The sequence below is a fragment of the Faecalibacillus sp. TM498 genome (assembly GCF_020589955.1).
Lineage (GTDB): Bacteria > Bacillota_I > Bacilli_A > Erysipelotrichales > Coprobacillaceae > Faecalibacillus > Faecalibacillus intestinalis.
The window spans coordinates 1-98,857 of sequence record NZ_JAJDKB010000004.1 but is presented as its reverse complement, the minus strand read 5'-3'; the positions used below and the strand labels follow the sequence as shown (position 1 = coordinate 98,857).

Annotated in this window: 87 protein-coding genes, 1 tRNA gene, 4 pseudogenes, 1 riboswitch and 1 other annotated feature; of the genes and pseudogenes, 72 read left to right on the top strand and 20 right to left on the bottom strand. The window is 28.3% G+C overall.

Translation table 11 applies throughout. The annotated features are described in order from the left end of the window. Positions 1-267: 267 nt before the first annotated feature. Positions 268-1,977 carry a phosphoenolpyruvate--protein phosphotransferase gene (gene ptsP / locus LJD32_RS02605; protein WP_032091753.1) on the bottom strand — a complete coding sequence of 570 codons (1,710 nt, stop codon included), beginning with the start codon at positions 1,975-1,977 and terminating at the stop codon, positions 268-270. 159 nt (positions 1,978-2,136) lie between these two features. Between ptsP and nagB the strand changes: the two genes are divergently transcribed. From nagB to hisC, 10 genes are all read left to right on the top strand, one after another. Continuing rightward, a complete protein-coding gene (gene nagB, locus LJD32_RS02600; RefSeq protein ID WP_119362849.1) occupies positions 2,137-2,874 on the top strand; it encodes a glucosamine-6-phosphate deaminase in 738 nt (245 codons plus the stop codon). A gap of 95 nt (positions 2,875-2,969) precedes the next feature. Further along, the gene (locus LJD32_RS02595) at positions 2,970-3,539 is read left to right on the top strand and encodes a CDP-alcohol phosphatidyltransferase family protein (protein ID WP_032091751.1); all 570 of its coding nucleotides are present in this window, start codon (positions 2,970-2,972) and stop codon (positions 3,537-3,539) included. Beyond that, on the top strand, positions 3,532-3,921 hold the full coding sequence (locus tag LJD32_RS02590; protein WP_032091750.1) for a hypothetical protein: 390 nt from the start codon (positions 3,532-3,534) through the stop codon (positions 3,919-3,921). The genes LJD32_RS02595 and LJD32_RS02590 overlap by 8 nt, the downstream gene beginning before the upstream one ends. A 56-nt stretch (positions 3,922-3,977) precedes the next feature. Then, the gene (locus LJD32_RS02585) at positions 3,978-4,166 is read left to right on the top strand and encodes a hypothetical protein (protein ID WP_022001335.1); all 189 of its coding nucleotides are present in this window, start codon (positions 3,978-3,980) and stop codon (positions 4,164-4,166) included. Positions 4,167-4,259: 93 nt separating this feature from the next. Further along, positions 4,260-5,780: a 2,3-bisphosphoglycerate-independent phosphoglycerate mutase gene (gpmI, locus tag LJD32_RS02580; RefSeq protein ID WP_032091749.1), complete on the top strand. Its 1,521-nt coding sequence runs from the start codon at positions 4,260-4,262 to the stop codon at positions 5,778-5,780. Positions 5,781-5,794: 14 nt separating this feature from the next. After that, the gene (locus LJD32_RS02575) at positions 5,795-6,298 is read left to right on the top strand and encodes a bacteriocin (protein ID WP_227391661.1); all 504 of its coding nucleotides are present in this window, start codon (positions 5,795-5,797) and stop codon (positions 6,296-6,298) included. Positions 6,299-6,317: 19 nt separating this feature from the next. Beyond that, the gene (locus LJD32_RS02570) at positions 6,318-7,148 is read left to right on the top strand and encodes a zinc ribbon domain-containing protein (RefSeq protein ID WP_227391662.1); all 831 of its coding nucleotides are present in this window, start codon (positions 6,318-6,320) and stop codon (positions 7,146-7,148) included. A 77-nt stretch (positions 7,149-7,225) separates the two neighbouring features. Beyond that, on the top strand, positions 7,226-8,185 hold the full coding sequence (gene pfkA, locus LJD32_RS02565; RefSeq protein ID WP_107029995.1) for a 6-phosphofructokinase: 960 nt from the start codon (positions 7,226-7,228) through the stop codon (positions 8,183-8,185). A gap of 9 nt (positions 8,186-8,194) precedes the next feature. Next, the gene (locus LJD32_RS02560; RefSeq protein ID WP_227391663.1) at positions 8,195-8,974 is read left to right on the top strand and encodes an HAD-IIB family hydrolase; all 780 of its coding nucleotides are present in this window, start codon (positions 8,195-8,197) and stop codon (positions 8,972-8,974) included. A gap of 2 nt (positions 8,975-8,976) precedes the next feature. After that, complete coding sequence (gene hisC, locus LJD32_RS02555; RefSeq protein WP_227391664.1) at positions 8,977-10,044, top strand: histidinol-phosphate transaminase; 1,068 nt, start codon at positions 8,977-8,979, stop codon at positions 10,042-10,044. A gap of 53 nt (positions 10,045-10,097) precedes the next feature. Here hisC and tagD read toward each other — a convergent pair whose 3' ends face one another. From tagD to LJD32_RS02540, 3 genes and pseudogenes are all read right to left on the bottom strand, one after another. After that, positions 10,098-10,502: a glycerol-3-phosphate cytidylyltransferase gene (gene tagD / locus LJD32_RS02550; RefSeq protein ID WP_032091818.1), complete on the bottom strand. Its 405-nt coding sequence runs from the start codon at positions 10,500-10,502 to the stop codon at positions 10,098-10,100. Between the two features lie 75 nt (positions 10,503-10,577). Continuing rightward, positions 10,578-11,549: pseudogene (locus tag LJD32_RS02545) on the bottom strand (NAD(P)H-dependent glycerol-3-phosphate dehydrogenase); the annotation flags it as partial. 13 nt (positions 11,550-11,562) lie between these two features. Then, positions 11,563-12,285, bottom strand: a complete 723-nt coding sequence (locus LJD32_RS02540; RefSeq protein ID WP_032091743.1) for a YaaA family protein — start codon at positions 12,283-12,285, stop codon at positions 11,563-11,565. Between the two features lie 65 nt (positions 12,286-12,350). Here LJD32_RS02540 and LJD32_RS02535 point away from each other — a divergent pair, with 65 nt between their 5' ends. The 12 genes and pseudogenes from LJD32_RS02535 to LJD32_RS02480 all read left to right on the top strand — a co-directional run bounded on the left by LJD32_RS02535 (position 12,351) and on the right by LJD32_RS02480 (position 27,575). Beyond that, entirely contained in the window at positions 12,351-13,355 is a 1,005-nt protein-coding gene (locus LJD32_RS02535) for a nucleoid-associated protein (RefSeq protein ID WP_227359365.1), read from the top strand. A 59-nt stretch (positions 13,356-13,414) separates the two neighbouring features. After that, complete coding sequence (gene tig / locus LJD32_RS02530; protein WP_032091741.1) at positions 13,415-14,365, top strand: trigger factor; 951 nt, start codon at positions 13,415-13,417, stop codon at positions 14,363-14,365. Between the two features lie 149 nt (positions 14,366-14,514). Continuing rightward, positions 14,515-14,868, top strand: a pseudogene (locus LJD32_RS02525) (NAD-binding protein); the annotation flags it as partial. Further along, on the top strand, positions 14,842-15,246 hold the full coding sequence (locus tag LJD32_RS02520) for a TrkA C-terminal domain-containing protein (protein WP_318532664.1): 405 nt from the start codon (positions 14,842-14,844) through the stop codon (positions 15,244-15,246). The pseudogene LJD32_RS02525 and the gene LJD32_RS02520, both read left to right, overlap by 27 nt. Positions 15,247-15,548: 302 nt before the next feature. Then, complete coding sequence (locus tag LJD32_RS02515; RefSeq protein ID WP_227391665.1) at positions 15,549-21,134, top strand: MBG domain-containing protein; 5,586 nt, start codon at positions 15,549-15,551, stop codon at positions 21,132-21,134. Positions 21,135-21,446: 312 nt separating this feature from the next. Beyond that, positions 21,447-22,244, top strand: a complete 798-nt coding sequence (locus tag LJD32_RS02510; RefSeq protein ID WP_227391666.1) for a histidinol-phosphatase HisJ family protein — start codon at positions 21,447-21,449, stop codon at positions 22,242-22,244. Between the two features lie 62 nt (positions 22,245-22,306). Continuing rightward, entirely contained in the window at positions 22,307-24,157 is a 1,851-nt protein-coding gene (locus LJD32_RS02505) for a fructose-specific PTS transporter subunit EIIC (protein ID WP_227391667.1), read from the top strand. Between the two features lie 444 nt (positions 24,158-24,601). After that, complete coding sequence (gene tnpB / locus LJD32_RS02500) at positions 24,602-24,814, top strand: IS66 family insertion sequence element accessory protein TnpB (RefSeq protein ID WP_227391668.1); 213 nt, start codon at positions 24,602-24,604, stop codon at positions 24,812-24,814. Positions 24,815-24,914: 100 nt separating this feature from the next. Next, positions 24,915-25,304 (top strand): hypothetical protein, encoded by a 390-nt coding sequence (locus LJD32_RS02495; RefSeq protein ID WP_227391669.1) that lies wholly within the window; start codon positions 24,915-24,917, stop codon positions 25,302-25,304. After that, positions 25,198-26,097 (top strand): RNA-guided endonuclease InsQ/TnpB family protein, encoded by a 900-nt coding sequence (locus tag LJD32_RS02490; RefSeq protein ID WP_264472058.1) that lies wholly within the window; start codon positions 25,198-25,200, stop codon positions 26,095-26,097. The genes LJD32_RS02495 and LJD32_RS02490 overlap by 107 nt, the downstream gene beginning before the upstream one ends. A gap of 117 nt (positions 26,098-26,214) precedes the next feature. Continuing rightward, positions 26,215-26,436: a hypothetical protein gene (locus tag LJD32_RS02485; RefSeq protein WP_227391671.1), complete on the top strand. Its 222-nt coding sequence runs from the start codon at positions 26,215-26,217 to the stop codon at positions 26,434-26,436. 80 nt (positions 26,437-26,516) lie between these two features. Next, entirely contained in the window at positions 26,517-27,575 is a 1,059-nt protein-coding gene (locus LJD32_RS02480) for a GGDEF domain-containing protein (RefSeq protein WP_147579719.1), read from the top strand. Positions 27,576-27,601: 26 nt separating this feature from the next. On the opposite strand, the gene LJD32_RS02475 is transcribed toward LJD32_RS02480, so the two are convergent. After that, positions 27,602-28,300: a GntR family transcriptional regulator gene (locus tag LJD32_RS02475; protein WP_227391672.1), complete on the bottom strand. Its 699-nt coding sequence runs from the start codon at positions 28,298-28,300 to the stop codon at positions 27,602-27,604. A 167-nt stretch (positions 28,301-28,467) separates the two neighbouring features. Here LJD32_RS02475 and LJD32_RS02470 point away from each other — a divergent pair, with 167 nt between their 5' ends. Further along, complete coding sequence (locus tag LJD32_RS02470; RefSeq protein WP_227403797.1) at positions 28,468-35,220, top strand: glycoside hydrolase family 3 N-terminal domain-containing protein; 6,753 nt, start codon at positions 28,468-28,470, stop codon at positions 35,218-35,220. Positions 35,221-35,437: 217 nt separating this feature from the next. On the opposite strand, the gene LJD32_RS02465 is transcribed toward LJD32_RS02470, so the two are convergent. The 3 genes from LJD32_RS02465 to LJD32_RS02455 are packed head-to-tail and all read right to left on the bottom strand — an operon-like array spanning position 35,438 to position 39,114. Continuing rightward, complete coding sequence (locus tag LJD32_RS02465; protein ID WP_227391674.1) at positions 35,438-36,361, bottom strand: glycosyltransferase family 2 protein; 924 nt, start codon at positions 36,359-36,361, stop codon at positions 35,438-35,440. Further along, positions 36,354-36,749 (bottom strand): GtrA family protein, encoded by a 396-nt coding sequence (locus tag LJD32_RS02460; protein ID WP_032091734.1) that lies wholly within the window; start codon positions 36,747-36,749, stop codon positions 36,354-36,356. Before LJD32_RS02460 ends, LJD32_RS02465 begins: the two co-directional genes overlap by 8 nt. After that, positions 36,739-39,114 (bottom strand): YfhO family protein, encoded by a 2,376-nt coding sequence (locus LJD32_RS02455; RefSeq protein WP_227391675.1) that lies wholly within the window; start codon positions 39,112-39,114, stop codon positions 36,739-36,741. Before LJD32_RS02455 ends, LJD32_RS02460 begins: the two co-directional genes overlap by 11 nt. 172 nt (positions 39,115-39,286) lie before the next feature. On the opposite strand from LJD32_RS02455, the gene LJD32_RS02450 reads away from it, so the two are divergent. The 5 genes from LJD32_RS02450 to LJD32_RS02435 all read left to right on the top strand — a co-directional run bounded on the left by LJD32_RS02450 (position 39,287) and on the right by LJD32_RS02435 (position 43,111). After that, positions 39,287-39,955 (top strand): PIG-L family deacetylase, encoded by a 669-nt coding sequence (locus tag LJD32_RS02450; RefSeq protein ID WP_227391676.1) that lies wholly within the window; start codon positions 39,287-39,289, stop codon positions 39,953-39,955. Then, positions 39,952-40,650: a response regulator transcription factor gene (locus tag LJD32_RS02445; protein WP_227391677.1), complete on the top strand. Its 699-nt coding sequence runs from the start codon at positions 39,952-39,954 to the stop codon at positions 40,648-40,650. The genes LJD32_RS02450 and LJD32_RS02445 overlap by 4 nt, the downstream gene beginning before the upstream one ends. Beyond that, positions 40,643-41,977 (top strand): sensor histidine kinase, encoded by a 1,335-nt coding sequence (locus LJD32_RS02440; protein WP_227391678.1) that lies wholly within the window; start codon positions 40,643-40,645, stop codon positions 41,975-41,977. Before LJD32_RS02445 ends, LJD32_RS02440 begins: the two co-directional genes overlap by 8 nt. 226 nt (positions 41,978-42,203) lie before the next feature. Further along, a complete protein-coding gene (locus tag LJD32_RS15250) occupies positions 42,204-42,329 on the top strand; it encodes a hypothetical protein (RefSeq protein WP_264472057.1) in 126 nt (41 codons plus the stop codon). A 50-nt stretch (positions 42,330-42,379) separates the two neighbouring features. Then, positions 42,380-43,111 carry an Rpn family recombination-promoting nuclease/putative transposase gene (locus LJD32_RS02435; RefSeq protein ID WP_227391679.1) on the top strand — a complete coding sequence of 244 codons (732 nt, stop codon included), beginning with the start codon at positions 42,380-42,382 and terminating at the stop codon, positions 43,109-43,111. A 43-nt stretch (positions 43,112-43,154) separates the two neighbouring features. Here LJD32_RS02435 and LJD32_RS02430 read toward each other — a convergent pair whose 3' ends face one another. Both LJD32_RS02430 and LJD32_RS02425 read right to left on the bottom strand, forming a co-directional pair. Beyond that, positions 43,155-44,834 carry a Na/Pi cotransporter family protein gene (locus LJD32_RS02430; protein WP_227391680.1) on the bottom strand — a complete coding sequence of 560 codons (1,680 nt, stop codon included), beginning with the start codon at positions 44,832-44,834 and terminating at the stop codon, positions 43,155-43,157. 99 nt (positions 44,835-44,933) lie between these two features. Further along, entirely contained in the window at positions 44,934-45,956 is a 1,023-nt protein-coding gene (locus tag LJD32_RS02425; protein WP_227391681.1) for a YeiH family protein, read from the bottom strand. A gap of 158 nt (positions 45,957-46,114) precedes the next feature. Between LJD32_RS02425 and LJD32_RS02420 the strand changes: the two genes are divergently transcribed. From LJD32_RS02420 to LJD32_RS02355, 14 genes are all read left to right on the top strand, one after another. Further along, positions 46,115-47,113 carry a GtrA family protein gene (locus LJD32_RS02420; RefSeq protein WP_227391682.1) on the top strand — a complete coding sequence of 333 codons (999 nt, stop codon included), beginning with the start codon at positions 46,115-46,117 and terminating at the stop codon, positions 47,111-47,113. A gap of 162 nt (positions 47,114-47,275) precedes the next feature. Continuing rightward, complete coding sequence (gene acpP, locus LJD32_RS02415; RefSeq protein ID WP_022000698.1) at positions 47,276-47,503, top strand: acyl carrier protein; 228 nt, start codon at positions 47,276-47,278, stop codon at positions 47,501-47,503. Positions 47,504-47,606: 103 nt separating this feature from the next. Continuing rightward, positions 47,607-48,032 (top strand): acetyl-CoA carboxylase biotin carboxyl carrier protein, encoded by a 426-nt coding sequence (locus LJD32_RS02410; protein WP_032091725.1) that lies wholly within the window; start codon positions 47,607-47,609, stop codon positions 48,030-48,032. Continuing rightward, positions 48,025-49,383: an acetyl-CoA carboxylase biotin carboxylase subunit gene (locus LJD32_RS02405; RefSeq protein WP_227391683.1), complete on the top strand. Its 1,359-nt coding sequence runs from the start codon at positions 48,025-48,027 to the stop codon at positions 49,381-49,383. The genes LJD32_RS02410 and LJD32_RS02405 overlap by 8 nt, the downstream gene beginning before the upstream one ends. Then, entirely contained in the window at positions 49,383-50,249 is an 867-nt protein-coding gene (gene accD, locus LJD32_RS02400; protein WP_032091814.1) for an acetyl-CoA carboxylase, carboxyltransferase subunit beta, read from the top strand. The genes LJD32_RS02405 and accD overlap by 1 nt, the downstream gene beginning before the upstream one ends. 2 nt (positions 50,250-50,251) lie before the next feature. Next, on the top strand, positions 50,252-51,172 hold the full coding sequence (locus tag LJD32_RS02395; protein WP_022000694.1) for an acetyl-CoA carboxylase carboxyltransferase subunit alpha: 921 nt from the start codon (positions 50,252-50,254) through the stop codon (positions 51,170-51,172). 11 nt (positions 51,173-51,183) lie between these two features. Then, on the top strand, positions 51,184-52,095 hold the full coding sequence (locus tag LJD32_RS02390; protein WP_227391684.1) for a beta-ketoacyl-ACP synthase III: 912 nt from the start codon (positions 51,184-51,186) through the stop codon (positions 52,093-52,095). A gap of 10 nt (positions 52,096-52,105) precedes the next feature. Next, on the top strand, positions 52,106-53,032 hold the full coding sequence (locus LJD32_RS02385) for a DUF561 domain-containing protein (protein ID WP_032091722.1): 927 nt from the start codon (positions 52,106-52,108) through the stop codon (positions 53,030-53,032). A 1-nt stretch (position 53,033) separates the two neighbouring features. Then, positions 53,034-54,077 carry an NAD(P)H-dependent flavin oxidoreductase gene (locus tag LJD32_RS02380; RefSeq protein ID WP_227391685.1) on the top strand — a complete coding sequence of 348 codons (1,044 nt, stop codon included), beginning with the start codon at positions 53,034-53,036 and terminating at the stop codon, positions 54,075-54,077. Further along, the gene (fabD, locus tag LJD32_RS02375) at positions 54,074-54,976 is read left to right on the top strand and encodes an ACP S-malonyltransferase (protein ID WP_227391686.1); all 903 of its coding nucleotides are present in this window, start codon (positions 54,074-54,076) and stop codon (positions 54,974-54,976) included. Before LJD32_RS02380 ends, fabD begins: the two co-directional genes overlap by 4 nt. A 1-nt stretch (position 54,977) precedes the next feature. Continuing rightward, positions 54,978-55,730, top strand: a complete 753-nt coding sequence (fabG, locus tag LJD32_RS02370) for a 3-oxoacyl-[acyl-carrier-protein] reductase (RefSeq protein ID WP_032091719.1) — start codon at positions 54,978-54,980, stop codon at positions 55,728-55,730. A gap of 11 nt (positions 55,731-55,741) precedes the next feature. After that, positions 55,742-56,983, top strand: a complete 1,242-nt coding sequence (fabF, locus tag LJD32_RS02365) for a beta-ketoacyl-ACP synthase II (protein WP_022000688.1) — start codon at positions 55,742-55,744, stop codon at positions 56,981-56,983. After that, a complete protein-coding gene (gene fabZ, locus LJD32_RS02360; RefSeq protein WP_022000687.1) occupies positions 56,983-57,408 on the top strand; it encodes a 3-hydroxyacyl-ACP dehydratase FabZ in 426 nt (141 codons plus the stop codon). Before fabF ends, fabZ begins: the two co-directional genes overlap by 1 nt. A gap of 48 nt (positions 57,409-57,456) precedes the next feature. Beyond that, complete coding sequence (locus LJD32_RS02355) at positions 57,457-58,146, top strand: biotin--[acetyl-CoA-carboxylase] ligase (RefSeq protein WP_107030025.1); 690 nt, start codon at positions 57,457-57,459, stop codon at positions 58,144-58,146. Between the two features lie 10 nt (positions 58,147-58,156). Here the strand turns inward: LJD32_RS02355 and LJD32_RS02350 are convergent, their stop codons facing one another. Continuing rightward, positions 58,157-58,924, bottom strand: coding sequence for a PD-(D/E)XK nuclease domain-containing protein (locus tag LJD32_RS02350; protein WP_264472056.1), 768 nt, complete (start codon positions 58,922-58,924; stop codon positions 58,157-58,159). 48 nt (positions 58,925-58,972) lie between these two features. Next, positions 58,973-59,038, bottom strand: a pseudogene (locus tag LJD32_RS15445) (hypothetical protein); the annotation flags it as partial. Between the two features lie 146 nt (positions 59,039-59,184). Between LJD32_RS15445 and LJD32_RS02345 the strand changes: the two are divergent. After that, positions 59,185-59,334, top strand: a complete 150-nt coding sequence (locus tag LJD32_RS02345; RefSeq protein ID WP_199596368.1) for a hypothetical protein — start codon at positions 59,185-59,187, stop codon at positions 59,332-59,334. A gap of 213 nt (positions 59,335-59,547) precedes the next feature. Continuing rightward, on the top strand, positions 59,548-60,210 hold the full coding sequence (locus LJD32_RS02340) for an NYN domain-containing protein (RefSeq protein WP_227391687.1): 663 nt from the start codon (positions 59,548-59,550) through the stop codon (positions 60,208-60,210). A gap of 193 nt (positions 60,211-60,403) precedes the next feature. On the opposite strand, the gene LJD32_RS02335 is transcribed toward LJD32_RS02340, so the two are convergent. The 4 genes from LJD32_RS02335 to LJD32_RS02320 are packed head-to-tail and all read right to left on the bottom strand — an operon-like array spanning position 60,404 to position 63,588. Continuing rightward, the gene (locus LJD32_RS02335; protein WP_227391688.1) at positions 60,404-61,402 is read right to left on the bottom strand and encodes a hypothetical protein; all 999 of its coding nucleotides are present in this window, start codon (positions 61,400-61,402) and stop codon (positions 60,404-60,406) included. A gap of 1 nt (position 61,403) precedes the next feature. Next, positions 61,404-62,114 carry a CpsD/CapB family tyrosine-protein kinase gene (locus tag LJD32_RS02330; RefSeq protein WP_227391689.1) on the bottom strand — a complete coding sequence of 237 codons (711 nt, stop codon included), beginning with the start codon at positions 62,112-62,114 and terminating at the stop codon, positions 61,404-61,406. Between the two features lie 2 nt (positions 62,115-62,116). Further along, positions 62,117-62,899, bottom strand: a complete 783-nt coding sequence (locus LJD32_RS02325; RefSeq protein WP_227391690.1) for a tyrosine-protein phosphatase — start codon at positions 62,897-62,899, stop codon at positions 62,117-62,119. A 2-nt stretch (positions 62,900-62,901) separates the two neighbouring features. Next, positions 62,902-63,588 carry a YveK family protein gene (locus LJD32_RS02320; protein ID WP_227391691.1) on the bottom strand — a complete coding sequence of 229 codons (687 nt, stop codon included), beginning with the start codon at positions 63,586-63,588 and terminating at the stop codon, positions 62,902-62,904. Positions 63,589-64,250: 662 nt separating this feature from the next. On the opposite strand from LJD32_RS02320, the gene loaP reads away from it, so the two are divergent. The 21 genes from loaP (at position 64,251) to LJD32_RS02220 (ending at position 85,300) form a co-directional block, all read left to right on the top strand. Next, positions 64,251-64,769: an antiterminator LoaP gene (gene loaP / locus LJD32_RS02315; protein ID WP_107030030.1), complete on the top strand. Its 519-nt coding sequence runs from the start codon at positions 64,251-64,253 to the stop codon at positions 64,767-64,769. Positions 64,770-64,800: 31 nt separating this feature from the next. After that, positions 64,801-65,499 (top strand): sugar transferase, encoded by a 699-nt coding sequence (locus LJD32_RS02310; RefSeq protein ID WP_227391692.1) that lies wholly within the window; start codon positions 64,801-64,803, stop codon positions 65,497-65,499. Continuing rightward, positions 65,499-66,311 carry a glycosyltransferase gene (locus LJD32_RS02305; RefSeq protein ID WP_227391693.1) on the top strand — a complete coding sequence of 271 codons (813 nt, stop codon included), beginning with the start codon at positions 65,499-65,501 and terminating at the stop codon, positions 66,309-66,311. The genes LJD32_RS02310 and LJD32_RS02305 overlap by 1 nt, the downstream gene beginning before the upstream one ends. A 178-nt stretch (positions 66,312-66,489) precedes the next feature. Then, positions 66,490-67,386: an alpha-1,2-fucosyltransferase gene (locus LJD32_RS02300; protein WP_227391694.1), complete on the top strand. Its 897-nt coding sequence runs from the start codon at positions 66,490-66,492 to the stop codon at positions 67,384-67,386. Next, positions 67,387-68,280, top strand: coding sequence for a glycosyltransferase family 2 protein (locus tag LJD32_RS02295; RefSeq protein WP_227391695.1), 894 nt, complete (start codon positions 67,387-67,389; stop codon positions 68,278-68,280). Continuing rightward, positions 68,273-69,535 carry an O-antigen ligase family protein gene (locus tag LJD32_RS02290; protein ID WP_227391696.1) on the top strand — a complete coding sequence of 421 codons (1,263 nt, stop codon included), beginning with the start codon at positions 68,273-68,275 and terminating at the stop codon, positions 69,533-69,535. Before LJD32_RS02295 ends, LJD32_RS02290 begins: the two co-directional genes overlap by 8 nt. Positions 69,536-69,743: 208 nt before the next feature. Then, entirely contained in the window at positions 69,744-70,640 is an 897-nt protein-coding gene (locus LJD32_RS02285) for a glycosyltransferase family 2 protein (RefSeq protein ID WP_227391697.1), read from the top strand. Continuing rightward, positions 70,637-72,070, top strand: coding sequence for a flippase (locus tag LJD32_RS02280; protein ID WP_227391698.1), 1,434 nt, complete (start codon positions 70,637-70,639; stop codon positions 72,068-72,070). Before LJD32_RS02285 ends, LJD32_RS02280 begins: the two co-directional genes overlap by 4 nt. A gap of 230 nt (positions 72,071-72,300) precedes the next feature. Beyond that, positions 72,301-73,533, top strand: coding sequence for a nucleotide sugar dehydrogenase (locus tag LJD32_RS02275; protein ID WP_227391699.1), 1,233 nt, complete (start codon positions 72,301-72,303; stop codon positions 73,531-73,533). A gap of 139 nt (positions 73,534-73,672) precedes the next feature. Next, positions 73,673-75,517 carry an AAA family ATPase gene (locus LJD32_RS02270; protein WP_227391700.1) on the top strand — a complete coding sequence of 615 codons (1,845 nt, stop codon included), beginning with the start codon at positions 73,673-73,675 and terminating at the stop codon, positions 75,515-75,517. A 23-nt stretch (positions 75,518-75,540) separates the two neighbouring features. Beyond that, the gene (locus LJD32_RS02265) at positions 75,541-76,479 is read left to right on the top strand and encodes an HNH endonuclease (protein WP_118573536.1); all 939 of its coding nucleotides are present in this window, start codon (positions 75,541-75,543) and stop codon (positions 76,477-76,479) included. A 141-nt stretch (positions 76,480-76,620) separates the two neighbouring features. Continuing rightward, entirely contained in the window at positions 76,621-76,767 is a 147-nt protein-coding gene (locus LJD32_RS02260) for a hypothetical protein (protein ID WP_227391701.1), read from the top strand. A gap of 83 nt (positions 76,768-76,850) precedes the next feature. Then, a complete protein-coding gene (locus LJD32_RS02255; RefSeq protein WP_227391702.1) occupies positions 76,851-78,086 on the top strand; it encodes a hypothetical protein in 1,236 nt (411 codons plus the stop codon). 9 nt (positions 78,087-78,095) lie between these two features. Then, complete coding sequence (locus tag LJD32_RS02250; protein ID WP_227391703.1) at positions 78,096-80,354, top strand: hypothetical protein; 2,259 nt, start codon at positions 78,096-78,098, stop codon at positions 80,352-80,354. Continuing rightward, positions 80,347-80,550 carry a hypothetical protein gene (locus LJD32_RS02245; protein WP_227391704.1) on the top strand — a complete coding sequence of 68 codons (204 nt, stop codon included), beginning with the start codon at positions 80,347-80,349 and terminating at the stop codon, positions 80,548-80,550. The genes LJD32_RS02250 and LJD32_RS02245 overlap by 8 nt, the downstream gene beginning before the upstream one ends. Further along, positions 80,528-81,667 (top strand): protein kinase, encoded by a 1,140-nt coding sequence (locus tag LJD32_RS02240; RefSeq protein WP_158574239.1) that lies wholly within the window; start codon positions 80,528-80,530, stop codon positions 81,665-81,667. Before LJD32_RS02245 ends, LJD32_RS02240 begins: the two co-directional genes overlap by 23 nt. A 140-nt stretch (positions 81,668-81,807) precedes the next feature. Then, the gene (locus LJD32_RS02235; RefSeq protein WP_118306316.1) at positions 81,808-83,253 is read left to right on the top strand and encodes an LCP family protein; all 1,446 of its coding nucleotides are present in this window, start codon (positions 81,808-81,810) and stop codon (positions 83,251-83,253) included. Positions 83,254-83,647: 394 nt separating this feature from the next. Next, positions 83,648-84,070, top strand: coding sequence for an AAA family ATPase (locus LJD32_RS15245; protein WP_199596369.1), 423 nt, complete (start codon positions 83,648-83,650; stop codon positions 84,068-84,070). 62 nt (positions 84,071-84,132) lie between these two features. Then, positions 84,133-84,600, top strand: coding sequence for an AAA family ATPase (locus LJD32_RS15240; protein ID WP_264472055.1), 468 nt, complete (start codon positions 84,133-84,135; stop codon positions 84,598-84,600). 336 nt (positions 84,601-84,936) lie between these two features. Then, entirely contained in the window at positions 84,937-85,149 is a 213-nt protein-coding gene (locus tag LJD32_RS02225) for a PD-(D/E)XK nuclease domain-containing protein (RefSeq protein WP_227403796.1), read from the top strand. Continuing rightward, complete coding sequence (locus LJD32_RS02220; protein ID WP_227403795.1) at positions 85,085-85,300, top strand: hypothetical protein; 216 nt, start codon at positions 85,085-85,087, stop codon at positions 85,298-85,300. Before LJD32_RS02225 ends, LJD32_RS02220 begins: the two co-directional genes overlap by 65 nt. Positions 85,301-85,346: 46 nt before the next feature. Here LJD32_RS02220 and LJD32_RS02215 read toward each other — a convergent pair. The 4 genes from LJD32_RS02215 to LJD32_RS02200 all read right to left on the bottom strand — a co-directional run bounded on the left by LJD32_RS02215 (position 85,347) and on the right by LJD32_RS02200 (position 88,293). Next, positions 85,347-85,422 (bottom strand) — tRNA-Thr (locus LJD32_RS02215). Positions 85,423-85,443: 21 nt separating this feature from the next. Further along, positions 85,444-85,866, bottom strand: coding sequence for an aspartate carbamoyltransferase regulatory subunit (locus LJD32_RS02210; protein ID WP_227359776.1), 423 nt, complete (start codon positions 85,864-85,866; stop codon positions 85,444-85,446). Further along, on the bottom strand, positions 85,866-86,795 hold the full coding sequence (gene pyrB / locus LJD32_RS02205) for an aspartate carbamoyltransferase (RefSeq protein WP_147579692.1): 930 nt from the start codon (positions 86,793-86,795) through the stop codon (positions 85,866-85,868). The genes LJD32_RS02210 and pyrB overlap by 1 nt, the downstream gene beginning before the upstream one ends. 91 nt (positions 86,796-86,886) lie before the next feature. Then, on the bottom strand, positions 86,887-88,293 hold the full coding sequence (locus tag LJD32_RS02200) for an amidophosphoribosyltransferase (RefSeq protein WP_022001257.1): 1,407 nt from the start codon (positions 88,291-88,293) through the stop codon (positions 86,887-86,889). Between the two features lie 85 nt (positions 88,294-88,378). Between LJD32_RS02200 and LJD32_RS02195 the strand changes: the two genes are divergently transcribed. The 7 genes and pseudogenes from LJD32_RS02195 to LJD32_RS02165 all read left to right on the top strand — a co-directional run. Further along, positions 88,379-88,906 (top strand): histidine phosphatase family protein, encoded by a 528-nt coding sequence (locus LJD32_RS02195; RefSeq protein WP_227391707.1) that lies wholly within the window; start codon positions 88,379-88,381, stop codon positions 88,904-88,906. 71 nt (positions 88,907-88,977) lie between these two features. Beyond that, the gene (locus tag LJD32_RS02190; RefSeq protein WP_032091706.1) at positions 88,978-89,148 is read left to right on the top strand and encodes a 4Fe-4S binding protein; all 171 of its coding nucleotides are present in this window, start codon (positions 88,978-88,980) and stop codon (positions 89,146-89,148) included. Positions 89,149-89,312: 164 nt separating this feature from the next. After that, positions 89,313-89,394, top strand: a riboswitch (cyclic di-GMP riboswitch). Between the two features lie 95 nt (positions 89,395-89,489). Continuing rightward, complete coding sequence (locus LJD32_RS02185; protein WP_227391708.1) at positions 89,490-95,831, top strand: SpaA isopeptide-forming pilin-related protein; 6,342 nt, start codon at positions 89,490-89,492, stop codon at positions 95,829-95,831. A gap of 77 nt (positions 95,832-95,908) precedes the next feature. After that, positions 95,909-96,772 carry a hypothetical protein gene (locus tag LJD32_RS02180; RefSeq protein WP_032091704.1) on the top strand — a complete coding sequence of 288 codons (864 nt, stop codon included), beginning with the start codon at positions 95,909-95,911 and terminating at the stop codon, positions 96,770-96,772. Between the two features lie 10 nt (positions 96,773-96,782). After that, positions 96,783-97,352, top strand: a complete 570-nt coding sequence (locus tag LJD32_RS02175) for a histidine phosphatase family protein (RefSeq protein ID WP_175301596.1) — start codon at positions 96,783-96,785, stop codon at positions 97,350-97,352. 172 nt (positions 97,353-97,524) lie between these two features. Beyond that, positions 97,525-98,190 (top strand): HAD family hydrolase, encoded by a 666-nt coding sequence (locus tag LJD32_RS02170; protein WP_147579688.1) that lies wholly within the window; start codon positions 97,525-97,527, stop codon positions 98,188-98,190. A 29-nt stretch (positions 98,191-98,219) separates the two neighbouring features. Then, positions 98,220-98,452, top strand: a binding site (T-box leader). Positions 98,453-98,490: 38 nt separating this feature from the next. Then, a pseudogene (locus LJD32_RS02165) lies at positions 98,491-98,857 on the top strand (3-deoxy-7-phosphoheptulonate synthase); the annotation flags it as partial.

Here is a 98,857-nt window from a genome sequence, read left to right as displayed (position 1 = left end):
CGGCGAAGATAGTACATTGTGCGAAAATAGCTCGTTGCCAGTTCCTTCTTTTTTTTATGTTTTTACATGATTCTTGACAGGTCATACTATTGTGGTATGGCTTTTTTTTCTGATATGCTTTATTGCATCATATAAAATAAAGATAATTTTGAGTTGCTATTGTTTGATGTTTATAAACTTTCTGAAATTATTTGAATATCTTGACTTTTTGTATGAATTATTATTGGAAATTAGTAAAAAAAAGACCTCTTTTCGAGGCCTTTATTATTACATTTTTACTGTAGATTTAACTAATTCAACAACTTCTTCAGAAGTAGCACAATCTAATGCTTTTTCTACTAAAGCTTCCATATCAGCTTTTGATACGCTCTTAATTAATTTTCTTTGAGCTAAGATTGAAGTAGCTGACATAGAGAATTCATCTAATCCTAAACCAAGTAATAATGGAGCTGCAATAGCTTCACCAGCCATTTCTCCACACATACCAGCCCATTTACCTTCAGCATGTGCTGAATCGATAACATGTTTTAATAAGTTTAAGATTGATGGATTGAATGGTTGATATAAATAACTTACACCAGAAGACATTCTGTCTGCTGCAAATGTATATTGTACTAAGTCATTTGTTCCTACTGAGAAGAAATCAACTTCTTTAGCAAATTTATGAGCTAATACAGCAGCTGCAGGAATTTCAATCATGATACCAACTTGTAATGTATCACTTACTTTAACACCTTCAGCAACTAATTTTTCTTTTTCTTCCATTAAGATTCCTTTAGCTTTACGGAATTCTTGTAAAGTAGCAATCATAGGGAACATGATTCTTAAATCACCATAAACTGATGCTCTAAGTAATGCTCTTAATTGAGTTCTAAAGATATCTTCTCTTTGGAAACATAAACGGATTGCACGAACACCTAAGAATGGATTCATTTCTTTTGGTAAATCGATAGCTTCGATTTCTTTATCTCCACCGATATCTAATGTTCTAACAACAACAGGTTTACCTTCCATACCTTCTAATACTTCTTTATAAACTTCAAATTGTTGTTCTTCAGTTGGTAATTCAGCAGATTCCATATATAAGAATTCAGTTCTGAATAATCCAACACCTTCACCACCATTTTCTTTAACACCTGCTAAATCTTTTGCTGAACCAATGTTAGCAACTAATTCAACTTGATGTCCATCAGTAGTAATTGTTTTTTCATTAACTAATTTCTTTAATTCTTCTTTATAAGCGATGAATTCAGCACGTTTAGTTTCATATTCTTTAACAGTTGTTTCATCAGGATTGATCATAACTGTTCCTTCAATACCATCAAGAACAATTAAATCTCCATCTTTAACTTCTTCTGTAATTGTTTTACAAGCAACAACTGCAGGAATTTCTAAAGAACGAGCCATGATAGCTGAGTGAGAAGTTCTACCACCAATATTAGTAGCAAATCCTCTAACTAAGTTTTTATTTAATTGTGCTGTATCAGAAGGAGTTAAATCATCAGCGATAATAACAACTTCTTCATCAATTAAAGCAGGGTTTGGTAATGGTTTACCAAGTAAGTTAGCTAATAAACGACGAGAAACGTCTTTAATATCAGCAGCTCTTTCTCTAAAATAATCATCATCCATCATTTCAAACATTGCAATGAAACTATTTGCAACTGCATCTAATGCAGCTTCAGCACATAATTTTTCATTATTGATTTTGTCTAAAACTTGTGTTTTTAATTCAGGATCTTGAAGTACTAATGCATGAGCATCAAATACAGCAGCTTCTTCAGCTGATAAGTTTTTAGAAGCAGCTTCTTTAATTGCTTCTAATTGTTTAGCTGTTTCAGCCATACAATCTTCAAATTTTTTGATTTCAGCTGCAACATCTTCTACAGTGTTTTGTGTTACAGTTAAATCAGGCATAACTAGTTTGTATGCTTTAGCAATTGCAATACCACTAGAAGCCCCAATACCTTTAATCATAGTATTAAACACCTCCATATTTACATTCCAATTCTAACCTATTTTTATTGAAAAATAAAGATATTTTCATTGTACGAAAGGACTTTTTAAGAAAAAAAACAAGTATTTATTGAATTGTTTGTCTAGACATGATAAGATGTTATCGAGGAGGAGTTTGCAATGAAAGTTATTATTGTTGAAAATTATGAAGAAGCAAGCCAAGAAGCAGCAAAAATTTTTATTAATCAAGTAAAGGAAAAACCAAAAAGTATTTTAGGATTAGCTACAGGATCTACACCTGTTAGAATGTATGAATTATTAAGAGAAGATCATGAAAAAAATCATACATCATATAAAGATGTTAAATCATATAACTTAGATGAATATTTTGGATTAGATGCAAGTCATCCACAAAGTTATCATTATTTTATGTATAAAAACTTATTCAATGGAATTGATATTAAAGATGAAAATGTTCATGTTCCATGTGGACAAGGAAATATTCAAGAAAACTGTGATGAATATAATAAAATGTTAGCTGAAAATCCAATTGATATTCAATTATTAGGAATTGGTTCAAATGGACATATTGGATTCAATGAACCAGGAACTGATTTTAATTCAAAAACACATTATGTTGATTTAAAAGAAAGTACTATTAAAGACAATGCAAGATTATTCTTTAATGGAGATGAAGATGCTGTTCCAAAACAAGCAATCTCTATGGGAATTCAAAATATTATGGATGCTAAAAGTGTTGTTTTAATTGCTTGTGGTAAAAATAAAGAAAATGCTGTTAAAGGAATGATTGAAGGACCTGTAACTCCAGAATTACCAGCTAGTGTATTACAAAATCATAAAGATGTAACTGTAATTATTGATAAAGCAGCTGCAGCTTTATTAGAAAAAGAATATTAAAATTAATGAGGGAGAAATCTCCCTTTTTTTTGTTTAGGTTGAAATTTTTATCATTAAACTGTAAGATTATATTACTAATATAGAAGGTGAAAATTATGAAAAAAATAAGACTTAAAGAATTATTTAATATACCTAATTGTTTATGCTATTTAAGAATAATACTTATTCCTATTTTTTTACATCGCTATTTTTTAGCTGGAAGTAAAGAAGATTATTATATATGTGCTACTATTTTAATTATTTCAGGTCTATCTGATTTTTTAGATGGCTACATTGCAAGACATTACCAGATGATTACTGATTTTGGGAAAGTTATAGATCCAATCGCTGATAAATTGACACAATTTACGGTTGCGTTTGTTTTAGTTTATACGTATTCATGGATGTGGTTATTACTTCTTATCATTGTTTTAAAAGATGGAATGCTGGCTTTAGGGGGACTTTATTTATATGAAAAAGGAGCAAAGGTCCAAGGAGCCTCATGGTGGGGGAAAATTTCTACTGCTATCTTTGATGTTGTCGCAATCGTATTAATTGGAATACATATTCCAAATTCTATTTTTGCAACTATTTCAATTTTTGTTTGTATTATGTTGATGTTATTATCACTTGTTTTATATGCTAAACAACTGTTATCAATTTATAAGGAGCTTAAGAATGAATAAAAGGCAAATAAAGTTAAGTTGTTATTTAGAACAATTAAATATAGAGGTTGTTAAAGTTGAAATGATTTTAAATCAATTAAATAGATTAAAAAATAATCAAGAGATAGCTAATTATATAATTGAAAGGGATCTTTTAAAAACAAAGTGTCAATTAGAATTATCACTTGCTTCTTTGTGTATTATTCTAAGAAAAATGTGTGAAAATCAATTTATTACTTTAAATCAAGAAAGAAGAAAAGATATTAATAGTATTATCCATTCAAATCGTTTTGATTTTTTTGAGGACGATAAAGTTTATGTTTTTTCACAAAAAGGACAAGAAGAAGTCAATATCATTCAATTACTAGATTATGCAAAAAAGATATTTAAAGAAATCGTATGATTTTTTTGGACATCTTTTTTATTTTATCCAAGATAAAATAAAACTAGGTGAATAAAATGAATATTAAAAAAAATTGTGGTATTGTTTTGATTGTTTTGGGAATCATCTTAACGTTAGATCGAACAAATGAATTCAAAGGTATTGTTTCAATTATTGTTTATTATATTCAAGAATACTGGCCTTTATTCATTACTTTTTGCGGTGTTTCATTGCTTGCTACACCACAAAAAACTAAAAAGAAATGAAATAAAAAATACTGATTTTATATAGCTAAATGAATTGAAACACGATAACAAAAATGATAATATGTATAACGTATTAATGGAGGAAACAAAAAAATGAAAAAAAGACCTATCGTATTATGTATTATGGATGGTTATGGTATTTCTGAAAGCATTAATGGTAATGCTGTAAGACTTGCTAATACACCTAACTTAGATGATTTAATGGCTATGTATCCAAACACAACTATTTCAGCTAGTGGTATGCCAGTTGGTTTACCTGATGGACAAATGGGAAATAGTGAAGTTGGGCATTTAAATATTGGAGCAGGAAGAACTGTTTATCAATCATTAACTTTAATTAATAAAGCTTTAAATGAAAAAACTTTCTTTGAAAATGAAAAATTCTTAAAAGCAATTCAACATGCTAAAGATAATGGTTCTAAATTACATATTTGGGGATTATTATCAAATGGTGGTGTTCACTCATCAAATGAACACATCTATGGTTTATTAGAATTAGCTAAACAACAAGGTTTAGATAAAGTATATGTACATGCTTTCTTAGACGGAAGAGATGTTGCTCCTGATAGTGGTGTTGATTTCGTAAAAGAATTACAAGAAAAAATTGAAGAAATCGGTGTTGGACAAATTGCATCAATTTCTGGTAGATACTATGCAATGGACAGAGATAAAAGATTTGATCGTGTTAAATTAGCTTACGATGCAATCGTATGTCAAGAAGGTGAATCTTTCGAATGTCCAGTTCAATATGTAAAAGATTCTTATGCTAAAGATGTTTTAGATGAATTCGTTATCCCTGGTTACAACAAAAACGTTGAAGGAACAATTGATGATGGAGATTCAGTAATCTTCGCTAACTTCAGACCAGATAGAGCAATCCAATTAGCTACAGTAATCACAAATCCTACATTCTATGAAGGATATGTACCTGAAAAACAAGTTAAAGATTTAGAATTCGTATGTATGATGAAATATGCTGATAGTGTTAATGGAGAAATCGCATTCGTTTCACCTGAACTTACAAATACATTAGGTGATTACTTATCAGCTCAAGGTTTAAAACAATTACGTATTGCTGAAACTGAAAAATATGCTCACGTAACTTTCTTCTTTGACGGTGGAGTTGATAAAGAAATCGAAGGAGCTACTCGTGTATTAGTTAATTCACCAAAAGTTGCTACTTATGATTTACAACCTGAAATGTCAGCTTATGAAGTAAAAGATAAATTAATTGCTGAATTAGATAAAGATATTCATGATGTTGTAATTGTTAACTTTGCAAACTGTGACATGGTAGGACATACTGGTGTTATTCCTGCAGCAATCAAAGCTGTTAGCGTTGTTGATGAATGTATCGGTGAAGTATATGAAAAAGTTCTTGAATTAGGTGGAACTATGTTAATTACTGCTGACCATGGTAATGCTGAAGAAGAATTAGATGCAGATGGAAATCCATTCACTGCTCATACAACAAATGTTGTACCTTTAATTGTTACTAATTCTCATGTAGGATTAAAAGAAGGCGGAAAATTAGGAGATTTAGCTCCAACAATGTTACAATTATTAGGTTTACCAATTCCTGAAGAAATGGATGGAGAATCTTTATTAAAATAATCAATAAGTTCATATTGATTTCATTTTTAATAGGTATATTAAGTGGGTGTAGTCATACTACATCCACTCATACTATACAGAAAGATTTATCAAAAGATCAAATCATAGAAATCAATTATGATGATGTTTTAAAGAAAATAAATCAAAAAGAAGATTTTGTTTTATATGTTGGAAGACCTGATTGTAAAGATTGTCAAGAATTTGAACCTTATTTAAAAAAATATTTAAAGAAAAATAAAGGAGTTTATCTTTATTATTTCAATATTAAAGAATATCGAGATCAAGCGAATAGTCAAGAAGCAACAAAAAAAGAACAATCTCGATATAACCAAATGAGAAAAAAACTTGATTTTTCATGGACACCTACTTTAAAATTAGTGATCAATGGGAAATTTGTAGATCAATATACTTTTTTAGATGAAGATTATTATTCATTACCAAGCAAAAAACAAAAAGAAAAGAAACAGGATTATATTGATAAACTTTCATCTTGGCTAGACCAAATATACCAAGATTAAAAGAAAGGATTGATAAAATATGAAAAAATGTCCAAAATGCCATAAAAATATACCAAGTAATGCAAAAGTATGTCCTTATTGTGGAACACCTCAATCTGGCTATCAACCAATGAAACGTACCCCTAAAAGAAAATACGCATTCATTTATTCAATTTTGATTATTGCACTTGTTTTCTTACCTATGGGAATTTCTTATTTCTTTGCATTTAATGCATTATCTGATAGTGGAATCAATCAAACAGCAACATTAAAAACATATACAAAATCAAATCAAGAAACAGTTGTATATCAATATGATTCCTTAAAAGAATTTTCAAAAAATGTTAAAAATAGTAAAAAATATGTCAATAAGATTAATAACATGGAATCGTCTTTAGAAAAAATAGTTGGAACAAAAAATATGGATTCAGAATATTTGTTTCAAATAACAGATAATAATAATCTTTATGTAGCTGTTCAATATGATATTTCTTTAGATAAACAAAATACAATGAGTATTTCTTATGATTATGATTTATCAAAAGAAAGCCAATTACAGTTTGAATATCATTTAAATGATATTCAACAATTAGATGATGGCTATCAACAATTAAATCAACAAGTTACAAAAATAAATCAAATCATTACACTATTTAATGAAAAAGATAATCAAGAATTAATTCAAAAAACATTAAATGATTTAAAAAATAATGAAGCTGAAATTTCAAAAGAAACACTTTCTCATTATGGAAAAGGAATGACACAATCAAAAGGAAACGATCAATCTTCAATAAGAATATTTAATTATAAAGATACATATCGTTTAAAATTTTCTTATGATTCAAATTTAAATTTAGAAAAATTTATATAAAGCCAAGAAATTGGCTTTTTCTTTTTATGTAAAACAAGTATAATAGGGATAATTATAGGGGAAAAGTAGGTGAATCGATGAGAAAAATTGCAGTTTTAACCTCAGGAGGAGATGCACCAGGAATGAATGGGGCTATTCGTGCTATTGTTCGTGTAGGAATAAAAAGAGGTTTTGAGGTTTATGGTGTTTATGAAGGATATAAAGGATTAGTAGCAGGGAATATCAAAAAATTAGGGTATAGTGATGTTTCTGAAATATTATCTAAAGGGGGAACTATTTTAGAATCTTCAAGATTACCTTCATTTAAGGAAGATAAAGTTCAAGAACAAGCAATTCATCAGCTTAAACAAAGAGGGATAGATGGACTTGTTGTTATTGGGGGAGATGGAAGTTATAAAGGAGCTTTAGCACTTAGTCAAAAAGGAATTGATTGTATTGCTATTCCTGGAACAATTGATAATGATATTAATGGAACAGATGAAACAATAGGCTTTCATACAGCACTTTATAACATTATTGATGCTGTTAATAAATTAAGAGATACGTCTAGTTCACATCATCGCTGCTTTGTTGTTGAAGTTATGGGAAATCATGCAGATAATCTTGCTATTTATTCTGCAATTGCATGTGGTAGTGAAATTGTTATTACAGATAAAACAGAGTATGATGAAAATAAAATTATTGAAGAACTTAAAATATGTGAAGAAGAGTATCATAAAAAACATGCGATAATTATTGTAAGTGAAAAAATATTAGATGTTGAAAAACTAGCTAATCGTATTAGCGAAGAAACTGGATATTCAGGAAGATCAATTGTTTTGGGACATATTCAAAGAGGTGGATCACCTGTTCCTGAAGATCGTATTTTAGCATCTAAAATGGCAGAAGAAGCCATTTGTTTATTAGAAAAAAGAAAAAGTGGTTTATGTATCTGCATGAAAGATAATCAAATTATATCTAAAAATATTGAAGAAGCTTTAATTGAAAAAAATGAAAATCATGATCGTTTATATCAATTATTTTTAGACTTAGCTTAAGGAGAAGATATGAAAAAAATATTATTTAGTGATATTGATGGAACAATTGCTAAGGGCAATTTACCCATTACTTATAAAGATCAAGAAGCTGTAAAAAAATTAAGAACACAAGATCATTATTTTTCATTTTGTACAGGAAGAAATATTCAAGAAACAAAACTTGTCACACCACATTTTGAATATGATTATCTTGTTTTAAATAATGGAGCAATGATTGTTGATCAAAATGATCAAGTTCTTTATCGAAAACAAATAAAAAATGAAATTGCTAAAGAAATACTTAAAGAAAGCTATCAAAAATATCCTTATCTAAATTATACATTTTTTGATGGTCAACAAACATATGGATATATAAATCAAAAAACATGTATTTTAACAGAAAATGGTTATCAAGAAATAGCAGGTGATTTTTTAGAAATATTAGATCATACTCAAGATGATATTGATATTGTATGTGCTTTTCATCCACAAGAAAAATTAGATGAAATACTTGAAATTCAAAAACAAATCCACCAAAAATATGTAGGTATTCATGCAACACTCAATGTTGTTTATTTAGATATTACAGTAGATTGTACTAAAGGAAGTGGACTTAAAAAGCTTTGTTCATTATTGGATCAAGAAGTGATTTCTTATTGTATAGGAGATTCTTATAATGATTTAGATATGTTTGAAAAAGCTGATCATGCTTATACTTTTAATCGTGTAGAAAAACAAATAAAAGAAAAGACAGAAAAACAAGTTGATTATGTTTATGAAGTCATCAACGATATGTTAGAGGGGGAATAACAATGAGTTGGCAAGATAAATTAAGACAAGTAGAACCATATGTAGCAGGTGAACAACCAAAAATCAATAATATGATTAAATTAAATACGAATGAAAATCCATATGGTCCATGTAAACAAATAAAAGATATTTTAAAAGAAATCGATATTGAAAAATTAAAACTTTATCCAAATAGTGATGGAGAAGAATTAAGACATGCTTTAGCTAAGTATCATGGTTTAAAAGATGAACAAGTTTTTTTAGGAAATGGTTCAGATGAAGTTTTAGCACTTACATTTTTAACATTTTTCAATGGAAGTGATCCAGTATTATTTCCAAATATTTCTTATTCATTTTATCCAGTTTATTGTGATCTTTACCAAATGAATTATAAAGAAATTATTTTGGATCAAGATTTTAAAATGCATGTTGAAGATTTTAAACAACCAAATTCAGGAATTATTTTTCCTAATCCAAATGCACCAACAGGATTACTCGTTTCATTAGATTTTATTGAAGAAGTTTTAAAAAGTAATCCAGAAAGTATCGTTGTTGTAGATGAAGCTTATATTGATTTTGGAGGACAATCATGTGTCCCACTTATTCATCAATATGAAAATTTAGTGGTTATTCAAACGTTTTCTAAATCAAGATCTTTTGCTGGAGCTAGATTAGGAGTAGCTTTAGGAAATAAAGAAGCTATTTCTCATCTATATGATGTGAAAAATTCTTTTAACTCGTATCCTATTGATTATATAACTCAACAAATTGGACTTGTTTCTGTTTTAAATAGTCAAGATATGAAAGAAAAATGTCAAAAAGTAATTAAAACAAGAGAATATACAAAAACGAAACTAAAAGAATTAGGATTTGTGGTTCCAGATAGTTATGCTAACTTTGTATTTGTAAAACATCCAAAGATTGATGGGGAAGAATTATTTTTAGCACTTAGAAAAGAAGGCATTATTGTGCGTCATTGGAATAAACCATTGATTAATCAGTATTTAAGAGTTACGATTGGAACTGACCAACAAATGGAAAGATTCTTTGAATTTTTAGAAAACTATTTAAATCAAAAAGGATTGTTATGATTTTTTCATAACAATCCTTTATAAAAAAGAAGCTATAGCGATTGCTATAGCCTTTATTTTTCTTCTGTATGATGTAAATCTTCTTTAATTTGAGTTGTAGAAATTTCAGGAGTTCTTGGTAAATATATAACTTCTACACCCTCATCTTTTAGATAATCAAATTTACCTTTCCAATCATCTCCAATAACAAAAGTATCAATATGATATTCTTTAATATCTTTGATTTTTTGATCCCAATTTTCTTCAGGAATAACTAAATCTACAAAACGTACAGATTCTAGTAGACCTTTTCTTTGTTCATAAGAGAAATAACATTTTTTATCTTTTTTCAAGCGTGTAAATTCATCAGTTGAAACAGCAACAATTAAATAATCACCTAAAGCTTTCGCACGTTTTAATAAATTAATATGTCCGTAATGTAATAAATCAAATGTACCATAAGTAATAACTCTTTTCATACCTAACCCTCTTTTACTTTTAATAATACTATTTTCAAAATTAATATCTGCAACAGACTTTGTTAGCTCTGTTTTTCGATCACGATTCATTAATGCCTTGACTGCTTCATTTGGACTAACTTTACCTTTAACAATAGCATCGACCATGGCAGTAATTGGCATTTCTACATCATATCTTTTAGCAAGTTGCATTGCAGCAGGTAAAGCGTTTAAACCTTCAACGACCATACCAACTTCTTTTGTAGCGTCATCAACATTGTAACCTTGTCCAATTAATGTTCCACATTTAAAGTTACGACTATGCACGCTTGTTGCTGTGACAATCAAATCACCAATTCCGGCAAGACCATGGAATGTTTGTTCAAGGCATCCCATTGTTGTTCCTAAACGTGTCATTTCAGAAAGACCACGCGTAATAAGGGCAGCACGAGTGTTATCACCATAATTTAACCCATGGGAAATACCAGCTGCTAAAGCAATGATATTTTTTAAAGCACCACATAATTCAACCCCGCGGACATCAATGTTTGTATAAACACGCATGCATGTATCTTGGAAAAGATTTTGTACTTTTTCAGCAACTTCTAAATCATCACAAGCTGAAACAATGGTTGAAGGCATATCTCTTACAACTTCTTCAGCATGGGTTGGACCTGATAGAGCTACGATTTTTGCTTGATTTCCTAAAACATCTCGAATAATTTCAGACATTGTATAAAGACTATCTTTTTCAACCCCTTTAGCAAGATCGATTAAGATTTGCTCTTTAATATAATCTTTAGCTGTTTCCATTGTACTTCTCATAAAAATGGAAGGAACAGCAACCACTAAATACTCGCTATTGCATACTTCTTTAATATCTGTTGTAAATTCCATATCATCAGGAATTTCTAATTCAGGTAATTTTGGATGTGTTCTGTTTTTTTGAATATATTCAATTTCTTGAGGTAAAGCTGACCAAACCATCACTGAATGATGACGATTGCATAACACTCTTGCGACAGCCATCCCCCATGTACCTGCGCCTAAAACACCAACTTTATACATGATAAATAACCTCCTATTTTTTGATGTATTTCATTTTTTCATTTTTTATAAAAACCCAATGATCATCATTTGAATCATCTTCACTAAAATGATAGTCATCGATCACAATTTCTTTTATTTGTTCAATATCTTCAATATGATGTTCAATCAAATAATTGAGTATCATTCCTCTTGCTTTTTTTAAATACACGGCATTTCGTTTAAAAGTATGCCCATTTCTTATCACAAAATCAAGTTGAATGATTGGAAGATCAAACATTTTTTCATATTCTTTCGTACTTAAAGAAAGAATAACATCTTCATTTTTTAAATAATCATTTAGTTCTTTATACCAATATTGATATAAATTTATTTCATTTAATTTATGTTTCATTTCTAAACGATGATAATTTACAGCATCATTATAACGTAAAATTCCATAAAGTGGAGAATTAATTAGTAAATGCTTATCTAAATAATCCCATTCTTCTTTTTGATAATTCTTTAAATCAAGCTGTTTAAAAACAACGCCATTAAATAAATTTATGGCTGCAAAAGTTTCCTCATTATGAAAATAATCATAAATTAATGAAGATTGTTTAAAAGAAATCTTCATCAAATCATGAATTTGATCAATATCTAATTCTTTTAATTGTTTTCTTAAAGATTCTGCTTTATTAAAAAACAATGGTGTTTGTTTTTCAATAGGAAAATGCTTTTCTTTTAAACTTTTTGCATCAGCAATTATAATTTTCATAGACTTCACCACATCCATTATATATTAAAATAAAAAATTATGATATACTACATTCGGTGATAAAGATGAATACAACAATTATAGATAAGATATTAATTCATATGCTCGATATGGAACATAGTCAAATTATTTACTCTGATCAATTTATTGATTTAATAGAGGGAACAACTGAATATTATGATAAAAAAATAGAAAAATGTTTAACGAATACAACCATTAAAGAACTCATTGTAGGAAGTGAACATCATTTATTACAAGCAGCTAGAAATATGATCATTGATGATGAACAATTTATTGTTGAATCTAAAAAGATTGCTCAAGATCTATTTGCTGTCAGCAAATATGTAGAAGAAATGCCTAATAGTAATTTAATGTTTGTTGAATGTAAAGTAGATGGAGAAAAGATGATTCTCATCATGAAGTTAAATTATAAAGTGACACCTATTTCTATTGTGGAAGAAGTAGATGGTAAAAGATTTATTAAATTTGTTAATAGACAAAGTCTTCCACCTAAAACTTCAGCTGTTGAAGAAGCAATTATTATCAACGTTGATAAAAACACAGTTTCTTTAATTGAAAAAAGATTTCAAATAGATGGAAAACCAGGCTATTATCTTAATGAACAATATATTAAAGGTGAACCTAAATTAACAGATAAACAAAAAATGAGTATTGTCAATAAAGTCGTTAAAAAAGTCGATAGTGAATATAATGTTTTTGAAGGTGATCCTACAGCTATGGTCAAAAAAGAAATGATTGATTTAGTAATGGAACATTTACCATTAAAACCAATGGAAATTGCGAAGAAGGTCATGGGTGATGATTATAACGCACAAGAAGAAGTTGAAACGATTATGAGAGATCTAGGAATTGAAGAAGATGATGAAATTGTTAATGTTCCACTTTCATTAGATCGTATGTCAAGATGTAAATTGGTTTTAGATGATGATCGTATTATTGAATTAAATGTTGAAGATTATTTAAATCATGAAAATATTACAACCGAAACAGATATGTCAGGATATTCAACAATTACTTTAAATAATATTAAGGATATTAAGATTAAATAAAGACAATAAGTTTTCTTTATGATAGAATAAACAGGCATATAATGAAAGGAAATAGATAAATGAGTAAAGTAATTAAATTAGGTAACTATAAAGGAATTGAATTTAAAGTAGAAAAAGTACCTGTATCTAATGAAGAAGTTGAACAACAAATTCAAATGATTTTAGCTCAATCAAGTCAAACAGAAGAAAAAGATGGAGATACTGTTGAAAACGGTGATATCGCTACAATCGATTTTGTTGGTTTAAAAGATGATGTTGCTTTTGAAGGTGGAACAGGAAATGATTATGATTTAGAAATTGGTTCAGGATCATTTATTCCAGGGTTTGAAGAACAAATGATTGGTATGAAAGTTAATGAAACAAGAGATTTAAACTTAACTTTCCCAGAAAATTATCAAGCCGAAGATTTAGCTGGACAAGATGTTGTTTTCAAAGTAACAGTTAAAAAATTATCTGTAAAAAAAGAAGCTGAATTAAATGATGATTTTGTTGAAGGTTTAGGTGTACCTGAAATTAAAACAGTTGAAGATTTAAAAGCTTATATTAATGAAGGTTTACAACAACAACATGATCAACAATATGAAGCACAAAAAGAAAATACAATTTTTGATGCTTTCATGGCAGATAGTGAAGTTGAATTAGATGATGATGCAATTGATGAGGCATTAGATAGACAAATGTCTTATATGGCGAATCAAATGATGGCTCAAGGAATTCAATTAGATCAATACTTACAAATGACAGGTATGGATGAAGAAAAATTAAGAGAACAAATGAAACCATCTGCTACTCAACAAGCTAAATTAGAAGCTTTAATTGATGAAATTATTGCTGTTGAAAATATTGTTGTTACTGAAGAAGTTTTAGATGAACAATTAAATATGGTTGGACAAGCTAATCAAATGACTAAAGAACAAGTATTAGAAAAAATTGATTTAGAAGGATTCAAAAGAGATTTATCTCGTATGCAAGCAAGCCGTATTATTGTAAATAATGCAGTTGAAAAATAATGAAAATTCCACGATATAGTGGAGTTTTTTTATTATACTGTATAAAAATAATTTTTTCATTGATATTTAGTTTGGTTAATGCAAAATAGGTTGAGTAATTAAAGAAAAAGGGTAAAAATATCTATCTGTATTAAGGAGTTTCATTTTTTATGAAAATCATTGTTTTGGGAGCCGGTAAAGTCGGAAAAACACTTATTAAACATATGTCAAATGAAGATCATGATATTATTGTTGTTGATCAAAATGCAACTAAAGTAGAATAAGTTGTAAACCAATATGATGTTATAGGTGTTGTAGGTAATGGTAGTTCATAGGATATATTAATGGAAGCAGGAGCAGAAGATGCTAACCTTATTATTTGTGTAACTACTTCAGATGAATTAAATATTTTAGCAGGATTAATGGCTAAAAAAATGGGAACAAGACACACTATTGCACGTGTTAGAAATCCCGATTATTCATCACAACGTGATTTTATGAGAAATCAATTAGGTTTTTCAATGATCGTTAATCCTGAACTTGAAGCAGCAAGTGAAATTCGTCGTGTTTTATCTTTTCCTTCAGCTGTTAAAGTGGATACTTTTTCAAGAGGAAAAGTTGAGCTTGCTGAATTCTTTGTGGAAGATCATAGTCGTTTAAATGGAGTTGAATTAAATCAATTCCATAAAATTACAAAAACAAATATTTTAGTATGTGCTGTAAGTCATAATGAAGATGTAATTATTCCAGATGGAAATTATGCTATTAAACCAGGCAATCATTTATATATTATAGGGACACATCGAGATTTATCAAGATTTTGTTTAGATATCGGTGTTATCACAAATCGTATTAAAAATGTTATCATTGTTGTTGGTATCAAAACTTGTTTTGTCTTTTGATATGTTAGCAGGACGACTTGAAATATTCCCAATGTTATTATTATTTGCTCCATCTCAATGGAGAAAATAGACTACTTAGAAGTCCCTAGTGGACTTCTTTTAAAATATTAAAAATTATTTATTAGGAGATCTCGAAAGAGGTCTTTTTGCATTTCACACCCTAAAAACGACATTTCGCGACAAATGAAAAAATAAAGTATCATAAATAGTAAAATATGAATAGACAAGGGAGGTTTTTTATTAACAAATAAATAAGTAGTTTTAAACATAATAATTTTTAATAAGGGGAGGAAAAGAAAGTTATGAAGATAAAAATTAAGAAAATAATAGCAAGTATACTTACATTTATGATGATCTTTACACAAGTGCCTGTAAATGTATTTGCGGCAGATACTAATATTTCAAGTGATGGAAGTACGTATTATACAAGTACACCAGGAACATATAATTTGCCTGGAGGTACGTATTATACTAAGAAATATTCTACATGGGAAAATGCAGGTACAAAAGTTCGTGTACAATATAATAGCTCTAAAATAGGAACGATAGCTTTAAATATATTAGGCGATGTTATTAATAATCCTGATAAAAGTGGAAGGTTTGATTTTATTAGGACTGACAGGAATACTGATGTAACTATTAATATGAATGGTCATACATTTACTTATAGTGGAAATGATGTTTACAGTCTATGCGGATTTGTTGAAAATTCAGGAACAATGACAATCAATGGTAGTGGTGGAACGATTGTATCTGATGAAGTTGGACTTAACTCTAAAGAGGGAGTTTTGAATGTTAATGATGTCACAATTAAAGCAAATCGTATTGGTATTTACAATGAAGCGACAGTACTTAAACTAAAAAATGTAAAGTTTGATGAAAGTTGTGGAACAGATGTTCAACTTGGTAGTAATGGTACCATTGATCTTTCAGAATATAATGGAAATGCTATTACAATTGATATTGATTATAACATAAATGATGGAAAAAAACACAGAATATCTCCAAGAGGAGTAAGTAGAGATGATTTGAATAAAATAAAATTTGTAAGAAATAGTGATAAATTATACAGAGTTGATCTTAGATATGACGAAGAAGGTCAATATATATATTTAGCAAAACATGTTCACAAATGGAACTATGTACTTGATAACAGCGATGAAAGTGGAAAAATAATAAAAGGTTATTGTAGTGAAGAAGATAGAAAGAGTGAATGTGATTATCAGGATCCAGATACTACAACAGCGAAAATAGTATTAAAAACAAAAGATGGAGGGTATAAGAAAGGAGACAATGCTTGGGTTGAAAATGCCGCTGGTAATAATACCTCTAGTTTTCCAATATCAGGAGATTCATACAAATTAACATATTATCAAAATGGACAACAATTATCACAAAGACCAACAGAACCAGGAGATTATTCAGTAACTCTAACAATGAATCAAGTTTCAGTTTCTGGAGAATTCACAATTACGAAAGCAGAATATTATACAAATAAAATATATTTCAAAGATAAGAACTGGAAAGAACAAGATAATTGTAAATATACTTATCAAGGATATCAATCAGAATTTGGTCCATATGTAAAAGTCAATGATGGGTATGGTCATCTTATGGATCCGAATTATGTAGATTCAAATGCAGTTGTTTCTTATGAATACAAGAAATGTGATGATGACGACAGTACATATAAACCAATAAGTTCAGATAAGCTATTAGCTGAGTTAAATAGTCTAAAACCTGGTACTTATTATATTAGAGGAGTAGTTTCTGAAACAAATCATTATTTGCGTTTAACAACAAAATCACTTAAATTTACTGTATTAAAAGCAGAACCTACTCCACCTAGCATTGTTAAATACACATGGGAATATGGAGAACAACCAGAACTTGTCCCTGAAAGTATGTTAGATAATTGTCAATATTCATATAAATATTATTATCGTGATACAAATGTTAAGGTCAATAAAGAATATCCAGACGTAGGAAAATATTATTTAAGTATATATAATTCGGGATCGGATCTTTATAAGTCTGGATCGTCTCCTCAAAAATTTATTACTATTACCCAAAGAACAGCAACTTTATCATGGAAACTAGATGGTACAAATACATTTAAAATTCCATATGATGGTAAACCACATGTTCCAACAGCAACTGTCACTAATACAGTTGGAGATGACAAATGTAAAGTGACTGTTTCTGGTGAACAAACTGAAGTAGGTACATATACTGCAACTGCAACTGAATTGAGTGATTCAAATTATAAATTACCTGTACAAAATACAGTTACATTCGAAATTGTCAAAGCCCATAGAGAAGCACCAACATCTGTAACAGCCACAGGAACAACATATAAAGGTGGAACAGATGGTAAATTAAATAATGTTGATTCATCAATGGAATATAGAAAAGATGGTGAAAATGAATGGCGTAGTATTACTGGAGATACTGTAGAAGGATTATCTACTGGTAAGTATTATGTAAGATATAAAGATAGTAATAATTATTATGCATCATCTGAAAAAGAAGTATATGTAGCCAATGGACAAGAAATCAAAGTAAAAGTTCCAGCTAGTCAAGTTGGATATACTTTAAGTGTTAGTAATACAGTTGTTGATTATAATGAATCAAGTACTCTTACATTTACCTTGAATAAAGGCTATTCAAAAACAAAAAATTTCGCTGTTAAGGTCAATGGCGAAACAGTTCAATTAGATAACAATAATCAATATACAATAAATAATATTCAAAAAAATACAAATATTACAGTTGAAGGAGTAGCTGATATAACAGCACCTGATACAGAAATAAAAGTATCCAATAAAACCTGGAAAAGTATTTTAAATAAAATTACATTCGGTTTATTCTTTAAAGAAACACAAAAAGCAGAAATTACAGCTACAGATGAAGGTAGTGGAGTTAATAAATACTATTATTATGTTGATAAATCAGGTAGTGAAAAATCACTAACAGAGAAACAATTACAAGCAGTAGATTGGAAAGAAGGAACATCTGTTACATTTAATGAAGATAGTAATTACGTTATTTATGCCAAGGTAACAGACAAAGCAGGAAATATTAAATATGTTTCAACAGATGGTATCGTAATTGATACGATTGCACCACAAGTATCAGGTGTAGAAAACAATCAAACATATACGAAAACACAAACATTTACAGTAACTGATAATAATTTAGATACAGTAAAAGTAGATGGACAAACAGTTGAACCTACTAATGGTAGTTATACATTAGTTCCCAAAAAAGGAACATATACAATCGAAGTAACAGATAAATCAGGAAATAAAACAACATTAAATAATATTACAGTTAACTGGGAAAAAGTAAAAAAACCAACAGTAGAAAGCAAAGTATATACAGGACAAACATTAACTGCAAATATTTCAGAAAATGGTTTATACACAGTTAAAGAAAATAATGGTGGTATTGATGTAAATGAATATGATGTTCAATTGACTTTAAAAGATCCTACAAATTATAGATGGGAAGACGGTACTATTGATACAACAGTAAAATTCAATATTACCCAAGCAACACCAGTTGTTACGAAACCAACAACAAAAACACTAACATATAATGGAAGTGAACAAGAATTAGTAAATGCAGCATCTACTAATGGAGGAACAGTAAAATATTCTTTAGACAATAAAAACTGGTCAACATCAATTCCAACAGGGAAAGCTGCCAAAGAATATACAGTTTACTACAAAGTAGAAGGAAATAAAAACTTTAAAGATGCAGATGTACAAGAAATCACAAATAAAATCAATCCTAGAACAATTGATTTAAACTGGAACAAAGAATTAACTTACAATGGGAAAGAACAATTACCAACGGCTACAGTTAATAACTTAGTAGATGGTGATAAATGTGAAATTACTGTTGATGGAGATAAACATAAAAATGTAGGTACTTATGAAGCTAAAGCTACAAAAGTAAGTAATCCCAACTATAAATTACCTGAAAATGTAACAACAAGTTATACAATTAAACCAAAAGATATAACTGTTACAATAACACCTAATGGTGGTACTTATGGTGAAAAAATTACAGGTGCTACAGCTAAGTTAAATGATGTAGAAAATGGCAATCATCCAGAAGTAACATTAACTTACACAGGAACAGGGTATGATGGAACAAAAGTTAATGGAACAGAAGTTCCTAGTCATGCAGGTAAATATACTGTTACAGCAAGTATCGATGACAAAAACTATAATTTAACTGATACAAATACAGCTGAATTTGTAGTAAAAGGTGCAGATGCTGGATTAAAAGTAAAAGAAGTGAATGATAAAAAATATGGTGATCAAGGATTTAAATTAGAAGTATCTCATAAAGGAAATGGAAAATTATCTTATTCAAGTAGTAATGAGGATGTAGCTACAGTAGATGATCAAGGTAATGTAACAATTCATAATGCTGGTACAACAAAATTAAAAGTTACATTAGGAGTTGATCATAACTATGATAGTGATAGTAAAGAAGTAACATTAACTGTTAATAAAATCAATCATGAATTAACAGTTGATCAAAAAGATGTTGAAAAGACTTATGGTGATGAAGCATTTACAATTCATGCTCAAAGTAAAGATAATGAATCAGCTATTGAATATGCAAGTAGCGATGAAAAAGTAGCTACAGTAGATAGTGAAGGTAATGTAGTTATCAAAGGCGCAGGTAAAGTCATCATTACAGTAAGTCAAAAAGAAAGTAAGAATTATAAAAAAATATCTAAAGAAATAAATCTTACTGTTAAAGCTAAAAAGATTACAGTTACTGTAAATGATGCATCAAAGACATATGGAGATGAAGACTCTGAATTTACATATGTAAATGATAAACTTATTGGTAATGATAAATTAACAGGAATTATTCTTACAAGAGAAGAAGGAGAAGATGTAGGAACATATAAGATAAAAGTAAGTCAAAAAGAAGGATCAAATCCAAATTATGATATTACTTTTAAAGATGGAACATATACAATTAATCCATTATCGATTGATAAAGGAACAGTTGTATTAGGAAATGTCTTAAAATATACAGGAGAAAAACAAACACAAGAAGTAGAACAAGTTTTAGTCAATGGAAAAGCATTAAATAAAGAAGATTATGAAGTATTAGATAATCAAGCAACGAAAGAAGGAAAACATGTTCTAACAATCAAAGCTAAAGGAAATAACCATACAGGATCCTTTGAATATGCTTATGTTATTTTACCAAAAGAAAATGATAAGATAGGAACAGGATCATTTACTGTTAAAACAACAGGAGATGTAGAAATAAGTAGAGATGAAATTATAGATATCCTTATTGAAAACAAAGAAATAACAGCAAATGAATTAAGTGAAGTAGCAGAAGGTAAGAAAATAGAAATCGTATTAGAAGTAAAAGAAGCACAAGCAAATGAACTTATTGAAACAAGTACAAAAGGATATAAAGTAGGAAAATACTTAAATATTACTTTAAATAAAATAGTTAATGGAACAAATGAAAGTATACATGAACTTTCAAAAGTCATGAAAGTAACAATCAAAGTTCCAGAAGAACTAATCAATAAAGATAGTAAAACTAAAAGAGAATACTATATCGCAAGAAGTCATAATGGAAAAGTAGATATCTTAGAAACAATCTATAATGAAAAGACAAACAGTTTAACATTTGAAACAGATAAGTTCAGTGACTATGCAATTATCTATAAAGATAAAAAAGAATTAAAAACAACGGTAACTACTTCAATAAATAAATCAAATACAAAACAAACAACGAAAGCTAAAACGGGAGATAATGCAAATATTATAGGATTAATGATGCTACTAGTAAGCAGTATGTTTGTGATGGTATTTGTAAGAAAAAAAGAAAATTAATAGAGAAATAGAAAAAGTCTTTAAGTTGATGCTTAAAGGCTTTTTCGCTGTTTTCAATTTTAAATACCTAACGACACTATTCAAAACTGAACGATCTTTCTTAACAAATACCAAGTATACTAAAATATTTATATGCTACTAATTTAAATTTTAAATCTAATGATAAATTTAATAGTCAAATATTAGTAAAATATAGAGAGGAAATAATCTACTGTTTTTGTTACTTTTTTTGTAACAAGATGTTTTATTAAATGGATTGTTTTTTTTATTAAAGAGTCTATAATTGTATACAACATGAATGGAGGATTGCCTATGCTAGTAGATGGACATATGCATTTAGAAAACGGACCACTTACTAAAGAATATGTAATGGAATTTATTAATGAAGCTTATAAACAAGGATTTGATCGTATTCAAATTTTAGATCATACACATCGTTTTAAAGAATTTGAAGTTATTTATCAAGGTGTTAAAGAAGCAAGTGATCAACAAAGAGAATGGCTTGCTAATAAGAAAATGAAATTTAAAGATACACTTTCTAGTTATGTGCGTTTAATTAATGAGGTAAAAGAGGAAGAACTTCCAATAGAAGTTTTATTTGGATTAGAAGTATGTTATGTTCCTGAATATAAAGAAGAAATAAGACATATTTTAGAACCCTATCAATTTGATTTTTTAGTAGGAGCTATTCATTCTATTGATGGACTTTTATATGATATGCCTTGGTCTAAAGAACTACTTTGGGAAAAATACAATGTAGATGATATTTATCATCGGTATTATGAATTGATTTTTGATTTAGTTAAAAGCGATTTATTTACGCAATTAGCTCATCCTGATACAATTAAAATGTTTGGTTATTATCCAACTTATGATTTAAAACCAACTTATCATGAACTTGCTGAATTATTAGTAGAACATCATGTTAAAGGGGAATGTAATACAGGGTGTTATTATCGTTATCATCATCCTGATAAAGGTTTGTCTAAAGAATTGTTGGATATTTTTAAAGAACATCATGTGGATATTATTACAGCGAGTGATGCACATAAACCAGCAGATGTAGGAACTTGCATCAAAGATATTTATAAGTTATGTCAGTATGATTAAGTTGTTCTTGATTGAACAACTTTTTTGCTTTATGATAGACAAAAAAAGAAAGGTTGTTAGAAATGAGAATTACAGAATTATTAGATATAAATTCGATAGATTTAAATCCACAAGTTTCTAATAAAGAAGAAGCAATCAATCATCTGGTTGATTTATTAGATCAAAGTGGAAAATTAAATGATAAAGAAATTTATAAAGAAAGTGTTTTAAATAGAGAAGCGCAAAGTACAACAGGAATTGGTGATGGTGTTGCTATTCCTCATGGACAAAGTGAAGGTGTGAAAACAGCAGGATTATCTGCAATGGTTGTTAAAGAAGGATTAGATTTTAAATCTCTTGATGGACAACCTACTTATTTATTTTTTATGATTGGTGCTCCTAAAGATTCGGGAGGTGCTCATTTACAAGCTCTTGCACAGTTATCTACTTTATTAATGGAAGAAGATTTTAGAAATGCTTTAATTAATGCATCTTCTAAAGAAGAATTTTTACAATTAATAGATGCTAAGGAAAATAAAAAAGAAGAAGTGAAAGAAATTGTTCATCCTGCTGTTTTAGCAGTAACTGCGTGTCCTACAGGAATTGCTCATACTTTTATGGCGGCTAAAGCTTTAGAACAAGCGGGAGAAAAATTAAATATTTCTATTAAAGTAGAAACTAATGGGCAAGAAGGGGTTAAAAATCAATTAACACAAGATGATATTGATCATTGTACTTGTATTATAGTAGCTGCTGATAAAAAAGTAGAAATGCAAAGATTTGAAGCGAAAAAAGTAATTCAAGTTCCTGTAAGAGATGGGATTTCGAAAGCTGAAGAGCTTGTTCAAAAAGCAAATAATGGCGATGGTGAAATATATCATCATGATACTAAAAAAGAAAAACAAAATATCATACGTTTATTTTACAAACATTTAATGAATGGTATTTCACATGCTTTACCATTCCTTGTTGCAAGTGGAGTTCTATATGGTATTTTATATCTTGTTAAAGATCAGGTATTATCAAATCAATCATTGACACTTATAAATTATGTTCAACAATTAATAACAATCATGATTATTCCAATTGTATCAGCTTATATTGCTGATAGTATTGCAGATCGACCTGCAATGGTTTCAGGTTTTGCTGGTGGATTAATTGTTTGTCAAGGAATTTCAATGTCATCAATTTCTGCTAATTCAACTTCTTTGCTTGCAGGAATTGTTGCTGGTTTTTTAGCAGGATTTGTTTCATTGATTTTAAAGAAATTATTTTCTTATTTACCACAATGTTTAAAAGGAATAGAAGCATCATTATTCCATCCTGTTTTATCAACTGTTATTGTTTTACTTGTGATGATTTATTTAAATGGTTATTTGTATATAGCACATAGCTATATTTTACAATATGTTTCACTTGTTGAATCTCAAATATCAACAAAAATCTTATTTGGATTTGTTTTAGGAATGATGATGGCTATTGATAATGGTGGTCCTATTAATAAAACAGCCTATGTTTTTGGAATAGGAATGCTTATAAGTTATGATTATTATCCAATGGCTGCAGTCATGGTTGGAGGAATGATTCCACCATTTGTAATTGCTTTAACAGCAACATTATCTAAAAATAGATTTTCTAATCGAAAAGATGCATTAATGAATTATATTAATGGTATATCTTTTATATCTGAAGGAGCTATTCCATTTATTCAACAAGAATCAACTGTCATTTTACCAGCATGTTGTTTAGCAGCAGGTCTTGCAGGAGCATTATCAATGTATTTTGAATGTTCAATTACTTCTCCCCATGGAGGATTATTCTTAATATGGATGGTCAATAATCCATTATATTATTTAGCGTTAATTGTTTTATCAACAGTTGTAGGAACATTGTTATTATTTATTTTTACAAAATTAAAAAATAACGTAAAATAGTATGCAAGTTAATATGAAATTTTTAAGAAGTCATTGTGACTTCTTTTTTTTGGACAATCTGCCCAATGAATTAAAAGAAAAGAAAGATAAAATAATAAAAAAGGTAAGTGTCAAATAAATAAGCGATTATAAATAATTAAAGAATTCAATACAATAAGGATGTACTTGATAAGGAGGCGCATCTTTTATGATAATTAGAGGAAAAGAAAAATGGAAGGAAGTTATCGAAGCACAGAAACAAAGTGATTTGACAATTTAAAAGTATTGTAACGACAATCATATTTGTATTTCCAGCTTCTATAAACAAAAGGCTTTGATCCTTGAAGAAGAAAATACTTTTCTACCTGTCATCCTTGATAAAAGCAATGACGTTATTGATTTTGATATTGATCATCATATTTCCTGTTCCAAACAAAATCTTAAGATTTTATTGGAGAACCTGCTATGATTATCAATACCGATGAAATCAAAAATATCTATGTTGCCAAACAGTTTTGTGACATGAGAAAACAGATTGATGGTCTTGCTTTGATTGTTACATCTCAGTTCAACACGAATTTCTTGGATCATAGCCTGTTTATTTTTACCAAAGAGCGCCGTAAAGCTCCTCGCTTTAGCCATGGGGATATAAGGAGATCCCTTTGTAGTTGTTTTTAAAATGATTGTCCAACACTTCGTGTATTGATGCATATAATATATAATAGAATTATAAATTAAAAGAAAGGAAATAAATAAAATTAAAATATAGGTGAAGCGTATGCAACTATCAGAAACAGTAAAACTATATCCAACTGAATATCAAATAGAGTTAATTAGAAATACTATGTCTGAATATATTTCTACAGTAAATAATATTGTTTATGATTATACTAAAAAAGATAATGGAAATATTGAAAGTGTTAAAGAAATTAAAAATATTAAAAGTATTTCTAAATTAACAACTGCGGATGTGAAAGCAAAACTACCTAGTGCTTTATGTAATCAATGTATTCGTGACGCAAAATCTATTGTCAAAAAATATGATAAGGCATGTAAAGAAGTTGAAAAGGCTAAAAAGAATAAGAAGAATAAAAGAAGTAAAAGAAGTAAAAAAGTTAAAGGAAATAAAAGTTCCTGTTTTGAAGAAATTATGTTGTTATATCAATAATCAAAACTTTAAAATTCAAGATAACTATATTTCATTTCCTGTAATGATAGATGGAAAATCAAAACGTATTTCTGTTAAAACTAAAATGACAGATAAACAAAAATTAATTTTATCTTCTCATAGACTAGGTACAATGCGTATTGTTATTAAAAATATAAATACATTAGTTGCACAATTTGTATATGAAATTAATGAAATTGAGAAAGTAAATGAAAGCAATAATGTCATGGGAGTAGATTTAGGCATCAAATGTCCTGCAGTAAGTTATTGTACAGATGGAAGTGTTAAATTCTATGGCAATGGTAGAAAAAATAAGTATATGAGAAGACACTATGCAAACTTAAGAAAATGGTTTCAAAAAGCAAAGAAACCAACTGTTGTCAAAAGAATTAAGAATAAAGAACAACGTATTATGAAAGACATAGATCATAAGATAAGTCGTGAAATCGTCAATACAGCAAAGAAACATAAAGCAAAAGTAATAAAATTAGAGCGATTAGAAAACATTCGCTCAACGACAAGAACAAGTTGTAAAAACAATCCTAGTCTGCATACATGGTCTTTCTATAGATTAGCACAATATATAGAATATAAAGCCAAACTTGTAGGAATAGAAGTTGAATATGTAGATCCAGCTTATACAAGTCAAAAATGTCCTCAATGTGGAAATATCCACCATGCAAAAGATAGAAAGTATATTTGTAAATGTGGATATCATACACATAGAGATTTGTTAGGTGCGATAAACATTTGTAATTCAACTGAATACATTGGTAACAGATGTATTGCCTAGGGAGCTATATGCTCTGCCCTAGGAGTGGTAATGGCATACCATATCTTGCACTACGACCTACTAGAAATAGACTGGTCATTCAATATATTTTTATTAAAAGTGTAAAAAGAATGTATATTGAAAGGTAGCAAGAATCCCCTGCCTTTAGACATAGGGAGTGTCAACTATAAACAAGCAAGAAGAATTTTATTATTTTCATTGGATGATTATTCTTTAGAAGAATGGACAGAAGCTGTAAATTATATCAGTCAAACAAGACAAAAATTTGAAACCAAGGAAGCAACTAGAGATTTTTTATATGTATTAATACTTACAAAAGCAAAGTTATATGACTTATAGAAGAGACTTTATGTTTCTTCTTTTTTAATAGCGAATAAGCTATAAATTTGTTATAGTATTAAGGGAAAGAGATGAAGTAAATGAAAAAAGAACAAAGAAGAAATTTAGGAGAAAAAATTGCCCAGGGAATATTACTCATTGTTTTAATTACTTTAACGATTTTTATGATGAGTGATGTTAAAAAGATTCAAGGAAATGCACGTGTTATTAATTATGCAGGAATTATTAGAGGGGCCACACAAAGAGAAATTAAATTAGAAATATCAGGAAATGAAAATGATGTTTTAATTAAATATTTGGATGACATTTTTTATGGATTGACAAATGGTGGTGGAAAGTATCAACTGACAACATTAAATGATCAACATTATCAAAAGAAATTAACGGAATTACATACTTCTTGGTTATCTTTAAAAGATGAAATTAGTTTAGTAAGAGAAAAGGGATATCAACAAACAAATATTATTAAAATGAGTGAAGAATATTTTTATTTAGCAGATGAAACAGTTACAGCTGCTGAAGATTATTCTCAAAAATGTGCGACAAGATTAGATCAAATAGAGAAAGCATTGATTTTTGTAATTGCTTTAGTTATTCTAATGATGATCAAGGAATCTGTATCAGCAGTTGTTTTAATGAAGAAAAATAGAGAACTTAATAAAAAAGCATATATTGATTTGCATACAGGTTTGCCTAATAGAAGTCGTGTAGAAGAATTGATTGCTCACTATGATCACTTTGATGAACCGACCGCAATTATTGTTTTTGATTTGAATGATTTAAAAGTAGTTAATGATTCTTTAGGACATCTTGCTGGTGATACATTAATTATGAATTTTGCACATATTATCCGTACTTCTATTCCTGAAAAATATTTTGTTGGAAGATATGGAGGAGATGAATTTATTGCTTTATTAAATGATGTTACTCAACAAGACGTAGAAGATATTATTTTACAAGTACAAAACGAAGCAAGATGTTATAATGAATTTAGTAAACAAATATTCATTGATTTTGCCTTTGGTTATGCACTTTCTACGCATAGTCGAGAAACAAATTTAAAGTTATTATTGAATCAAGCAGATAAAAATATGTATGAATGTAAGGCACGAATGAAAGCAAAGAAAAAATCACATTAGGTTGTGATTTTTTTATTTATTATTAATTACTGTGCAACACTATAAAAATTAGTTGCTTGATAATTGTAAATAATATTTGAAGTATTGAACAAAAGTCCATTAGACAAATGAATATTATCATTGATCATAATAGCAGGATCATTTTCATTAAGATTTAATAACTTTGCATCTTCTTTACTTAATTTAATAGCTGTTAAATATTTATCAGCAAAGCCAAAAGATAATTTTAAATCATCTTTTAAATATCTAAAAATAGATCCTTCAGCTATCTCTTTACCTAAATAAGGAACAATATCTTTATTATAATAAGTTCTTTCTAAAGCATAAGGAATACCATCAACAATACGTAATCTTTTTAAATAATAAACAGGCGTTCCAATCTTACAATTCATTTGTTGACTTAACTTTTCATCAGCTTCAATGACTTGAATGTCTAATAACTTATTAACAATTTTATTACCAGGATTATCCATTGTCACGCCACGTGTTGAATTTAAATAAACTGTACCCTTTTTTTTAGGCGCACGAACAAACATCCCATTCCCCTGAACTGAATAAACAATTCCTAAATTAATTAATATTTTAATTGCATTACGAATCGTATTACGACTTACTTTATATTCTTCAATTAATTTTTCTTCAGTAGGTAATTTGTGATTTTCTTCGAATTCTTCGTTCATTATTCTTTTTTGAAGATCATTAACAATCATTTCATATTTTAACATATAACCACCCAAAGTTCATTATATCATAATGTTTTTATTTCACAACACGATTATATAATTGTTGGTATGAATTCTAAAGATTCTATTCTTTTTTATATGAAAGCGCTTTACTTTGCGTAAATGTAGGCATATAATGAATTTGTACCAATGAATTTGGAGGGAATATGATGAAAAGGATATTGAAAGTAGTGTTAGTGGCTTTAATGGTTGTAGCCTCAACTATTAGAGTCGATGCAAAGTCAACAATATCACAAAGGGTTCAAAATATAATTGATAATATGAGCTCAACTGATAAAGTTGCACAAATGATTCAAGCGGATACCCGCTGGATTACACCAGAAGAAGTGGCTGAATATAAAATTGGTTCAATTTTAAGTGGTGGTGGGGCTGCACCATCAACCGGAAATCAATTGAACAATTGGGTAGATTCAGCAAATAGTTATCAACAAGCAGTTATTAATAGTGGAGGTATTCCATTGCTTTATGGAATAGATGCTGTTCATGGAAATAATAATTTATATGGTGCAACAATCTATCCTCATAATATTGGTTTAGCAGCAGCCAATGATCAACAATTAGTTGAAAATATTGGGAGTGCAACAGCCAGTGAAGTAAGAGCAATGGGAGCTAACTGGACATTTACACCAACATTAGGGGTTCCACATAATGAACGTTGGGGACGTACTTATGAAACCTTTGGTGATGATGTTGAACGTGTTACCTCTTTAGGAAATGCTTATATTAAAGGAATTGAAAAAGATGGTTCAACTCTTTCAACTGCTAAACATTATTTAGGTGAAGGTTTAACAACAAATGGAACAAACCAAGGCAATGTTGAATTGAGTGAAAGGGATTATAATGACTTAATCAATGCGAATATGGATAATAAAATTGTTAAAGAAATTCTTACTCCATATAAAAAAGCCATTGATCAAGGTGTTCAATCAATTATGGTTTCTTATAATAGTATTAATGGTAAGAAATGTCATGGGAATAAAGATGTTCTTACAACATTATTAAAAGAAAAACTTGGTTTTGAAGGTATTATTATTAGTGATTATAATGGTTTAGATCAAATTGAAAATCAATCATCTTATAAAGATAAAGCCATTGCTTGTATCAATGCCGGGGTTGATATGTTAATGGTTGCTGAACAAGATGGTGATACACCTCGTTGGAAAAATTTATATAATGCTTTAGTAGAAGCCGTTAATGAAGATAAAATTAGTGAAGAACGTTTAAATGATGCTGTTGCACGTATTTTAACAGCAAAAGAAAATATTGGACTCTTAGATGATTCTTCAAAAGCATACGCTAATAAAGATGCACAAGCATTATTTGGTGGACAAGAACACCGTACACTTGCAAGACAAGCTGTAAGTGAATCTTTAGTCTTATTAAAAAATGATACAGTAAAAGATGGACAAACAATGATGCAAGCATTAGAAAATATGGATAATTTAATGGTTGCAGGAAGTGCTGGCGATGACATTGGTAAACAATGTGGTGGTTGGACAATTACATGGCAAGGATCAACTGGAAATACGACAAAGGGTACAACGATTTTCAGTGGTTTAAAGGCAGCTATGGATAAAAAAGGTGGTACGATTAATTATAGTGCTAATGGCGTATATGCAGATTCTACTTCAAAAGTGGATGCAGCAATTGTGGTTGTCGGAGAAGATCCATATGCTGAAAGCAATGGAGATAGAAGTGCGAGTCAATTAAAATTACCAGCAAGTGATATCAGTACAATTAAACAAATTGAAAATAGTCATCCTGATACACCAATTATTTTAGTTTTAACAACAGGACGTCCAATTGCCATTGCCGATTACGTAAATGATAGTCATATTAAAGGAATTGTCAATGCTTGGCTTCCAGGTAGTGAAGGTGATGGAGTTGCCGATGTATTATTAGGCAATAAAGATTTTGTAGGAACAAATCCAATTACATGGACTTGGTATCCTCAAGATATTACAAGTAAATATACAGATACAAGTAAAGTTTTATATCCTGTAGGATATGGTTTAAAGAAATCACAAAAAACAGGTGATGTTACATCACCAGATGATCCAAATGTTGTAGATTTAGAAAAAACAAATGGAAAATTAGAAGCAGAAGACTTTATTGATGCACATAGTAGTATTCAATTAGAAAATAATGGTACAACTGTTGGATATTTACAAGATGGGCGTTATATGGCTTATAAAATAAAAGTACCTGAAAAAGCAGCATATAAGTTAACTGTTCAAGCAGCTCGTCAATATGAATCAACAATTGAAGGGGCATTTGAATTATATTTAGATGATGAATTAGTTTTAGAAAAGAAGAATACATCTATTGTTTCAACAGGTAGTTGGACAACATTTACTGCTCAAGAAATGAACGCTTTAGTAAGTTTAAAAGCAGGTGTTCATGAACTTAAACTTGTAGCACGTGATAAAGATTTCAACTTTGATTATTATACATTTGAAAAAGCTGGTGATTATGTAGGACCAGTTGTTCCAGAAGAAGTGACGAATGTTGGGACAGGTGCTATGTTACAAGAAGGTGCTGTTGAAGTAAGTATGTCCTCTTCAGAAAATTCACAAAGCATGTCATGGTATAAAGGTGAATTTGAAATTTCTAATAAAAATGCAATAAAAGATGCTTTAGATCTACGTGTAGCAGATGATTCTAAGCAAACAACAATTATTGTTAATGATCAAAAAACATATCAAAGTGTTTTAGGAATGGGAACTTCTATTGAAGAAGCAACAATTCATAATTTATTAAAGATGACTGATGAAAATCGACAAGCATTTTTAAGAAGATTATTAGATCCAGTTAATGGTATGGGAATGTCTTTAATTAGGGTTACAATTGGAACATCTGATTTTACAGCTCAAGACTTCTATACTTATTATGATGGAACTGGTAAAGAATTAGATGGAAAACCAGATTGGAATAATGTAACTGGTAAAGGATTTAGTATTCAAAAAGATCAAGATTATGGTGTTATTAAAGTTCTTAATGAAATGTTAACGATTGCTAAAGAATTAGGAGTAGAAAATAATCTTAAATTCTTTGCGTCTTCTTGGACACCACCAGGATGGATGAAAACAGCAACTTCTAGTAGTAAATCATATGAAAATAATGATTTATTATTAAAAGGTGGAAAATTAAATGATGCTTATATTAATGATTTAGCTAAATATATGGTGCGTTATGTAGAAGAGTATAAAAAACAAGGTATTCCAATTTATGCTATGACTCTCCAAAATGAACCATTACTTGAAATCAACTATCCAAGTTGTGCTATGACAGGAACACAAGAAGCTAAACTTGCTAAAGCTATTAAAGCAAAATTAGCTCAAAGTACAATTTTAAATGATCAAGAAAAAGCTGTTAAATTATGGGCTTTTGATCATAACTTTGATGGTGCCGATAATTTTATGAAAGATTTCTTTAAAGAAGCTGGAGATGATTATAATATTGATGGTATTGCCTTCCATCCATATGGAGGAAATGCTTCAACAATGGGATCTTTCTATGATAATTACAAAGACAAATTAAGTATGAACTTAACTGAAAGATCTGTTTGGGGAACAAGTGGTGCTAATGATATTATTACTTGGTTAAGAAATGGTTCTGAAAGTTATAATAGTTGGGTAACAATGTTAGATAGTAATGTTGGGACTCATCATTGGGTAGGAACACCTGATCCAACATTATTTGTACAAGATGCCAATAACCCTCAAAGATATTGGGCAACACCTGAAGTATATATCATGTCTCAATTTACTAAATATGTAAAACCAGGATATGTTCGTATTGATACAAATAATGGAAGTAGTTCAACTGTTACAAATGTCGCTTTTAAAGATCCTGAAACAGGAAAAATTGTCATGATTGTTACAAATCGTAGTGGCTCTGATCAAAAATTTAAAGTGATGATGAATGGCACACAATTTAATGCTGTTTTACCTGCTGGTAATGTAGCAACTTATATTTGGGATGGTTCTATTGCTGAAGTCAAAGGAAATGAAATTCCAGGTGTATTAAAAGCAACCGATGCAGTTAATTATGATAAATTAAAAGTTAAAGATGATGGTTCTGGATTTGGAAACGTTCAAGATGGTGCTTGGGCAGATTATCTAATTGATGTTAAAGAAGCAGGTCTTTATAATGTTTCAATTCCTCACGCTATTGGACCAACAAGTGGACCATCAGTTGATAGTAATACTGACAATAAACAAATTGTTTTAAAAGTAGATAATCAAGAAGTAGGACGTACAGTCACTAAACGTTTTGATACTTGGTCTAAAGATTGGAATGCATGGAGTACAACAAGAAATGTTCAAGTCCAAGTAAAATTAAATGCCGGCGTACAAAGACTTACATTATCCTTACCACAAGGGGATATGGATATTGGTGCTTTAACATTTACTAAAGCAAAAGATGTTTTAAATGTACCAGGGTATATTAATGCATTAGATTATAGCTATGGTGAAAATATTATTGCTGAAAATAACGAAAATGTTGGTTTCTTTGATGATAATGATAAATTAGAATATACCGTCAATGTTCAAAAAGCAGATAATTATAAGATGAAACTTGAATACGCTAAAGCTGAAAAAGATGCGGAATTTGATATTTATGTAGATGATGTTTTAACAACATCAAGTACTTTAGAAACAACCGGAAGCTTTAGTGCTTATAAAAAAGGAACAGTTGCTATTGATTTATCAGAAGGTAGTCATAAAATTATGTTTGTTCCTAAAAATAATGGTGGATTTAATTTAAAATCATTATCATTTGGATCATATATTCAATTAGAAAACGATTCATTAAAAGAAGGGAAATTAGATGGACAAAAGATTATTGTTCATTTAAAAGATGGTAAATTTAATGAACGATTAAATAAAGATAATTGGAAAATTGATTTACCTCAAGGAATTGATTTTGATTTAGATAGAGTAAGTGATACAGAAGCAACAATTACTTTAAAAGGACAAGAAGTTGTAGATTACGATAGTAATCGTACTTTAACTGTTGAAATCAATGCTAAAGAAGTAGGAGATAAAGATTACTCATTAAGCAATCAAACAATCATTGAAGCAGTTAATGATGAAGAAAGCTTAGAAGATATTGGTAATCTTGATTTTGATAGCAATACATTTGATTTAAAGATTACAGGTGGTAAATTTAATCAAGAAATAAAAGCAAGTGATTTAACATTAAGTGAAGAAATTGCACAATATGTTAAAGTAAGCAAAGTTGAAGTAAGCAAAGATGGTACAACAGCAACTGTTACATTAGAACGTACAAATACAAATTATGATGATCTTGCAGGAACAATTACTGTTAAACCTAGTGGCTATAGTGATGGTGATTTAGATTTAGTTTCAAATATTAAATTATTAAAAACAGATCGTTTACCAGATAGTATTGATGTAAAAGATGAAGCTGTTAAATTAAGTGAAAATGATGCTTATCGTAAAAAAGGTACTTTAGTAAATGGTGCTAAAGGAGATTATTTAGATTTCTTCTTAAATGTAGAAGAAGAAGGAAACTATGTTTTAACTTATAAAGTTAAAGATGATGAAGCTGTTACGAATGGTTTGAAATTAAGTGGTGGTTTAGGATTAGCAACAGATAATTTAGGTAGTGTTTCTTTTGGTAAATATTGGGGAAATACTCAAGGTTATGCACAAATGTTAAACTTAAAAGCTGGTAAACAAACTTTAAGACTTGAAGTAAATAATCCAAGCTTTGAATTAACAAATTTACAAATCAAAAAATTAACAGATGCAGTAGAAGTTAAAGATGTAAAAAATGAAGTAACAACAATTAAGGCTGATCAAGTTATTGATGGTTCTAAAGAAATTGGTTGGGCAATTGAAGGTTCTTCAACTAAAAATATTGGATTTGGTTCAGCAGGTACTTATCAAGATTATTATGTTGATGCTAAAACCGCTGGAGTATATGATTTAAAGATTAACTATAGTCATAATTGTGGTAGTGATACAAAAGCTATTATTATGAAAGTTGATGGTAATACAACTACTCCATTAGGAGAAGTTACTTTAAAAAATACTGGTGGATGGTCTAACTATCAAGACAGTGATACAATTGAAGTAAAACTAGACGCTGGTAAACAATTTATTCGTATTTATGATGACATTGATGGTTTCAATTATCGTCATGTTGAATTAACATTTAAAGGAAAACAAGATGTTACAGCTCCAGAAATTAGTGGTAATGATGCGATTATTTATGTAGATGATGATACAGACATCAAAGATTTATTAGCATTAAAAGCAATAGATGATGTTGATGGTGATTTATCAGATAAATTAACAATTAGCGGTGATTATGATTGTCATCAAGCAGGAACTTATACAATTATAGTAACTGTAAAAGACGAAGCTGGTAATGCAGCAAGTAAAACATTTACAATTACAGTTGTTGAAAAAGCAAAACTTGTAATTGATTCTAAAGAATTTAATGTTGGTGATAAATTTGATCCATTAACTGGTGTTAAAGCTTATGATGTTGATGGTACAGATATTACAGATAAACTTACAGTTGTAAGTAATGATGTTGATACAAGTAAAGCTGGAACTTACCAAATTGTTTATAAAGTAATTGATGCTCTTGGTAATGAAGTTGAATTTACAAGAGAAGTTATTGTAAAGAAAGTAAAAATAGATATTGAACCATCTAAACCTGGTGATACAACACCATCAAAACCAAATGATTCTTCATCTAATAATCAACCATCTTCTTCAAATAATGGAAAACAAACAATTACTGGTCAAGTTGTTAAATCAACAAAAACAGGAGATAGCACACCAATTATAACAATGATGGCTATGCTTCTAGTGGCTGGTTTAGGAATTATGGTTTTAAGAAAAAGAAAATATAATCGTTAAAAATAATTAGATTATAGAATTTAAGATTAGGATTGTTCATATAAACAATCCTTTTCTTTTTATTGTGGAATGAATTAAAAAAATGAAAATATTTATTAAAAATCAATAATTATGGGGAAACGGTACGCTTAACAAAAGAAGAAAGTTGTTTATCTTTTCAAGAGTTGAATATTAAAGATTATGATGAAAAAAGGATTGAATAACAATCCTTTTTCATTTATCCCATTTTTTTATGAATATTATTTGTATTTTTAATAATGTAAATAGGTCTTTGTTTCGTTTCAAAGTAACATGATGAACAATATTGACCTAAGATAGAAACAAAAATAAGTTGCAAACCACTTAAAAATAAAACTAAACTTGTAAGATAGGAAACAGGATGAACAAAAACAGAGTATAAAGAAACAATACAAGAAATACCTATTAAAATACCACCAATGACTCCTGCAATCGTAATAGGTGTTGATGAAAATGAGAAAATGCCTTTAAATGCATAGGAAAATAAACTAGCAAAATTCCATTTACTTTTACCAACAGGACGTTCAACATTATGAAATTCAAGCCATTTTGTATTAAATCCTACAAAAGAAAATAATCCTTTCATGTAACGATTATATTCTTTAAGTTCTAAAATAGCATTGACCATTTGTCGAGACATCATTCTAAAATCACCAGCACCATCATCCATATCCATTTTTGTAAGTTTTTGAATCACTTTATAAAAACTATGAGATAAAAAGTTTCTTAATTTTCCTTCACCAGTACGATCAATACGTTTACCGGCACAACAATCATATTCTTCATATTTTAATGAGTTATACATTTCTTTTAATAAATAAGGAGGATGTTGTAAATCTGCATCCATAATAACAACATAATCTCCACTAGCATTTTCAAGTCCTGCATACATAGCGGCTTCTTTTCCAAAATTACGAGAAAAAGAATAATAGAAACAATGAGGATTTTTATGAGCTAGTAATTTTAAAATATCTTCACTATGATCATGACTACCATCATTGATAAAAAGTATTTCATAATCAATATTTTCAATACTTTCTAAAACATGAGTCACTTCTTTATAAAAGAGTGGTAAAACATCTTCTTCATTAAAACAAGGAACAATAATGCTTATTTTATCCATGACAAACACCTTCTTCTTTAAAAATTTTAAATTTACATAAAATATAATTTGATAGAATCGTAATAAAACTGACGCATACTTTAGAGATCATTGGTTGAAGATTTAATAAATCAATTAAAAGATAAAGACATATATTTTCAATCAATAACGTCATAAATCTTAATAAGATAAAAGATATAAATTCTTTTTTTATATTATTTGTACTTTTAAACACATATCTTTTATTTGTATAATAAGCAAACAAAACTGCAAAAATCCAAGAAATACTATTAGCGATTAACCAATGACTATGTATTTTTAACAAAATGAAATAAACGACATAATTTACGAGAGTTGTCATCCCACCTACAAAAACATAACTCACTATTTCTTTTGTATCATCCTTCATTTTTTCGTCTCCTTTCAATAATATAATTTATAAAAATCACCATAAATCCAAAGTAAGATAGAATAAAACCTAAACGATATCCAGTAGGGGTAAATTTTATTTGAATTTTATGTTTTCCTTGATTAATAGGACATCCTAAAAACGCTTCATTTACAATTTCACTCTTTACAACTTTACTATCGATATAAATTGTATAACCACGATCATAAGGAATACGAGTTATAAAATAACCATCATTTTTAACATTAATTGATCCTTTTAAAACATCTTTTCCTTTTTGAATATTTAAAGAATCTACTTCTTTATTTCTATTTTCAATAACTTCTTTATTTAAAGAATAAGTTTTAATATTTTTAAGATCATAATGTCCTTTAGATAAAGAAATAGATAAAGTTTTAATATTTTCACCAGATAATAAATAAGTAAAATGTGTATGTTGATTATAATAAGGTGAATTATTTCTAGATAATTTATTTTTAATCCCATTGATTGTAATAGAGACACTTTGATGTGGTTTATAATTTTTAATATCGCCTTCAATAACAATGATTTGATTTTTAGTCTTTCTTTGAAGAGAAAAAGTGATTTTTTTATTTTTCTTTTGTTGAATTTGATATGAACTCTTTAAACCCATGTCTTCTTTGATAAATTGACTTTGATCTGTACTATTTCCATTTTTTACAATGGCATGATTATAAAGAATATCCAAGGTATAAGGATATTGCAGTTGATGAAACTGATTTTGGCTATAGAGTTTATTTGTTGCATAAGCAATAGGCATAATATCTTGACTTTGATAAAGTTTTAAATCTTTAATAGCATCAATTTCTTGATAACCATCGATTTTCTTTTTTGAGATAATTGAATCAACGGATAACATCTTTAAATAGAAAAGATTATTTTGATCTATTTGTCCAACACGATTATTTAAAGAAATAGGAATCTTTAAAGTATCAAATAAAAATGAATTATAAAGATGATGATTTGTTGATGTATAACCTGAAAGACGGGTTACTTGATTTTGATAAGTTTGATTCATATTTTGATGAATTTCATTCATATTAACTAAAGTATTTATAAAATTTCTTTGAATCAATGTTTCTACTTCTTGATTTGCGTATTTTTTATATTGTTTATTTGGTAGAAAACTGGTTGTAGGATTATTGTAATAAACAACGAATAGAGGGACTAAAAGATAAATAAAACATCTTTTTTTATTTATTTTTGAAAAATAAAGAATGATCAAACTAATAATTAAATCAAGAAAAACAAGTTCAGATCTTTGTATAAAAAATAATGGAAAAACAAAGAGAAATAGCATATACTTATTGATCTTAAAATGATTATTTTCTAATACAAGACCTGCTTGTAAAATAACCAAAGGTAAAAAAACAATCAGTATTTTACTTCTAGCATATAAAAACCCATTCATAATCAAACTGACGATAGGGCATAACATAGAAATCATTAAAATAATTGATAGAGTACGTGTCTTTTCTTTAAATAATCCAGAGACAATTAAAACCCAGAACATATAAGTGAGACCACAGCCATAGTTATTATAAAGAAGTCCCTTTAGTGAAAAAGTCGGAATCAATAAACTAAGATAGTTGGTTGCATTCACACTTTTATTTCCACCAGCAATTACAAATAATGTTGGAATTGTATAAATAGCTGTCAATAAAACAATAAGAAGATAAGCAGCAATTAAATGTAAAAAATGTTTTTTATAGTTTTTATAACGATAACAATGAAGCATAAAATAAATAAAACAAACAATAAAACACCCAACACAATAAAAATAACTATGTAATACAATACAACTTCCCCAGATAACAATACTTGTTATCTTTTGACTTATAAAATAACGATCAATACTACGTAACATTAAAAATAAAAAAGGCATATAATTTACAAACATGATTTGTTTATGAAATTGAAAAAATAAGGCTGAAAGTAAAGTGAATAAACTCATCAAAAAACATAGATAACGATTTTTAAGATGATTTCTTAAAAATAAATAACAAGCAATCAGTGTTAAAATTATTAAAAATACTTGATAGAAAATGATGATATTGACCATTTTTACATGAATCAATAAAGCACCTAATAAAACATCAAACCTTAAAGTACCATAATAAGAAAAATGATAAATATTAACACCTGACATTAAATTTGAAAGATAAGTAGGAAAAATTGTTCCTTCACTTCTAATTGCATGTCTTAAAGCATCAGCAAGAGTGACATGCTGGTTAAACCAATCAATTGAATTTCCAAATAAGAGATGTTGACTTTTTACTATGAAGACCATAAATAATGGTATAATAGTTAAAACCAACATATACAAATAATCTTTTTTCTTCATCTTTTTTTACCTCGCTATTCATTCTAGCAAGTCATTCTTAATAATTCCCTTAATCAATTCTTAAGAAATCATAAACAAATAAAGTCTACGTAAAAGGAGGCTTTAGAAAGTCTTAAGAATTCTTATGAATTATTATTAAGAAATAAGTGATAAGGTATAATAGGTGATAGAAATGAAGAAAAGTATTATCGTTATTTGTATAATGGTTGTTTTAGGATGTTTTTTAATAGATGATTCTAAATGTTTACATCAAAAAGAAATTAATCAAATAGATTTAAAACAATGTCAGAAATTAATGATCGTTGCACATCCAGATGATGAAACAATTTGGGGTGGAAGTCATTTATTGAAGGGACATTATTTAGTTGTTTGTTTAACAAATGGAAATAATGCAAAAAGAAAAAAAGAATTTATGAAGATTATGAAAGAGACACATAATCAAGGATTAATGTTTGACTATCCAGATAAAACAAATGGTCAAAGAGACAAGTGGTTACATGTTAAACAAAAAATAAAAAAAGACATTACATATATTTTAAATAAGAAAGCATGGGCGATGGTTGTAACTCATAATCCATTAGGAGAATATGGACATATTCATCATCGGTTAACATCACAAATAGTTAGTATAGAAGCAACAAATCAAAATTTATATTATTTTGGAAAATATTATAAAAAGAAGCATGTTCCTCATGCATTAAAGAAGATAGATCAAAAAAATTATGATGAGAAAATGCAGTTAATACAAAAATATGCATCACAAAAAAAAGTAATGGAACATCTAGATCATATGATGAACCACGAAAATTGGGTCAAGGCAAAAGATTGGAGAAGTTTATGAAAGAAAAGATAATGATCGTTGATGATCATGAAGACATTAGAGAAGTTGTTCATGTTTTACTTACAAATGAAGGCTATCAAATCATTGAAGCCAAAGATGGAAAAGAAGCGCTAGAGTTATTAGATGATGAGATAGATCTTATTATTTTAGATGTCATGATGCCTGAAATGAATGGCTATCAAGCGTGTTTATTAATGAGAGAAAAAACTAATGCTCCTATTTTATTTTTAACGGCTAAAGGTCAAGAAAGTGATAAAACATTAGGTTTTTCAAGTGGTGGGGATGATTATTTAACCAAACCTTTTTCTTATAATGAACTCAATGCAAGAGTAAAAGCTTTATTAAGGAGATATCATGTTTATCAAGGAAAGGAAAAAGAGATTTCTTCAATAAGAAAAACATCGATTATTGAAAATTTAGAAGTCAATCAAGAACATAAAGAAGTTAAGTTGAATGGAAAAAAACTTTCTTTGACAGATTTAGAATATGAAATTTTAGATTATTTGTTACTAAATAGAAAACAAGTTATTTCTGCAAGTCAACTATTTGAAGCTATTTGGCATGAAAATTATTATTATGGGGCGAATAATACGATTATGGTACATATTCGAAATTTAAGAAAGAAGATAGAAGATGATCCACAAAACCCACGTATTATTAAAACAGTATGGGGAAAGGGGTATTATATTGACTAAAAGAAATTTGAGTTTATCAATGAAAATCGTTTTATTACTTCTTTCTTCGGCTATTTTAGCCATCTTATGTTATGCCTTTTTTAGAAACAATGTAACAGATTTCTATACTTTCATTGAAACCGTTGAAAAACCTTTTAATGAAAAGACGTTTATAAAAGGTTTTAAAGAAGAAGCAAAAAATATTTCTATTTATTCAAAAGATAAAAATGATAAAAAGGAATTGAAAAAGCTTTTAAAAAAGCATGATGATTATACGAATATTCTTCTTTATAATGAAAAAGAATTATACATTGATGGTAGTCTTGGAAAAATTTTTGATGAGCCGGTAGGATTTACACCTTTGTATATTTTAAAAAGTGATTTTGAACAATATGCATTTAATAATTTTTTTACAGAAACAATAACATTTAAAGATGGTGAGGGAATTGTTTATGTTAGTTCTATGCATTTATTAAAATATATAAAGTATTATTTTTATTGTGCTTTATTTGTTAGTTTATTAGTTTTCTTTTTACCTACATTTATTTTTATTAGAAAAAAAGTGAAATATATTAATATTTTAAAAGAAGAAGTATTAAATATGTCACAAGGAGATTTAAATCATCCAATGACAATCAAGAGTCATGACGAATTATCTATATTGGCACGTGAAATTGATATTTTAAGAACAACCTTAGATTCAAATTATCAAAATGAATCAAAAATTAAAGAAGCTCATCAAGAATTAATTACTTCTTTATCACATGATTTAAGAACACCGCTTACTACGCTAAGAGGTTATTTGGATATTTTAAGCTTACATTGTTATAAAGATGAAAAACAAATGGATCATTATTTAAAAAGATGTATTGAAAAAACAGAACAAATTAAAGATTTATCAAATAAAACATTTGAATATGCACTTGTTTTTGAACAAGATTTATTGCCTCAATTAGAAACGATTCAAAGTGAACAATTTATATATTATCTTCAAGAAAATCTTGAATATTTAGAATTAGAAGGATTTAGGATTGAAAAAGAAATTGATATATGCTCAGTTGATTTACAATTAGATTTATCAATGATGAAAAGAATGATCAATAATATTTGTTCAAATATATTGAAATATGCTAAAAAAGATAAACCTATTTATTTAGAAATTAGTATTAAACAAGGTAAAATAAAAATTGTTTTTGAAAATGAAAAGAAAAAAGATTTACAAAAAATTGAAAGTAATAAAATTGGTTTAAAAAGTGTTCAAAAAATTGTAGAAACATATCACGGACAATTGTTTATCCAAGATTTACCAGAAACATTTGTTTTAATTATTACTCTTCCATACAATTAGATGCTTTAGCGAAGGCATCTTTTTTTTGGACTATTTATCCATTGAAAGAAGGAAAAAAGAAGATAAAATGATAATAGAAATGAGACAAATGTGAAACAAATATGAGACAAATTACCTTTAAGCATATGATACAATTAAATCAGGAAGCTCCTTACATCAATATTAAAAAAGATATGAAAAAGCGATGATTACTAACTATAAAACACTCATGTAAGGAGGTAAAAAAATGAGTCAAATAAGAAATGCAAGTGATACAACCTGTAAACAGTTCTTAAGAGACGGGGAATGTTTTGCAGATCTATGCAATGCTCTCTATTTTCATGGAAGACAGGTCATCAAACCAGAAATCTGATCTCACAGGAAAATGATGTTTCAACATTGATAGGTAAAGAAGCATTACCAATGAAAACGAAAAGATATCGAGATATCGTCAGAAAAGCAAGTATCAATGGGGATTATATGATCATTGGTGTAGAGCATCAAAGTACTTTGAATAAGAATATGATTATTCGTATACTCAACTATGATGCACAGCTTTATATCAATCAGGTAGAAAGTGGAAAAGAAGTACGACCAGTAGGAAGCTTTGTCTTTTATACGGGAGATAAGGAATGGACCTATCCAAAATCTTTAAAAGAAAGCTTGAAAGTATCACCTGAGATGGAAGACTATATCAATGATTGGAAACTACCAGTGTTAGAGCTTCAAAAAATGGATCCTCAAATCCTTAAAAGTAAACGTCTAAAAGAAGTGGTAGAGATCAGTCAAAGCATGCTTGAAGGAGACTATGAAAAGTTAAGGACAAACCGTATGATCAGTGTAGAAAATTATAAGATAGCAGCCATCTTGACACATACGGACATTAAAGAAGAAGATTTACCAGAAGGAGATGAAATCAATATGTGTAAGGCAATGGATCAATTATTTCAAAGATTTGAAAATCAAGGAATTGAAAAAGGAGAGGCTATAGGAATTGAAAAAACATTAAAAGAACAACTTAAAGTAAAACGAGGAACTATATCAAGTCCTTTAGAAGAAAAACTCACAACAACATCGCTAGAAAAACTCAATGAACTTACATTAAATATTTTTAATATCAATAGTGAAGAAGATGTCTTAAAAATTATTCATTAATGAAAATAGGTTATAACGAATCAAATCGCTATAACCTATTTTTTTATGCTTCTTCTATTTCTGGTTTAATCATTTTCATTTGTTTCATGATTTTACGAATATGATATAAGCTTTCAGCAATATTTAAACCATGATCACCAATTCTTTCAAAATCAGTTAAGATTTTTGTGTAAATAATACTGTTTTCAGTTGAACATTTTTTTTCTTTTAAACGAATTAATTGATTAACTGCGAATTGATGTTGTGTTTTATCAATATTATCTTCCATAACATCGACTTTATCAACGATATATTTAAATTCATCATAATCCATAATAATAAGTTCATCTAAAATATTATTACATAAACTTTCCATAATACTTATTTCTTTTAAAGCATCTTGAGAAAAATGGGTATCATCTTCTGCTAATCTTTGAGCTCTGTTAGCAATATTGATTGCATGATCACCAATTCTTTCTAAATCAGAAGATAGTTTTAAAAATAATACAATTGTTTGAGAACCTTCTGTAGGGAACTCGTTTGAAATAGCTGCAGTTGTAAAATCAATAATTTGTTGATTTAAATAATTAATATAGTTTTCATCTTTTAGAAGACGTTCGTATTTTTCTTGATCAAAATGATTTAAAAGTTCAAATGCTCTTTTAACATTATGATTCGCTACATTTAACATATGTTGAGTTTCATTAAATAATTGAGTATTAGCGATAGCACTTGTTCCAATATGAAAATCATTTTCAAAAATACTGAAATCTAAATATTTAAGAGACATATGTTCGCTTTCTTCTTTATCTTCAGGTAAAATCTTAGTTGCTAGATCAACCAATTTAGTCCCAATTGGAAGTAATAATAAAGTTGTTGTGATATTAAATATTGTATGTACGTTAGCTATTTGAGCAGCTACATTATTTGGTGTAATACTTTCAATTAAATGAGCAAATGGGAATAATAAACTAATCGTTACAAAAATAACAGTTCCGATAATATTGAAAGATAAATGAATAATTGTTGTTCTTTTAGCATTCTTACTTGTTCCAATAGAAGCAAGAACAGAAGTAATACAAGTTCCAATATTTTGACCAAATAATACATAAATAGATGATGATAAAGTCATAACACCACTTTTAGCTAAAGCTTGTAAAATACCGACAGATGCTGATGAACTTTGAATAAGTGCAGTAAATAAAGCCCCTACGATAATACCAATAAGTGGATTTTGGAACTTAGAAATCAATCCTACAAATTCAGGCATTGTTCTAAGTGGCACCATAGCCTTTGACATTGTTTCCATTCCAATAAATAAAATACCTAAACCACCAATAACCGTACCAATAGCATCTAATTTCTTGCTTTTAAAGAAAACAATCATGGCAACTCCAATAAAAGCAAATAATGGAGCAAGTGCAGTAATATTGATAGCAATCAATTGACCTGTAATTGTTGTTCCAATATTGGCTCCCATAATTACCCAAACAGCACTTGTTAAAGACATCAATCCAGAGTTAACAAATCCAACGACCATGACTGTTGTCGCTGAAGAAGATTGAATAACAGCTGTAACTAAAGCTCCAACTAAAACTCCTAAAATACGATTAGAAGTTAATTTTTCTAAAATAGATTTCATTTTATTTCCGGCAGCAAGCTCTAATCCATTAGACATCATATTCATTCCATAAAGGAAAAGCGCTAAACCACCTAACATTGAAAAAATATTCGATAGTTCCATATATATATATTCCTCACAATCCGTAAGTAGATTAACACTTTCTTAATGTGAAGTAAATAAACTTAACATTAACTTAACAAAAAAGCTCCTAAGAGCTTTTTACCATATTCCAAGAAGATGTTGCATGAATAAACTCATACAAGCAATACATATCCAACAAATATAACCTAAAATAATTGGTTTACCACCATTTTTAATCAATTTAATAACATTTGTATTTAAACCAATAGCCACCATTGCTAGAACAATAAAGAATTTGCTTAATTCTTTAAAGGGTGTAAAGAAATCAGCAGAGACTCCCATTTTAATAGCAACTGTTGTAATAATAGAAGCTAACACAAAATAAATGATAAAAAATGGAAAAACTTTCTTTAAATTAATTTTTTGACCATCTTTATTCTTTCTTAACTTAAAAAAAGATAAAACCAAAGTAATCGGAATGATTGCAAGTGTTCTTGTAAGTTTAACAGTTACGGCTTTATCTAAAGTAGCACTTTGTAGATGGTACATTGAATCCCACGTAGAAGCTGCTGCTGTTACAGAAGATGTATCATTAATAGCAGTACCAGCAAAGATTCCAAAAGCTTCACCGCTTTTTGTAGAAAAACCTAACAGTGTTCCAAGTGTAGGAAATAATAGAGCAGCAATCATATTAAATAAAAAGATAACAGAAATACTTTGAGCTACTTCTTCATCACTGGCTTCAATAACAGGTGCTGTAGCCGCAATGGCTGAACCACCACAAATAGAAGAACCAACACCAATTAGAGTAGAAATCTTACTTGGAATATGCATGATTTTATGTAACAGGTAAGCGACAATTAAAGATGTAGAAATCGTAGCTAGAATGATTGGTAAAGATTGTTTTCCTGTTTGTAACACGACCGATAAATTCATTCCAAATCCTAACAAGATAACCGCATACTGTAAGATTTTTTTTGATGTAAAAGTGATGCCTGATTGTAATTCGTTTTTATCTTTAATAAATAAAGTAATGATCATTCCAAGAATAATTCCAAAGACAGGACCACCTACAATAGGAAACTTCTTTCCTAAAAACCAACAAGGAATGGCAATAATCAAACATAATAACATTCCTTTATAATTCTTTTTAAAATTCATAAACTCTCTCCCTTTTAAACAAAAGTAGTTTAGCATAAAAAATAGTAAATAACTAGAAACTCATAAATTAATTATTAAGAAAAATTAAGAATAATTTTTTCTCATAAGTTTGTACTTTAAAACACATTCATGTATCATAGATATGATGAGGGATGAATATGTTTAGTAAAATGGTTATTTTAATACCAGTTTATAATCCTAGGGAGAGGATTATAAACTATGTTAAAAAGTTAAAAGAAAAAAATTATGATGTTGTTGTAATTAATGATGGCTCTGATGAAAATTATCATGCTGTTTTTGAAAGGATGGTCTATGATTGTAAAATCATTAATTATCCACATTTTAAAGGGAAAGGCTATGCTTTAAAAAAAGGATATCAGTATGTTAAAGAACACTTAAAAGATAAAAAAGGAATTCTTATTTTAGAAAATGAATATGATTTAAAATTAGTTGATCAAATGAGTCAATCAATTAATGAGGATGCATCTAAATTCTATTTTGTGCATCATCAAGGGAAAAAGATTTTATCTCAATTATTTTCACTTATTTATAATCAAAAATTTATCAATGTCGACAGTGAATTGTTTGGCTTTTCAATATCTTATTTAGATGAAATGCTAGAAGTTGATGAAAACTGTTATGAAGTACAAGCTCTAATAGATCAAGTACAAAATCAACATGATATAGAAGAAATCAAGGTTAAAAAATTATCACAAGAAGCTTTTCATCCAAAAAATAAAACTTCTCAAATTATTTATGTTATCTTCTTACATCTTATTCGCTTTGTATCTTCCTCTATTATTAGTTCTATAATAGATGTTTTATTAGCGTGGATTTTATTAGATGTTTTAAAAATATGGATGACAAGTGATTTTTGGCGTATTGCTCTAGCAAGTCTTATCGCTAGAGTTATTTCTACAATTGTTAATTATGTAGTTAATAAAAAATATGTTTTTAAAGGAAAAACAAACAATAGACAGACAGCTATTCGTTTTTTGATTCTAACAGTTATTATTACAATTTTATCTACTTTATTTGTTTATGTGGCATCGATTTTTAATATCATGTCAGAAAAACTTGCGAAACCAGTAGGGGATTTACTGTTATTTTTACTTAGTTATAGTGCACAAACAAAGTGGGTATTTCATAAAGAATAAGAGGATAAATCAATGATTTATCCTATTTAAAAAAATTTTTTTAAATAAAAAATGTTGATAAAATCAAAGAAAATTAAAAAAATAAATAAATTTGAACTTCAAAGTATTTACATTTTATGTTCTTCGTGTATAATACAAACCGTATTCAAGGAGGAAAGTAAAATGGATTTTGAAAAAGTAAAAGAGATCATTGTTGATTCATTAAGTTGTGATGAAAGTCAAGTTACAATGGAAGCAAATTTAAAAGATGATTTAGAAGCTGATTCTTTAGATGCTGTTGAATTAATTATGCAAATTGAAGAAGAATTTGAAGTAGAAATTCCAGATGAAGTTGCTTCTAACATGAAAACTGTTAAAGATATCGTAGATTATATTGAAGCAAACAAATAGTAAAGAGGTGTCGCTGAGGCGACTATATATTTTATAATAAGCTTTGAATTTCAAAGCTTATTATTTTACTATATGCTTTGAACTTCAAACAAAGGAGAATGCTATGAAATTAGATTTCATTAAACAAATTATGAGTGAGTTTGATCAATCAAATGTCACTAAAATGAAAGTAGAAATAGATGATTTAAAAATAGAATTAGAAAAAGAAAGTGAAAAAGTTGAATATGTAAAACCATTAGAAAAAGAAAATAAAATGGTTGCAGAAGTTAATACCAAAGAGTCTACAGGTACACCTGTAAAATCACCAATTGTAGGTGTTTTCTATGGTGCAAGTTCACCTGAAAGTGATCCGTATGTTACTGTTGGAAAGACAGTTAAAAAAGGAGATATTATTTGTATTATTGAAGCAATGAAGGTGATGAATGAAATTAAGGCACCATGTGATGGAACGGTTACATCAATTCTTGTAGAAAATGAAGCGCTTGTAGAATATGATCAAGCTTTAATGGTTATTGAAGAAAATGTTTAAAAAGATATTGATTGCTAATCGCGGTGAAATAGCCGTTAGAATTATTCGTTGTTGTAAAGAAATGGGAATTGAAGCCGTTGCTGTTTATTCTTCAGCAGATGCCACTTCTTTACATGTTCAATTAGCAGATGAAGCTTACTGTATTGGACCTGCTAAAAGTAGTGAGAGTTATTTAAATATGGAAAATATTTTATCAGTAGCTACTTTATCAGGGTGTGATGCAATTCATCCTGGATTTGGTTATTTATCTGAAAATTCGACGTTTGCCAGACTTGTTGAAAAATGTGGTATGACTTTTATTGGTCCAAGTGGTGATGTGATTGATCAAATGGGGAATAAAAGCGTTGCTCGACAAATGATGATTGAAGCAGGAGTTCCAGTTGTTCCTGGAAGTGATGGCAGTATTGAATCTGTCAGTCAAGGAAAAGAAATTGCTAGAAAGATTGGTTATCCGGTTTTAATTAAAGCTTCTGCCGGTGGTGGTGGAAGAGGTATGAGAAAATGTTTTAAGGAAGAAGATTTTGAAAATGCTTATTTAACAGCTAAAGCGGAGGCAAAGGCTTGTTTTGGTGATGATGATATGTATATGGAAAAATTGATTCTAAATCCTAAACATATTGAATTTCAAATTTTAGCTGATCATTTTGGTAATGTTATTCATTTAGGAGAAAGAGATTGTTCAATTCAAAGAAGAAACCAAAAGATGATGGAAGAATCTCCAAGTAAAGCTTTAAGTCAAGAGCTTCGAGAAAAGATGGGAAATGATGCTATCAAAGCAGCTAAAAAAGTAGGATATGTTAATGCAGGAACTATTGAATTTGTTTTAGCACCGGATGGAAAATATTATTTTATTGAGATGAATACGCGTATTCAAGTTGAACATCCAGTAACAGAGATGGTAACGGGGGTTGATTTGGTTCGTGAACAAATTAGAATCGCTGCACATTTAAAATTGAATTATAAACAAAGTGATATTGAATTAAAGGGACATGCCCTTGAATGTCGTATCAATGCTGAAAATCCTCAAGAAGGTTTTAGACCTTCACCAGGGATTGTTAGTAGTTTACATATTCCAGGAGGTTTTGGGGTACGTATTGATACAACTTTATATCAAGGTTATCAAGTGTCTTCTCATTATGATTCAATGATTGCTAAGGTAATCGTTCATGGAAGAAATCGTATTGAAACAATTCGTAAAATGCGTAGGGTCTTAAGTGAATTAGTGATTGATGGTATTGATACGAATCAAGAATTACAGTATTTGATTTTACATGAAAGTGATTATGTCAAAGGAAATTTTGATACAAGTTTTATTGAAAAACATTTAGATGAGTTGGTGAATGAAAGATGATGGAACAGTTATTTAAGGAAAGAAAAGAAAAACTTCATTTATTTAAGTCATTAAGAAAAAAAAGAGAAAATGAAAGAAAAGAAGTTCCTGAAGGACTTTATACAAAATGTCCAAAGTGTAAAGAATTGATTCTTACAAGTAAACTTAAAAAAAATATGTCAGTTTGTCCTCACTGTGGAAATCATTTAAAGATTACTGCTTATGAAAGATTAGAAATGATTTATGATCAAGGAAAATATAAAGAACTCTATAAAAGTACACAAAGAGTAAATCCTTTAGAATTTCCCGGATACGATGAAAAATTAGAAATTCTACAACAAAAAACAGGTTTAAATGAAGCTGTTGTTGTAGCAAGTGGAAAAATAAATGGGACAAAGGTGATTACTTGTGTGATGGATTCACGTTTTTTAATGGGTAGTATGTCTTCTATTGTAGGTGATAAAATCACGAAAGCTATTGAACATGCAACCAAAAGAAAGTATCCACTCATTATTTTTACAGCTTCAGGAGGCGCTAGAATGCAAGAAGGAATTTATTCCTTAATGCAAATGACAAAAACCTCCGCAGCTCTTGCTAGACATCACCAAGCAGGTTTACTTTATATTTCCTATATTACCCATCCAACAACAGGAGGAGTAACAGCTTCATTTGCAAGCTTAGGAGATATTATTATTGGTGAACCTCAAGCATTGATTGGATTTGCAGGAAGACGTGTCATTGAAAGTACGCTTAAACAAAAATTACCGGAAAACTTTCAAACAACAGAATTTATGGAAGAACAAGGATTTGTTGATTTAATTGTGAAACGTCAAGAAATGCGTTCAACACTTATTAGAATTTTAAAAATGCATGGTAAGGGGGCATAAAGATGTCTTTAAGTCAAGTAGAAAAAGAAATTGAAAAGTTACAAAAAGAACTTCTTGATTGCAATCAAGAAAGAAAAAAAGAAATCGAAAGTCAAATCAAAAAACAAGAAGAATATTATCAACATCTTTCACCTTATGATCATGTTTATCTTGCTAGAAAAAGTACACGACCAAATATTAAAGATTATATCAATCATCTCTTTGATGATTTTATTGAATTACATGGAGATCGTTTAGCAAAAGATGATGGTTCAATTGTTGGAGGTATTGGTTTATTTAATCAACAACCTGTAACAATTATTGGTCATTTAAAAGGAAAAACTTTAGAAGATAATTTAAAATGTAATTTTGGAATGTCTTCACCAGAAGGCTATCGAAAGGCAATGCGCTTAATGAAACAGGCAGAAAAATTTAAACGTCCTATTATTGCTTTTGTCGATACTCCAGGAGCTTATCCAGGAATGGAAGCAGAAATGCATGGAATTGGAGAAGCAATTGCTCGAAATCTTTTAGAAATGTCTCTTTTAAAAGTTCCTATTATTACTATTGTTATTGGTGAGGGAGGTTCTGGAGGAGCTTTGGCTTTAAGTGTAAGTGATCGCTTAGTCATGTTAGAAAATAGTGTTTATTCGATTTTATCTCCTGAAGGATTTGCTTCTATTTTATGGAAAGATCAAGAAGGAAAGCGTGTTGCAGAGGCTGCAAGCTTAATGAAATTAACAGCTAAGGATCTTTATGAGCGTCATATTATTGATCATATCATAGATGAAGATTTAAAAGGGGCTACTGTTGAAAGTTATGAAGTTTATCGACAAATAAAAGAATATTTAAATACAAATCTTAAAGAATTACAAAAGTTATCAACATCTCAATTGATTAATAAACGTTATGAAAAATATAGAAAGATAGGACAAGTATTTTAAAGGAGAAAAAGATGAATGGAATTGAAATTGTTTCTACAGGTTATGCCAAAATTGAAAAGACTTTAGATAATCAACAACTTGAACAAATGGTAGAAACATCTAATGAATGGATCGTTTCACGAACGGGTATTTTAAAAAGACATCTTTCAGATAAATCAAGTGCCTTTCTAGCTATTGAAGCTGCTAAAAAAGCAACTCAAAATCAAGATTTAAGTCAACTTGCTTTAATTATTGTAGCTACGATGACACCAGAAAATAATACGCCAAGTAATGCCTGTCTTGTACAAAAAGCTTTAGGTTTAAATCATCAATCAATGATGTGTTTTGATATTAATGTTGCTTGTAGTGGTTATGTTTATGCTTTAAAAGTTGCTCAAAGCTTGTTAGAAGAAAATCAATATGGACTTGTTATTGGAAGTGAACAATTAAGCTCTATTGTAGATTATCAAGATCGTAATACGTGTATTTTATTTGGAGATGGTGCAGCCGCTACGTTGATTAAAAAAAGTCAAAAGCTTTTTTATAGTTATTTAGATAGTGATGGAAATGAAGAAGTACTATTTTCTAAAAGAAATGATTATTTAAAAATGAAAGGTCAAGATGTTTTTAAATTTGCTATTAAAGCAATTCCTTTAAGTATTGATCATGTCTTAAACCAAGCAAAAATGACATTAAGTGATATTGATTACGTGATTTGTCATCAAGCAAATGAAAGAATTATTAAACATGTTTATAAAAAATATCAATGTTCAAGTGAAAAGTTTTATATGAACTTACAAGAATATGGAAACACCTCAGCAGCGAGTATTCCATTAGCTTTAGCGAAGATGAATGAACAAGGATTACTTCAAAAAGGAATGAAAATCATTCTCGTTGGCTTTGGTGGAGGACTTACTTGGGGTGCAATTTTAATGGAATGGTAAGGAGAACAAAATGAAATTAAATGAGTTATTAAATATTAAATATCCTATTATTCAAGGAGGAATGGCCAATATTGCTACCGGTGCTTTTGCTGCGAGTGTTTCTAATGCAGGAGGTTTGGGTTTGATTGGAGCTGGAGGAATGAATGCTAAAATGTTAAAAGCAGAAATTCAAGCATGTAAAAAATTAACAAATCAACCTTTTGGTGTCAATATTATGTTACTCAATCCAGATGCCAAAGAAATGGCACAAATCGTTATTGATGAACATGTCCCAGTTGTGACAACTGGTGCTGGAAATCCAGGTGTATATATAAAAATGTGGAAAGAAGCAGGAATTAAAGTTTTACCTGTTGTTCCTAGTGTGGCTCTTGCTAAAAGATTAGAACGTGCAGGTGTGGATGGTTTAATTGTTGAAGGTTGTGAAGCAGGAGGACATATTGGTGAAGCAACGACTATGGCGCTTGTTCCTCAAGTTGTAAGTAATGTTTCTATTCCTGTTATTGCTGCAGGAGGGATTGCCAGTGGCAAGCAAATGTTAGCAGCTTATGCCTTAGGTGCTTGTGGTGTACAAATTGGAACAGTTTTACTCGCAAGTAAAGAATGTCCAATTCATGAAAATTATAAACAAGCAATTTTAAAGGCAAAAGATACTTCGACAACTGTTACAGGAAGAATTAATGGAACACCAGTAAGAATCTTAAAAAATAAAATGGCAAAAGCTTATATTCAAAAAGAAAAAGCAGGAGCAGATATGATGGAACTTGAAAAATATACTTTAGGTTCATTAAAAAAAGCTGTTTTTGAGGGAAATGTTGATGAAGGTTCTTTGATGGCAGGACAAGTTGCAGGAATGATTCATGAAATTAAACCCGTTAAACAAATTTTAGAAGAAATGATGAGTGAGTTACAAGAAACTTATTCAAATTTGGAGATTTAAAATGTTAGAAATCAATCAAAAAAGCTTAACTGTTCCTTTAATTCAAGGAGGAATGGGAGTTGGTGTTTCTCTAGGAAGTTTGGCAGGGCATGTTGCTAAGTGTGGAGCGATGGGGGTTATTTCTACAGCGCATCCAGGTTACAAGGAAGATGATTTTGAAAGTAATCATCGTCAAGCAAATATTCGTGCTTTAAAAAAAGAAATTTTAAAAGCACAAAAGCTTTCTCAAGGAAAAGGTTTAGTAGCCATCAATGCGATGGTTGCTTTAAAAGATTATGAGGAATTGATCAATGCAGCATTAGAGAGTAAAGTTGATGCTATTATTTCAGGAGCTGGACTTCCTTTACATTTACCAGAATTAGTAAAAGATCATGATGTTTTAATTGCTCCAATTGTTTCAAGTGGTAAAGCCTGTAAGGTAATCATAAAACATTGGCTCAAAAAATATCAACGTACACCAGATTTTATTGTTATTGAAGGAAGCCAAGCAGGTGGACATTTAGGGTTTAAAAAAGAAGATTTAGAAAATCAAACATGTCAAAGTTTAGAAGAAATTTTTAAAGATGTTGAAGAAATTGTAGAAAATAATAAATTGAACATTCCTATTTTTATAGCAGGAGGAATCAGTCAAAGAAGTGATGTTAAGCATTTCTTTGATCTAGGTGTCGATGGTATTCAAGTAGCAACACGCTTTATTACAACTTATGAATGTGATGCTTCTATCAAATATAAAGAAGCCTTCTTAAAAGCTAGAAAGGAAGATATTGGTTTTGTTTCTTCTCCTGTTGGAATGCCAGGAAGAGCAATGCAAAATAGTTTTGTTAAAAAAACCAAGAAAGAAAAAATACCTGTTAAAAAATGTTATCAATGTTTAATTCCTTGTGATGTTAAAAATACACCTTATTGTATTTCAAGAGCTTTAATAGAAGCAGTTAAAGGAAATTTAGAGGATGGTCTTATTTTTACAGGAGCTCATGGTTATAGGCAAGATCATTTGATGCATGTTGATGAAGTGATTCATGAATTAATGGAGGATGACAAATGAAATTAGGAATTATTTATGCTGGTCAAGGAAGTCAAGTTGTGGGAATGGGAAAATCATTTTATCCTCGTGAAATCTTTGATCAAAATGAAGATTTAAAGGAATTATGTTTTAATGGACCACTTGAAAAACTATCTTATACACCATATACCCAACCATGTATGGTGATGGTTGCAACAATCATTACAGATTTATTAAAAGAACATGGAATTGTGCCTGATTATACAGCAGGTCTTTCTTTAGGGGAATATTCAGCATTATATTGTGCAGGTGTTTTTAAAAGACAACAAGTGATTGATCTTGCGCGTTTTAGAGGAAAAGTCATGCAAGAAGCAGTATCAGAAATTGAAAGTGAAATGATTGCCGTTTTAGGAATGAAGGAAGAACTTTTACAAGATTTGTGTCATCAAGCAAGTTCATTAGGGGTTGTTTCTGTTTCTAATTATAATTGTCCTGGTCAACTTGTTGTTGCTGGTGAAAAGAAGGCTGTGGAAAAAGTTAAAGAATTAGCTTTAGAAAATAAAGCGAGAAGAGTGATTGCTTTAAATACGAGTGGACCTTTTCATACGTCTTTATTAAAAGAAGCGTCACTTGCTTTAAAAGAAAGATTTAAAAAAGAAACTTTTCATGAAATGAAAATACCTGTTATTTTTAATACTTTAGGTCATGAAATCGAATATCAATCAATACCAGAAATTTTAGAAAAGCAAGTGATGTCACCTGTTTACTTTGAAAAAAGTATTCGCTATATGATAGATCAAGGTGTTGATACGATCATTGAAGTAGGACCAGGAAAGGTATTAAGTGGTTTTGTTAGAAAGATAGATCGAAGTATTCAGCTTTATCAAATAGAAGATATGGAATCATTGAAAAAAACAGTGAAAGCTTTGAAGGGAGAATAAAATGAGATTAGAAAATAAAATTGCTCTTGTTACAGGTGGAGGACAAGGTATTGGTAAAGAAATTGCTAAAACATTAGCTTTAAATGGTGCTTTTGTTTTAATTAATTATATAGATTTAGGGAATAATCAAGAAATTGCTCAAATGACAAAAAATGAAATTGAAAGTCTTGGAGGAAAATGTGAAATCTTACCTGCAAATGTAGCAAGTTATGATGAAACATTAGAGATGTTTAAAACAATTAAAAATGAATATGGAAGATTGGATATTTTAATTAATAATGCAGGAATTACAAAAGATGGCTTAATGTTACGCATGAAAGAAAATGATTTTGATGCAGTTATTGATGTCAATTTAAAAGGAACATGGAATTGTATGAAACATGCGACAAAATTAATGATGAAACAAAAATATGGACGTATTGTTTCTATGTCATCTGTTGTAGGCGTTATGGGAAATGCTGGACAAGTCAATTATGCTGCTAGTAAATCAGGAATTATTGGAATGACAATGTCTCTTGCTAGAGAGGTTGGAAGTCGTGGTATTACTGTTAATGCAGTAGCACCAGGTTTTATTCAAACAGCAATGACAGATGTTTTAAGTGATGATATTAAAGAACAAATGAAAAGTCAAATTCCTTTAGGAGCATTTGGAAGTGTTCAAGATATTGCAAATGCAGTTGTTTTTCTAGCAAGTGATGAAGCAAAGTACATTACTGGACAAACATTGCATGTTGATGGTGGCATGGCTATGTAAAGGAGAAGCATATGAAAAGAAGAGTTGTCGTAACAGGAATAGGTGCTTTAACACCTATTGGAAATAATGTAAATGATACATGGAAGGGTATTTTAAATCATCAATGTGGGATTGATTTGATTCAATCATTTGATACTTCAAATATGAAGGTAAAAGTAGCAGGTGAATTAAAGAACTTTGAAGCTACTGAATATTTAGATAAAAAAGATGTTCGTAAAATGGATAAATTTATTCAATATGGACTGATTGCAGCTAAAGAAGCTATCAAAGATTCTAAATTAGAGATAGATTCTATAAATCATGATCGTTTTGGGGTAGTAGTATCAAGTGGTATTGGAGGATTAGGATCTATTGAAGAAAATCATCAACGTGGTTTAAAGAAAGGATTTGATCGTGTTTCTCCATACTTTATTCCTATGACCATTGTTAATTTAGCAGCTGGTCAAATTGCCATTGCCTTTAAAGCACAAGGACTTGCTACATGTCCTGTAACAGCTTGTGCAGGAGGCACAAATGCTATTGGTGATGCCTTTAGAAATATTCGTGATGGTTATTTAGATGTAACCATTGCTGGAGGTTGCGAAGCAAGCATTACACCTCTTGGTATTGGTGGTTTTACATCAATGAAAGCTTTAAGTGAATCACATGATCCCAAACGTGCCTCCATTCCTTTTGATAAAGAAAGAAATGGTTTTGTCATGGGCGAAGGAGCAGGAATGCTTGTTTTAGAAGAACTTGAACATGCTAAAGCAAGAGGGGCACATATTTATTGTGAGATGGTAGGTTATGGTGTTAGTTGTGATGCTTATCATATGACAGCTCCAGCTCCTGAAGGTATTGGAGGTGCTAAAGCAATGATCAATGCACTTCAAGATGCTTCTCTTGAAGCTAATCAAATTGATTATATTAATGCTCATGGAACATCAACACCGATGAATGATAAGTTAGAAACGGCTGCAATCAAAAAAGCTTTTAAAAATCATGCTCATAAAGTAGCTGTATCTTCAACAAAAGGAAATACAGGTCATTGTTTAGGAGCTGCTGGTGGAATTGAAGGTGTTTTATGTGTTAAAGCATTAGAAGATAACTTTATTCCAGCAACTATTAATTATCAAAATTTTGATGAAGAATGCGATTTAGATATTGTTGCAAATCATGGAAGAAAACAAGTATTAAATTATGTAATGTCAAATTCATTAGGTTTTGGAGGGCATAATGCCTCAATTATTTTTAAGAAATATGGAGAAGAGTAATGGAACTTAATAGTAATCAAATACAAGAAATCAATCCTCATCGTTATCCTTTTGCTTTAGTAGATCGAATTACAGATTATAAACCAGGTGAGTATGCTAAAGGAATCAAATGTGTCAGTGTTAATGAAATGCATTTTTGTGGACATTTTCCAAGTCATCATGTCATGCCAGGAGTTTTGATTGTTGAAGCTTTGGCACAAGTAGGATGTATTGCTATTTTATCAAAAGAAGAAAATAAAGGAAAAATTGCTTTTTTTGGTGGTATTAAAAATTGTCGTTTTAAAGGACAAGTAACACCAGGGGATGTTTTAGAAATGGAATGTGTTCTTACTAAACAAAAAGGACCCGTAGGAATTGGTGAAGCTATTGCAAAAGTAAATGGTAAAGTTGTTTGCAAAGCTGAACTTACATTTGCAATTCAATAATCTTGAATTGCAATTTTTTTTATTTTATCATGATAAAGAGGTGAAACTATGAAACTGATAGAGCTAGAAGAAGTTGATTCAACAAATGATTATTTAAAAAGAGAATATCAAAATTTACCTATGCAAACATGTGTCACTGCCAAATATCAAACAAAAGGTAGGGGTAGAAATGGTCATGTTTGGGAAAGTCATGCAAATGAGAATTTGATTATGAGTTTTTTATTTAAAGATTTTCATAAAATAGAAGATGCTTGGAAAATGACACAATTAGCAACATGTAGTGTTGTTGGTTTATTGGATCGCAATCGTATTAAAGCAACGATTAAATGGCCGAATGATATTTATGTTGATGGAAAAAAGATTTGTGGTATTTTAGTAGAAACGATCTTAGATCCTGATTTAAAAGGAGTCATTGTAGGAATAGGATTGAATGTTAATAATGAAGATTTTCAATCAATGAAACAAATTACTCATAAAGAGTATAAAATATCTAAACTTGCTATTGGACTGAAAACATTTATGTTGATTTATTATAATTTATATCAAACAAATCAGTTTCATAAGGTTTTAGAATACGCTAATAGTATTTCTTATTTAAAAGATCAATGGGTAGAATATGGTGATTATGGAGAAGTTTGTTTTCAAAAGCTATTAGATGATGGTTCTGTTTTATTTGTTGATCGACAAGGAAAAACATATAAACAGGTAATTAATGAAATATCTTTACATAATAAATAAAAGTGCAGGCTTAAGCCTGCACTTTTACAATATAACAGTATTTCTTATAAAAGGATATGCCATATCCTTTTACATGAAGATATCCCTCACTGATGATTTCTTCTTCATATTTATTATCAATGATTTGTTGGGCTCCTTCACTTGCATCACTTATTAAATCTTTAACGCTCTTAGAATGTTTACATTCTAAAACAAGAGCTGTCTGAAAGATTTGTTTAGGAAAGATACATAAATCAAATCTTCCATGCACCGCTTCTCGATTTGATTTGATCTTTTTACCACTAAAGAGTCCTAATAGAAAACCATGATAGAAAGATTCTTCATTATCAAAGTAACTGATACTTCTAGATAAGATATCGCCTAGTATTTCATTTGCATGATCAACGTCTCCTTTAACAAGACTTTGATAAAGATTTTCTTTTCTTACAAAAGTATAGTCTTCAAAATAAGACATGAATGTTTGTTTATAGATTTCATAGACTTCTTTATTGGGAATAATCAGTTTATACTTATTTTCTCCTAAATCTTCTTTTATCTTTAAATATCCTGTAAGTAAAAGAAAACTATAGATATTATTAATATTATCCATTTCTCGATAAGTAAGTTCAGGTTTGATATATTTCGTTAAAGACTTTCCTTGAATGAGTTGTTCAAATTCTTCATGAAGTTCATCACTGCCATTTTGAATATAGTTGACAACAAGATCATTTCCACTGGTATTTGCCCAGAAGGAAATAGGTTTGTTATCTGAGCTATTTAATTTACAATCAACATACATAAGTGTACTCCAAGGATTATAGATTTCTATGTTTCCAAATAAATAACCATCATACCATTCTTTAACTTCATCTACATAATCTGTTAGATTATAATCTTTTAATAATTGTAAGATTTCTTTTTTTGTAAAGCCAAAATACTCATTACCCTATCTTTTTAAATAATAATTTATTTAGAAGAGATGAGATAAAGTTTGTTGAAAGAAACAATGATAATATAAGTGAACTTTATTCTCTTTCAGATTTTAAAACAGCTGGTAAGATGGGGGTTAGAAAATCAGATGATTATATGAAAAACTATTTTGTTTCACAATATGGAGCCATTAAAGATGTTGATTTTTCACCTTTATTTCAAAAACTGATTTTAGGAGAAAAAAATCAAGATGGAAAGAAAAATAATCTGGAATTGTAAATTTTTATAAATTTTTATAAATTTTGTTGATTTTTTATAAAAATGAGCATAACATATAAGTGTACTTAATGAGTGCACAAGTTGTTAACTAAGCTTTAGTAGTAACCTCCCGTTATAAGGGTTCAGGTGAGACTAGAGCTTTTATTTTATAAAAAGGAGAAAATTATGTTAAAAGGTAAATAATTTGTAAAAGATACAATAGTAACAGCAATATTGGTAGATGGAGGATTTTATAGACGTAGAGCTTATGCTCGGTTAGGAGATAAATCTCCAAAAGAAAGAGCTGATGAATTAGAATCATATTGTAAAAGACATTTAAACGAAAAAATATATGGAATTCAGACATCTCATAGATTATATAGAATTTTTTATTATGATTGTTTACCAGTTTCTAAAAATATATATAATCCTTTAACAAAAAAACAAGTTGATTTATCTAAAACGGATACATATAAATGGGCAACAGAATTTTTTGATTTTCTAAAAGAAAAAAGAAAATTTGCATTGAGATATGGGCAATTGGCGGAAGGACAAGCTCATTATTCATTAACAGAAAAAACATTTAAAAAATTATGTAATGGTACTATTAAATTTGAAGATTTAGAAGAAAAAGATTGTATTCTTCAAATTGAACAAAAGGGAGTAGATATGAGGATTGGGTTAGATATTGCTTCATTAGCATATAAAAAGCAAGTAGATCAAATTGTTTTAATATCAGGAGACAGTGATTTCGTTTCTGCAGCTAAGCTTGCAAGAAGAGAAGGTATAGATTTTATTTTAGATCCACTTGGAGCACCTGTAAAACCTGATTTATTTGAGCATATCGATGGGTTAAGAACATGCGATTCAAATTTTAAAATTTCAGATAAAAAATAGCAAAAAAAATTACATTTACAAGTTGTTATATTTTATAATTAGGTTTAATAAAAGATATTACATTTAAAAAGAGAACGGTTCGCAATTAACGATTGTTCTCTTTTTGTTAACTTTTTTTAATTGTTATAGTGTTGTTAATTTTCAAAAATATTTCTTACAAAGTACGCTAAATAATTTGATTAATTATTATTTTTTATTTGATATATTGTAGTTCTTGTAATTTTTGATAGATTTGGTTTGCAAGTAATTGATTGAATGTATCATTACCTGCGAATTTGTCTTCTTTTAGAAGACTTGATGGGATATAGCTATTTGTAAGATCTTTTTGATCTTGTTCAGTAGCTGTAATATTTGCATCTTTTAAGCCATTTGTAAGAAGATAAGTTCTAAAGTCTAAGAAATGATCTTTATGTTCTTCTTTTAAGATGTTATTATCGTCTCTTACAAGGTTGTTTTGTCTTTTTGATGTCATTGATACAACAATATATTTTTGTGTTTTAATTTGGTTTAAAATAGCTCTTTGATAAGTGATTGTACGATATACATCTTGGTTGTTTTGTTTATCATAGTTTCCAGAAAAGATAATAACGATATCATTTTCATTGAATTCAGGAAGTGTTGCTTCGATTTGTGCAGGAGCTGTTAGGGTAACAGCTTTTCCAGATTTCTCTCTTGTAAATGTATGAATATTACGAGATGAATCGTAAGCTAAAGTTCCTTTAATACCTTGAATGGTAACTTCATCGAAGTTTGATCCACTATTTTTTAAAGCTTCTACTTGTTCACCTTTTTCATTATAGAAAGTAAGGTCTACAGCTTCTTTATCACCAGGGATGGTGATATTATTAGCGAAAATCTTTGTTCTTCCTACACGAATAGATAAATCAAAAGTTGTATCTTGGTTTCCACCGAATTTAATAATTTCACTATTTGTAAGTGATTCTAAATTAAGTGGGTAACTAGCAAATTCACTTCCCAAGGTAAAGCTATCGCCAATACAATAAATACGTTGACTATTTTTTTCTTTTTTTGTTTTTGTTTTTGTTGTTTCTTCTTTTGTTGTAGTTGTTGTTTTTTCTTCTGATTGGTATTTTTTAGCGTTTTGACTTGTTGAAAAACGGTCATAACCAATTAAACCAACAATCATAGCAAGTAAAACAACAACAGTAATAGAAAAAGTAACTTTTTTCATATTAGTAATAGTAGTAATGACTACCAGATAGAGATTTTGCTTTTGTTAAAACACTTCCTAAAACGTTTACATTATTTCTTTGAAGTAGTTTTACACAATTTGCAGCATCTTTTTTATTAGTATCTTGTGAAGAAATAGCAAAAATAGTCCCGTCAACGGCATTTCCTACAGGAATGGCATCAGATATCATTCCAACAGGAGCACAGTCAATAATAATGAAATCAAATGATTTCTTTAATTCATTAATATAATCTTTAAATACATGTGATCCTAATAATTCAGAAGGATTAGGAATATGAATCCCACTTGTTAAAACAGCCATAGTACCTGCAAAAGAAGGGGCTTTTACACTTTGGAAGTATTCAACATTTAATTTTTTAGTTTGACGATATTCAAGTAAAGCATCTGTTAAACCATGTTTGTTTGATAATCCCATATATTTATGTAAAGTATTTTTTCTTAAATCACAATCAATTAATAAAACTCTATTATATTTTGTTGCAAAAATATAAGCAAGGTTAATAGATAGTGTTGTTTTTGCTTCACCAGCTTGTGATGAAGTAATACAAATTGATTTAATGTCTTTGTCTACTGTAGAAAATTCAATGTTTGTACGAATATGACGAAAGATTTCAGTATAATCAAATTGGCTATGTTTTTTATTTTTCTCTAAAATATTTAATGTTTTTCTTTTACTCGTTTTTTTTGCCATAATTATCTCCTTTTAAATATTTTTTTAAAGAAGGATGTTTTTCCTTCAATAGGATCAACTTCTTCATTGTTGATGATATGTAGAGGATTTTCATACATTAATGTATGAATATCTTCATAACTATATTTCTTTACAAGTAAATCAAAGACTTCTTGTAAACAAGGAGAACGATGTCCGTCACAACGATGAGTATCCGTTGCAATTACATGAAGTAATCCTTGATTTAATAATTGATAAGCAAACTTTTGAGCATGTTTACCATGATATCCCAAAAAGCTTGTTGCATTAGCTTGAATAAGATAACCATTATCTATAAAATCTTGAATTCTTTCGATATCTAAAGAATCTTTAAAGTATCTTTCAACATGAGCAATAACGGGAGTATATCCTTTATATTGAATTTCATAAAGACGATCTTCTACTTCATTTTCATTTCCTAATTCTTTTCTAACATCAAATTCTACAAGTAAATAATGGGTATTTTCAATAGGTATAAAGATGTTTTGTTCAAGTGCTTCTAGATAATCATGATTTAAGAAGAGTTCACACCCTTCTAAAACCTCAATATTATAAACTTTAGCAAGCTCTTTTAAATCATGAATTCTATCTTTAATAACTTCTAAATCTTTTAAAGTGTGTTTTCCAGAAACAACATGAGGTGTTGCGACAATCGTAGAAATACGATTATTTTTAGCTTTTTCTAAAGCCTTTTTAGCATCTTCAAGTGATGGCATTCCATCATCTATATCCCATGCATAATGACCATGTATATCAATAAAAGCCATAACTAATCCTCAAAATAAGGAATAACGCCAAGATTTGGAATTTTTAAATATTTTTCAACGTCTTCTTGAGTATGTAAACGATTATCTAACATAAATCTAATAAAGATAATACCAATACTTAAAATAGCACCTACTAAACCACCAATAACTATATTTTTAGGAACACTTGGTGAAACAGGTGATGTTTGAAGTTTTGCATCATCAACTGTTGTAATATTGTTGATATTTAAAGTTTCTTTCACTTCATTTGTGAAGACATTAACCGTTGTATCAACAATTCTTTTACTGAGTTGTGGATCAGTTGTTGTTGCTGAAATAGAAATAATTTGGGTATCTGTTTCATTTGAAATAGATAAAGCAGAAGAAACAACATTTGTATCAACATTTAATTCTTTAGCAACTTTACTTTGAATATTGTTTCCTCCAAGTAAAGCTACATAGTTTTTAGTCATCGAATTATTTGAGTTAATTTGTGAATAGTCAACGATTCCTTCGTTAACTTCTGGTTTTGGGAAAATACGAGCCGTTGATTCATATTTTTTACTAACAAAGAAAATAGTAAAAGCTCCCACTAATATAGCACAAATCAATGTTGAAATAATAATGATATGTAAATGTTCTTTTAATACTTGAAACAATTCAGCTAAATTAATTTCAATCTCTTCATTTTGGATTTCTTGATTATCCATTACTTAATCTCCTTTAATACATATTTTTATAAACAATTATAGATACTACGTCGATGCTCATTATCTAACAAAAGCCTTTAAAAATCAACAGAATTAGATTTTTTTATAGAAGTCTTATTATATAAGGAAAGGAAAAGTCATAAATTCGACCGTTTAGTTGTAAAAATCGACCGCTCAGTAACTAAAGTGAAAAAATATCAAAATAAATCAAAATAAATTGACAAAAAATAACATATTTATTGATATTTTAACAAATCACGGTATAATACGAGTGATTATAGATGAACTCGAAAATACGTCGTATTAACTTTGAAAAATTGAGGGGGGGGGGTACAAATATGTACATAAAAAAGTATTTTTTAGAATTAAAAAGAATATTTATATCGAAACAAATAAGTATGATTTTATCAAAGCTTTTTATATTATGTAATACATGTAAAAGAAGGCTTAATGAATTATACTTATTTTTTGTAAGTAAGATGGGATATGTGTATCCTCTCAATTAATGAGTGGTTTAAAAAATTTGAAAGTAATCATGATGACAAAAGATAAATAGAAAAGAATCGTCGCTGTGCCGCGTTGTTTTCTCTTATCTTATATATTAGAAAAGAGTCCAATAGAATTATTGGATGGGCGAAGCATGCTCAAATGGAGGTTATTGTATGTTTGATAATTGGTATGTTGTTCAAGTAAGAACAGGAAAAGAAGAAGAAATCGTTAAGAAATGTCAGTTCTATATTGATCATGATATTTTACTTGATTGTTTTATTCCAATCACGAAAAAGAAAAAGAAATATCATGGTACATGGCATATTGTCGATGATATTCTTTTTAAGGGATATATCTTTATGATTACTGATAAAGTTGAGCAACTTTATACAGAACTGAAAAAGATACCAGATCTTACAAAGCTTTTAGGAAATGATGGAGAAGACATCTATCCTATATATCCTCAAGAAGCCATGTTTTTAACAAAGTTTTCTAATAGAAATCATGTGGTTGATATGTCTCGAGGTGTTATCGAAAATGATAAGATTATTATTACAGATGGTCCTTTAATGAATCTGGAAGGATATATCACAAAGATAGATCGACATAAGCGAATCGCTTATGTTGATGTAGAACTACTTGGAAAGATTACAAGAGTACAAGTAGGCCTAGAGATTATTAGTAAAACGTAGTTTTATGTTTTATTTAGGGAGGGGTATAAATATGGAATTAGATTCAAATGGTGTTAGCATTGAACAGCCGATAATTCAACAAGATAACTATGAAAGTTATTTTAGAGATGAAATAGAAAAATATAAAAATACAGTAAACTATAAACCAAAATACGCATATGAATTTTTTAGAAGATTAGTAGATATTATCTTTTCTTTAGTTGCATTAATTCCTGCAGTAATTCTTATTTTAATTTTTTCAATTATTATTAGAATTGATTCAAAAGGATATCCTATTTTTTCACAAGTAAGGGTTGGGAAAAATGGTAAACTAATGAAAATACATAAACTTAGATCAATGAGAATTGATGCAGAAGCTAATGGACAAAAATGGGCTGAAGATGATGATCCAAGAATTACTAAAGTTGGTAAATTTATTAGAAAACATAGAATTGATGAATTACCTCAATTAATCGATGTATTATTTGGTAGAATGTCACTTATTGGTCCAAGACCTGAAGTGCCTAAATTAACAGTTGAATTCAATGCTGAAAGTCCAGGCTTTGTGACGAGATTAATGGTTGCACCTGGATTATCAGGATGGGCTCAAATTAACGGTGGATATAACGTAACACCTAAAGAAAAGTGGATTTTAGATAATGAGTACATAGAACAAAGAGGATTTAAAATGTATTTTAAAATCTTTTATTTAACAATTAAAACTGTATTAACAGGGGAAGGTGCTAAGTAATGGACTATTCAATTTTAATGTCTGTTTACCATAAGGAAAAGCCGGAATATTTGAAAGAGGCAATTGAGAGCATGCTTAGTCAAACTGTAAAAAGTAATGATTTTGTAATTGTATGTGATGGACCTTTAACAAAAGAATTATATGATGTTATAGAATTTTATGAAAAAGACAAATCTAACTATATTCGTAGAATTCAATTAGAAAAAAATATGGGATTAGGAAAAGCATTAAATATAGGTTTGGAAAATTGCAAAAATGAATTAGTTGCACGAATGGACAGTGACGACATTTCGGTAAACAATAGAATCGAGCTACAACTAAAGGAATTTGAGAAGAATAGTGAATTAGTTTTATGCGGAACAAATATTTCAGAGTTTTATGAATCAATTGATAATATAATAGGAAGTAGAAATGTACCATCTGAATATGTTCAAATAATAGAATTTTCAAAGAAAAGAAATCCTTTTAACCATCCATCTGTGATGTTTAAGAAAAACATTGTAAAAGAAGTTGGATCTTATTCAGAAAAATATCATTTATTCGAAGATTATTATTTATGGATTAGAATTTTAAAAAATAATTCTTATGTAAAAAATATTTCAAAAGAACTTGTGAAAATGCGTACGTCTCCAGATTTATACGCAAGAAGGGGTGGAGTTGCGTACGCTAAAGATATGATGAGATTTCATAAATGGATGTTAAGAGAAAAGTGGATAGATAAAAAACATTTTATCTTTTGTGCATTACCACATGCTATTGTTTGTGTTATACCGAATTGTTTTAGGAAGATGATATATGATTTTTTACATTAAAATTTAATTCTAAATATGTGATATTTAGAAATTATGTAATAAACATAGGTATTTTTATAAATTTTTGAAAAATATGCAAAAGTCTATGGTGTGAAACAAGTGTAAGTTAAAAAATAAAGAAAGGGAATATGTTATTTGCTCGATTGATATGAGCATTTATTTTGTGTGGATGAAAGATTTGAATAACAATAAGACTATAGTAGTGGGATTGATGGGCGGACTAGGAAATCAGTTGTTTCAATTGCAATTTGCGATAGAAATGAAAAAAAAATATGGAGCAACATCAATAATAGTTGATACATCTTACTACAATAATTATAAAATAAGATCGGTAGAGATAGATAAAATATGTAATAATGAAAATATTATTTTTACAAATGATTATAAAGATTTTAAGTATTTTCTTAGTTATAAATTGTTTTTTTTGATTCAAGGTGTTTATAGACATTTTAGAAAAAAGGGAATTAATTTTCTTTTACCGTATATTTCAAAATTTGGATTTTTTTATACAGATACAGAGGTTGATAGACTTCCAAATAATGTAATCGGTAATAAAATTTATTGTTGGGGATATTTTCAGGATGTAAATTATATAACTGATTTGGAAGAAATTAGAAATTATTTTTCAACAGAAGATTTCAAGAAAGATATATCTAGCAGAGAGGTTATTAAAATTGCAATAAGTGTTAGATGTGGAGATGATTATATATCAAAAGGCTATCCCATTTGTGATAAAGAGTATTATATGCACTCTATACAATTTATTGAAAAAAAATGTAAGTGCAAGAAGCAGTATATATTATTCACAGATGATTACGAAAAAGCAAAGTGCTATTTACCTGAAAATATAAGTTATATTAATGCTTCGAATTATAATCCAATAGATCAATTGAAATATATGGCTAAGTGCCATTCATATATTTTAAGTAATAGTAGTTTTGCTTGGTGGGGTGCTGTGTTAGGAGAATATAATCAAAAGATAGTGATTTTGCCTGAGTATTGGGACATGGCTCATAAAACAAATTCTGTGAAATTAATAATGGATGGATTTTATATATATAAGGAGGATTTTTAAATGGAATTAGTTTCGGTGATTATAACAACATATAATAGAAATGATAAATTTGAAAGAGCATTGAAATCAGTACTAAATCAAAATTATCCTAATATCGAAATTATTATAGTGAACGATTATCCGGGGGATGATTATGAATTAGTTAAGATTATAAATAAATATTCAAAATTAACAAATTTTAAAATAAAATATAAGAAAAATGATGTAAATTTAGGTGCACCATTATCTCGAAATGAAGGAATAAAGGAGACAAAAGGGAAGTATATTTGCTTTTTGGATGATGATGATGTTTTTCTACCTTTAAAAATAAGTGAGCAAGTTAAGTATATAAAAAAATCAAATACAGATTTTTGCTATGTATTTTCCAAAATATATAGAAATGGGAAATTAAGAAAAATTGTTGAGAATAGAATATTGGAAGATGATCAATTAAGTCAGGCGGTTACTAAAACGTTTGGAGGAACTTCATCGCTTTTGTTTAAAAGAGAAGTACTTGAGAATGTAAACGGCTTTTTAAAAATACCATGTGGTCAAGAATGGGAATTAGAATGTAGATGTATTTTAAATGGGTATAAAATGGGATATGTTGATAAAGTTTTGTTGTATACTTATGAAAATTCTAATGAATTAAGTATAACAAATTCTAAAAATGAAAGAAAAATAAAAGAATTATATAAATACAAATTTTTTTATTGTAATAAAATTAGTAATATGGAAATTCGAGACAAAATAGCAAGAAAGCTAAATATAGAATATAGAATCCAAAAGATTTTTTATAGTGATAAAAAAAATAATATTTTATTGTATTTCAAACAATTTGATAAAAAAAATCCATACTATTCATTAAAATTAATCATGAAATTTATAATAAAGGTTTTTCTAAAATATGATTAATTATATCTTTTTGTTTTTATATATAGTTTTTTTTGTTAAAATGATGACCATTATTTATGGTATATATAAAAAATCATTTTTTTCTTGTATGGTTGTATTGGAAATTATTTTTATTTTTTGCCCGGATTTTTTATTATTTGATTATTTCCATTTAAACCTTAATAGTTTGTTTATGATTTTTTTTACAGTGATTTTGCCTTTTATATATATTGTCGGTCAAAAGAAAATATTAGTATATTTAAAGTCGAACATAGCTCAAATATTAATGTATATAATATGCTTGGCTTCAATACTTTTTGTTTTTATATCTTCAAATAATTGTGAATATTCTATACAAAAATTTGTTTTGATTACATTAAAAATTTTGATACCTACAGTTTTATTGATATCAAATATTTCACAATTTAAAGAAGTTGATGATTTATTTAACACACTATTATATGCTATATTATTATTCTGTTTGAAATATTATTATATATGTGGTTTCTTTGGATTCCGTAGTACGTTTGAAGCAATGAGATTAGATACATACATGAGTAATTTAATTTGGATTAGTAGAATAGATTGTTTAGGGATTATTATATTTATTAAAAAAATATTAAAAAATAAGAAAGTTTTCATTTTTGATTTTCTTTCGTTATTTTTATTAACTACACAGGTCTTATTTTTGTCTTCAAGAGGTCCTATGTTGAGTTTAGCAATTGCAATGTGTATTGTAATAATTATTAATTTAAATATTAATAATGTTATTAAATATTTAAAATATACGCCACTAATTATTCTATTGCTTTTTATATCATATAAATTATTTCAATTTATTGCTGCTTCTGGTAGTATAAATTATTTTTTATACAAGCTTACTTCCTTTGGGAAAAATGGTAGTGATGCTGGAAGAATTCAATTTATGACATTATCCTTAGAAAGGTTTAAAGAATCTCCATTATTTGGGGTTGGGATTGGGCTTTTTCAAAAAGATTATTCATTTGCAAGTGAATTAGCTAGATATCCTCATAATATTATATTGGAGATTTTGTGTGAATTTGGATTGATTGGCATTACAACTTTCACGATTTTTATTTTAAAAATAATTTCGAAAATAAAAAAAGTGCCAAATTTCTTAATTTGCTTATTTACATTTTATTTTGTTAACTCGTTATTGTCAGGAGATATAGTGGGTAATTTAGAAGTATTTGTAATAGGAACATTGATTATTTCATATAATTATTTTTCTTGTAGAGAATATAGTGTTAATTAAAAATTTATATGAAAAAAGTGTTTAATACAATTCAAAATGAATAAATAGTTTAAAATATTATAAGCTGAATATAGGAAATATGTGATTATAAGTAATATGGTATTACTAGTTTTTTGTGAAAAAATATTATTAAATTCGATAAAAAAAGGAAGAATATCATATTAAATAATTAATATTTTTTAAATACTGTTGGTCTTTGGAGGTAAATATGGAAAAAATAAAGTTTAGTATTGTAATTTTAAACTACAATACAGGAAAAGAAGCAATAGAGTGCATTAGAAGTATTGAAAGAACAGATCTTTCTAAAGTTGAAGTAAGTTATATTATTGTTGATAATTGTTCAACAGATAATTCTTGTGAATTGCTAGAAAGTGAATTTAAAAATAATGATAATATTAATATTTTAAAATTAGAAAAAAACTATGGCTTTTCAAAGGGAAATAACATAGGATATCAGTACGCAAGAAAAAGATATAATCCTGAATTTATAGGAGTTATAAATAGTGATATATTATTTAATCAACATGACTTCTTTAATAAATTTTTGGATATATATAACAAAAATAATTTTTATATATTAGGTCCTGATATATATGCGCCCAAAATGAAAATACATCAAAACCCTTATAAGTTAAGAACACCAACATATGAGGAAATTGAATGTGAACTATTAAAATTTCAAAAAAAATTAGAAAAAGAAAATAAATTAATTGATAATTCACTCATAAATAAAGCAAAATTATTTATAAATAAAATAAGAATAAATAATACAAATAATTATAAAAATGAACAACATAATATTGTGCTGTATGGTGCAGCTTTATTTTTTTCTAAAAAGTTTATTCATATACAAGATGATTGTTTTTATCCAGAAACTTTTTTATATGGTGAGGAAATTTTATTATCTATTTTATCAAAAGAAAAAGGATATGAGAATATATATACACCTGATTTGCAAGTAATACATTTAGCGGGTGTATCAACAAATAAGACACATGGAAAAAATTCTACAAAAAATGGAAATATATTTAGAAATAAACAATTTATATTGTCTAGAAAAAAAATAATGGAAAGAATGAAAGAAATAAAGGGTATTAATGAATGAAAAAGTCAATAAGTAATAATTTAATGTTTACTATGTTAAAAACAGTTTCTTCTCTACTGTTTCCGTTAATTACTTTTCCTTATGCATCACGTGTTCTAGGAGTAAATAATATAGGGCATGTTCAATATTATAATTCTATTGTTAGTTATTTTGTTTTGATTGCACAATTAGGTACTGTATTATATTCTGTTAGAGAAGGATCTAAATATAAAGATGATAAAATAAAATTAAGTCAGTTTTTCAAAGAAATAATTATTATTAATTTTATCTCAACAGTAATTTCATATCTATTATTTTACATATTTGTTATTTTTTTAATGAAGAATACAGATATGATTTTAATTAGTATATGTAGCATAACAATTATGTTTACTTCGTTTCAAATAGAATGGTTATATCAAATTGTTGAAGACTTTAAATATATCAGTATTAGAGCATTTCTTATGCAATTATGTTCTTTAATATTTCTATTGCTATTTGTAAAATCAAAAAATGATTATTATATATATGCAATTATTCTAGTGGCTAGTACTACAGGAAATTGTTTTTTTAATTTATTTAATGCACGAAAGTATATTGATTTTAGTGTAAAGAATGAATTAAACATAAAAAAACATATTAAACCAATAATGATAATATTTGGGACTAGTTTGGCAACATCAATATATTTAAATTTAGATACCGTAATGCTTGGTGCGTTAAAAGGCTCTTTTGCAGTAGGATTATATACAGCATCTGTTAAAGTGGTACAAGCTGTAAAGTCCCTAATTAATTCGATTTCAAATGTTTTATTTCCTAGGCTATCAAATTATTTGGGAACAAAAAAGATAAAAGAATACAAAATATTGTTTTATAATGGTTTAAGAGGGATAATTGTTGTTACATTGCCAAGTGCTATTGGCTTATGTATGTTAAGTAAAGAAATTATTTATTTATTTAGTGGCATAGAATACATACAGGCATGGAAATCATCAATGATACTAGCAATAAATATTATTTTTTCAGTAATTGATGGTGCACTATATTATCAAGTACTGTTACCTTTTGGGCAAGAAATAAATGCAACTAAGTGTACGATATTAGGTGCAGTTAGTAATCTTATTTTGAATTTTATATTCATACCGTTTTTTTCATATAATGGTGCTGCGCTAACAACACTTATTTCAGAATTTATTGTATTTCTTGGATTGATGCATTTTTCAAATAAATCAATTAGTACGGTGAATATAATAAGATATTTAGTAAAATACAGTCTTCTGTGTTTACCAATTATTTTAATTTGCATAGTTATAAAATTGTTTTTTAATTCTGCGATTTTAATAATTGTTGTTTCTTTTATTATATCTGCAATTGTTTATTTTTTAGAATTAATTGCTTTGAAAGATAAAATGGTATTTATTGTTTTAAATAAATTAAATAGAGAGTTATAATAATGTATTAGAAAATTGAAGTTATTAAAAAATTAAAATAATTAATATGGTTTCGATTTAATAAAATATAAATTACACATCTAATGTGACAACTTAATGAAAAAGTATTTATAGATGATAAACACTTTTTCATTAAAAAAATTAAAGAGGTTGAATTAAAAAATGGAAAGGAAAAAAGTATTTTTATGACTATTTAAATTAGTCATTTTTAATTTACTTAGGTGAGGTATATGAAAATAGCAGTCGCAGGAACAGGATATGTAGGATTGAGTATCGCTACATTATTAGCACAACATCACGAAGTGATGGCTGTGGATATCATCGAAGATAAAGTGAATAAGATCAATAATAGAATCAGTCCTATTCAAGATGAATATATCGAAAAATATTTAAAAGAAAAAGAATTAAACTTAACAGCAACCTTAAATGCAGAAGATGCATATAAGGATGCTTTTTTTGTTATCATTGCTGCACCAACAAACTATGATTCAAAGAAGAACTTCTTTGATACAAGTGCAGTAGAAAGTGTAATCAAACAGGTCATGGAAATTAATCCAAATGCTATTATGGTGATTAAAAGTACTATCCCTGTAGGATATACGCAAAGTATTAGAGAGAAAACTGAAAGTAAGAATATTATCTTCTCTCCTGAATTCTTAAGAGAATCAAAGGCATTGTATGATAATCTTTATCCTTCAAGAATCATTGTAGGAACAGATATGGAAGATGAAAGATTAGTAGAAGCAGCACATACATTTGCATCACTTCTACAAGAAGGGGCAATCAAAGAAGATATCGATACATTGTTTATGGGATTTACAGAAGCAGAAGCAGTAAAACTGTTCGCTAATACATATCTAGCATTAAGAGTTTCATATTTCAATGAATTAGACACCTATGCAGAATTAAAAGGATTGGATACACAACAGATCATTAATGGAGTATGTCTAGACCCTAGAATTGGATCACATTATAACAATCCATCCTTTGGATATGGAGGATACTGTTTACCAAAAGATACAAAACAGTTATTAGCTAATTATGCTGATGTACCACAAAACTTAATAGAAGCAATTGTTGAAAGTAACAGAACAAGAAAAGACTTTATAGCTGATCAAGTATTAGAAAGAGCAGGAGCGTATGAATCAAATGATTCATATGATCAAGAAAAAGAAAATGAAGTAATTGTTGGAGTATATAGATTAACAATGAAATCAAACAGCGATAACTTCAGACAAAGCAGTATTCAAGGTGTTATGAAAAGAATCAAAGCTAAAGGAGCAAAAGTTATTGTCTATGAACCAACATTAGAAGATGGAACAACATTCTTTGGAAGTGAAGTAGTAAATGACTTAAATAAATTTAAAGAAACAAGTCAAGCAATCATAGCGAACCGCTATGATAGTTGTCTAGATGATGTAGAAGACAAAGTATATACAAGAGATTTATTTAGAAGAGATTAAAAGTTTGTTCTTCTTTGAATAATGCTAAAAGGAAATAATTTGTTATGAAGAGTAGCACTAGAGTGTTGCTCTTTCTTTTTATGTTATAATGTAAACGGTTACAAAACTATAAAACTATATTAAAAATAGGGAGGATTTTATGGAATTATTATATATCTGGATTGGTGATAATCCAATTGATACATTACAACAAGAATTTTGTTTTACACCTGAATATGATATTCATTTTGATTATTTAAACAATGAGTTGTTTATTCAAAAGAAAAATATACCTAATATTTTTAAAACGGACAATATATTAAATATTAGTGGTGTAGTTGGTGAAAATGGGACAGGGAAAACTATATTATTAAATAAACTAGGGAGCATATCTGATACTAAATTAAAATCACAAAAATCAAAAGTAAAAAAAGAATTTATTGCTGTTTTTTATGATGATGTTGTTGTTATTATTAATTCAACAAATCAGAAAATAAAAGTTGAAGGAGAGGTGACAGATTATTTAATAAACTATTCAAGTTCCAAAACAAATAGCAATCTAGATCAACTATCCAAAGTTTACCTTACAAATAGTAATTTTTCTGGAGAAAATTATTATCTAAAGTTAGGAGAAATTGACTATATTAATTTATCAAGTAAAACATTTGAAATTTTAGAAAAAGAATTTTTTTCTTCTAAAGGAGCATTGAATGATCAACGTGGGGTGAATAATACAAAGTTTGATATTATGCAAAGTATATTTCTTAATTTTATGGATAATCGTTTTCGAAGTTTGATTGATATTGATTTTTTAGTGTATGTAAAAGGTTTAAAAGATAGATTCATTGGTAAAGATATTTCAAATGTTCGATTTAAAATAGATAAGATTGATGATTTTATTAGTAGTGATTTAAAAGATTTAAACTACTATACTAAAGACTATCACAAAAATGATGTTGAAGAATTTGAAAAGAAATTTATAAACCTTCATACAAATATAAATTCAAATAATAATATAACTTCTTCTTTAATTATGAATCTGGCGGGAGAATTAATTTACTGTTATCCTAATTTTAATGAACATATTGGGGAATGCTATACAATTGATGAATTGTATGAAAAATGCAAAGGATTTATTAAAGAATATACATTTACAGATAGTAAAGATAATAAAGAAAAAAAATATTTTCAAAATTCAATAAAAGAGATAGACAAAATAAAAATAAAAAGAAAAACCTTTGAAAAAAATGGAAATTGTTATACAGAAAATATAAAAACATTTTGGAAGTTAATTAAAAATTTTATTTCCAATGAAACTTCCTTCGTATTAAAATATATTCATATATTAGACGAGTACACTTCATCTGGTGAAAGAGCAATCCTTAATTTCATGTCACGTATATATTTTTTATCAAAAATTAAAGATTATTTTAAAGATAAAGGTTATAAGTTAAGGGAAAATATTTTATTATTAATTGACGAGATAGATCTTTATCTACATCCGGCTTGGCAGCAAAAAATAATAACGACATTAATAAACGAATTAAATGAATGCTTTCCAGATAACGTATTCCAAATTGTTTTTTCAACGCATTCACCAATTGTTTTATCAGACATGCCTACACAAAATTGTATTTTTTTAAAGAAGGATCATACAGGAATAATAATGAAAAAAGAGGTTAAGCAAACATTTGGATGTAATATTTTTAATTTGTATAAAGATGCTTTTTTTTTAGAAAATGGAAATACTTTTGGTGAGTACTCAAGGACTTTTATAAATAATATAGCTAAAGAAATTAAAACTGGAAAGTTTGATGATAAAGAAAACATTAATCGTTTGATTGATCTCATTGGTGAGCCTATTATTCAAAATCATTTAAGAAAATTAATTAATGAACCTAAAAAAAATAAATTAGATTCTAGTCAAAATGAAGAAATGATTCGTTTTTTAGAAAAACAAAAAAGAGAAATCGAAAACAAAATAAATGAACTAAAGAAACAATAATGTTTAAAAGGTTGTGAAGAAAAATGATTAAAATATCAAAGATATGTGATAAAAATAAAAATGAATTTTATGCTGACGTAAAAAAATCATATTCAGATCTATTAGAAAAAATAAAGAAGAATGAGAAAAATATATATAATATTGAAAACAGAAATAAAATAATCGATTACTTTTATGAGGATGATAAGATATGTGAAAATAAAGTAATAGAAGTGATTACTGGAGATCGTAAAGCTCTAGAAAAAGTTATAAAAGAAATTGGTATTTTAGAAAAAAACAAAGATGATAAAAAGTTACATGATGAATTTGAAAGTATATATAAAAATTTTACTAATAGAGAGTTTGGAAGAACTTGGGGTAAGAAAATAGGAGTAAAAATATGTCCTTATTGTAATAGAAGTTTTATTTATACAACACCCAAGAAGGGAACACGGCCACAATATGATCATTACTATCCTAAATCTAAATATCCATATTTAGCCCTATCAATGTATAATCTTATTCCATGTTGTCCTGTGTGCAATAACGCTAAAAATGCGGAAGATACTTTTGATAATAAGAGTTTATTATATCCCTTTGAAGAGGAATATGGATATGATATTTTTTTTGAAATTGAAACAGATGAGCAGTTATGTTATTTAGGATTATCTAATGATTTTAATATAAAAATTAAATCAAAGGAGAATGTAGAAGAAGATTTAAAACAAAAAGTACAAAATAGTTCAAAAATACTGCATATAGAAGAATTGTATAATTTACATAATGATTATGTATCAAAGCTTTTAAGAAGCAAGTATATTTTTACAGATGAATATTGTCAATCTTTATTAGATACTTATCCAGGCTGGTTTTTTGATATGAATGAGGTTAAAAATCAATTATATTTTAATTCTTTGCAAAAGGAAGAATGGGGAGATCAAATTCTTTCAAAATTAACTTATGATATTTTAAATAGTGAATAATTTCATGCATTTCATAAAACATAATCAATAATTTTAAAATTAGTAGGATTGATAGTTCGTTTTACAAGAAATAATCTTATTATTAATATATAATAGATGCCATGAGGAATTCATAAAAAATACAAGAAAGGATACTTATCTATGAAATATTCAAATGAAACGAGCCTAATAGGAAAAGCAGCTAATAGTTTAGATATTAAAGGTGCTATTATAGGCAAAACTTTAGACTTTATAATACAGTTTATTAATAATAGGGTAAATGAAAAAAATGGAAAAATTTATTTTTAGAAACAGGAGAACAAGTAGTTAAAAATCTTGATGATCAAGAAGGATTTAAAAATGATTTACTAGTTATATTTTCTAAAGATAATATGCAAAATATAGCTGAAAAAAGCTATGACAAAAGAGGATATGAATTAATTTCTTATTTAGAAAATGAAATTGTTGAATTATTTATTGAATACGGAGTATCGGAAAGAAATGCACATGAATATAGTTACCATTTCATTCAAATTATATTAGATGAATTAAAGCAATATGATACTGATAAAGCCTTGGAAACTTATTTAGAAATTTGGAGAAAACAATCAGAACAAAACTATTTTTCTCTAAAGAAACAGTTAGATGCAATTGAAACTGAAGTAAAAAATCTTGGTAAAGATAATATTCATATTTTATCAATAGAAGATATTGAATCTGATATTAAAAAAAGTAGTTCTTTTGAAAAATTAAGTTTAGATTTTTTTGAAATTGATGATGAACAATTTGAAATGGATTTTGAAGATCAATTAGATAATGAAAAAATTATCATAGTTGGAAAATCAAAAGAGGAAAGTTTGTATCGCATTTTAAATTATTTAAAAAGATTTTCTAAAGATAGAATAATTTTAATTGTGAAAGACGAAAAATCTTGGTTAAGTCTTATAGAGGATGATATAAGAAATGCAATCCTTGTACCTTATTTTAATAGTGAAGAAATACTAGTGAAAAAAGATAATACAAATATCTTCATTTATAATGAAGGGGATATTTCCTATGAAACTAATGAATTACATCTTAGAAAAAGAACCATTCATAACTTACTTAGTGCTTTAGAAAAAATAGGATTAGATTACGAAGATGCTAGAAATCTTGTAAATAATACAAGTGGCATCTATGCATTTATGAGAAAACATTTATTTAATCGTGTCAGTAATTTTAAGCCGCAATGGGTGGAAAATAGATCGAAAGCAGTAATTGCGGCTTTACTATGTGGATCATGGGCGGAATGTGAAGGAGATAAAGAAATTATTTCTAAACTTGCGGAAAAAGAGTACGACGGTGTTATTCAAGAACTTAATTCTTATTCAACAGTTGAAAAACCATTTGTTATTAAAATTGATAACCATGGCTCAATACGTTATATGATTTCTTCGATTGAAAATGCATGGATGGAATTGGATGCATTGATTTTTCCTGAAAGTTGGAAACAGTATATTTCTTTGTTAAAAGAGGTTTTTGAAGAATTAGAGCCAATTTTTAAGAAAGATTTTAAAGAGCATTATTTAGTGAATGTTATAAAAGAAAAACCTAAATATTCAAAAGTATTAAAAGATGGAATGTTGTGAACATTGGTTATGAAAGTAATTTATAAGAATAATCAAAATTATCAATATCAAGTTGATAATATAGTTAAAGCAATATTAGAAAACATACGAGGAATAGAACAATGGGCATGTATTTCTCAATATTTTATACCACTATGTGAGGCATCACCAAATTCATGTTTGGATAGAATAGAATCTGAATTTGTTAAACCAACAGGATTAAAAGAATTATTTGAAAAGAATTCAGGAGATATATTTAAAAGTAATAATTACTATGTAAATATCATATTTGGTTTAGAACAGTTAGTTCATATAAGAAAATATGTTTCTCGAACAATAAATTGTTTTTTTAGAATGAATGAATTTGAAATAGATTACAAAATGGGAAATAGTCCTAAAAATACATTAGAAGTCATTTTTTGTCCATGGTTCGATTCATGCTCCTTAAATTCAAATGAAAAAATTAAACAAGCTCAAAGTTTAATTGAAAAATATAAGACAGCATGGAATGTATTTGCAAGTCAGTTACCTGAGTCACACGCTATGATGTCTCCCTTATTGCAACCTAAATATAGGATTGTTAATGAATCTGAAGAAATTACTTACGGTGATTTAGATAATGTATATATTGAATACTTAAATTTATGTACGCAATACGCTGGTATGGATAAAAACCGTTGGAAAACTCTAATTGAGCATCTAGATAGATATTCAATTGATCTTCAAAAAAATTTTTTTAATAAATTGATTAAGAAGACACAATCAATGTGTGACAATGATAAAGAGTATTTGAAAACAAAAATACGTTATATTGTTTATAGACATAGATTTTATAATCAGAGCGATTGGGCAATAGAAGAAGATAAACTTATGATTTATGAAAATACAATAAGTGCTATTTCTTTTAATAATCCTATTTTTGATTATAGATATTTATTTATAAAGCATAATATGCCTCTTCTGCATCCAATTCCATATAAAGGTGATGATTATAGAAATAAAAATCAACAATTAAAAAATCAATTGATTGATGATAAAATAAATGAATTTATCAAAAAAGATTATTCAATTGAGGATTTAATAGATATCTTAGTAGGTGATGATGACTATGATATTGGAACAGTTTTGGCACAGTATTATTGTAAATGTAAATATAATAAAGAAATTTTGAATCTTTTAATAAGCAAAGATTCTCAAGGAAAGCAAACTAGATCATTTATAGAAACTTTTTACTGTAACAAAGTAATTGACTTAAGAAGTGTTATTAATGATTTAAAAGAAATGACAGATAATGCAGAATTAATATCCGATATATTTTCATTACAAAGAGTAAATGGAAATGAGGATGCTTACATTTTCACGGAAGATGAACAGGTAAAGAGTATTTTTTGGAAAAGAGAAAGATGTTTCTTTATATTTGAAAATGCTAGTAAAGAGGTAATTGGAAAAGCATTAGCCGAATGTTTAAAGTATTCAAATAAGGAAAACTATATTTTATTTTTAGATGATATGAAAGATTACTTTTCTTTACAAGAACTATATGATTATTTCATCAAAATTTCCAATTTGAAATATGAAGGTCATTACTCTGTTATGGATTATCCGTTGCAAGAATTGTTAGAACTATTACAAAAAGAATTTATTAATGATGATGAAAAATGTAGTGAAATTGCAAAAATAGAATGGATATTCAGTGGTATTTTAGACTGGGATACAATGAAATGTATTCAAAGAGAAATAAAAAGAAATCCTATTTTTTATGCTGATTTAATTTGTTGTATTTTCAAAGATAAAGATGGAAATAAAAAAATGGATATTGATGAAAATATACGAAGTAGTTTAACTAGTTGCTTTTATAAAATGAAATTTTGCCCTTCAGAAAAAAATGGAAATGTTGATTATGAAGAGCTTTGTAAGTGGTTAGAGGATTTTAAACATTTATTAAAAGATCAAAATCAGGAATATCTTTATGAGAGACTAGTTGGTTCATTATTTGCAAACGCTCCAGTGGGTAACGATGGATATCCACCACATGAAAGTGTAAGAAAAATTATTGAAAAATATAATAGTAATGATTTGAATAAGTCATTTATTATTGAAGAGTCTAATAAAAGAGGAGTATATTCACCTGACGCTGGAAAATCTGAAAAAGAAATAGCAAATAAATATTATAAATTTTCTAAAGCATTAGAAATTGATTATCCAATAACAGCAAATATATTCTATGAATTAGGTAAATCTTATGATGAAGAATCTTTACAACAAAGGATGGCTGCCGAAAATGAATAAAAAAAATAAAATTTATGAGGGAGCAAGATACAAATTTGTTATAAAGAAAGAAATAGGTTTGGGTGGCAATGGAAAAGTATTTGATGTAGATATAATAGGATATCCAAAATTGGATTTTGTTGCAAAGTTTTTTTCTGCAGATAAAAGAAATCTAAAAAAGTGTAATAAGAGATTTGAACGTTTTAAAGAGATTTGAACGTTTTAAAAAGGAAATAGAATATGTAAATAAGCTTACTGACATTGAGGGGATTATGTTAATTGAGGATTGTAATTTATCTTCAATGGATAATTCTTGGTATTTAATGAAAAAGGTCAGGGAGTATAAGGTTAATACTAGAAAAAAACTCAATGAGAAGTTAGATGATATAATGAAAATTGCTTTAGTTATAAAACAATTGCATTCCCGAGATATGGAACATAGAGATATTAAACCAGATAATATTCTTATTTTAAATAACAGAGTATATTTAACAGATTTTGGATTAATATTTTGTGATAACGATATTGATAATTTGACAGATTTAAATGAAAGAATAGGCCCGGGTAAAATCGCGCCACCAGAATTTAGTAATTTGGGAGCGTTTAGTTATATTGATTTTAAAGCTTCGGATGTTTACTTATTTGCTAAGGTAATTTGGATGATTTTGAAAGAAGAACCGTTTGGCTTTTATGGACCTTATAAATATGGAGAAGATTCAAAACAGTTGTTACTTGATGAAAAAAAATATTCTGTTGAAACATTTATTCCAATAAATAAATTAATTCATGAAGCAACCTATGATGATTTTACGAAAAGAATCAATATTGATGATTGTATAGGTTACATTGAATTACAACAAAAACTTATTTCTAATAATTTAAATGACGATGAAAAAGTAATTATTAATAATTTAAAAAATGAAGAGCTTTTAATAAAATTTAAAGAAGATAAATGTTCAAAACATATAATATCAAATAAAGAATTTATAGCCGAGTTTTTACAAAAAAATCAATTTCCTTCAAAAATAAAAATTTGTGGAACAATTAGTGATGACAAAGAAGAAGTAAAAGAAAAAGAACTCTTATTAGAAATTTCAAGAGTGAGAATAAATCACAACTATTGTCAAGGTTATTATTTTATAAATAAAAGAAAAATATATGAGTGTCATTTTATTGTAAATGAAATAATTCTTAATGAAGAAAAACAGCAATTTGAATTCCAATTAATAGAAGATGAAAGATTATGGAAATATAATAATATTATTGAAGCAAGAGGCAATATTGTTGGAAAGTATTACGTACCTTCAAATAAAAAAATAGTAATTGATTATTGATTAAAATTTCAATGGTCAGTAGATACTTCGAATAGCCTATTTGTTTAGCTGAATTAAAATATATGAGTAGAAAAAAGGTTTAATTTTTAATTATTTATGTGTATAATAATACCATCATAGAAATAAAAGGGAAATGAATTATGGAAAATATAAAGAAAATTATATCTTGGCCTGTTATTTTAGGAATACAGGTCATTACAACAGTAGTATTATTATTTTTTATTTTTAAGCTTAATATTTTACCAACAACATATGCTGTTATGGTTGGGATGATACTTGTTTTATTAGGTTTTATTAATTATGCATTAATGAAACCTAATAAAAAAGAACATCATCGTAAAACAAAACCAAGAGAGATTATTGGTAAAGTAATAAGTTTATTATTAAGTGTTTTAATGGTTTTTGGATCAGTAATGATCAATAAAGGTTATTCAACATTAGATGATATTACGAATTCTAATACGAAATCTGCACATTATGCAATTGTTGTATTAAAAAGTAGTAAAATAAATAGTTTATCTGAATTACAAAATGAATCGATTGAATATTGTTTGCAATATGATAAAGAAAAAGATATGAATCAAGTTATTGCTGAAGCTAAAAAGAAAGAATCAAGCTTGAATTTTGATGTTGCTATGACATATTCAAAACTAGGGGATGATCTTTATAATAATACCGTTAATGCTATATTAATTAATACAGCATATAATGGTATGTTTGAAGAAAATCATCCAGATTTTCAAAATGAAGTTAAAGAAATATGGGCAAGTGACATAGAAACAAAAGTCAAAGACTTTTCAACAAGAGTTTCTGTAACAAATACACCATTTATTATTTATATCAGTGGTATTGATACATATGGAAGTATTACAACAGTATCTAGATCAGATGTTAATATGATCGTTACTGTTAATCCAAATACAAAGAAGATCTTATTAACATCTATTCCAAGAGATTACTACGTAACTCTTGCGAATATGAAAAAAAAGGATAAGTTAACGCATTCAGGTATTGCTGGACCTGAAAATACGGTTAAAACAATGGCTCAGTTTTTAGGAACAGATATCAACTACTATGCAAGAGTTAACTTTACATCATTGGTCACAATGGTTGATGCATTGGGTGGTATTACTGTTAATGTTGATCAAGATTTTAGTGCGGGTGGTTATACCTATAAATTAGGTCTTCAACAAATGAATGGTAAAGAAGCATTAGCTTATTCAAGGGAAAGACATTCATTTGCTGATGGAGATAATGTACGTGTAAAACATCAACAAGATGTTTTAATGGCTATGCTTAATAAAATGATGTCACCTGCAGTTATTACTAATTATAGTAGTGTTTTAAAAGCTATATCAGGATGTTTTGAAACAAATATGGCATCGAGTGATATAACAGATTTAATCAAAATGCAAATAAATGATAATGCTTCATGGACGTTTAAACAAAAACAATTTACCGGAACAGGAGTTATGCAAACAGGTGGAGCTTACATGCCTGATAGCAAACTTTATTATATGATTCCAAATGATGATAGTGTTAAAGAAAATCTACAAGCAATTAAAGATGTCTTAAATGGGAAATAGTTATTCTAGTTGCTAAAAGTGATCGTTGAGTAATAATAGATAACATTGATTATATAGCGCTCTAAATAATCGCGTGTTTTAGAAAAATCACTTTAAATTATTAAGGGGATATTGATTTCACATCAATATCCCCTCTAAAATATCTAATGTTTTTTAGGAGGAAAATTAGGCTGATGATCAGTCTTGATTTTCCTCCTTTATTTTTATTGTTATCGTGATTTTTCTACTCTAGTTTTCCTATATACTTAATCAACTACCATTTTCCATTAGATTTAGATAAGCTAAAAATCATAACTATGAAATATTCAATATAGATCAAATTAAAAATTGAATTTATATTCATCAGTAAACATCTCTAAAATAGTTTATAATATGTAAAGAAAGGGTGATAGAAATGAAGAAAATACCAATAAGAACGAAAAGTTTTTCAAGACTTGTAGAAGGAAATTATTATTTTGTAGATAAGACCTTGATGATCAAAGAGTTCTTAGATAGAGGAACAGATGTAACATTGATTACTCGTCCTAGAAGATTTGGAAAAACCATCAATATGTCAATGATGGCAGAATTCTTTGATATTACCAAAGACTCTAAAGAAATCTTTAAAGGTACAAAAATCATGGAAACACCTTATGTAGCTGAAATCAATCAATATCCAACAATCTTTATCTCTTTTGCGGATGCCAAAAGAGATAAAGAAACAGTTGTTTCGACGATAAGAACACAAATACAAATTCAATGGGATAAATATGATTTTGTATTTGAAAATCTTAAGGGATTTAAGAAAATAAATTATGAAAGACTTATGAAGTATTAGCTGATAATAACAAGAATAATCTTAAGGGAATAGATGATGCAATTTCATTCTTGATGGAAATAATGGAAGATTATTATGGAAAAGAAGTTATGGTATTCATAGATGAATATGATACACCATTTGTAGAAGCACATACAGGAGGGTTCTATGATGAAGTAAGAGGAGGACTTGCAGGATTGCTTCATAATTCTCTTAAAACATCAACCAGCTTAAAATATGCGATGCTTACAGAAATTCAAAGAGTGGCTAAAGAAAATATTTTCAGTGATTTAAATAATTTAGATGTGTATACAGTAATTGATAATGATTATAGTGAATATTTTGGATTCAGTATAGAAGAAACCAAAGAATTACTTGAATATTATGATTTAGAATTAAATGATGAAGTCAAAGAAATGTATGATGGCTATAAAATGGGAGATAAAGAAATCTATAATCCATGGTCTATTTTAAATTATGCAAGAAGAAAAGTACTTGTTCCTTATTGGGTCAATACGAGTGCTAATACAATGCTTAAACAAGCTATATAAAAAGTAGACTAGGACTTTAAAAAACAATATGAAAAACTTATAAAGAATAACTATTTAGAAACAAGAGTTGTCCTTCAAACAAGCTTTTATGAAGTGGCAAATACACCTAACTTATGGGGGATGTTTGTAAGTGCTGGATATTTAACAGTAGTAAAAGCAATTGATCCAAAAAAAGAAAAGTTTAGAATTGCGATACCAAATTATGAGGTAAGAAGATAATTTATAAGATTAATGGAACATCAACTAGGAATGAACAATGGATAATATGATCGCATTGTTGACAATTTGATTGCTGAAAACAAAAATGATTTTTTCAAAAATTATCAAAATGTATTAATGATTCCAAGCTATCATGATTTAAATAATGAAAACAGTTATCATATGATGATGTTAGGAATGTGTTTATGTCTATCAGATAACTATAAAGTTATTTATAATCGAGAAGAAGGTAAAGAAAGATGTGATCTCATTATCCAGGCTCATGATGAAAAGAAAACATCGTTTATTATTGAATTTAAGTATTTCAAAGAAGATAAAAAAAGATTTTGAAAAAGCATTGGATAAATTATCAAATGAAGCTATTCAACAAATCAAAGATAGAAGATATGATTATGATTTAAAAGGAAAAGTGATTTATATAGGCTTAGCCCATCGTGGAAAAGATGTCATGATGAAATGGGAAGAAAAGGTTTATATTTGATGTTTGTTATTATAATAAAAAAATCAACGCTTGTTGATTTTAATAATGGTGCTGGAGATGGGATTTGAACCCACAGCCTACTGGTTACGAGTCAGTTGCTCTACCGTTGGAGCTACTCCAGCATAGAAATAGAAGCAAAGCTTCTATTTTTTTTCAACTTTTGTTTCACAATAAAGACAACGATAAATACGTTTTTCTTCATTGGCTAAGTAGAATACATGATCTAAACCTTGTTCTGTTGAAGTAATACAACGAGGATTTTTACATCTTTCTACATTAATGATTTTTTTAGGAAGTTGTAATTTTTTCTTTTCAACTAGTTCACCATTTTTAATAATACATACAGTAATATTAGGATCTAAATAACCTAATACATCTAAATCTAAAGTGAACTCTTCATCTATTTTTAAAATATCTTTTTTACCAATTTTATTAGATTTAACGTTTTTAATAATAGCAACGCTACAATCTAATTTATCTAATCCTAGTGCTTTATAAACTTCTAAAGATTTACCAGCAGTAATATGATCTAAAACAATCCCGTTTTTAATACTATCTATCTTCATTATCTTTCTACCTCATTTTCCAATCCTAACATTTTTAAAATAAGTGCCATACGCATAAAACGTCCGTTTTGAACTTGATCAAAATACTTAGCTCTTGGATCATCATCAACCTCAATAGCAATTTCATTAACACGGGGTAATGGGTGCATAACGATTAAATCAGATTTTGATTTTTCTAATTTCTTTAAATCTAAAATATATGTATCTTTTAAACGAATATAGTCTTGTTCATTAAAGAATCTTTCTTTTTGAACACGTGTCATATAAAGAATATCTAAATCTTCAATAACTTCTTCAATCGTTTCAACTTCTTTATAATCTAAATTCTTAGCATCTAATAAATCATGTTTTAAATATTCAGGAATTTTAAGTTCAGGTGGTGCAATAAACACGAATTTAATATTTTTATAACGTGACATTGCTTTTGTAAGAGAATGAACTGTACGTCCGAATTTTAAATCCCCACAAAAACCAATTGTTAGATTATCTAGTCTACCTTTTTCTCTATAAATAGTAAGTAAATCAGTTAAAGTTTGCGTTGGATGGTTATGACCACCATCTCCAGCATTGATTAAAGGTACTGTACTTTTTCTTGTAGCAACAAGAGGTGCTCCTTCTTTTGGATGACGCATTGCAATAATATCGCAATAGCTTGAAACAACACTAATAGTATCACTAACACTTTCACCTTTAGAAGCGCTTGTATTGCTTGCACTTGAAAAACCTAAAACACTTCCACCAAGTGATAACATAGCTGATTCAAAAGAAAGTCTTGTACGTGTACTTGGTTCAAAAAAGAGTGTAGCTAGAATTTTATGACGACAAACATCTTGATAGCGTGTACGATCTTTAATAATATCATTCGCAATATCAATTAGTTCATCAATTTCTTCTACACTTAAATCCATTGGGTCAATTAAATATTTCATAATAGTCTCCTTTTTTTTTTCTTCAATATTATAGCACTCCTTAGAAAGCTATTAAATATATTTTAAAAAAATACGGAAATTTCTTTCCGCATTATTTTTTACCATTAAAACAATAAGTACAGATCTTATCACTATCAAGTCCAATAGCTTGAAGCATATCATCCAAACGATTAAAACGTAAAGAAGTAAAATTAAGTTCTTTACGGATTTCTTCTACCATTGCATTATATTCAGGAGTATCTGGATCACTATATGTTTCTAACATATTGATATCATTTTCTCCTTCACGTTTTTTAATAACACGACGTGTAATTAAATCCATATCACTTGTACTTCTTGAAAAGTTTAAGTAAGGACATCCATACATAATTGGAGGACAAGCAGGTCTGATATGGACTGCTCTTGCTCCAGAGTTATATAAATATTCAGTTGTATCTCTTAGTTGTGTTCCACGAACAATTGAATCATCAATTAATAATAATGATTTTCCTTTAATCAAGCTAGCAATTGGAATTAATTTCATTTTTGCAATTAAATTACGATCCGCTTGAATTTGTGGCATAAATGAACGTGGCCACGTAGGTGTGTATTTAATAAAAGGTCTTCCATATTGAATATGTGATTCATTTGAATAACCAATCGCATGGGCAATTCCACTATCAGGAACACCTGCTACAAGATCAATATCTTTAATATCATCTCTTTGAGCCATTAAACGACCACATTCATAACGCATTTCTTCAACATTACGTCCTTCATAACAACTTGTTGGATAACCATAGTATACCCATAAAAATGAACAAATTTTCATTTTATCATTGGCTTCTACAAGTGTTTTCACTTCTTCACTGGTCATAAAACAAACTTCACCAGGTCCTAATTCTTTATATAAAGAATAGCCTAAATTGATATAAGCATGACTTTCAAATGAAGCACAGAATCCATTTTCCCCCTTACCAATATTTAATGGAGTTCTTCCTAATTTATCACGTACTAAATACAAACCATCTTTTGTCATCAACATAAAAGAAATAGAACCTTTTACTTTTCTTAAAACATTGATAATTCCATCAACATAAGTATCCTTTTGATTGATCATTGCAGCAATCAATTCAGTTTGATTCACTTCTCCCCCAGACATCTCTAGAAAATGAGTATGCCCATTATCAAAAGCATCTTGAATCAATTCTTCCATATTTGCAACTCTACCTACAGAAACAATTGCATAACTACCTAAACGACAATTGATTAAAAGAGGTTGAGGTTCATTGTCTGAAATACAACCAATCCCCATTTTTCCAGACATTTCTTTAATATCATTTTCAAACTTAGTTCTAAATGGTGAATTTGAAATATTATGAATTGCACGGTTAAAACCGTTTTCTCCATAAACTGCAATCCCGCCTTTTTTTGTTCCTAAATGAGAATGATAATCAATACCAAAAAACAAATCAGTGACACAGTCTTTACGACTGACAACGCCAAACATACCACCCATATGTAATTTTCTCCTTTTTCATTTGTTCTCAAAATACCAAAAATATGATAACATAAAACAAAATGAAGATAAAGGACATAAAAAAATGAAATTATATATAGTAAGACATGGTCAAACAGGTTATAACATTGATAATAAAGTTTGTGGCATTTCGGATGTTGAATTAACATCTTTAGGAAAGCAACAAGCTAAAATGGCCAGTGAACAATTAAAAGATATTTCATTAGATATGATTTTTGCTTCACCACTTCAAAGAGCACATGAAACTGCAAAAATCATAAATGAAAATCATCAATTAGAAATTAAAATAGATTCTAGAATTCAAGAAATCAATTTTGGCAAATTTGAAGGAATTGCTAATAATGAAGAATTTCAATATTATAAACAAAATCATGGACTCCATTATCCAGGCGGAGAATCTTTATTCCAAGTAGTCCATCGTGTGTATAGTTTTTTAGAAGAACTTGAAAATAAATATCCTGATAAAAACATTTTAGTTGTTTGTCATGGAGGTATCGTGCGTGTCATTCATAGTTATTTTCATGATATGACAAATGAAGAATTAATGACATGGTTACCCGAAAATTGTTGTATTCAAAGCTATGAAAAATAGTGACTTTGTATTGACTGAAAAGTGGAAAGTGTTATACTAATTATAGGAAAAAAGGAAAAGGAGAGTTAAATATGAACGTAGATAAAGATACTTGTATCGGATGTGGAGCATGTGCTGGTGTTTGTCCTGTAGAAGCTTTAGCATTTGATGACGAAGGAAAAATGGAATGTGACAAAGATACATGCATTGGATGTCAAGCATGTGTTGGAACTTGTCCAGTAGAAGCTATTTCAGCTGAATAATAAGATAAATTTAATAGTTATAAAGGACTTTTTATGATATATGGTTATATCAAAAAAGTCCCTTTTATTATGTTGAAAATTTTTCGGTCGAAAAAAAGCATATTTTGGTCGTAAAGAATATTTTTTGTTGAAATTATGTGATAATATTAGTTTATAAAAATTATATATTTTAAAGGCAAAACTATTGAAAAATAGTGACGCAAAGCTACAGAACTGAACCGTAAGGAAGTTGGCTGAGTTGCAGATAATGTGTACTTAGTCTTTTCTTGCGGCTTTTTCTTTATAATTATCATTTATCGTCAATATTTTTTTATAGTTTTGTAAAATTGGGAGGAAGAATAATGAATAGAAAGAAGAAGTTGTTTTCACTATTATTGGTGGTAGCCATGATAGTAACAGCAGTTTCAACAAATGTATTTAGTGCATTTGCTGAAGAATCGGTAGATTTATCTCAATTTATTGATAAAAATCTACCAAGTGATGTAGTTGATAGAAGTTATATTAAAATTGGAGACCATATTTTACAGCCGAATATAGAAAACAAAATACCGTATGGTTCAGCAATTTCTATCAAACTAGTATGGGGATTTATTGATAATCAGTTTCCAACAAAAGATAATAATACAATGGTTTATACTTTGCCTGATGGAATAACCATGGAAGAAGGAATTAAGGAACTAAAAGAAGGTGCGGAAACTGTAGGACATTTTGAAATAAAAGGTAATACAATTACAGTTAAATATAATGCAGGAGATCAAAGTGAATTATTTTTTAGTAAATCAAATAGACATGGTTCACTGATCATCAATGGAACTTTGAGTGATTCATTTACAAACAATCATGAAGGTGGAAAAGGAAAACTAGACTTACCAGGTGTTGGTCAATTTATCATTGATATGGATCGTGATAAATCTAACGATAAGGTAGATATTGAAAAAACAGGAGGAAAGGTTATAAGTGATGGGGATAATCTTTCTGCAGAATTTAAATTAAAGGTTTCAGCAACTGGTCCACAAACAAACGTTGTTGTGACTGATCAAATGGATGAAAATATGACATTAGATGGAGATGTTCAATTTTACACAGATGAAGCCTGTACAATTTCTTATACTGGTACAGTTACAAATAATTTAAAAGAAACTAATAAATTTCAATATACAATTGGAAGTATGAATGATAAAGAAGTTTTATATGCTAAATATAAAGTAAAAGTAAAAAAAGATGTTTTTGCATATAATCCGGATGATTGGAATTCTAAAGTTGGAAATAACATAACTGTAAAGAGTGATGCACAAACAAATGAAAAAAATTCTTATAAGAAATTAGAATATACTAAGAAAAATTGGGCAGAAAAAAAGCATAGTGTTACTGGTGATGATAGTAATAAGGTTATCAATTGGGAAGTTACGTTAAATCCTGGGGGTAATTTTGATATTGGTGGTTCTACTATTAAAGACTCGTTAGGTGATAATATTGGTGAATATATTGATGGAAGTTTTAAATGTAGTCCTTCTATTGAAGGATTAACATGGGAAAGTTTAACAACTGGAAATTTCCAAGTACCTGCTGGATGTGATAAGGAGTACAAGATTACTTACCAAACTAAATTTGGTGAAGATCCTAGTAATGCGCCAGCTATTACAAAGAGTAATACGTTCACTATTAATCCTTTTGGTAATACACAAAACACGGATTATACAGATTCATTTAAAGTAGGAAAAGAAAATTATCAATTTATTGAAAAAACTTGTCTAACAACAAGAAATTCACAAGAGGTTGCATGGCAAATAAAAATTAATGTTCCTGAAAATGGTATAAATCATTTAATTGTTAAAGATACAACGCCAGAAGGAATGAATTATAAATCATATCAAGTTAAAAGTGGATATAATGGTACACCAATATTTAGTCAAAAGGATAGAGAATTAACTTTTGACTTTGGAAAAGTAAATGAAGGAACTATTATTATACAAGTTATTACATCTCTAGATAATATTCCATCAACAACAACATCTTATGCAAATAAAGGTGAATGTTTTAATGAAACAAAGAAATTAGGGGAAAGTAATGCTAATTATGATTATAAAATTGAAACTTTTCTTGAAAAAGAAGGTTATTGGGGTAGCTCTTGTAATAAAGATGAAATGGCTTGGAAATTAATTGTAAAAAAAGTACCAACCGATGCAAAAAATGTTTTTATTGAAGATACACTTCCTGAAAATACACAGTATGTAGATAACTCATTAGATATAATTGAAAAATGGGATAGTCAAATAACAAATGAAGAGATTCTTAAGAATATTCAAGTAGAAAAAGAAAACGGAAAAGTTAAGTTTATATTTACAAATGCAGCATTAGATTATTTGAAAACAAATTCTTTAAATCTAACATATAAAGCAAGCATTATAGATGTTTCAAAAGCACTAGGAGATAAAGCCTATGACAATAAGGCGTCTTTATCTATTGATGGCAATATTTCAACAGCAACAGCTACAAGATGGTTTGGGTTATCAAAAAACGATATTTTAAAGAAAGAATATACTTATAATCAAGATACAGCACCAAATGTTAGATATAAAATTACGGTGAATGAAGGTGCAATTAAATTAAATGAGGGTAAAGATATCGAACTTGTTGATGAAATGGGAAGTGCTCTTGATTATTATATGAATAGTTTAACAATTAATGGTAATAAAGCTACGGCTAATCAAGTAAGCTATGATGAAACAAAACATGTATTAAAAATAATAATTCCTGATGAAAAGAAAGTTGTTCTTGAATATGAAGCAACTATTAATTTACCAGTAGGTGAAGATAGTAGCGCATTAAATGAAACAAATGCCTACAATAAGTGTTCTTTAAAAGGAATACCAAATCAATCTGAATTAGAGACGTATGTTTCTTTGAAAGGAAAAGTACTTGAAAGTTCAGGAGCTTCCACAGGGAATGGCGTCAGTATAAAACTTTATAAATGTGATAAAGATGATCAAACAAAAGCCTTAGAAAAAGCCAAATTTAGCTGTAGTGAAGTAACATATAATAATAATTTTGAAACAACTGCTACAAAATTAAAAGCAGAGGGCGAAACATTACCAACGGGTTATCTTACTTTTTCTGGGTTGAGTAGAAATGTTCTTTATAGAATTGTTGAAACAGAAGCACCTGATAATTATAAATTAGATGCTACACCACATTATTTTATATTTAAAGGAAATAGTGAAGAAAATTATCCTGAAGCTATTAAAGAAGGAGATAATACTTATCCTGTAACACTTATTGATAAAACACAAGCAATGCATTTTTATACAATTTCTAACGAAAAAGGAACAACAAAAGAAAATACTATTGAAATTAGTAAAATAGATGCACAGACGAAATCTGAATTGAAGAACGCACACCTAAGTATTATTAATAAAGATACAAATGAAACTGTAAAAAGTTGGATAACTGGCGAAAATAATAATCCAGGAAAAGTTAAACTAGAACCAGGAACATACGTTTTAAAAGAAACCAAAGCACCAGAGGGATATATGGTAGCTGATGATATTACGTTTGTTGTGGATAATGATGGTAATATAGTTGGCAATGATCAAAATACAATAATCATGGAAGACAAACATATCGAAAAAGGTAAACTTATTCTAACTAAAACAGTAGAAGGGAATATTTCTAAAGAAAATGCCAAAAAGATTACATTTAAAGTAATGAATCAAGAAACAAAGAAGACAGATAAATATACTTTAGATGAGTTTTCGTATGGTGAAGCAAGTAAAACTTGGACAAAAGAGTTAGATGTTTTAGCTGAAAAATATACAGTTGAAGAAACAAATTCATCAGTGGAAGGTTATACAGTAAAAACAACTTATAAAATTGATACACAAGAAATAGAAGGTAAAAAAACTGAAAGTATACAAATTGAAAATCAAGGTGAAGTAACTGTAGCCTTTAAAAATAGTTACACTCCAAAACCATATGAAGTAGCTATAAGCAAACAAGACCTAACAAATGAAAAGGAAATTGCTGGAGCAACACTTAAAATAGTAAATCAAAAAACAAAAGAAGAAGTAGCTTCATGGGTCAGTGAAAAAGATAAGACACATACTGTTTCATTACCGTTTGGTGAGTATATACTTATTGAAGAAGTAGTACCTGACGGTTATAAAAAAGCAGATGATATTTATTTTAAAGTTTCTAAAAATGGAGAAATATCTATAAAAGGTAAGGATGGTACTTATAGTAAAACAAATAAAGTCATCATGAAAGATGAGGCAAAACCTGGAAAAATAGTAATTAGTAAAAGTGTTACTGGTTCAATCAATAAAGAACAAGCTGAAAAAGTTATAAGTTTTAAAGTAACAAATAATTCAACGAAAGAAGTAAATACGTATTCATTAAAAGACTTTAATTATGATGAAAGTAATAAAAAATGGACAAAGGAATTAATACAAGTTGCAGGAGGATATAAAGTTGAAGAATTAGTAACGTCTATAAAAGGGCATAAATTATCTTTAACTCAATATCAAATAAATGAAAATGGTGAAATAAAAGAAAAGGTAACAGATAAAATAGCAGAAAAGGTTACTGTTAAAAAAGATAAAACGACATTTATTGAATTTGAAAATAATTATGATTTAAATGTGTTTGATGTTGAAATAGATAAGACAGATATTTCTGGTACAAAAGAAGTAGATGGTGCGAAGTTAAAAGTAATTGATGAAGAAGGTAATCTAGTAGAAAGATGGATTTCTGGTCAAGATGATGAAAAAACGCATAAATTAAAATTATCTCCTGGGAAATATACTCTTATTGAAGAAGAAGCTCCTTATGGTTATAGAGTGGCGGATCCTATTGATTTTACAGTGAATGAAAATGGTAAGATTGAAGGCATGAGTGAAAATAAAATCACTATGAAAGATGAAAAAACACAAGCTAAATTAATTCTTACTAAAACAATAGAAGGGGATATTCCCAAAAAAGATGCACAAAAGATTACTTTTAAAGTAACAAATCAAAAAACAAACAAAGTAGATAAATATACTTTAGATGATTTTTCTTATGATGAAGTAAAAAAAATTTGGACGAAAGAATTGGATGTTTTAGCTGGAGAATATACAGTTGAAGAAACAAATTCATCAATAGAAGGTTATACAGTTAAAACCACTTATATAATAAACGGACAAGAAGTAGAAGATCAAAAAACAGAAAGTATACAAATTGAAGATCAAGGTGAAGGAAATGTAGCTTTTAAAAATAGTTATACTCCAAAATTATATGAAGTCTCTATTCGTAAACAAGATATCTTAAATAATGAAGATATTGAGGGCGCTAGTTTACAAATCCAAAATAAGGATACAGGTGAAATTATTAGTATTGATTCATCAAAGGATGGACAAAAGGTTAATCTTGGATATGGAAATTATATTTTAACTGAAATAACTGCACCTGATGGTTATAAAATTGCGAATCCTATCGAATTTGTGGTTACAAAAGATGGAAAAGTAAAAATCAATGATAAAGTGGTCGATGAAGTTATCATGGAAGATCAACCTATAGGTAAATTGGTTATTACTAAAACAATTCAAGGAAATCTATCAAAGGAACAAATTGGTGATTCAATAAAGTTTGAAGTAACACAAAATGATACACAAAAATCTCATATATATTCATTAAATGATTTTATTTATGATGGAAATCGTTGGATTCTAGAATTAGAAGAAAATACAGGAGGTTATACTGTCAAAGAACTTGTTGATGATATACATGGTTATACCCTTGTAAAAACAATCTATATGATAGGAAATGAAGTAAATGAAGGTAAAAGTGTAGATGTTGATGTAGAAAAAGGAACTACAGCAACAGTAGCTTTTGAAAATACTTATGAATTAACAACTTATGATGTAAAAGTTGATAAAGTAGACAAAGAAAATGATGAAAAAATAGCAGGTGCAGAGCTTAAAGTTATTAATCAAGCAAATGAAGAAATTGCTCACTGGATAACGGATGGTAAAAATTCTTATAATTTAAAATTAGTACCTGGAACTTATACATTAATTGAAGTAAACGTACCAAAAGGTTATGAAATAGCTAAGCCAATAACATTTGTTGTTGGGGAAGATGGTAAAGTTGTTGACTATCAAAACAATAAGATTATTATGAAAGATAAAGCTAAACCAGGTAAACTTGTGATTGCTAAAATTATAAAGGGTAATATTTCAAAAGAACAAGCAGAAAAATCTATAAAATTTGAAGTTATAGACAAAGATACACAAGATAAAAAGGTCTATTCATTAAATGATTTTGAGTATGATGAAAATAGTGGAAAGTGGATGTTAGAGTTAACAAAAGTTGCTGGTAAATATACAGTCAAAGAGCTTAATGATGATGTTCAAGGATACAAGCTTACTCATATAGTATCTATCATAGATAGAAAAGAAAAAGGTGATGTAGCAGCAAATCTCAATGTAGAAAAAGATGCAACAACAACTATTGAATATACAAATAATTATGAAGAAAACAAAGTAGAAACTAAAGAAAATAAATCTGATCAAACTCCAAAGCAAGAATCTAAAAAAGCTAAAACGGGTGATGATACACAAATTTTAGAAAATCTTATGTTATTGATATCTTCATTGGGTGGAATTTTATTTGGACTTAGATTTTATAGAAGAAAAAATGAGTTTTAATTTTTAGAAGAAATACGGTAATGATTTATCGTATTTTTTTTATTTTAAATGTGTTAAAATAGTGCAGGAGGTTTTTTATGAAGACAACAATACATACATTAAAAAAAGAATACAAAGATAATCAAACTTACTTAAATGAAAAACAAAAGCTTTTTCAAAATTTGACATATCATATGATAGAAAAAGAACTTCATCATAATGATATTGATATAAAATATGAAGAAGTTTTAAATTACTATAATGATTGTAAAGATACTGATGAAACAATTGCATATTTTGATGAAAAATATGATCAACAATTAGATCGATTAGGTGAAAAAAATGAAATGTTTGACGATGATGCACTTGTTTATTATATTGTTAAAGTCATTGAACATCATGAAGATATTCATCAAGTTCCAGATAAAAACTATATAGCTAGTGATATTATTGATTTGATTCAAAAAGATCATGATTATTATGATTTGCTTGAACAAACACAAAGTATCATGAAGCGTTTAATCAAAATGAAACATGAAAAAAATCAAGACTTACAAAATACGTTTAGTCCTTATGGTATTGATTTGGAACAATTTTTTACACGTGTTTTCCAAGAAATTGATTATGTTGAACATCAAGGTTCTTTTCTTACAAAAATTTATTCACTTTTAAAAGAACTACAAAATGAGTATGCTCTTTCTTTAAGATATGTAGAAATTCAAATGGATGTTTTAAGCACCCTTACAAAATATACTCAAGAAAATTTAGATGAAGAAATAAAAGAGCTTTGTAAGAATTATCCACAATATCGCTTTATGCTTTATTACAAAATAATGACAACTTTACAACAAATAGGAAATAATGATTTGTTGAAAAAATATTATCAAGAAATTAATACTTGTATACCCATGAATGAAGAACAAAAAGATTTATTAGAAGTCATTCAAGAAATTTTTGGATAGGAGAATTTTTATGAAAAAAGATTTATATTTAATGAGACATGGACAAACATTATTTAATGTTAGAAGAAGAATTCAAGGATGGTGTGATTCACCATTAACTGAATTAGGAAAACAACAAGCTTTAAAAGCTAAAGAATACTTAAAGGATATTTCTTTTGACCATTATTATAGTAGTACATCAGAAAGATGTTGCGATACGATTGAACTTATTATTGGAGACCATTATTATAAAAGATTGAAGGGATTAAAAGAAAGAAATTTTGGTTTATTTGAAGGAGAAAGTGAAGATTTAAACCCTAAGTTTGATGATTTTGGTTATGATGATTTATTTCCACATTATGGTGGAGAAAGAAGAGAAGATGTACAAAAAAGATTAAAAGAAACACTTACAGCTGTGATGGATAAAGAAGATCATCAAACAGTTCTTGCTCTTTCACATGCTGGTGCTTGTATGTGTTTTCTATCCACTGTTATTGATCCTGGAGAAGTATTAAAAAGTGGAGGCCTTACTAATTGTTGTATATTACATTTTACATTTGAAAATGATACTTTTAAGTTTGTTGAAATTATTCGACCATAATAAAAAATATTGATAAAAAGTAGACTTTTTAAATCAAAAGAGGTAAAATAAATGTGAGAAAAATAGTAGAGGTTGGCTACTTCATATAAACTTACTTTCCACTTGTCATAATATAAAAAGAGAACCAACCAAGAAGAAACAGGGTGACCTGTTTTTTCTTTTAGGAGGAGATATGGTTATTTATTTTGATTTAGACGATACACTTTATCGTTTATATGATCCTTTTTATAAAGCTTATCAAAAAGTATTTCATGAAGATCTTGATATATATGCTTTATGGAAACAAAGTAGAATCTATAGTAATGAAATTTACCCAAAATATTTAAATAAATTAATAACAAAAGATGAATTATCTACTTATCGTTTAAAGAATGCTTTTAAAGATTTTCATCAATTCATTACAAATCAACAAGCACTTGATTTTCAAAAAGTCTATGAAGATCAACAAGCACATTTAACATTATCTTCTACAATGAAAGAACTTTTTAACTACTTAAAAGAAAAGAATATTTCTTATGGTATTATTACTAATGGAAAAGAAAAAATACAAATGAATAAAATTAATTCATTATTTCCAATCATTGATTTTCCTATTATAATTTCAGAAAAAGTAGGTTATCAAAAACCACAAAAAGAAATCTTTGAATTAATTCAAGGAAATGATAGTTACTATGTAGGAGATGGTTATGAAATAGATATGATGGGAGCTTATCAAGCAGGAGTAAAGACGATTTGGTATAATCATCAAAAACAAGAAAAGGATACTTCTTTTATTGATTTTGTTGTTTATAGTGATGAAGAATTATTAGAGGTGGTTAAGAAGTTAAATAATGATTGACACAGGAAACAATGTCAAGTAGAATAAACATAAATACAGTGACTAGACCTAGTAACAAATGATTAAAATATAGAGAGTCTTTGGGTGGTGGAAAAAGATTTGGCGTCATTTGTGAATACAGCTATGAGTAGAATGTTGAATTGAGTAGGCATCTCCGGTGATCACCGTTACATGATGAGAGTATGATTGTACTTGATGAGGCTTAAAGGGTGACCTTTAAGTGAAAAAAGGTGGTACCACGGGAATAGAGCTCGTCCTTTATAGGATGAGTTTTTTTGTTTATAAAGGAGGAAAAAGAAAATGATTATTGTATTAAAACAAGATGCTAAAACTGAAGATGTGACAAGAATTGAAAAAACTATTGAAGAAAAAGGACTACAAGTTCATGTTTCAAAAGGAGAAAATCAAACAATAATGGGACTCATTGGAGATACAACAAAAGTAGATCCAGAATCGATTGAAGTTGATCCAGCTGTAGAAAAGGTCATGCATGTATCAGAACCATATAAATTAGCTAATAGAGCTTTCCATCCAGAAGACTCAGTTATCGATGTCGGTGGCGTTAAAATTGGTGGAGGACATCTAGCAGTGATTGCAGGACCATGTTCTGTTGAAAGCAAGGAACAAGTGATTGAAATCGCTAAAGCAGCCAAAGCAGCAGGAGCTA

Coding starts and splice junctions, on each gene's coding strand:
- LJD32_RS02380 (WP_227391685.1), top strand. CDS start 53,034: ATGTTAGAAATCAATCAAAAAAGCTTAACTGTTCCTTTAATTCAAGGA.
- LJD32_RS15250 (WP_264472057.1), top strand. CDS start 42,204: ATGAGTCAAATAAGAAATGCAAGTGATACAACCTGTAAACAGTTCTTA.
- LJD32_RS02355 (WP_107030025.1), top strand. CDS start 57,457: ATGAAACTGATAGAGCTAGAAGAAGTTGATTCAACAAATGATTATTTA.
- LJD32_RS02470 (WP_227403797.1), top strand. CDS start 28,468: ATGAAAAGGATATTGAAAGTAGTGTTAGTGGCTTTAATGGTTGTAGCC.
- LJD32_RS02425 (WP_227391681.1), bottom strand. CDS start 45,956: ATGAATTTTAAAAAGAATTATAAAGGAATGTTATTATGTTTGATTATT.
- LJD32_RS02285 (WP_227391697.1), top strand. CDS start 69,744: ATGGAAAAAATAAAGTTTAGTATTGTAATTTTAAACTACAATACAGGA.
- tnpB (WP_227391668.1), top strand. CDS start 24,602: ATGATTATCAATACCGATGAAATCAAAAATATCTATGTTGCCAAACAG.
- fabD (WP_227391686.1), top strand. CDS start 54,074: ATGAAATTAGGAATTATTTATGCTGGTCAAGGAAGTCAAGTTGTGGGA.
- LJD32_RS02265 (WP_118573536.1), top strand. CDS start 75,541: ATGATTAAAATATCAAAGATATGTGATAAAAATAAAAATGAATTTTAT.
- LJD32_RS02225 (WP_227403796.1), top strand. CDS start 84,937: ATGATTCCAAGCTATCATGATTTAAATAATGAAAACAGTTATCATATG.
- LJD32_RS02250 (WP_227391703.1), top strand. CDS start 78,096: ATGAAAGTAATTTATAAGAATAATCAAAATTATCAATATCAAGTTGAT.
- LJD32_RS02480 (WP_147579719.1), top strand. CDS start 26,517: ATGAAAAAAGAACAAAGAAGAAATTTAGGAGAAAAAATTGCCCAGGGA.
- LJD32_RS02185 (WP_227391708.1), top strand. CDS start 89,490: ATGAATAGAAAGAAGAAGTTGTTTTCACTATTATTGGTGGTAGCCATG.
- LJD32_RS02345 (WP_199596368.1), top strand. CDS start 59,185: ATGGGGGTTAGAAAATCAGATGATTATATGAAAAACTATTTTGTTTCA.
- LJD32_RS02330 (WP_227391689.1), bottom strand. CDS start 62,114: ATGGCAAAAAAAACGAGTAAAAGAAAAACATTAAATATTTTAGAGAAA.
- accD (WP_032091814.1), top strand. CDS start 49,383: ATGGAACAGTTATTTAAGGAAAGAAAAGAAAAACTTCATTTATTTAAG.
- LJD32_RS02320 (WP_227391691.1), bottom strand. CDS start 63,588: ATGGATAATCAAGAAATCCAAAATGAAGAGATTGAAATTAATTTAGCT.
- LJD32_RS02175 (WP_175301596.1), top strand. CDS start 96,783: ATGAAAAAAGATTTATATTTAATGAGACATGGACAAACATTATTTAAT.
- LJD32_RS02460 (WP_032091734.1), bottom strand. CDS start 36,749: ATGAAGGATGATACAAAAGAAATAGTGAGTTATGTTTTTGTAGGTGGG.
- LJD32_RS02465 (WP_227391674.1), bottom strand. CDS start 36,361: ATGGATAAAATAAGCATTATTGTTCCTTGTTTTAATGAAGAAGATGTT.
- LJD32_RS02190 (WP_032091706.1), top strand. CDS start 88,978: ATGAACGTAGATAAAGATACTTGTATCGGATGTGGAGCATGTGCTGGT.
- LJD32_RS02450 (WP_227391676.1), top strand. CDS start 39,287: ATGAAGAAAAGTATTATCGTTATTTGTATAATGGTTGTTTTAGGATGT.
- LJD32_RS02245 (WP_227391704.1), top strand. CDS start 80,347: ATGAATAAAAAAAATAAAATTTATGAGGGAGCAAGATACAAATTTGTT.
- LJD32_RS02220 (WP_227403795.1), top strand. CDS start 85,085: ATGAAAAGAAAACATCGTTTATTATTGAATTTAAGTATTTCAAAGAAG.
- LJD32_RS02385 (WP_032091722.1), top strand. CDS start 52,106: ATGAAATTAAATGAGTTATTAAATATTAAATATCCTATTATTCAAGGA.
- LJD32_RS02290 (WP_227391696.1), top strand. CDS start 68,273: ATGATTAATTATATCTTTTTGTTTTTATATATAGTTTTTTTTGTTAAA.
- tig (WP_032091741.1), top strand. CDS start 13,415: ATGAGTAAAGTAATTAAATTAGGTAACTATAAAGGAATTGAATTTAAA.
- nagB (WP_119362849.1), top strand. CDS start 2,137: ATGAAAGTTATTATTGTTGAAAATTATGAAGAAGCAAGCCAAGAAGCA.
- LJD32_RS02570 (WP_227391662.1), top strand. CDS start 6,318: ATGAAAAAATGTCCAAAATGCCATAAAAATATACCAAGTAATGCAAAA.
- gpmI (WP_032091749.1), top strand. CDS start 4,260: ATGAAAAAAAGACCTATCGTATTATGTATTATGGATGGTTATGGTATT.
- LJD32_RS02255 (WP_227391702.1), top strand. CDS start 76,851: ATGCAAAATATAGCTGAAAAAAGCTATGACAAAAGAGGATATGAATTA.
- LJD32_RS02595 (WP_032091751.1), top strand. CDS start 2,970: ATGAAAAAAATAAGACTTAAAGAATTATTTAATATACCTAATTGTTTA.
- fabZ (WP_022000687.1), top strand. CDS start 56,983: ATGGAACTTAATAGTAATCAAATACAAGAAATCAATCCTCATCGTTAT.
- pfkA (WP_107029995.1), top strand. CDS start 7,226: ATGAGAAAAATTGCAGTTTTAACCTCAGGAGGAGATGCACCAGGAATG.
- LJD32_RS02180 (WP_032091704.1), top strand. CDS start 95,909: ATGAAGACAACAATACATACATTAAAAAAAGAATACAAAGATAATCAA.
- LJD32_RS02170 (WP_147579688.1), top strand. CDS start 97,525: ATGGTTATTTATTTTGATTTAGACGATACACTTTATCGTTTATATGAT.
- LJD32_RS02195 (WP_227391707.1), top strand. CDS start 88,379: ATGAAATTATATATAGTAAGACATGGTCAAACAGGTTATAACATTGAT.
- LJD32_RS02455 (WP_227391675.1), bottom strand. CDS start 39,114: ATGAAGAAAAAAGATTATTTGTATATGTTGGTTTTAACTATTATACCA.
- LJD32_RS02390 (WP_227391684.1), top strand. CDS start 51,184: ATGAATGGAATTGAAATTGTTTCTACAGGTTATGCCAAAATTGAAAAG.
- LJD32_RS02325 (WP_227391690.1), bottom strand. CDS start 62,899: ATGGCTTTTATTGATATACATGGTCATTATGCATGGGATATAGATGAT.
- acpP (WP_022000698.1), top strand. CDS start 47,276: ATGGATTTTGAAAAAGTAAAAGAGATCATTGTTGATTCATTAAGTTGT.
- fabF (WP_022000688.1), top strand. CDS start 55,742: ATGAAAAGAAGAGTTGTCGTAACAGGAATAGGTGCTTTAACACCTATT.
- LJD32_RS02280 (WP_227391698.1), top strand. CDS start 70,637: ATGAAAAAGTCAATAAGTAATAATTTAATGTTTACTATGTTAAAAACA.
- LJD32_RS02295 (WP_227391695.1), top strand. CDS start 67,387: ATGGAATTAGTTTCGGTGATTATAACAACATATAATAGAAATGATAAA.
- LJD32_RS02275 (WP_227391699.1), top strand. CDS start 72,301: ATGAAAATAGCAGTCGCAGGAACAGGATATGTAGGATTGAGTATCGCT.
- LJD32_RS02260 (WP_227391701.1), top strand. CDS start 76,621: ATGAAATATTCAAATGAAACGAGCCTAATAGGAAAAGCAGCTAATAGT.
- LJD32_RS15240 (WP_264472055.1), top strand. CDS start 84,133: ATGGAAGATTATTATGGAAAAGAAGTTATGGTATTCATAGATGAATAT.
- LJD32_RS02540 (WP_032091743.1), bottom strand. CDS start 12,285: ATGAAAATTATAATTGCTGATGCAAAAAGTTTAAAAGAAAAGCATTTT.
- LJD32_RS02235 (WP_118306316.1), top strand. CDS start 81,808: ATGGAAAATATAAAGAAAATTATATCTTGGCCTGTTATTTTAGGAATA.
- LJD32_RS15245 (WP_199596369.1), top strand. CDS start 83,648: ATGAAGAAAATACCAATAAGAACGAAAAGTTTTTCAAGACTTGTAGAA.
- LJD32_RS02505 (WP_227391667.1), top strand. CDS start 22,307: ATGAGAATTACAGAATTATTAGATATAAATTCGATAGATTTAAATCCA.
- LJD32_RS02210 (WP_227359776.1), bottom strand. CDS start 85,866: ATGAAGATAGATAGTATTAAAAACGGGATTGTTTTAGATCATATTACT.
- LJD32_RS02510 (WP_227391666.1), top strand. CDS start 21,447: ATGCTAGTAGATGGACATATGCATTTAGAAAACGGACCACTTACTAAA.
- tagD (WP_032091818.1), bottom strand. CDS start 10,502: ATGAAAAGAGTTATTACTTATGGTACATTTGATTTATTACATTACGGA.
- LJD32_RS02520 (WP_318532664.1), top strand. CDS start 14,842: ATGAGAAATCAATTAGGTTTTTCAATGATCGTTAATCCTGAACTTGAA.
- LJD32_RS02435 (WP_227391679.1), top strand. CDS start 42,380: ATGAAAACGAAAAGATATCGAGATATCGTCAGAAAAGCAAGTATCAAT.
- LJD32_RS02305 (WP_227391693.1), top strand. CDS start 65,499: ATGGACTATTCAATTTTAATGTCTGTTTACCATAAGGAAAAGCCGGAA.
- LJD32_RS02420 (WP_227391682.1), top strand. CDS start 46,115: ATGTTTAGTAAAATGGTTATTTTAATACCAGTTTATAATCCTAGGGAG.
- LJD32_RS02430 (WP_227391680.1), bottom strand. CDS start 44,834: ATGGAACTATCGAATATTTTTTCAATGTTAGGTGGTTTAGCGCTTTTC.
- LJD32_RS02270 (WP_227391700.1), top strand. CDS start 73,673: ATGGAATTATTATATATCTGGATTGGTGATAATCCAATTGATACATTA.
- LJD32_RS02405 (WP_227391683.1), top strand. CDS start 48,025: ATGTTTAAAAAGATATTGATTGCTAATCGCGGTGAAATAGCCGTTAGA.
- ptsP (WP_032091753.1), bottom strand. CDS start 1,977: ATGATTAAAGGTATTGGGGCTTCTAGTGGTATTGCAATTGCTAAAGCA.
- hisC (WP_227391664.1), top strand. CDS start 8,977: ATGAGTTGGCAAGATAAATTAAGACAAGTAGAACCATATGTAGCAGGT.
- loaP (WP_107030030.1), top strand. CDS start 64,251: ATGTTTGATAATTGGTATGTTGTTCAAGTAAGAACAGGAAAAGAAGAA.
- LJD32_RS02445 (WP_227391677.1), top strand. CDS start 39,952: ATGAAAGAAAAGATAATGATCGTTGATGATCATGAAGACATTAGAGAA.
- LJD32_RS02335 (WP_227391688.1), bottom strand. CDS start 61,402: ATGAAAAAAGTTACTTTTTCTATTACTGTTGTTGTTTTACTTGCTATG.
- LJD32_RS02560 (WP_227391663.1), top strand. CDS start 8,195: ATGAAAAAAATATTATTTAGTGATATTGATGGAACAATTGCTAAGGGC.
- LJD32_RS02590 (WP_032091750.1), top strand. CDS start 3,532: ATGAATAAAAGGCAAATAAAGTTAAGTTGTTATTTAGAACAATTAAAT.
- LJD32_RS02495 (WP_227391669.1), top strand. CDS start 24,915: ATGCAACTATCAGAAACAGTAAAACTATATCCAACTGAATATCAAATA.
- LJD32_RS02350 (WP_264472056.1), bottom strand. CDS start 58,924: ATGTATGTTGATTGTAAATTAAATAGCTCAGATAACAAACCTATTTCC.
- LJD32_RS02585 (WP_022001335.1), top strand. CDS start 3,978: ATGAATATTAAAAAAAATTGTGGTATTGTTTTGATTGTTTTGGGAATC.
- LJD32_RS02395 (WP_022000694.1), top strand. CDS start 50,252: ATGTCTTTAAGTCAAGTAGAAAAAGAAATTGAAAAGTTACAAAAAGAA.
- LJD32_RS02515 (WP_227391665.1), top strand. CDS start 15,549: ATGAAGATAAAAATTAAGAAAATAATAGCAAGTATACTTACATTTATG.
- pyrB (WP_147579692.1), bottom strand. CDS start 86,795: ATGAAATATTTAATTGACCCAATGGATTTAAGTGTAGAAGAAATTGAT.
- LJD32_RS02410 (WP_032091725.1), top strand. CDS start 47,607: ATGAAATTAGATTTCATTAAACAAATTATGAGTGAGTTTGATCAATCA.
- LJD32_RS02310 (WP_227391692.1), top strand. CDS start 64,801: ATGGAATTAGATTCAAATGGTGTTAGCATTGAACAGCCGATAATTCAA.
- LJD32_RS02535 (WP_227359365.1), top strand. CDS start 12,351: ATGAATACAACAATTATAGATAAGATATTAATTCATATGCTCGATATG.
- fabG (WP_032091719.1), top strand. CDS start 54,978: ATGAGATTAGAAAATAAAATTGCTCTTGTTACAGGTGGAGGACAAGGT.
- LJD32_RS02475 (WP_227391672.1), bottom strand. CDS start 28,300: ATGTTAAAATATGAAATGATTGTTAATGATCTTCAAAAAAGAATAATG.
- LJD32_RS02200 (WP_022001257.1), bottom strand. CDS start 88,293: ATGGGTGGTATGTTTGGCGTTGTCAGTCGTAAAGACTGTGTCACTGAT.